The organism is Candidatus Centipeda massiliensis (assembly GCF_900290285.1).
Taxonomy (GTDB): Bacteria; Bacillota; Negativicutes; order Selenomonadales; family Selenomonadaceae; genus Centipeda; species Centipeda massiliensis.
Map to the genome: position 1 here is coordinate 173014 of NZ_LT985756.1, position 115343 is coordinate 288356.

General features: G+C 56.4%; 107 protein-coding genes, 2 tRNA genes, 3 rRNA genes, 1 other RNA gene and 1 riboswitch (2 of these 114 only partly in view). Of the genes, 32 read left to right on the top strand and 81 right to left on the bottom strand.

The window, feature by feature from the left end; genetic code table 11:
- The 10 genes from C8273_RS09335 to serS all read right to left on the bottom strand — a co-directional run.
- Positions 1 to 548 carry the 5' portion of an RpnC/YadD family protein gene (locus tag C8273_RS09335; protein ID WP_106627451.1) on the bottom strand. 343 nt of this gene lie to the left of the window's left edge, so only the first 548 of its 891 coding nucleotides appear in the window; its start codon is at positions 546 to 548; its stop codon lies off the left edge, out of view.
- Positions 549 to 892: 344 nt separating this feature from the next.
- A complete protein-coding gene (tnpA, locus tag C8273_RS09340; protein WP_050342360.1) occupies positions 893 to 1366 on the bottom strand; it encodes an IS200/IS605 family transposase in 474 nt (157 codons plus the stop codon).
- Positions 1367 to 1558: 192 nt separating this feature from the next.
- On the bottom strand, positions 1559 to 1747 hold the full coding sequence (locus C8273_RS09345) for a hypothetical protein (RefSeq protein ID WP_106627452.1): 189 nt from the start codon (positions 1745 to 1747) through the stop codon (positions 1559 to 1561).
- Positions 1748 to 1749: 2 nt separating this feature from the next.
- Positions 1750 to 3030 carry an MlaD family protein gene (locus C8273_RS09350; protein ID WP_106627453.1) on the bottom strand — a complete coding sequence of 427 codons (1281 nt, stop codon included), beginning with the start codon at positions 3028 to 3030 and terminating at the stop codon, positions 1750 to 1752.
- A complete protein-coding gene (locus C8273_RS09355; protein WP_106627454.1) occupies positions 3027 to 3773 on the bottom strand; it encodes an ABC transporter ATP-binding protein in 747 nt (248 codons plus the stop codon). Before C8273_RS09355 ends, C8273_RS09350 begins: the two co-directional genes overlap by 4 nt.
- 9 nt (positions 3774 to 3782) lie before the next feature.
- Positions 3783 to 4550: an MlaE family ABC transporter permease gene (locus C8273_RS09360; RefSeq protein ID WP_106627455.1), complete on the bottom strand. Its 768-nt coding sequence runs from the start codon at positions 4548 to 4550 to the stop codon at positions 3783 to 3785.
- Positions 4551 to 4568: 18 nt separating this feature from the next.
- A complete protein-coding gene (gene rnhA / locus C8273_RS09365; protein ID WP_106627456.1) occupies positions 4569 to 5252 on the bottom strand; it encodes a ribonuclease HI in 684 nt (227 codons plus the stop codon).
- Positions 5253 to 5262: 10 nt separating this feature from the next.
- Positions 5263 to 5886, bottom strand: coding sequence for an acyloxyacyl hydrolase (locus C8273_RS09370; protein WP_106627457.1), 624 nt, complete (start codon positions 5884 to 5886; stop codon positions 5263 to 5265).
- A 5-nt stretch (positions 5887 to 5891) separates the two neighbouring features.
- Positions 5892 to 6446, bottom strand: a complete 555-nt coding sequence (locus C8273_RS09375; protein ID WP_106627458.1) for a UbiX family flavin prenyltransferase — start codon at positions 6444 to 6446, stop codon at positions 5892 to 5894.
- Positions 6443 to 7714, bottom strand: coding sequence for a serine--tRNA ligase (gene serS / locus C8273_RS09380; RefSeq protein ID WP_106627459.1), 1272 nt, complete (start codon positions 7712 to 7714; stop codon positions 6443 to 6445). The genes C8273_RS09375 and serS overlap by 4 nt, the downstream gene beginning before the upstream one ends.
- Positions 7715 to 8104: 390 nt before the next feature.
- Here serS and C8273_RS09385 point away from each other — a divergent pair, with 390 nt between their 5' ends.
- Entirely contained in the window at positions 8105 to 9211 is a 1107-nt protein-coding gene (locus tag C8273_RS09385; RefSeq protein ID WP_106627460.1) for an A/G-specific adenine glycosylase, read from the top strand.
- Positions 9212 to 9251: 40 nt separating this feature from the next.
- On the opposite strand, the gene C8273_RS09390 is transcribed toward C8273_RS09385, so the two are convergent.
- The 7 genes from C8273_RS09390 to C8273_RS09425 all read right to left on the bottom strand — a co-directional run bounded on the left by C8273_RS09390 (position 9252) and on the right by C8273_RS09425 (position 16860).
- Entirely contained in the window at positions 9252 to 10061 is an 810-nt protein-coding gene (locus C8273_RS09390) for an energy transducer TonB (protein ID WP_106627461.1), read from the bottom strand.
- Positions 10062 to 10065: 4 nt separating this feature from the next.
- Positions 10066 to 10473: an ExbD/TolR family protein gene (locus C8273_RS09395; protein WP_106627462.1), complete on the bottom strand. Its 408-nt coding sequence runs from the start codon at positions 10471 to 10473 to the stop codon at positions 10066 to 10068.
- Positions 10463 to 11080 (bottom strand): MotA/TolQ/ExbB proton channel family protein, encoded by a 618-nt coding sequence (locus tag C8273_RS09400; RefSeq protein WP_106627463.1) that lies wholly within the window; start codon positions 11078 to 11080, stop codon positions 10463 to 10465. Before C8273_RS09400 ends, C8273_RS09395 begins: the two co-directional genes overlap by 11 nt.
- A 15-nt stretch (positions 11081 to 11095) precedes the next feature.
- Positions 11096 to 13222 (bottom strand): TonB-dependent receptor, encoded by a 2127-nt coding sequence (locus C8273_RS09405; protein ID WP_234343997.1) that lies wholly within the window; start codon positions 13220 to 13222, stop codon positions 11096 to 11098.
- Between the two features lie 354 nt (positions 13223 to 13576).
- Positions 13577 to 15229 (bottom strand): heme anaerobic degradation radical SAM methyltransferase ChuW/HutW, encoded by a 1653-nt coding sequence (hutW, locus tag C8273_RS09415; RefSeq protein WP_106627465.1) that lies wholly within the window; start codon positions 15227 to 15229, stop codon positions 13577 to 13579.
- A complete protein-coding gene (locus tag C8273_RS09420; protein ID WP_106627466.1) occupies positions 15226 to 15726 on the bottom strand; it encodes a flavodoxin family protein in 501 nt (166 codons plus the stop codon). Before C8273_RS09420 ends, hutW begins: the two co-directional genes overlap by 4 nt.
- 360 nt (positions 15727 to 16086) lie before the next feature.
- On the bottom strand, positions 16087 to 16860 hold the full coding sequence (locus tag C8273_RS09425; RefSeq protein WP_106627467.1) for a DUF134 domain-containing protein: 774 nt from the start codon (positions 16858 to 16860) through the stop codon (positions 16087 to 16089).
- Between the two features lie 142 nt (positions 16861 to 17002).
- Here C8273_RS09425 and C8273_RS09430 point away from each other — a divergent pair, with 142 nt between their 5' ends.
- The 3 genes from C8273_RS09430 (at position 17003) to C8273_RS09440 (ending at position 18115) form a co-directional block, all read left to right on the top strand.
- Positions 17003 to 17224 (top strand): hypothetical protein, encoded by a 222-nt coding sequence (locus tag C8273_RS09430; RefSeq protein WP_106627468.1) that lies wholly within the window; start codon positions 17003 to 17005, stop codon positions 17222 to 17224.
- Positions 17225 to 17355: 131 nt separating this feature from the next.
- A complete protein-coding gene (locus C8273_RS09435) occupies positions 17356 to 17727 on the top strand; it encodes a cupin domain-containing protein (RefSeq protein ID WP_106627469.1) in 372 nt (123 codons plus the stop codon).
- Positions 17728 to 17755: 28 nt separating this feature from the next.
- On the top strand, positions 17756 to 18115 hold the full coding sequence (locus tag C8273_RS09440; RefSeq protein WP_106627470.1) for a hypothetical protein: 360 nt from the start codon (positions 17756 to 17758) through the stop codon (positions 18113 to 18115).
- A 49-nt stretch (positions 18116 to 18164) separates the two neighbouring features.
- On the opposite strand, the gene C8273_RS09445 is transcribed toward C8273_RS09440, so the two are convergent.
- Positions 18165 to 18425, bottom strand: coding sequence for a type II toxin-antitoxin system RelE family toxin (locus tag C8273_RS09445; RefSeq protein ID WP_106627471.1), 261 nt, complete (start codon positions 18423 to 18425; stop codon positions 18165 to 18167).
- Positions 18394 to 18648, bottom strand: a complete 255-nt coding sequence (gene relB, locus C8273_RS09450) for a type II toxin-antitoxin system RelB family antitoxin (RefSeq protein WP_069179860.1) — start codon at positions 18646 to 18648, stop codon at positions 18394 to 18396. Before relB ends, C8273_RS09445 begins: the two co-directional genes overlap by 32 nt.
- 129 nt (positions 18649 to 18777) lie before the next feature.
- Between relB and C8273_RS09455 the strand changes: the two genes are divergently transcribed.
- A complete protein-coding gene (locus C8273_RS09455) occupies positions 18778 to 19512 on the top strand; it encodes a hypothetical protein (RefSeq protein ID WP_106627472.1) in 735 nt (244 codons plus the stop codon).
- Between the two features lie 67 nt (positions 19513 to 19579).
- Here C8273_RS09455 and C8273_RS09460 read toward each other — a convergent pair whose 3' ends face one another.
- From C8273_RS09460 to C8273_RS09480, 5 genes are read right to left on the bottom strand one after another with little or no spacing between them, the layout of a single operon-like run.
- The gene (locus C8273_RS09460) at positions 19580 to 20344 is read right to left on the bottom strand and encodes an amino acid ABC transporter ATP-binding protein (RefSeq protein WP_106627473.1); all 765 of its coding nucleotides are present in this window, start codon (positions 20342 to 20344) and stop codon (positions 19580 to 19582) included.
- A gap of 10 nt (positions 20345 to 20354) precedes the next feature.
- Positions 20355 to 21059: an amino acid ABC transporter permease gene (locus C8273_RS09465; protein WP_106627474.1), complete on the bottom strand. Its 705-nt coding sequence runs from the start codon at positions 21057 to 21059 to the stop codon at positions 20355 to 20357.
- The gene (locus tag C8273_RS09470) at positions 21043 to 21804 is read right to left on the bottom strand and encodes an amino acid ABC transporter permease (protein WP_106627475.1); all 762 of its coding nucleotides are present in this window, start codon (positions 21802 to 21804) and stop codon (positions 21043 to 21045) included. Before C8273_RS09470 ends, C8273_RS09465 begins: the two co-directional genes overlap by 17 nt.
- An 18-nt stretch (positions 21805 to 21822) precedes the next feature.
- Entirely contained in the window at positions 21823 to 22683 is an 861-nt protein-coding gene (locus C8273_RS09475) for a transporter substrate-binding domain-containing protein (RefSeq protein WP_106627476.1), read from the bottom strand.
- Between the two features lie 14 nt (positions 22684 to 22697).
- Entirely contained in the window at positions 22698 to 23705 is a 1008-nt protein-coding gene (locus tag C8273_RS09480) for a uroporphyrinogen decarboxylase family protein (RefSeq protein WP_106627477.1), read from the bottom strand.
- A gap of 178 nt (positions 23706 to 23883) precedes the next feature.
- On the opposite strand from C8273_RS09480, the gene C8273_RS09485 reads away from it, so the two are divergent.
- Together C8273_RS09485 and C8273_RS09490 are read left to right on the top strand one after the other, a co-directional pair.
- Positions 23884 to 25038, top strand: a complete 1155-nt coding sequence (locus C8273_RS09485; RefSeq protein WP_106627478.1) for a trans-sulfuration enzyme family protein — start codon at positions 23884 to 23886, stop codon at positions 25036 to 25038.
- A 5-nt stretch (positions 25039 to 25043) separates the two neighbouring features.
- Positions 25044 to 26213, top strand: a complete 1170-nt coding sequence (locus C8273_RS09490; RefSeq protein ID WP_106627479.1) for a MalY/PatB family protein — start codon at positions 25044 to 25046, stop codon at positions 26211 to 26213.
- A 68-nt stretch (positions 26214 to 26281) separates the two neighbouring features.
- Here the strand turns inward: C8273_RS09490 and C8273_RS09495 are convergent, their stop codons facing one another.
- From C8273_RS09495 to C8273_RS09560, 13 genes are all read right to left on the bottom strand, one after another.
- The gene (locus tag C8273_RS09495; RefSeq protein WP_106627480.1) at positions 26282 to 27268 is read right to left on the bottom strand and encodes an endo alpha-1,4 polygalactosaminidase; all 987 of its coding nucleotides are present in this window, start codon (positions 27266 to 27268) and stop codon (positions 26282 to 26284) included.
- Between the two features lie 126 nt (positions 27269 to 27394).
- Positions 27395 to 28330, bottom strand: coding sequence for a cysteine synthase A (gene cysK / locus C8273_RS09500; RefSeq protein ID WP_106627481.1), 936 nt, complete (start codon positions 28328 to 28330; stop codon positions 27395 to 27397).
- Between the two features lie 139 nt (positions 28331 to 28469).
- Positions 28470 to 30482 carry a penicillin-binding protein gene (locus C8273_RS09505; protein ID WP_106627482.1) on the bottom strand — a complete coding sequence of 671 codons (2013 nt, stop codon included), beginning with the start codon at positions 30480 to 30482 and terminating at the stop codon, positions 28470 to 28472.
- Positions 30483 to 30595: 113 nt separating this feature from the next.
- Complete coding sequence (locus C8273_RS09510) at positions 30596 to 31291, bottom strand: formate dehydrogenase subunit gamma (RefSeq protein ID WP_106627673.1); 696 nt, start codon at positions 31289 to 31291, stop codon at positions 30596 to 30598.
- 5 nt (positions 31292 to 31296) lie between these two features.
- Positions 31297 to 32121 (bottom strand): 4Fe-4S dicluster domain-containing protein, encoded by an 825-nt coding sequence (locus tag C8273_RS09515; protein ID WP_106627483.1) that lies wholly within the window; start codon positions 32119 to 32121, stop codon positions 31297 to 31299.
- Between the two features lie 33 nt (positions 32122 to 32154).
- Positions 32155 to 33027, bottom strand: coding sequence for a formate dehydrogenase accessory protein FdhE (locus C8273_RS09520; RefSeq protein WP_006307704.1), 873 nt, complete (start codon positions 33025 to 33027; stop codon positions 32155 to 32157).
- Between the two features lie 86 nt (positions 33028 to 33113).
- Positions 33114 to 36134: a formate dehydrogenase-N subunit alpha gene (gene fdnG / locus C8273_RS09525; RefSeq protein ID WP_106627484.1), complete on the bottom strand. Its 3021-nt coding sequence runs from the start codon at positions 36132 to 36134 to the stop codon at positions 33114 to 33116.
- Positions 36135 to 36238: 104 nt separating this feature from the next.
- On the bottom strand, positions 36239 to 37036 hold the full coding sequence (gene fdhD / locus C8273_RS09530) for a formate dehydrogenase accessory sulfurtransferase FdhD (protein WP_106627674.1): 798 nt from the start codon (positions 37034 to 37036) through the stop codon (positions 36239 to 36241).
- Between the two features lie 202 nt (positions 37037 to 37238).
- Entirely contained in the window at positions 37239 to 38372 is a 1134-nt protein-coding gene (gene mobB, locus C8273_RS09535) for a molybdopterin-guanine dinucleotide biosynthesis protein B (protein ID WP_106627485.1), read from the bottom strand.
- Positions 38369 to 39292, bottom strand: a complete 924-nt coding sequence (locus C8273_RS09540; RefSeq protein ID WP_106627486.1) for an MOSC domain-containing protein — start codon at positions 39290 to 39292, stop codon at positions 38369 to 38371. The genes mobB and C8273_RS09540 overlap by 4 nt, the downstream gene beginning before the upstream one ends.
- Position 39293: 1 nt before the next feature.
- Positions 39294 to 40289 (bottom strand): GTP 3',8-cyclase MoaA, encoded by a 996-nt coding sequence (moaA, locus tag C8273_RS09545; protein WP_106627487.1) that lies wholly within the window; start codon positions 40287 to 40289, stop codon positions 39294 to 39296.
- 19 nt (positions 40290 to 40308) lie between these two features.
- On the bottom strand, positions 40309 to 41514 hold the full coding sequence (locus C8273_RS09550) for a molybdopterin molybdotransferase MoeA (RefSeq protein WP_106627488.1): 1206 nt from the start codon (positions 41512 to 41514) through the stop codon (positions 40309 to 40311).
- Positions 41515 to 41790: 276 nt separating this feature from the next.
- Entirely contained in the window at positions 41791 to 42819 is a 1029-nt protein-coding gene (locus C8273_RS09560) for a molybdopterin-binding protein (protein WP_106627489.1), read from the bottom strand.
- 303 nt (positions 42820 to 43122) lie between these two features.
- On the opposite strand from C8273_RS09560, the gene moaC reads away from it, so the two are divergent.
- The 4 genes from moaC (at position 43123) to C8273_RS09580 (ending at position 46259) form a co-directional block, all read left to right on the top strand.
- Complete coding sequence (gene moaC / locus C8273_RS09565; RefSeq protein WP_106627490.1) at positions 43123 to 43605, top strand: cyclic pyranopterin monophosphate synthase MoaC; 483 nt, start codon at positions 43123 to 43125, stop codon at positions 43603 to 43605.
- A 10-nt stretch (positions 43606 to 43615) separates the two neighbouring features.
- Positions 43616 to 43750: riboswitch (molybdenum cofactor riboswitch) on the top strand.
- A complete protein-coding gene (gene modA, locus C8273_RS09570) occupies positions 43742 to 44545 on the top strand; it encodes a molybdate ABC transporter substrate-binding protein (protein ID WP_106627491.1) in 804 nt (267 codons plus the stop codon). It overlaps the preceding riboswitch by 9 nt.
- On the top strand, positions 44545 to 45216 hold the full coding sequence (modB, locus tag C8273_RS09575; RefSeq protein WP_106627492.1) for a molybdate ABC transporter permease subunit: 672 nt from the start codon (positions 44545 to 44547) through the stop codon (positions 45214 to 45216). Before modA ends, modB begins: the two co-directional genes overlap by 1 nt.
- Positions 45213 to 46259 (top strand): sulfate/molybdate ABC transporter ATP-binding protein, encoded by a 1047-nt coding sequence (locus C8273_RS09580; protein ID WP_106627493.1) that lies wholly within the window; start codon positions 45213 to 45215, stop codon positions 46257 to 46259. The genes modB and C8273_RS09580 overlap by 4 nt, the downstream gene beginning before the upstream one ends.
- A gap of 64 nt (positions 46260 to 46323) precedes the next feature.
- Here C8273_RS09580 and C8273_RS09585 read toward each other — a convergent pair whose 3' ends face one another.
- From C8273_RS09585 to C8273_RS09625, 9 genes are all read right to left on the bottom strand, one after another.
- Positions 46324 to 46716, bottom strand: a complete 393-nt coding sequence (locus C8273_RS09585; protein ID WP_234344000.1) for an Rpn family recombination-promoting nuclease/putative transposase — start codon at positions 46714 to 46716, stop codon at positions 46324 to 46326.
- Between the two features lie 73 nt (positions 46717 to 46789).
- On the bottom strand, positions 46790 to 47473 hold the full coding sequence (locus tag C8273_RS09590; protein WP_199821068.1) for an ABC transporter ATP-binding protein: 684 nt from the start codon (positions 47471 to 47473) through the stop codon (positions 46790 to 46792).
- Positions 47470 to 48675 carry an ABC transporter permease gene (locus C8273_RS09595; RefSeq protein WP_106627495.1) on the bottom strand — a complete coding sequence of 402 codons (1206 nt, stop codon included), beginning with the start codon at positions 48673 to 48675 and terminating at the stop codon, positions 47470 to 47472. Before C8273_RS09595 ends, C8273_RS09590 begins: the two co-directional genes overlap by 4 nt.
- Complete coding sequence (locus C8273_RS09600) at positions 48672 to 49088, bottom strand: DUF4418 family protein (RefSeq protein WP_106627496.1); 417 nt, start codon at positions 49086 to 49088, stop codon at positions 48672 to 48674. The genes C8273_RS09595 and C8273_RS09600 overlap by 4 nt, the downstream gene beginning before the upstream one ends.
- A gap of 126 nt (positions 49089 to 49214) precedes the next feature.
- Positions 49215 to 49290 (bottom strand) — tRNA-Gln (locus tag C8273_RS09605).
- A gap of 299 nt (positions 49291 to 49589) precedes the next feature.
- On the bottom strand, positions 49590 to 50987 hold the full coding sequence (gene scfB, locus C8273_RS09610; protein ID WP_106627497.1) for a thioether cross-link-forming SCIFF peptide maturase: 1398 nt from the start codon (positions 50985 to 50987) through the stop codon (positions 49590 to 49592).
- 78 nt (positions 50988 to 51065) lie between these two features.
- Positions 51066 to 51203 carry a six-cysteine ranthipeptide SCIFF gene (gene scfA, locus C8273_RS09615; RefSeq protein ID WP_006691237.1) on the bottom strand — a complete coding sequence of 46 codons (138 nt, stop codon included), beginning with the start codon at positions 51201 to 51203 and terminating at the stop codon, positions 51066 to 51068.
- Between the two features lie 55 nt (positions 51204 to 51258).
- Entirely contained in the window at positions 51259 to 52554 is a 1296-nt protein-coding gene (gene murA, locus C8273_RS09620) for a UDP-N-acetylglucosamine 1-carboxyvinyltransferase (protein ID WP_106627498.1), read from the bottom strand.
- Between the two features lie 11 nt (positions 52555 to 52565).
- Entirely contained in the window at positions 52566 to 54485 is a 1920-nt protein-coding gene (locus C8273_RS09625) for a SpoIVB peptidase S55 domain-containing protein (RefSeq protein WP_234344028.1), read from the bottom strand.
- 227 nt (positions 54486 to 54712) lie between these two features.
- Here C8273_RS09625 and C8273_RS13235 point away from each other — a divergent pair, with 227 nt between their 5' ends.
- Positions 54713 to 54838, top strand: coding sequence for a secretion protein HlyD (locus tag C8273_RS13235; protein ID WP_234344030.1), 126 nt, complete (start codon positions 54713 to 54715; stop codon positions 54836 to 54838).
- A gap of 24 nt (positions 54839 to 54862) precedes the next feature.
- Here C8273_RS13235 and C8273_RS09635 read toward each other — a convergent pair whose 3' ends face one another.
- From C8273_RS09635 to C8273_RS09655, 5 genes are all read right to left on the bottom strand, one after another.
- The gene (locus tag C8273_RS09635) at positions 54863 to 55105 is read right to left on the bottom strand and encodes a phospho-N-acetylmuramoyl-pentapeptide-transferase (RefSeq protein ID WP_106627500.1); all 243 of its coding nucleotides are present in this window, start codon (positions 55103 to 55105) and stop codon (positions 54863 to 54865) included.
- Positions 55106 to 55137: 32 nt separating this feature from the next.
- Complete coding sequence (locus C8273_RS09640) at positions 55138 to 55542, bottom strand: DUF4870 domain-containing protein (protein ID WP_159060760.1); 405 nt, start codon at positions 55540 to 55542, stop codon at positions 55138 to 55140.
- Between the two features lie 25 nt (positions 55543 to 55567).
- Positions 55568 to 57556: a clostripain-related cysteine peptidase gene (locus C8273_RS09645; RefSeq protein WP_106627502.1), complete on the bottom strand. Its 1989-nt coding sequence runs from the start codon at positions 57554 to 57556 to the stop codon at positions 55568 to 55570.
- Between the two features lie 61 nt (positions 57557 to 57617).
- Positions 57618 to 58280 (bottom strand): DUF5105 domain-containing protein, encoded by a 663-nt coding sequence (locus C8273_RS09650; RefSeq protein ID WP_106627503.1) that lies wholly within the window; start codon positions 58278 to 58280, stop codon positions 57618 to 57620.
- A 220-nt stretch (positions 58281 to 58500) separates the two neighbouring features.
- On the bottom strand, positions 58501 to 59232 hold the full coding sequence (locus C8273_RS09655) for a LytR/AlgR family response regulator transcription factor (RefSeq protein WP_106627504.1): 732 nt from the start codon (positions 59230 to 59232) through the stop codon (positions 58501 to 58503).
- 107 nt (positions 59233 to 59339) lie between these two features.
- Between C8273_RS09655 and C8273_RS09660 the strand changes: the two genes are divergently transcribed.
- On the top strand, positions 59340 to 60698 hold the full coding sequence (locus tag C8273_RS09660) for a sensor histidine kinase (RefSeq protein ID WP_106627505.1): 1359 nt from the start codon (positions 59340 to 59342) through the stop codon (positions 60696 to 60698).
- Positions 60699 to 60816: 118 nt separating this feature from the next.
- Positions 60817 to 61053 (top strand): hypothetical protein, encoded by a 237-nt coding sequence (locus C8273_RS09665; RefSeq protein ID WP_106627506.1) that lies wholly within the window; start codon positions 60817 to 60819, stop codon positions 61051 to 61053.
- Positions 61054 to 61125: 72 nt separating this feature from the next.
- On the opposite strand, the gene C8273_RS09670 is transcribed toward C8273_RS09665, so the two are convergent.
- The 13 genes from C8273_RS09670 to C8273_RS09735 all read right to left on the bottom strand — a co-directional run bounded on the left by C8273_RS09670 (position 61126) and on the right by C8273_RS09735 (position 80704).
- On the bottom strand, positions 61126 to 62472 hold the full coding sequence (locus C8273_RS09670) for an MFS transporter (RefSeq protein WP_106627507.1): 1347 nt from the start codon (positions 62470 to 62472) through the stop codon (positions 61126 to 61128).
- A gap of 84 nt (positions 62473 to 62556) precedes the next feature.
- Positions 62557 to 62832, bottom strand: coding sequence for a hypothetical protein (locus tag C8273_RS09675; RefSeq protein WP_106627508.1), 276 nt, complete (start codon positions 62830 to 62832; stop codon positions 62557 to 62559).
- 59 nt (positions 62833 to 62891) lie between these two features.
- Positions 62892 to 63008: ribosomal RNA gene (gene rrf / locus C8273_RS09680) — 5S ribosomal RNA — on the bottom strand.
- A 66-nt stretch (positions 63009 to 63074) separates the two neighbouring features.
- A 23S ribosomal RNA gene (locus C8273_RS09685) occupies positions 63075 to 66003 on the bottom strand.
- Positions 66004 to 66438: 435 nt separating this feature from the next.
- Positions 66439 to 67982 (bottom strand): 16S ribosomal RNA (locus C8273_RS09690).
- Together the 16S, 23S and 5S rRNA genes form the textbook arrangement of a ribosomal RNA operon.
- Before the next feature lie 282 nt (positions 67983 to 68264).
- A complete protein-coding gene (locus tag C8273_RS09695; protein WP_106627509.1) occupies positions 68265 to 68504 on the bottom strand; it encodes a pro-sigmaK processing inhibitor BofA family protein in 240 nt (79 codons plus the stop codon).
- A 1-nt stretch (position 68505) separates the two neighbouring features.
- Positions 68506 to 69102, bottom strand: coding sequence for a recombination mediator RecR (recR, locus tag C8273_RS09700; protein ID WP_106627675.1), 597 nt, complete (start codon positions 69100 to 69102; stop codon positions 68506 to 68508).
- A gap of 1 nt (position 69103) precedes the next feature.
- Entirely contained in the window at positions 69104 to 69430 is a 327-nt protein-coding gene (locus C8273_RS09705; RefSeq protein ID WP_021683849.1) for a YbaB/EbfC family nucleoid-associated protein, read from the bottom strand.
- 58 nt (positions 69431 to 69488) lie between these two features.
- Complete coding sequence (gene dnaX / locus C8273_RS09710; protein WP_106627510.1) at positions 69489 to 71321, bottom strand: DNA polymerase III subunit gamma/tau; 1833 nt, start codon at positions 71319 to 71321, stop codon at positions 69489 to 69491.
- A gap of 77 nt (positions 71322 to 71398) precedes the next feature.
- Positions 71399 to 71498, bottom strand: an RNA gene (ffs, locus tag C8273_RS09715) — signal recognition particle sRNA small type.
- A gap of 33 nt (positions 71499 to 71531) precedes the next feature.
- Positions 71532 to 71622, bottom strand: a tRNA-Ser gene (locus C8273_RS09720).
- A gap of 119 nt (positions 71623 to 71741) precedes the next feature.
- Entirely contained in the window at positions 71742 to 72707 is a 966-nt protein-coding gene (gene pfkA / locus C8273_RS09725) for a 6-phosphofructokinase (protein ID WP_106627511.1), read from the bottom strand.
- A gap of 6563 nt (positions 72708 to 79270) precedes the next feature.
- Positions 79271 to 80704 carry an alanine/glycine:cation symporter family protein gene (locus C8273_RS09735; protein WP_106627513.1) on the bottom strand — a complete coding sequence of 478 codons (1434 nt, stop codon included), beginning with the start codon at positions 80702 to 80704 and terminating at the stop codon, positions 79271 to 79273.
- Between the two features lie 181 nt (positions 80705 to 80885).
- On the opposite strand from C8273_RS09735, the gene pyk reads away from it, so the two are divergent.
- The 4 genes from pyk (at position 80886) to C8273_RS09755 (ending at position 83343) form a co-directional block, all read left to right on the top strand.
- Entirely contained in the window at positions 80886 to 82301 is a 1416-nt protein-coding gene (gene pyk, locus C8273_RS09740) for a pyruvate kinase (RefSeq protein WP_106627514.1), read from the top strand.
- A 75-nt stretch (positions 82302 to 82376) separates the two neighbouring features.
- Complete coding sequence (locus C8273_RS09745; RefSeq protein WP_106627515.1) at positions 82377 to 82748, top strand: RidA family protein; 372 nt, start codon at positions 82377 to 82379, stop codon at positions 82746 to 82748.
- 66 nt (positions 82749 to 82814) lie between these two features.
- Positions 82815 to 83006, top strand: a complete 192-nt coding sequence (locus tag C8273_RS09750; protein WP_106627516.1) for a hypothetical protein — start codon at positions 82815 to 82817, stop codon at positions 83004 to 83006.
- Positions 82993 to 83343, top strand: a complete 351-nt coding sequence (locus C8273_RS09755; protein ID WP_234344003.1) for a type II toxin-antitoxin system PemK/MazF family toxin — start codon at positions 82993 to 82995, stop codon at positions 83341 to 83343. Before C8273_RS09750 ends, C8273_RS09755 begins: the two co-directional genes overlap by 14 nt.
- A gap of 73 nt (positions 83344 to 83416) precedes the next feature.
- Here the strand turns inward: C8273_RS09755 and aroF are convergent, their stop codons facing one another.
- Positions 83417 to 84451, bottom strand: a complete 1035-nt coding sequence (gene aroF, locus C8273_RS09760; RefSeq protein WP_106627517.1) for a 3-deoxy-7-phosphoheptulonate synthase — start codon at positions 84449 to 84451, stop codon at positions 83417 to 83419.
- A 15-nt stretch (positions 84452 to 84466) separates the two neighbouring features.
- Positions 84467 to 85330: a prephenate dehydratase gene (pheA, locus tag C8273_RS09765; protein ID WP_407695414.1), complete on the bottom strand. Its 864-nt coding sequence runs from the start codon at positions 85328 to 85330 to the stop codon at positions 84467 to 84469.
- A 144-nt stretch (positions 85331 to 85474) separates the two neighbouring features.
- Between pheA and C8273_RS09770 the strand changes: the two genes are divergently transcribed.
- The 4 genes from C8273_RS09770 to C8273_RS09785 are packed head-to-tail and all read left to right on the top strand — an operon-like array spanning position 85475 to position 88463.
- Positions 85475 to 86053, top strand: a complete 579-nt coding sequence (locus C8273_RS09770; protein ID WP_106627519.1) for an HD domain-containing protein — start codon at positions 85475 to 85477, stop codon at positions 86051 to 86053.
- Positions 86050 to 86826: a class I SAM-dependent methyltransferase gene (locus C8273_RS09775; protein WP_106627520.1), complete on the top strand. Its 777-nt coding sequence runs from the start codon at positions 86050 to 86052 to the stop codon at positions 86824 to 86826. The genes C8273_RS09770 and C8273_RS09775 overlap by 4 nt, the downstream gene beginning before the upstream one ends.
- A 16-nt stretch (positions 86827 to 86842) precedes the next feature.
- Complete coding sequence (locus C8273_RS09780; protein WP_106627521.1) at positions 86843 to 88114, top strand: glucosaminidase domain-containing protein; 1272 nt, start codon at positions 86843 to 86845, stop codon at positions 88112 to 88114.
- A gap of 25 nt (positions 88115 to 88139) precedes the next feature.
- Positions 88140 to 88463, top strand: a complete 324-nt coding sequence (locus tag C8273_RS09785) for an Ada metal-binding domain-containing protein (RefSeq protein WP_106627522.1) — start codon at positions 88140 to 88142, stop codon at positions 88461 to 88463.
- Between the two features lie 173 nt (positions 88464 to 88636).
- On the opposite strand, the gene C8273_RS09790 is transcribed toward C8273_RS09785, so the two are convergent.
- The 4 genes from C8273_RS09790 to C8273_RS09805 form a co-directional block, all read right to left on the bottom strand.
- On the bottom strand, positions 88637 to 90646 hold the full coding sequence (locus C8273_RS09790; RefSeq protein WP_106627523.1) for a DUF4357 domain-containing protein: 2010 nt from the start codon (positions 90644 to 90646) through the stop codon (positions 88637 to 88639).
- A 211-nt stretch (positions 90647 to 90857) separates the two neighbouring features.
- A complete protein-coding gene (locus C8273_RS09795) occupies positions 90858 to 91763 on the bottom strand; it encodes a hypothetical protein (protein WP_106627524.1) in 906 nt (301 codons plus the stop codon).
- A gap of 208 nt (positions 91764 to 91971) precedes the next feature.
- The gene (locus tag C8273_RS09800; protein WP_106627525.1) at positions 91972 to 92406 is read right to left on the bottom strand and encodes a flavodoxin; all 435 of its coding nucleotides are present in this window, start codon (positions 92404 to 92406) and stop codon (positions 91972 to 91974) included.
- A 44-nt stretch (positions 92407 to 92450) separates the two neighbouring features.
- Positions 92451 to 93017, bottom strand: a complete 567-nt coding sequence (locus C8273_RS09805) for a DUF3793 family protein (protein ID WP_106627526.1) — start codon at positions 93015 to 93017, stop codon at positions 92451 to 92453.
- 319 nt (positions 93018 to 93336) lie between these two features.
- On the opposite strand from C8273_RS09805, the gene C8273_RS09810 reads away from it, so the two are divergent.
- From C8273_RS09810 to C8273_RS09825, 4 genes are all read left to right on the top strand, one after another.
- Positions 93337 to 94389, top strand: a complete 1053-nt coding sequence (locus C8273_RS09810; RefSeq protein ID WP_106627527.1) for a methionine ABC transporter ATP-binding protein — start codon at positions 93337 to 93339, stop codon at positions 94387 to 94389.
- Positions 94358 to 95011, top strand: coding sequence for a methionine ABC transporter permease (locus tag C8273_RS09815; RefSeq protein WP_106627528.1), 654 nt, complete (start codon positions 94358 to 94360; stop codon positions 95009 to 95011). Before C8273_RS09810 ends, C8273_RS09815 begins: the two co-directional genes overlap by 32 nt.
- 17 nt (positions 95012 to 95028) lie before the next feature.
- Positions 95029 to 95835 (top strand): MetQ/NlpA family ABC transporter substrate-binding protein, encoded by an 807-nt coding sequence (locus tag C8273_RS09820; RefSeq protein ID WP_106627529.1) that lies wholly within the window; start codon positions 95029 to 95031, stop codon positions 95833 to 95835.
- A gap of 87 nt (positions 95836 to 95922) precedes the next feature.
- Positions 95923 to 97392: an MATE family efflux transporter gene (locus C8273_RS09825; protein WP_106627677.1), complete on the top strand. Its 1470-nt coding sequence runs from the start codon at positions 95923 to 95925 to the stop codon at positions 97390 to 97392.
- Between the two features lie 108 nt (positions 97393 to 97500).
- On the opposite strand, the gene C8273_RS09830 is transcribed toward C8273_RS09825, so the two are convergent.
- The 6 genes from C8273_RS09830 to C8273_RS09855 form a co-directional block, all read right to left on the bottom strand.
- On the bottom strand, positions 97501 to 98601 hold the full coding sequence (locus C8273_RS09830) for a hypothetical protein (protein WP_106627530.1): 1101 nt from the start codon (positions 98599 to 98601) through the stop codon (positions 97501 to 97503).
- A gap of 123 nt (positions 98602 to 98724) precedes the next feature.
- Positions 98725 to 100071: an adenosylmethionine--8-amino-7-oxononanoate transaminase gene (bioA, locus tag C8273_RS09835; protein ID WP_106627531.1), complete on the bottom strand. Its 1347-nt coding sequence runs from the start codon at positions 100069 to 100071 to the stop codon at positions 98725 to 98727.
- Positions 100072 to 100085: 14 nt separating this feature from the next.
- Positions 100086 to 100766, bottom strand: coding sequence for a dethiobiotin synthase (gene bioD / locus C8273_RS09840; RefSeq protein WP_106627532.1), 681 nt, complete (start codon positions 100764 to 100766; stop codon positions 100086 to 100088).
- A gap of 12 nt (positions 100767 to 100778) precedes the next feature.
- Complete coding sequence (locus C8273_RS09845; RefSeq protein WP_106627533.1) at positions 100779 to 101315, bottom strand: biotin transporter BioY; 537 nt, start codon at positions 101313 to 101315, stop codon at positions 100779 to 100781.
- Between the two features lie 397 nt (positions 101316 to 101712).
- On the bottom strand, positions 101713 to 103017 hold the full coding sequence (locus C8273_RS09850; RefSeq protein ID WP_106627534.1) for a purple acid phosphatase family protein: 1305 nt from the start codon (positions 103015 to 103017) through the stop codon (positions 101713 to 101715).
- A 137-nt stretch (positions 103018 to 103154) separates the two neighbouring features.
- Positions 103155 to 103892: a metallophosphoesterase family protein gene (locus C8273_RS09855; RefSeq protein WP_199821071.1), complete on the bottom strand. Its 738-nt coding sequence runs from the start codon at positions 103890 to 103892 to the stop codon at positions 103155 to 103157.
- A 167-nt stretch (positions 103893 to 104059) separates the two neighbouring features.
- Between C8273_RS09855 and purB the strand changes: the two genes are divergently transcribed.
- Together purB and C8273_RS09865 are read left to right on the top strand one after the other, a co-directional pair.
- A complete protein-coding gene (gene purB, locus C8273_RS09860) occupies positions 104060 to 105352 on the top strand; it encodes an adenylosuccinate lyase (RefSeq protein WP_106627536.1) in 1293 nt (430 codons plus the stop codon).
- Between the two features lie 24 nt (positions 105353 to 105376).
- Positions 105377 to 106663 carry an adenylosuccinate synthase gene (locus tag C8273_RS09865; RefSeq protein ID WP_106627537.1) on the top strand — a complete coding sequence of 429 codons (1287 nt, stop codon included), beginning with the start codon at positions 105377 to 105379 and terminating at the stop codon, positions 106661 to 106663.
- A 54-nt stretch (positions 106664 to 106717) separates the two neighbouring features.
- Here the strand turns inward: C8273_RS09865 and C8273_RS09870 are convergent, their stop codons facing one another.
- Genes C8273_RS09870 through C8273_RS09880 form a run of 3 tightly spaced genes read right to left on the bottom strand, consistent with a single transcriptional unit; the run spans position 106718 to position 108706 of the window.
- Positions 106718 to 107338 (bottom strand): DNA glycosylase, encoded by a 621-nt coding sequence (locus tag C8273_RS09870; protein ID WP_199821073.1) that lies wholly within the window; start codon positions 107336 to 107338, stop codon positions 106718 to 106720.
- Positions 107339 to 107347: 9 nt separating this feature from the next.
- Complete coding sequence (locus C8273_RS09875; protein WP_106627539.1) at positions 107348 to 108328, bottom strand: YeiH family protein; 981 nt, start codon at positions 108326 to 108328, stop codon at positions 107348 to 107350.
- Between the two features lie 15 nt (positions 108329 to 108343).
- Positions 108344 to 108706 (bottom strand): arsenate reductase family protein, encoded by a 363-nt coding sequence (locus C8273_RS09880; protein WP_106627540.1) that lies wholly within the window; start codon positions 108704 to 108706, stop codon positions 108344 to 108346.
- 224 nt (positions 108707 to 108930) lie between these two features.
- On the opposite strand from C8273_RS09880, the gene C8273_RS09885 reads away from it, so the two are divergent.
- The 4 genes from C8273_RS09885 (at position 108931) to C8273_RS09900 (ending at position 113657) form a co-directional block, all read left to right on the top strand.
- Positions 108931 to 109389 (top strand): Hsp20/alpha crystallin family protein, encoded by a 459-nt coding sequence (locus tag C8273_RS09885; RefSeq protein WP_106627541.1) that lies wholly within the window; start codon positions 108931 to 108933, stop codon positions 109387 to 109389.
- A gap of 328 nt (positions 109390 to 109717) precedes the next feature.
- A complete protein-coding gene (locus C8273_RS09890; RefSeq protein ID WP_106627542.1) occupies positions 109718 to 111106 on the top strand; it encodes an aspartate ammonia-lyase in 1389 nt (462 codons plus the stop codon).
- 342 nt (positions 111107 to 111448) lie between these two features.
- Entirely contained in the window at positions 111449 to 112561 is a 1113-nt protein-coding gene (locus tag C8273_RS09895; RefSeq protein ID WP_106627543.1) for a tyrosine-type recombinase/integrase, read from the top strand.
- 46 nt (positions 112562 to 112607) lie between these two features.
- Positions 112608 to 113657 carry a glycosyltransferase family 9 protein gene (locus C8273_RS09900; protein WP_106627544.1) on the top strand — a complete coding sequence of 350 codons (1050 nt, stop codon included), beginning with the start codon at positions 112608 to 112610 and terminating at the stop codon, positions 113655 to 113657.
- Positions 113658 to 113850: 193 nt separating this feature from the next.
- Here C8273_RS09900 and C8273_RS09910 read toward each other — a convergent pair whose 3' ends face one another.
- Positions 113851 to 115089: a glycosyltransferase family 9 protein gene (locus tag C8273_RS09910; RefSeq protein WP_106627545.1), complete on the bottom strand. Its 1239-nt coding sequence runs from the start codon at positions 115087 to 115089 to the stop codon at positions 113851 to 113853.
- Positions 115086 to 115343, bottom strand: the end of a protein-coding gene (locus C8273_RS09915) for a glycosyltransferase family 2 protein (RefSeq protein ID WP_106627546.1). The gene runs 723 nt beyond the window's last position; only the last 258 of its 981 coding nucleotides appear in the window; its start codon lies beyond the right edge, outside the window — the gene reads right to left on this strand; it ends in the stop codon at positions 115086 to 115088. Before C8273_RS09915 ends, C8273_RS09910 begins: the two co-directional genes overlap by 4 nt.

Below are 115343 nucleotides of genomic sequence, written 5' to 3' on the forward strand. Positions count from 1 at the left end.
TTGATGCAGTCCACGAAGAAGCTGTAGTCATGCAGTGCGCGGCTCTTTAGGAGCAATTTCTTCTGTTCACTGTAGACGACGTTGTGCACCATTACAACGAGTTCCAGATAAACCTTGTCGTCCTCCTCTCTGCAGTAGGCGTCCGAGAAACGCATCTGCATTTCCTCCTGCAGTTCCTTTGTGCCCGTGTAGAATACATGGAACTCCGGCACGGGAAGCGGAATCTGCCGGTTCATATAGAGCTGTGCTGCGTCGATGTCCTTGCGCAGCTGCTCGCAGATGTAGTACAGACAGCGCAGCGGCATATTCGCGTTCGGTGTGCTCTGATGTTCGATGAAGACGAGGTGATGCCCCGCAAGTAGGAATGAGATGTCGTTTTTCACCTGTGAGAGGAATGTGCCCTCAAGTGTCACGATCTTGAGCGGGTCATCTATCGTATACGTCCGCCCATGCAACGCGCCCGCAAGCTCGCGGAGTCGCCCCGCGTCGTTGAAGTACATGCGAAACACAGTGTCCTGATACTGCCGCGCCTTCTCTCCCTTGTTCATACCCGCTCCCTCCAAAGATTTTCTCTATTATAGCATAAAATGTACGCCCTTAGAATATTCTAGAGCTTGAAATCGTATGTATTAAGGACGCACTGATAAATTCAGCGCTACCATCTTGACGCATCTTTTTTGCCCGCACTTCGGCGAAAAATCTACGCCAATCTGGCAGACTTCATTTTATCAGTGATTCCTTAAAACCTGTGTCATTTGGCACGGGGGGGATTCTGCTATTAAGCAATAAATATCCACCCGCATAGCGGGTGGTTTTTCATTTTCGGGCATAGCCCTTATGTAATTGGCGGCGTACAAGTACGCCTTTTATTGGCCTGCCAGCCATGCACAGATTACTTGCCACCCATAAATGGGTCTCTTGGGTCAAACAAGCTCAGTTGATCCTGCTCCCGATCCTTCTTCAGCTGGTCAGCTATGTACTCCTTAATCGCCTTGGTGTTCTTTCCTACGGTATCGACATAATACCCTTTGCACCAAAATTCTCGATTGCGGTATGCAAACTTCATGTTCCCATACTTCTGGAATATCATTAAGCTACTCTTGCCCTTTAGGTATCCCATAAAGCTCGATATGCTGATCTTCGGCGGGATACTTAACAGCAGGTGGATATGATCCGGACAGATCTCCCCTTCAATGATCTCTACACCCTTCCACGCGCACAGCTTTCTTAGGATCTCCCGGATTTCCAGCCGTTTCCCTTCGTAGAATACTTTTCGCCGATACTTCGGTGCAAACACAACGTGATACTTACAATTCCACTTTGTGTGTGCTAAACTATGCGTATCGGCATTTTGTTGTTTCGACATAATGCTGTTTCCTCCCTAGTGTCTTCACTATTTTTAAGCTGGCAGGCTTACGCATAGTTTAGCACACTGGGGATTTTCTGTTCACCGCTTAAGCTCTTTCCAACCACGCGACTATCGCGTGGTTTTCTTTATACAAGAAACGGCAATCACAGGTACAACCTGCGATTGCCGTTTCTTACTGCCATGACATATTCAGTTTTCGTCTCGTGAAACATCTTCCCGTTGTCCAGTCGACACATCGTTGGAATCTCTAGCATCACCGTGTATGAACTGAAACGTCTCTATTCCCTTACCGATATCTGCCATACCCTGCTTCCTTAGGCGTTTTATGTAAGGGTTCTTGCGAGCCTGCATCGTCGAAAAATCATATTCATCTCTCATAATCAAAACTCCTGCCGCACACCCGTATAGAACGCACGGCGTTCCCGGTTGTTCACGTCGTTCCACTCGCCAAAGAGATAGGTGCCGTCCTTCACTTGGTACTGGGCACGCAGACGCAGGGTAACGTCGTTCGGATCGTAGGCATCGGCGGAGAATTTAAACTTCTCGCCCGCATAGGCATCGACCCCAACGCCCGCCGCACCGGCGACGACACCCGCGCGCGCACCGAAGGACGTGCTGCGCGTGCCGACCTGTGCGCTCACCTTGTCCCCGCCGCCGATATCGTCCACGCCGAATGTCGCATACATGCCCTGTTGCTCACCGACATCGAGATTGAAGTTCGTACGCCAGTCATCCGCCTTGCCGCTGTACATCGCGTCCACCTTCGGCGTGACCTTGACGTTCTGCAGACGCCCCATCAGACCGTTTGCCTTGTCCGACATCGTGCGCGCGTTGTGGATGAGAGCACGCGCGTCCTCCTGCGTCGCCCGATCCCCTGCAACCGCCTCGATGCCCTCTGCGATGCGCAGGAGGCGCTCGGAGGACTCCGTGATATTTGCAAGCGTCTTTCTGAGGTTTTCCGCCGTCTGTGGGTCTGCACCGACGCGCTCAAGATTCTCCATGATACGCTCGGTGCTCGCCGTGGTCTGTGCGAGATTCGCCGACATCGTGTTCATATTCGCGAGCAATTCATGCAGATTCCCACGATTCTCGTTTGCCATCTGCTCAAGCGTCGCGGTCAGCCCGTCGAGGTGCGCCGTCATCTGCTCCATATTGAAGACGAGCTGAACCATCGAGCTTTGGAAACCGGGTGCGCCGACGATGTTGTTGATCGACGTGAGCATTGCCTCAACTTGAACGATCATCTTGTTCAGCTCGGTGAACATCGTATCCATGCCCATCTCGTTTTCGCCGTAAAGATAGTCACCATTCGCATAAAAATCGACATTGGACGAGGGGGTAATGATGACGAATTTATCTCCCATGATGCCGGGCTGTCCGATGGTGATGGACGAGCCGCGCGGAATTTTCACGCCGTCCTGAATGCGCATGGAGACGGTAACCCCCGTACCGTCGCTCACGATATTCTCCACCTGCCCGATGGGGACGCCCGAGAGGAGCACCTGCGCCTCGGGGTTCAGCCCGACGACGCGTCCAAAGCCCGCATAGAGCATATAGTCCTGTCCGCCGCCAAGCCGCAGTCCGCCAAAAAACATAACAACGGCGATGAGAAGCGCTGCTCCCCCAAGCGTAAACGCCCCGACCTTTGCCTCAGCACTCATGCTCCTGCCTCCCTTCGGTGGTGCAGCGTACGGAAAAACGCCTGTACGCGCTCATCTGCAATGTCCTGAAAACGTGCTGCCGTATCCACGGCGATCAGTTCCCCGTCGTAGATCATGGCGATGCGGTCAGCGATGCGGCTCGCACTCGCCATATCGTGCGTGACAACGACGGAGGTCACGCCGAGTTTTTTCTGCATATCTATGATGAGTTCATCGATCTTCGCCGTCATGATGGGATCAAGCCCCGAACTCGGCTCGTCGTAGAAGATGATCTCGGGGTCGGTCGCAATCGCACGCGCAAGCCCCACGCGTTTTTTCATGCCGCCCGAGAGTTCCTGCGGCATCAGCCCCGCCGCGTCGGGCAGCCCCACGAGTGCGAGTTTCTCACGCACAATGCGCCGAATCTCCTCCTCACTCTTATGCGTATGCTCGCGCAGCCCAAATGCGACGTTTTCGCCGACGCTCATCGAGTCAAAGAGTGCGGAGTACTGGAATACCATGCCCATGCGCAGGCGCACGCGGTCGAGCGCGTCCTCATCAAGCACGGCAATATTCTCGTCACCGATGTGGATGGCACCCGACGTGGGGCGATCCAGCCCGATCATGAGCCGCAGGAGCGTGGACTTACCAGAGCCCGAACCGCCGATGATGGCGATGGTCTCGCCCCGTTGGATGGTGAGGCTGATCCCCTTGAGTGCTTCCTTGTCCCCGAAACACTTTTTGACATTGTTCAGTCGTATCATAGCGTGTCCTCAGAACAGGAAGAACGTCAAGACGGCATTCAGAATAAAGATGACAATGATCGAGGTGACAACGGTCTGCATGGTCGCCTTGCCGACTCCCTCCGCACCGCTCGGCGCATTCAGTCCATAGTGGCAGCCGAGAACGGCGATGACGTTGCCGAAGAAGATCGCCTTGATGAGTCCGCCCGTCATATCGTAGATAAGCGCGTACTGCGTGATGGAGTGCGTGAATGTATAGGGCGAAATCCCCGAGTAATACACCGCCGTCAGGTAGCCGCCGAGGACGCCGATCACGTCGCCGAACACGGTGAGGATCGGCACGACGATCATGCACGCAAGCATACGTGGCACGATGAGGTAGTTCACGGGACTGACCGCCATGACGCGCAGCGCGTCGATCTGCTCCGTAACCTTCATCGTTGAGACCTCTGCCGTGATCGCCGCACCCACACGCCCCGCGCAGACGACGCCGACGAGGACGGGTCCCAGCTCACGCCCGATGCCGATGGCAATGACCGCGCCGATGGTACTCTGCGCACCGTAGCGGATGAACTCGTGTGCGATTTGGAGTGTCAGCACAACGCCTGTGAAGAGGAGGGTGAGTCCGACGATGAGGAGGGAGTCCGCGCCAAGGTGCGCCATCTGGTAGACGATGCTGCGCACGCGCAGACGCTGTGTGACTTGACGCGCTGTCTCCCCATAGAGGAGGGTAATGCGCCCGATGTTCGCAAGATGCGTGAGGACAAAGCGCCCCACCGCCTCAAAGATGCGCTGCATGGATTCCCTCCTCCCTTTTTATCGTGTATGCTTCTCCGCCTCACTGCGCGCGAGCTCATCACAGCGCTCGTTGCGCGGATTGCCCGCGTGCCCCTTGACCCAATGAAACACGACGCGCCGTGCGGCGAACGCCGCGTCCAGCTGCATCCAGAGATCCTGATTGAGCACGGGCGCTCCGTCCGCCTTCTTCCACCCGCGCTTCTTCCACGCAGGCAGCCAAAACTTCGTGAATGCGTTCTTCAAATACTGACTGTCCGTATAGAGAGCGATGCGAGCGCCCTCGGGCACGGATGTGACTGCCATGAGCGCCGCCGTCAGCTCCATGCGGTTGTTCGTCGTCTCGGGGTCGCCGCCGCTGTACTCTCTGACCTCGCCCGTTGCGACCGTCTCGATGACGGCAGCCCAGCCGCCCGCACCGCCGGGATTGCGGAGGCACGAGCCGTCCGTGTGGATGATATAGTCTGCGTCCACGGGTTCTTCAACGATCAGTGCGGACGATTTTTTCGCCGCTGCGCCGCTTCTTGCAGCATGCGGCGCAGCTGAATCTGCCGCACCATCCAACCAGTCGCGTGCCTCCGCCTCCGTCATAAAGCCCTTGTAGACCGCGCCCTGAAAGCCCTGCACCTGCGCCGCACATTCCGCCCACACGGTGAAGATCCCCGTTTTGCGCCCGCGCTTCACGGCATAATATTTCTTTGCCACAAATACCTCTTTAGTACGAGTACCGATAGCCAACGGATACGCCCACACCGTTGTAGCCGGGGTTCTTCGTGCGCTGTCCGTTCGACACATGATGTCCGAGATAGGCGACACTGAGTGCATTCCGCTCATTGAACTTGTACGTCACACGCGGACCCACGCGCCACATAAAGCCGTAGTTGCGCGTGTGTGCAGGATGCACGCGATTGTAGACGAGAACTGCCCCCGTAAAGTCAAAGGATGCCTCCCATTTTTTCCCGAGCGGATGCGTCCAGCGCACCATGTACGCAGGTCCCGCACCGACCGCCGACGAGTCAAGTTCGACATTCGGACGATCCTTCTCCGCCCACGATCCGACGGGACGTGAGACAGTCAGCCCCCAATGGAGCGTCATGCCGTGCATCTCTTTGTACTGGCGAAAAACGTGCAGATTATAGAGGTCGATGTGACGGCGCTCTCCACGCTGCTTTAGAGCGTCGATCTGGATCTCCGCCTTCTTGTCCTGCACCGAGGCGTCACCTATATGCATCTGCATCGTATGCCCATCCGCCTCTGCGGGCGCAGCCGCTGCCGTCCCCGCCGTGCTCAGCGCGAACACAGCCGCAAGTGCCGTCATTTTCGCTTTGAAAAAAGTCATATCCGTCACCTCCAACGTGTAAAAAGCTCCGCCTCAATGCCGAGGCGGTCGAGGATCTTGCCCACCATCATATCGACGAGATCATCGAGTGTCTCTGGTCTGTGATAAAAGCCCGGCGCGGCGGGCATGATGATCGCCCCCGCACGCGCGAGCCGCAGCAGATTCTCAAGATGGATCTCGTGCATTGGTGTCTCGCGCGGCACGAGGAGAAGCCGTCGCCCCTCCTTGAGCGTCACGTCCGCTGCCCGCGTGAGGAGATCGTCCGTCACGCCATGCGCAATCGCACCCGCCGTCTTCATCGAGCAGGGCAGGATAACCATCGCATCCATGCTGAATGAGCCACTCGCAATCGCCGCACCTACGTCATCGTTCGGATAGAGAACATCGACGCGCCGCGAAAGCTCCTCCATCGTCACGCCGCACTCGTAGGCGAGCACACGCTGTCCGCTGTCCGTGATGACCGCATGCACCTCGATGCCCTGCTCGCGCAGCACATCGATCAGGCGGACGGCATAAACGCTGCCGCTCGCGCCCGTAATGCCAACGATGAGCCTTTTCATCGAATGACCGTAACCCCGCCCATGTACGGTACAAGAGCCTGCGGCACGAGAACGGAGCCATCCTCCTGCTGATAGTTCTCAAGAATCGCCGCAACCGTGCGCCCGACCGCTACGCCCGAGCCGTTCAGCGTATGGAGGAAGGCGGGCTTTGCCCCGCGCTCCGGACGATACTTGATGTTTGCGCGTCGCGCCTGATAGTCCGTGCAGTTCGAGCAGGACGAGATCTCACGGTATTTGTCCTGCGCCGGCATCCAGACCTCGATGTCATACGTCTTTGCCGAGGTAAAGCTCATATCGCCCGTGCAGAGCTGCACAACGCGGTACGGCAGTTCGAGCGTTTTCAGCACATCCTCCGCCGCCTCCACCATCGTCTCAAGCTCGTTCCAGCTTGTCTCCGGCGTAACGAATTTGATCAGCTCCACCTTGTTGAACTGATGCTGACGGATCAGCCCACGCGTGTCGCGTCCCGCACTGCCCGCCTCCGCGCGGAAGCACGCCGTATAGGAAGTGTAGTACTCCGGCAGCTGCTCCGCGTCCAGAATCTCATCGCGGTGGTAGTTCGTCGTCGGCACCTCCGCCGTCGGCACGAGGTAGTAGTCCAGCCCATCGAGCTTGAACATATCCTCCGCGAACTTCGGCAGCTGCCCCGTCCCAACCATGCTCGCCTCATTGACGATGTAGGGCGCGAGCATCTCCGTGTAGCCGTGCTTCTGCGCATGGAGATCCATCATGAAGTTGATGCAGGCACGCTCAAGCCGTGCGCCAAGCCCCTTGTAGAACGTAAAGCGCGCACCCGTGACCTTTGCCGCACGCTCCGCATCGAGCACGCCGAGTTTTTCGCCAATGTCCCAATGCGCCTGCGGCGCGAACTCAAACGTGCGCGGTATCCCCCAGCGGCGTACCTCCGGATTTTGCGTATCATCCTTGCCGATCGGCACATCCGCCTTCGGCATATTCGGGATCTGCAGGAGCAGATCGCGCAGCTTCAGCTCCACGTCGCGCAGATCCTCATCGAGCGCCGCAATCTCATCGCCGAGCGCACGCATCTCAGCAACCACATCATCCGCACTCTCGCCCGCCTTCTTGCGCACGCCGATCTCCTTCGAGACGGCGTTGCGGCGCGCCTTCTTCTCCTCCACATCCTGCAGGATTGTGCGACGGCGCTCCTCAAGTTCCAAGAACGACGAGAGATCAAGCGCATTGCAGCGGTTCTTCAGCATCTCCTGTACCTGAGACAGATTCTCGCGCACAAATTTCATATCCAACATTCAAATCACTCCATTATGTAGTTTTCCTGTTATTCTATCACACACAGAAACTAAAAGCAAAAGCCGCCCATCTCGGGCGGCTTCCCTGCAATAGCAATTAGACAGGCGTCCAATTCTCCTGCATCTACTCGGGTTTCCCCTGTCGTGCCATCGGCGTGTGGGCTGGACGAAATCTCCCACCTCAAATTGCTATTATGCTATCTTTATTTTATATATTTTACTTCCTTTTGTAAAGAACTTTCTTGCTGCGGAGAAGCCGCCGCCATGCGCTATCTCTGATGTGTAAAAACGTAATAATAGCATCGGGCGCACTTTGTAAAGAAAAGCCCGCTTCTTCATTCGCGTTTCACAGAGTCATAGTAGAATCTACACGAAAAGGAGAGCATTTTCATGAAAATCTTACCGTGGGCGGGGAACTCCATCTTCCCAGCCCTCTGCACCTCGCTGCTCGCATGGCGCAAATCCGCGCCCGACACGCGCGATCTGCCGTGGCGCGACGAGCCGACGCCCTATCACGTCTGGATCTCGGAGATCATGCTGCAGCAGACCCGCGCAGCCGTCGTGCGCGGCTACTATCTGCGCTTTCTCGATGCGCTGCCAAGTGTGCGCGATCTCGCGGAGGTGGACGACGACGCACTGATGAAGCTCTGGCAGGGACTCGGCTACTACAGCCGTGCACGCAATCTCAAACGTGCGGCAGAGGTCATCGTTCGCGAACATGAAGGACAGCTGCCAAACGACTTCGATGCTCTGCTCGCCCTGCCCGGCATTGGACGCTATACCGCGAGCGCGATTTCCTCCTTTGCCTATGGACAGCCACGCCCCGCCGTCGACGGCAATTTCCTGCGCGTCGCCGCACGCGTCACAGCAAACCCCATCGACATTGCAAAGGACGCATCAAAGCGCGCACTTGAGGCGGCACTTGTCCCCTCCTACCCGAGTGGACGCGATGCGGGACTGCTCAACGAGGCATTTATGGATCTCGGCGCAACCGTCTGTCTGCCAAACGGAGCGCCGCTCTGCCACACCTGTCCCGCCGCATGCCTCTGCCTCGCGCACGAGTACGGCACGGAGCAGAACTATCCCGTTAAGACAGCGCTCAAAGCACGCCGCAAGGAGAAGCGCACCATCCTCCTCCTTGCCTGCGGCGACCACATCGCCATACGAAAAAGACCTGCGAAGGGACTCCTCGCAGGTCTCTGGGAATATCCGAATCTAGACGGAAAGCTGTCGCGACGCGCTGTCCGCGCGCATCTCGAAGCAGAGGGCTTCGAGGTATGTACCATCGTGCCGCTTCCCCCTGCGCGCCATATCTTTTCCCATATCGAATGGGAGCTGACTGGCTGGGCAGTCACGGTCACCGACACGAACGAGCCACCGCTCATGGCAGCAGAGGAAATCGAGGGCGCACCAAGTCCTCTCCTATGGGTGCGGCGCGAAGAACTCGCAGACAAGTACAGCATCCCTGCGGCATTCGGGTACTTTACGCCGCAATGAAAAATCCCCGCACGTTGGCGGAGATTTTTCATTGCAGATATTACGGCTGAAAGATCAGCGTCTTTTCAAACCAGAGTTTGATGGGATACCCCTGATAGACAATGGGTGCAAAACGCATGCGCCAGAACGCCTCCTCTGCCGCCTGTCGGAAGCCGAGGTTCGGCGCATCGGTGAGGATGCGGACGGACTCAATGCTGCCGTCCGTCCCGACGAGAACGCGCCCCGTCACGGATACGGTCGCAGAGTAGCCCAAAGAACGAGCCTCTTCTGGATAGTATGCCTCCGCGTCGCGCAGAATGCGGTAGGAAATTCCAGCGGCAGAGGATGCGGTATACGAACCGTCACCGTTATCAGAGAATCCATCTCCGAGTCCCACCGCCGTTCCGATTCCGCCCCCTCCTGCAGCAGACGATGTGCCATCTCCACCGCCAGCTGCAGCTCCCGTACGTGCAGCGGCGGCTGTATCGCCGCTCTTCGTCTCACTTGGTACGGCATCCATTGCGGAGACAAGTGCATTTTCCGCAGGAGGAACAACACGATCCATCTCCTGTGCCGTTGGCGCTGCAGCCGCCTTGATGCTCGGGAGCAACGATGGGGCTGACGCACTTTCTGTACGGTTTTCCCTCCGTTCTTCCGACACAGCAGGGGCACCGCCCGCACTGCCCTCATTTGCTGCCCCCTGCACCGCCGCCGCAACCTGAGTCTCAGATAGGAACCCCACTTGAAGCGGGGTTGTCGGAATGGGTGGCGATACGAGCCAGTCCACCCCAAACAAGAGCAAGACACCTACAACAGCTGCATGGACGGCGAGTGAGAGTCCTCCATAGATTTTCCACGAATGTGTCCGCATGGCATCACCCCGGTGTATCGGTCGCGATATAGACCTTTTCAATCCCGAGACGTTTTACCACATCCATGACCTGCACGACCGTCCCGTAGGAAGCCGCCGCATCTCCACGCAGAATGACGGAGATGTCCTCCCCGTGCGCCACGTCCTCCGTGAGGCGTACCGTGAGATCGCGCAGACTCATGAGGTCGCGCTCGTAGTAGATGCCGCCGTCCGCCGTAATCGTGACAGGGATGTTGCGCGTCATGCTGACCTTTGCACTCTCCGCCTGTGGGAGTGTGAGTGGCATACTCTTTTGAACGACCATCGAGAGCATGCTCATCATGAAGAATACAAGCAGAAAGAAAATGATGTCGATCATTGGAATGATCATTAGCTGCGGACGCTCCTCCTGTGGCAGGAGATCAAGCTTCACGGCGCTCACCCCCAGCATGCGCCAGATACATCGTCGCAGTATATTCCACGTCTGCAATGATACCATTCGCCCGATGTGAGAGATAGGCATAAAGACTGAGTGCAAGGATCGCCACAAGAAGGCCGCTCGCCGTCGCGACAAGTGCCTCTCCGACGCCGCCCGTGATGGCAAACGGCTCGCCCTCAGAAACGGACAGCACGCTGAACGAGCTGATCATACCGATGACCGTACCGAGAAGGCCGAGGAGCGGTGCCATTGTCACGATCACGCTCAGATACTCAAGGTAGCGGCGCAGTTCAAGTGCTTTTTTCTTTGCTGATGCCTGTACAACCTCCTCCTGACGCACATTTGTGTGCATACGTTCTGCAAGTGCCGCAAGCAAAACCTCGCCTGCCGCGCAACCTGAATTCCTGCATAGTTCAGAGACACGGTCATAGTTCTCAGCAGCAAGTGCCGCATTGACCTCGCCGCTGAAATCCGCAGCCTTTGCCGTCTGTCCCCGATAGTACGAGAATCGCTCAAGTGCAATCATCACACTGATCAACGAAGCAAGACCGATGGGAATCATCGCAAGCCCGCCCTTAGCGAGCAGTTCAAAAATCTCCATTGTCCCCCGCCTTCCTTAGAAGCTGTACCGTGCGCCGACAAAGTATGTGCGTGGGAAGCCGGGAAGCAGCGTCCCCATGCCGGTGGACGCATACTCATAATAGAGTTTGTCCAACACATTCGTAACGCCGCCGTACCATTCAAGATCTGCATTCTGCTTAAATTTGAAGCTCACATCCAACAGACCGTAGGAGTCAATCGTACTTCCTGCCTCATTGCGCTTGGACTCTCTGACAAAATTGTTGTACGAGCCAAAATAAGTATATTTCGCGCCCACGCTCCATTTTTTATCGAAGGCATAGTTTGCCTGAAGCACGACCTTGTGCTTCGGCACAGCAATTAATCCGCTGTTGGTAAAGTCAATCTCATCCTCGTTGTGTGCATCCACCACGGCACGTCCCGCCGCCGTATAACGACGCTCGCCATGCAGATAGGCGTAGCCCTCCGTCAGATCGAGCTTGCCAAACCGCTGCTGCAGTGTCAACTCTGCGCCACGACGTTTGGTATGATACATATTATAGGTCATGTATTCCCATTTGCCATAGGCATTCTTATAGTAGGGACGATCCAACTCATTCTTCGTCTCAGAGGCGAAAAGGGTCAGATTTACGGACGTTGCGCCAATCTTATCACGCACACCAATCTCATAGAGGTTGTAGCGTTCTTCCTTTGCCGTTGTCCCCTTATATGCCTTGTGGGTTGCATCTGTATAAACCTCATCGGATATTTGAAGCCCATCCGGGTTCGTAAAGCCACGCTCCCAACGCGCATATACACGTCCGACCGTTCCGTACTGATAGCCAACCGACAATTCACCGGCGGTATTCCAACGGTGCGAGGTATCCTTGCCGCCCATCGGATTTCTGAGTGTCCCGCCGTCTTTATCAAACGTATAGGCGAGATCCTCGCGGCGAATGCCCTGCGTGAACGTAAACTTGCCCTCCTTCAGCTGGTTCAGCAGGTAAAGAGCACGCGTCTCCTTTTCATAATTGAAGGACATGGGCTTTCTCCCTGATATGTAGTCCAGATGGGAGGACTGCTGTATCCAGTCAAGTCCGATGAGCAGAGAGTTCTGCTGGCCATACGCGTAGTCGAACTTCAGGCGCGTACCATACGCATCATGATTCATGCGTCCGTCAATGAGCTTAGTATTCTTATACGAGCCGTCTGCATAGAAGAAATCTCCACTGAATTTCCACTGCTTATCAAGTCTCTGATTGTACGTGAGATTATAGGTTGTCATGTCGCGGTCGCCGTCAAGATATTTTCCATCCGACGGCTTCGCATACCTGCCGTCACGCTCAATGCTGCGACGCAGGATATTCTGGATAAATTTACTCTTTTCATCCAGCTTACTGAAACGGAATGTCACGGAATGATCCGCGTCCGCATCATAGCGCAGCCCTGCAAAGAGATAGTCGCTGTTGCGGTACGTATTCTTGAAATAAAGATCCCGATTTAACTTGTTATAACCGCCCTGCACGGTCAGCTTTTCCCCAACCTTATCGCCATAGTTAAAACCAAGTCGGTACCCCTCGGAATTCCATTCCGTTGTCACCGTACGCTGCGGCTTGTTCATGCTGCGCAGATTCGTCGTAATGTTGATGATGCCGCCCGCTGCACCGCTGCCGTAGATAACGGATCCGCCGCCCGGGATGATTTCGATCTTTTCGATCTGCTCCACTGGCACATAGTCATAGTTGTTCGGCAGCGGATGCGTCACCATCGTCGTCACCGGAGCACCATCGACCAGTACCTGTATGTTTCGATGTGCCTGACCGCTCCCCTGTCCGCGAATGTCGATCTCACCCCAACGTGTACCACCGACATTGATGCTCGGCTGATCCTTGAGCACGTCGGAGATCGTCTTGTATCCCTTCTCCTCGATGGCTCGCTTCGTAATAACGATTACCTGCTTTGTATCGCGCAGCTTCTCAATCTCTACATAGTCCGGACGGACATAGGAATCAGAGAGTTTGATTGGCGCTGCTGAGGAGACGGCTTCCTGTACGCTTGACGCCTCCTTGGTATCCTGCTTTTCCGCCGCAAGAGAAACACTCGTTCCTCCTCCAATGATTAGACTGCCACACACAAGTAAACGCAGATAAAAATATTGGCTCTTCGAGATCTTGCGTCGTTTCATCACATACTCCATTTCTCTTAACACAAACAAATATGACGCTCATGTCCTTTAACAAACAAGTCGCAGAACATTAAAGATCATATTATCAATAGGGATTTTCATTGTCAATAATTTATACAAAAAAACTAAAATGGTGCTGTCATCTTTCTTTGCAGAAAGGTTCAGCACCAATTTTAGCTTTTTCCTATTATATTACGGAAGCACTGATAAATTCAGCATCATCTTAACGCATCTTTTTTGCCCGCACATCGTCGACAAATCCTACACATAGTTTTGACTATACGTCCGGTTTGCCTCCTTGTTCGGACGAAAAAATCTACGCCAATCTGACGGACTTCATTTTATCATCGATTCCTACACAGCTTTTCCAAGTTCACGCGACTGCGTACGCATGACGGTATTGAGATCGGGCTTTGCGGAAACGGCAGTGCGTTCCTTCTCCCGTTCCTTTTCGATGAGGTTCTTCAGCATCTGCATGTGTGGGTGACTCTCCATCTCCGGCGTTGGCTTGCCACGCAGTGCTGCCGCCATCTGCTCCGGCATCCCGTCAGGGAACATCGCCTCAAGCATGGAGCGCACAGACTTCGGAATCATGTCCTGCAGGGCGACGTTCTCCTTGCGGAGTTTCACCTCGTCCTCCTGCGTGAGTGCATACGCCTCGAGGAAGCCCTGAATGAGGTTGTCGTGCCAGAACTCACCCGCGAGCGTCAGACGGAAGCCCGTCGCCGTACGCGTAATGAGTCCGTTCTCCGCCCATGCGGCGAGGAGCGGTTCCATTTCCATAGCGAGATCAACGCCGTATTTCTTCTGGAAGAACGGGGCATAGAGGTAACCGTGCTCGATCTGGTCACCGATCTCACTGTGCATACGGTGTCCGTCCGCCTGCTCACCCATGAACTGGAAGGGCTTTGTCCCCTCCTCGACCATCTTCTCATACGGTGCAAGCCCGCCGTGGTTGCGCCACATCATCTCTCCGATGAAGCCGCCCGCCCCCGAACCGAACGCGATAATGTCGTTGCCGCGCTTTGCAAGTGTGTTGTAAATGCTGCGCTCGCGGTGATCGGTCGTCCAATGCGTCGTGTCGATGCGGCGTGCCATCGGATTCTCCGCGACGATCTCAAGTCCGCGTTTGAAATACTCGGACTGCTCCTCCGTTGTCGGGAGCATGGGCAGGTCGCCCGACTCGATGCGGCGTGCGAGCTCGCTCGACGGGAACACGTTGAGCTGGTAGAGGTCACCACCCGCAATCCCGATCTCGAACTGCGTGCGCACGTCGTTCTCCCAGACCTCCATCGACTGATAGGGCAGCCCATAGATGAGGTCGGCAATGACAACGGCGCCCTGCTTCTCCACCATGCGGCGCAGCGTCGCAATCACCGTCTCGCGATCATCGATGCGTCCGATTGCCTGACGGACGCGCGTGTCAAAGGACTGCACGCCGAGGGAGAAGCGGTTGATGCCCGCATTCATCGCAGCCTCGACCTTGCTCTCCGAGAGGTCATGGATGCGCCCCTCAAGCGTGATCTCACAGTCGCTCGTCAGAGGCAGCCGTTCGCGGACCGTACGCACAAGCCGCGCCAGATCGGCATCACACAGAGCCGTCGGCGTACCGCCGCCAAAGAATACCGCCTGAAAGGGCGCGCCCGTCACGTATGGCGTATCCGCAGCCGCCTCGATCTCCTGAATGAGCACATCGACGTAGTGATGTGCCGCCTCCTCGCGCGTAAAGTTCTGGAAGAAGCCGCAGTAGCTGCATTTCTTGTCGCAGAACGGGATGTGAATGTAGACGGCACGCTCGTCCGCCGGATCGGGCGTCTGCGCCATCAGATTCGCCCATACAGCCGCCTGCTCCGCTTTGTCCATAATCATGCGCTTGCCGCCCGCGCCCGGATGCACGACGCGCTTCTTCGTAAAGGCGCAGCCGAGCGGATTCGCCGACTTCGTGCCGAGCAGCCAGCCGCGTGCCTCCTCTGAGAGTGCCGCGAGTTTCTTCTCAAACGTATTCATGCGAGTGCCTCCTTTGCCGCCGCAACAACTTGTGCAAAATCATTTTCATCAGGGTGGCTTGCCGCTGCCTCATAGCGTGCCGCATTCTCGGCGGTAAACGCATGCACATTATCCTTCGGCATGCTCTTGAACATCTCGATCAGCATCGGGTCAATCGCCCCCTGCACGAGGATCGCGCCCAGAATCTCATTCGACGCATCGAACAGTGCGCGGATATTTGCAATGCACTTCGCGCAGTGCTCTGAGTCCGGCTCTGCGCCGAGCGTGCCATAGATGAAGACGCGCCTCCCGCGCAGGCTCTCGATGTACTTCTTCGCCGCAGCATCCGCCGTACCGCGGTCAATCCACGTGCCGACGCAGAGTGCAGCACTCTCCGGCACCGCTGTCGTATCCTTCACACTGTGGCAAGACGCACCAAGCGCTTCCGCCAGATGCTTTGCAACCTTTTCTGTATTCCCCGTACGCGAGGAGTAGATGACAGCAACATCATTTTTCATAAGAATTTTCTCCCATATATCAACGTGAATATATCATCTTCTTGATTCATGTATATAATATAACAGCATCTCCAAAAAATCAAGTACTTTTTTCAAAAATCATAAATAATAATTATGAATCAAATTCAAGTTTGCGCGTTTATTTACATCCTTTATAAATATATATATTCGTTCTCAAGTATATTCTCATTTGTATCAAGCTATTTGAGAAAATCACCTTCATATTTTCTTCAGATTCCAAAAACCATTTTTCTTATAATCTATTTTGATTGTATTCATATTTCAGTTCTGTCAATAATTTATATCTATCTTTTTAAACGCAAAAAAACACCGCCGAAGCGGTGTTTCTCAATCCCATGGTCAGTGTGCGCCGTGCCCCTCATGAGAGCCATGTCCTCCATGCGCGTGATGTTCTCCATGCCCGCCATGTCCGCAGCCATGCTCGCCATGCTTTCCATGCTGATGGCGATGGCGGCATTTGCCTCCGTCCGCATTCCGGACAAGTGTCCCTGCAAGATGATGCTGAACAACCTCGTCCGCCCGCCCCTTCACGCCGGACACAAGTTCGATGCCCGCCTCGGCAAGTGCCGCCTGTGCGCCTCCGCCAATGCCGCCGCAGATGACGAGATCGACCTGCGCCGCATGGAGGAAGTCGGCAAGCGCACCATGCCCCTCCCCAACGGTATCCGCAAGCTCAGCGCTCTGCACCGCGCCGTCCGCAACATCGTAAAATTTGAACTGCTTGGCTCTGCCAAAATGCTGTTCAACTGTCTCATCTGTATAGGGTACTGCAATTCTCATAACATCTTCTCCTTTGTCCTGAATCCCGAGTTCCATCGAATGCTCGATCCGATATGCACCGCCCGCAATGCGGATGCGCTTCCCACAGACAAGCGCGTCCGCAATCTTGAAGCGTGCCGCCTCATAGATACTCGTCACCGTCGCACGGGACACGCCCATCGCGGCGGCACATTCTTCCTGCGTCTGCCGCCGGTAGTCGATCCGTCGAATCGTCTCGAACTCGTCCAGCTGGAGAACAACCGTCTCCGCTATCTCTTCCTCCGCATCCTCCGGCGCAAAACTCCAAAAATCTGGATAGCCGCAGATACGGCGGCATCTCTTTGGTCGCGGCATAGTTCCTCCTTTTCTGTCATATGACAGTTATCATCTTAGCAAAGTTTTCAGCATATGTCAATTATGTTTTTCTTGTGCTTGACAAGTATGATAGAATAGAAAATAGAAGTGAAAGTTTATTGTATTTTGGGAGGTAATGGTTATGAAAAAGATGATTGCAGGGCTCTTTGCGGGGCTCATCCTCGCCACAGGCGCACAGGTACTCGCCGATGGCTGGGAAGGTGGGGTGCAGCGTCAGAACACGGCGTACTGCTATGGCGGCAATGCAGGTTACTGCTACGACGGTGACTCCGCACAGACATCACGCGATGCGAGCGCAAATCAGAGACGCGGCTACTGTGGCTGTGGACGCGCTGTGGAGTGATCGAGTGGGTCTGCTTGGAGGATATCATCTTCCAAGCAGACCCACTCTTTATTGTGGCAGGATATCTACATCCAATGACGAATCATAATAACAGCGAATATTTTTACAAATAAATGGGAGGATAATCCATCATGAGTACGGCGATTACAAATGACTTTGAGACGCGTCACTATCGTCTCGCTGACGTGGCAAAGACGGGGGACGTCGCCACGCGCACGCCGATCTACAGTACAGAGTCGACGAGCGGTGTGGTCTGGGTGCTAAAGCCGGGACAGGAAATCAAGCCGCACGGGCACGCCAAGGCGGATGATATCTGGATCTGCATACAGGGTGAGGGCGTATTCTATCCCACGCCCAATGAGGAGCGCCCCATCACAAAGGGCGATGTCATCGTCTCGGCGAAGGGCATGTGTCACGGCATGAAGAACACGGGCACGGAGGACTTCATCTTCGTCGGCATCCTTGCGCCCGTCCCGGCGGATTATTTCCCCATTGAGGGGTGAGCCACAGACGTAAGTGGAGGCAAGGAAAATGCCCGCACAATCACATCGTCCAAATACAAAAGCAGCCCCTCCACCAAAGCCGCTTGCATGGTGGAAAAAGCTGCTGATCGCCGTGTTTGGCACATACATCGCGGCAAACCTCTTCGGCATCCTCATCCCCGATGTCAGTGCCGCAGGGATATTGCCACACACGGACGACAACAGTCGCACGGACGAAGTGCCACCACAGACGGACGAATATCCCGATGATACATGGGACTATCCTGCGGAAGATCGGTACAAGGATGAGGATATCTATGCGCATGAGGATGATCTGCCGCCCGCAGAGGATCTCTATGACGATTGGGACGACTGGAACGAGGGCTACGACGACGATCATTTCAGCTGAAGCGGGCGACGGTACGAATGTATAACGCATACCATCGCTCTACATATTGTTAGTATATTTCCCGCCGATGCCCGATGGCAAGTGCAAGGATGACAAGACGATCATCCTCAATGGCACAGATCAGGCGATAGTCGCCGATGCGGTAACGCCACTGCCCCTTTCGGTTCGCCGTGAGTGACTTGCCAAATGCACGCGGATTCTCGCAGTGGATAAGATTTTTCGTAATCCAGCCACGAAGGATACGCTGTGTATAGCGATCCAGCTTCTTAAAATCCCGATCAAACGAGGCAGTTGTCTGTACTTCGTACATCTTCAAGATCTAGTTCCTTCCACAACTCCTCAATCGGCTTTGCCTGCTTGCCGTCTTTTAGATACTCCGCATACGCCTCCTCGGCAAGCGCGATATCGTACTCATCCTCGATCTTTTCAAAGAGTGCCCGCTTGAATGCCTCGCCGAGGGAGATCGCATGCAGCTTCGCATAGCTCTCCGCGAGGGCCTTCTCTGTGTCTGTCAGTCGAATCGAAAAACTCATTGTGATCCCTCCTTTGTTAGCTACAATGTACTACACGTAATTCACTTTGTCAAATACATTTAATATGTAAGCATAAATCCCGATAATGCTATTAGAAGGAATTGTATTCCACGGATTGGAGATGGTACTATGCGTATCGGAGAGAATGCAGGCAAGCTTCCGTTCCTGCATGGGGACAGTTCTGCTGCGGCAAAACCGTCCGAGCAGAAGAAAAGCACGGTGACGGATATCCTGAGCCGCGCGGTCGAGGTCTATATCAGCGCGAAGGGGAGATCGCTGAATGAAAGTGCTGATATGGAGGAGGATCTGACCCCTGCAGAGCTGGCACTTGCCGCAAACGAAAAAGAGATTGCGGACAAGAAGGCAAAGAAGGCACAGGCGGCGGAGATCGAGAAGCGCATTCAAACGGATGAGGGTCTCACGGACGAGGACAAGGCGAAGCTGCAGAAGCAGGCGAACGATCTGAAACGCGCGGGCATGACCGACGAGGACAAGCTGAGCGAGCTGCATGGCAAGGTGGATGCGCTTGAGAAACTCGTGACGGATGGCTTTGTGACGGATGATGAAATCAGCAAACAGCGATCCCTCTACCACCGTCAGATCAGTTTCTTGAAAGGCTCAATGGCGGCAAAGGACGAGCACATCCGAAAGCTGCGCGGCCAGGCACTGCAGGAACGTGCCGACCGCGATGCAGAACTCATGAAGGCACAGGAGAAGGAACGCGCGGTACTTGCGGCAGCGCAGCCGGATGATCTGACCGCACTTGCCGCACTCAGGGAGTATCAAAAGACCGCCGCTGCAAAGAAACACGCAGACCGCAGCACAGTCGTCGTCCCGACCAATAAGAGTACAAGCGATACATAGGAAGCACTGCACGCAAACGGCGGCAGCCCGCGAGGAAAACCTCACGGACTGCCGCCGTTTTAATCGTTCAGATCAGTGCCGCCGGCTCGTACTCCTCGGGCAGGATACGGCGGAGGAAGCGGCGCGTGCGCTCCTCGCGCGGCGCGGTGAAGATCTCCTTCGCGCTGCCCTCCTCGACGATGACGCCGTCCGACATAAAGACGACATGGGTCGCGACCTCCTGTGCGAACTTCATCTCGTGGGTGACGACGATCATGGTCGTCCCCTCCTCGGCGAGTGTCTTCATAACCTGCAGAACCTCGCCCACGAGTTCGGGATCGAGTGCCGAGGTGGGCTCATCGAAAAGGATGACATCGGGTTTTGCCGCAATCGCGCGCGCAATCCCGACACGCTGCTGCTGTCCGCCCGAGAGCTGCGCGGGATAGTAGTCTGCACGCGTCTCCATACCGACGCGTCGCAGCGACTCCATTGCGATTTCGTGTGCCGCGCCCGTCGCGATGCCGCGCCCGACGGTCAGCCCGAGCGTCACATTCTCAAGCGCGGTCTTGTTCGCAAAGAGGTTGTAGTTCTGAAAGACGAATGCCGTCTTTTTCCGCACGTCTGCAATTTCACGGTCACTCGCCTCCGCAAGGGAGAGCTGCATCCCGTGAAAGTCCATCGTGCCGCCGTCGGCGCGTTCGAGGAAGTTGAGGCAACGCAGGAAGGTGGTCTTTCCCGAGCCGCTGGGTCCCAGGATAACAACGACATCCCCCTTGTTCACCGCCAGGCTGACATCCTTCAGCACCTCGGTCTGCTCAAAATTTTTGCGTACATTCTGAACCGCGAATAACATACTCCACCTCCTAGAGACTTCGGAACGCTCCGACACGCCGTTCTGCCGCTGCAAAGAGCAGCTGAACGATGGTGCAGAGCACGAGATAGACGATGAACACATCGAGATACGCCTCGATGTAGTTATAGCCATAGGATGCGGCGATCTTGCCGACCGCCATGATGTCCTTGACCGTCATGAGGAATGCAAGCGACGTGCCCTTGATGAGATTGACCGTGATATTGCAGATGCTTGGCAGTGCCACGACAAGCGCCTGCGGTATGATGACATGCAGATAGGTCTGAAATGTGCTCAACCCGCTCGCAAGTCCCGCTTCAAGCTGTCCCTTCGGGATCGCAAGCAGCGCCGCACGAAATGCCTCGGTGAGGAGGGCAATCGTATTCAGCGTAAAGATCAAGACCGCGTAATAAAACGGATCGACTGCCTCAAATACGTTGATTGCCAGCCCCAAATCCTTCACTGCGGCATTGACAAGGCTCGGCAGAAGGCTGTAGAGCAGGAGAATCTGCAGGATCAGCGGCGTACCGCGTACAAAGGAGACATAAAAGCGCGCGATTGCCCCGCCGACGCGCCGTCCGCGCACGCGCAGGACGGCAAAGTAGAACGCCGCGGGTGCGGCGAGTACGAGAGAAAGCGCCGTCAGTGCAAGCGTCACGCCCGCGCCCTGCCACACGAGCAGGAAGGTTTCCTGCATAAAGTCAAGATCCAACTCCAACGGTGTCCCCTCCTCTCCCTGTCGCTTCCTTCGTATCTGCGGCGCGCAGACTTGTACCGACATCAAGGTGCTTTTCCACCGCAGCAAAGACCTGCTCCAACAGGAGCACGAGCACCCAGTAGATGAGCAGCGCGGCGAGGTAGACCTCAATCCCGTATGCGCCGAAATTCTGTGCGATGATGAGATTGCCCTTGCCGATCATATCGATCAGTCCGATGGTATAGGCGAGAGAACCTTCCTTCAGCAGATTGATCGTCGCATTGCCGAAGTTCGGCAGCGCCACGAGTGCCGCCTGTCCCAGGAGCACGTGCCGGAATGCCTGAAACGGCGTCAGCCCCGCACTCACCGCCGCCTCGTACTGCCCGCGCGGAACGGCTGTGTACGCCGCGCGGAATACCTCCGAGATATACGCGCCGAAGAGCAGTGTAAATGTAATGATGGCGAAGACCGCACGGTGCAGGTCATTCATGTCGTACCGAAATGCCGCCTCCATGAGCTTCGGCAAGCCATAGAATACAATGAACAGCAGGACGATCGACGGTGTACAGCGCATGACATACACATACGTGAGTGCCGCCCATCGGAGCAGCGCGTTGCCGCCGAGATTCGCCCATGCAAGAAGGCCCCCAAGAAGAGACCCGAGTGCGATGCTGACGAGTGCCACGAGGAGGGTCACATCGAGATACGCAAGAAGATCGGGCAGCACCTGCGCGATCATTCCTATGTCAAATGCCCGTGTTTCCATCCCGTGTGGCTCCTTTCATCAGTTCAGGTATGCCGACAGGCTCTCCCCGAAATATTTCTGCTCAAGCTCCGCAATCTTGCCCTCGGCACGCAGCTCCTCGATCGCCTTGTCATATTCATCCGCAAAAGCCTGTTCCTTCTTGTTGAAGATCGGATAGGTCGGAATCCCCTTGTAGCGGATGTACGTCAGCTTGTCGCTGAACGCATGATAGGGCGCATCCGCCTTCTCGATGTTGTTCTTGTAGCTCAGCTCGACCTCAAGATAGCCGTCGTAACGCCCCTCCATGACCCAGCTGTATGCGTCCGCATTCTGGAAGGACTCGGACGAGGTCAGCTTGATCTGGTTGTCTGGGTTCTCTTTATTGTAGGAATCGATGACCATATAGCGCGCATCCTGCGGCGCAATCGGGACGAGCTTGCCGCTGAACTTCGCAAAGGACGGCAGATCCTTGATCTCATGCGCCGTATCCTTGCGGATTGCAAGGCCGATCACGCTCGCGCCGATGTTGTTCTTCGGGAACACATACTTCTTCTTGCGTGCTTCTGTAATCCAGATCCCTTTTGTACCCACATTGTACTTGCCGGACTCGACACCGATCAGGAGATCGTCATCTGAGGTCGGTACAAACTTGAATTCATACTGCGGCAGCTTCTTCGCGACTTCCTTCATCACGGCGACCTCAAAGCCGTCCGACTCGCCCTGCTCGTTCACGTAGTCATACGGCACATAGTAGTTCGTGTGCGCGACCGTGATGGTCTTCTTGCCGTCTGCGGACTTCGCTCCGTCTGCGCTGTCCTTCCCGCAGCCCGTGAGCCCTGCTGCGAGTGCCGCCGCGAGGAGACCCGTGAGTGCTGCCTTGCCGATTTTCTTGAGGTTCATGTCATTCTCTCCTTTTAGCGTGCGCCTGCCGCGCCGCGAACCCAGTCAAAATGCTTCCAATCAATGTCACGCGGAACGGTGCAGTCCGCCCCGAGCAGGACACCCATGCGTCCCGCCGCCGCGAGGATACGCTCGGTCTCCGCCTCGATCTCTGCACGCGTGCCGCGATAGAGTATGTCCTCGGGCAGATTGCCGAATCCTCCAAGCAGCGCATGCTGCGGGAAAATCCTGCGCCCCTCCGCAAGAGATACCCCCTCGACCACCGCCGCCCAGTTGATCGTCTTGGCATCGTAGTCCCTGTACCAGTCGAGTTCGTTGCGGTGCCCTGCATAGCCGCATATATGGAGGATATTGTAGGGACTCGCTGCGTTCGCGACGCGCAGGATCTCCTTTTCGCCCGGCGCGAACACCTCCTCATAGATCGCACGATCCGCCCCCTCGCCAACGAGGTTCTGCAGGCTGAAGTAGATGCCCGTCACGCCCGCCTCCGTAATGACGCGGTGCGCGAGTTTCGCCAGATCCGCCGAGATCACATCGAACGCCGCCTTGACCGCCGCCTTATCCTCACGCACAAGCTGTGCGAGGAATGCCTCATCCTCGGCAAGCGTGCCCGGCTGCATGAACTTGATCGTCGTGCCCGCGCAGAAGAGATTGTAGAATGTCGCGATGTCGCTGCCGTAACGCCGTGTAATCTCCTTTGCATACGCGACCTGCCGCGTAAAGAAGGGGTGATCGTCGGGAAGCGGCTGCACCTTTGCAAGCTCCGCAGCCGTACGTGCCTTCTGTACGACGGGGTTCGGATAGGAGAAGAAGCCGTCCGTCATGATCTTCACGAAGTCGGGCTGTGCCTCCTCGATGTAGCGAATCTCACCGTCCAGTACCTTCTGCTCCAGCTCCGGATGCGTGTAGGCGTCCGCATGGATCTCATCGTCGAGGAAGTGAAACCAGAAGCCTGCGGGTACGCGCTCCACTGTTTTGCGATCCATCGCATTCAGTACCAGTTCTTTTTTTGCTGTTGCCATGTCATACTCCGTTCTCAAAACATTGTTTGTTTATATGTTTTATTTGATCGTGTGCATATCATACACAGAAATAACATTCTTGTCAAGTATGTTTTATATATTTTCTTGTTGACATGGAATGGAACGGGCGCGTATAATGGAAACCACAGAAAGAATGTATTTGATGGAGGATATACTTATGAAGGATTTCTCTGCCGAGGTGCATGGCTGTCACGCGTATGATGCGACGGGAGCACTCACCACGCCCGTCTATTTGTCCGCAACGTTCCGCCATCCCGCGTTTCGTGAGAGCACGGGCTACGACTACGGGCGCGTCGCCAATCCGACGCGCTGTCATTTCGAGCGCGCGATTGCCCTTCTCGAAGGAGGCGGGCGTGCATGGGCGCTCTCCTCCGGCATGGCGGCGGTCAACCTCGTCTTTGCGCTCTGCAGGGCGGGCGATCACGTCCTCCTGCCCGAGGATCTCTACGGCGGCACTGTGCGCCTTGCCAACGACATCTACAGCCGTTACGGCATCGACTTTGAGTACATCGACATGCGCGACACGGCACTCGTTCGGGCAAGAATTCGAAAAGAGACAAAACTTGTCTTCATTGAAACGCCCTCGAACCCCATGATGTTCGTCACCGACATCCGCGCGCTCGCAGAGATCGCACACGCACATGACGCTCTCCTCGCTGTAGATAATACCTTCCTCTCACCGCATTTCCAAAAGCCGCTTAAGCTCGGTGCGGACATTGTCCTAGAGAGCGGCACAAAGTATCTCTGCGGTCACAACGACGTGATCTGCGGTACGCTCACAGTGCAGGATGCGGACTCCGATCTCGCGAAGGAAATCGAGCTGCTCGTCAAATCCGAGGGGCCAAACCTCTCTCCGATGGACTCGTGGCTCATGCTGCGCAGCCTAAAGACCCTCGGCGTGCGCGTCGAGCGTCAGGCGGAGAGTGCGCTCACCATTGCCCAGTGGCTGCGCACACTGCCCGAAGTCACAGAGGTCTACTATGTGGGGCTCCCCGATCACCCGCAGTACGCACTCCATCAGGCTCAGAGTACGGGCTGCGGCGGCATGATCTCATTTAAGGTGAAAACGCCTGCCATCGCGCAGAACGTCCTTGCCCACCTGAACCTCATCGCGTTTGCTGAGAGTCTCGGCGGCGTCGAGAGCCTCCTCACCTACCCCATTGTGCAGACGCACGCGGAGATGCCGAAGGATCTCATTGAACGCACGGGACTCGACGACCGGCTTCTGCGCCTCTCCGTCGGACTTGAGGACGTGGACGATCTGAAGGAGGATCTGGAACAGGCACTCAAGAAGGCTGCTCAGGAAGGATAATAAATATGCCCATCAATTTTGACGAAATCATCGACCGCAGGAATACCTCCTGTCTAAAACACGACTTTGCCGTCGAGCGCGGCTATCCCGCGGATATCCTGCCGTTCTGGGTCGCGGACATGGACTTTCGTACCCCTGCCCCCGTCATTGACGCGCTGAAAGTACGCGCAGAGCACGGCATCTTCGGCTATACACAGGTGAAGAACGACTACTTCGCCGTCCTTCAGAACTGGTTCCGCACGCGCCATGACTGGACGGTTGAGCGGCGCGAGCTCATCCTCACGCCCGGCGTTGTCTTTGCGATTGCGACCGCCATCCGTGCCTTTACGAAAGTGGGAGACGCAGTACTCATTCAGCAGCCCGTCTACTACCCCTTTGCAAATATGATTCGACAGAATGAGCGTGTGATCGTCGACAATCCCCTGCGTCTGATCGAGGGGCGCTATGAAATCGACTTTGCGGACTTCGAGCAGAAGATCATCGAGCATCGTGTAAAACTCTTCATCCTGTGCAGCCCGCACAATCCCGTCGGACGTGTCTGGACACGTGCGGAACTTGAACAGCTTGCCGCCGTCTGTCTGCGCCACAACGTCATCGTCGTCGCGGACGAGATTCACGAGGAGTTCGTCCGCCCGGGCTTCCGTCACATCCCGTTTGCCTCGCTCTCAGAGGAGGAGGCGGCGACCACCATCACCTGCACCTCACCGAGCAAGACCTTCAACCTCGCGGGACTGCAGATCTCCAACATCTTCATCCGAAATGCGCAGCTGCGCCGCCGCTTCAAGGAGGAACTGAGCCGCACGGGCTACGATGAGCCGAACACACTGGGGCTTACAGGTGCAAAGGCAGCCTACGAGCACGGCGCAGAGTGGCTCGCGCAGCTGCTCGCCTACATCGAAGAGAATCACGCACGTACCAAGAGTTTCCTCGCAGCACATCTGCCGAAGGTACAGATCATCGAACCCGAGGGAACCTATCTCCTCTGGCTCGACTTCCGCGCCTACGGGCTCTCGGATGAGGCACTCAATGAGAAGATCATCCACGAGGCGCATCTCTGGCTCGACGACGGCCCCATCTTCGGCGTGGGCGGCAGCGGCTTCCAACGCATCAACATCGCATGTCCGTGGAGCACACTGGAAAACGGACTCGAACATCTCGCAAAGGCATTCCGCTGAACAAAAAAGCTGCTCTGATACGTATTTAACGCATCAGAGCAGCTTTTTCGATAACTGTATGTCAAGTTTTATTGTTCTTCTTTAAAGTACTGCCATGCATCCATGACGTCGAGAAAAGTGCCGTCAAAGCCTGCATCGATGATTTTATCGAGATAGGCATCCGGACTGCCGTAGAGAATTTCCTTCCACTCCTTCGTCCAGTAGCGTGCCTTATAGCTGCCCGGCCACTCGGGGTTCGGCTCCGCGATCCAGTGCGGGCTCTCGGCATTCCATTCTTCCCGCCAGTAGGGGCGGTAGTCCGCGGCCTCGCCGACACTCATATAGGAGAGCAGGATACGGCGTCCGCCGTTCGCCTTGCGCTTCAACCGCATCGTCTCTTCCTTCGAGAGCGGACGATCCCCGTAATAGAGATCGACTATGAGGAGGTCATAGTTCGTCTCAGAGAGTGCCTTAATGTACGATTCCCGAGTCTTGTAGTGCTCAGGGTTGAGCAGAACGAGGAAGTTTTTTGCCTGCCTCAGCTGCGTGACATCGTTTGTATTTTCGTTCATCGGGCGACGATCCGGAATTACATCGAGGGCTGTATCCCCTCCATCGGAGACATAGCCCGCCGCAGCCCCCATCTCCTGCACGGTGTGTATTTTTTTCCCCTTCACATAGTCGAGGGTAAAGACCTGCCGCTCTGCGCGCAGCGCTTTTTCGAGCATAGCGGTGAGAAATTCATCCGTCGCTCGATTGTTGCGCCTTGCCTCCGCCCCGTTCTCCGTACGGCCGTCGTAGAAGCGGGACTCCATAAAGAAGCCGTCCAGCACACGGATAAGCCGTGCAACATTCTCTTCCGCATTGTCCTCCGTCACTTCAAGCAATCCCACCGCTCCATTGCCAATGAGCAGGAAGTCCGGCTTTCTTTCGCGCACATAGCTGCCGATCTCTGCCGCGAGATCAACCATCTCCGTCTCCGGTGCAGATATTTTTGCGTCGCCTTCCGCTGCGGAAAAATGACACAGCCCAAAGCCAATGACAACTGTGAGAAACAATTTGGGAATCGACACCATAGAACACTCCTGACGCAAAAAGGCCGCCGCAGAGCAACAAAACGCTCAATAGGCAGCCTTGTGCAGATTACGAAAGCTGATAATCAGCACCGTCACCTTGACGGTCTTCATTTTATCAGCGGTTCCTTACTTATCCTGGAACAGATCCGTCGAGAGGTAGCGGTCACCGCCATCGGGAAGCAGGACGACGATGGTCTTGCCTGCAAAATCCGGACGGCGTGCAAGCTCTGCTGCCGCAGCAAGCGCTGCGCCCGAGGAAATTCCAACGAGTGCCCCCTCGCGGCGTGCGAACTCCCTGCCGTAGGCAAAGGCCTCCTCGTTCTTCACCTGAATCACTTCATCGTAGACCTGCGTATCAAGGGTCGTTGGAATGAAGCCTGCGCCGATGCCCTGAATCTTGTGCGGTCCCGGCTTGCCGCCCGAGAGGACAGGCGAGTCAACCGGCTCGACGGCGACGACGTGAATGGAGGGATTTTTGCTCTTGAGATAACGTCCGACCCCCGAGACCGTTCCGCCCGTGCCGACACCGGCAATGAACGCATCCACCTTGCCGTCCGTATCCGCCCAGATCTCTGGTCCCGTCGTACGCTCATGTGCGGAAGGATTCGCGGCATTCTCGAACTGTGAGGGGATAAAAGAGTTCGGAATATCCTTCTGCAGCTGCTCGGCACGCGCAATCGCCCCCTTCATTCCCTGCGCGCCCTCCGTCAGCACGATCTCCGCGCCGTACGCCTTGAGCAGATTGCGCCGCTCGACACTCATCGTCTCCGGCATCGTGAGAATGGCGTGGTAGCCGCGCGCTGCCGCAACAGCAGCAATGCCAATGCCCGTATTGCCGCTCGTCGGCTCGATCAGCGTCGCCCCCGGCGCAATCTTGCCGTCCTTCTCCGCCTGTTCGATCATCGCAATCGCAATGCGATCCTTCACCGAGCCGGCAGGATTGAAATACTCAAGCTTCGCGACAATGTTTGCCGGAAGGTCATGCGCCTTTGCAAACCTCTTTGCCGCAAGCAGCGGTGTATGTCCGATCAGTTCCGTTACCGACTGATAGATATTTGCCATGATCCATTCTCCTTTAATAATCCTATCCACAAAGTAAACATATCTAAAAAGTATGTTTATATATTACTCGTTTTCACAGGAGATGTCAATAGCGGCAAGAAAAAAATGCAGCACGAATGGAAATTCATGCTACACCCTCCTACGTCGGTTCAAAGTAGACCTTGATGTGCGTGCCCTGCTCGACAATCGTGTTCACACTCAGGCTCTGTCTAACGGCCGCGCCTGTGCCCTCGCTCTCAAAGAAGAGTCCGCGCAGCTCCGCCATACGTGCCGCCTCACGGATCGAAAGCCCCGTGAAGTCCGGCACGATTGCCTTGCCCTCGGGCGGCACAGCGACGGCCTCCATGCGCTTCTCCTCCATGCGTTTTTCCTCCGCCGAACGGCTTGCAGACGACTCGTCAGCCGCACCCTTCGTAAACGGATTGCTCGACGGCTCGACGTGCGCATAGCGCAGCAGCTGGGCAAAGATGCGCGAGGCGACGGGCGCGGCGATCTGTCCGCCGTAGAAATTGCCGCCGCGCGGATCGTCGATCATGACGAGCACGGTAAAGATTGGATCCTCCACAGGCGCAAAGCCGCAGAACGATGCGATGTAGCGCCCCTCCATATAGCCCGAGGTATCGAGGCGGATCTTCTGCGCTGTTCCCGTTTTGCCCGCGATGCGGTAGCCGCGTACCCCTGCCTTCGCTCCGCCGCCCGTTGCGACAACCTGTTCGAGGAGTCCGATCAGCGTACGATTGACCGTCTTCTGCAGTGTCTCGCGGATCTCCTGCGGCTTGCGCTCCTCATAGATGGAGCCGTCCGGATTCTTGATCTCGCGCACAATATGCGGACGCATCAGCGTCCCGCCATTCGCGATCGCAGACATCGCCGTCACAAGCTGCAGCGGTGTCACGGCGATGCTCTGTCCGATTGCCGTGGTCGCAATATCCGAGTCTCGCATATCCTCTGCTTTGAAGAGGATTCCCTCCTCCTCGCCCGGCAGGTCAATGCCCGTCCGTTCACCGAAGCCGAACAGCCGCGTGTAGTGCATGAGTTTTTCTGCACCAAGAGAGAGTCCGACCTGTGCAAACCCCGTGTTGAGCGAGTTCTTTACAATATCGGTAAAAGTCACGGCACCATAACTCTCGTTGCTCCAGTTCTGGATGCGGCGCCCCGAGACCATGACGTAGCCGGGGTCGAAGAACACCTGATTCGGTGTGACAATGCCCTCCTGCAGTGCCGCCCCCGCAACAACCGCCTTGAACGTCGAGCCCGGCTCATAGATAAAGGCGACGGCGCGGTTTTTCCAGTTCTCCTGCGGGTACTCCCAGAAGCGGTTCGGATTGTACGAGGGGCGCGATGCCATTGCGAGAATCTCCCCCGTCTTCGGATCCATGACAATCGCCGTGATCGAGGATGGGTTGTTCTCCGCCATCGCACGGTCGATCTCCTGCTCCACCATGAACTGAATTGTGCTGTCAATCGTCAGCACGGCGGTCTTGCAGTAATCGCCGCGGTATGTGCGCCGCCCAAAGAAGATGGAGTCGAGAATCGGGCGTCGCTGTCCGTCGACCGTCAGCCGCTCCTCACGCACCTCGCCCTTGAGCAGGGGATCAAGGGCCTGCTCCACTCCGTCCAGCCCCTCGTCGTCTGTGCCGACAAAGCCGAGCACATTCGCCGCAAGTGCATCATTTGGATAGTATCGCTTCGCCTCGTTCTGGAAGCCGAGACAGTCACTGTATCCCTTCTCGCGGATCACGGTGCGCACCGCATCATACTCACTGTGCTCAAGCCGGCGCTTGACCCAGACAAATCCACCGCCGACGGCGATATCATCGAGAATCTCCTGCTCCGTGAGCCCTAGAACCGGTGCTATATTGGCAGCGATCTCCGCAGGGTCGTGTGACTCATAGACATGATTGGGATCGATAAAGAGAGATCTCGTCATGCTGCTAATGGCGAGTTCCTTGCCATTGCGGTCAAGAATTGCGCCGCGCAGGGACTGAATGCGGAACTCATAGCCACTCTGGTCACGCATACGCTGTGCAAGTGCGTCGCCCTGAACGATCTGCAGATAGGCATAACGAAAGGTCAGCACAATGAGCATGACAAACATCAAAAGCGCGACCCGCGCAATGCGCCCCTGCACCGTCGTCCGAACATTTTTCATTGGTTCCTGCCCCCTGCTCTGAACACTCTCGTGTCATCATACCATAAACGCACATGAAAAAAAAGTCGCTGCAATGCTCTGCATTGCAGCGACTGATCATACAGCCAAGAGAATCAATGATGGTCTTCCTTCTCGGCCTGCTCGATTTCCTCGCGCGTGACAACGCCCTGCGCGATGAGTTCGTTCACCCATGCGCCGTGGTGATGCGCGGCATAGGACGCCTTGATCGTGCCGTCCTTCATGCCGTGCAGGGAGTCGGGATTGACCCCTGCTGCGAGGTAGATGTGCCCGAGTGCGGCGGCAAAGCAGACTGCTGCTCCGATGCTGTGCACGGGGATCGCAAGTGACGTGATCGTTGCCGGCAGGATGCTGTCACCCATCCAGAGGATGATGCCAGTGACGACGATGACGACCGACAGCGCAAGCTGCAGGGCGATGTTCATTTTCTCACCGCCGTTGTAGAAGCCCTGCGGAGGCATGTGGGGATCCTTTCCCATCAGCTCGATGGGGAACTTCTGCATGAACTCCATATCTCTCTTGCCGAAGCTGAAGATCTCCTTAATCATGATGATGTAGCCCTTGCGTGCGATAATGAAGCCGATGATCGGGGTCATGATGAACATGACGCCAAAGACGCGGTGCGCATACATGAGGGTCTTATCACCAAAGATGTTGTACATGAAGCGGAAGGTATCCGTATACAGCGGCAGAGCCGTGACGAACAGCATGAAGAATGCAAATGCGTTGAGCCAGTGACAGACGGCAAATGCCTTCTCATGGCGCGGCACATATTTTTTGTTGATCAGCATGGTGCTCACCCCTTCTCCTGTTCCTTCGCCGCACTCTTGGCGCTCGATTTAACCATCTTACTGAGCACCATGGCGCCGACGATGCCGGCGGCAGCACCGCCGATGGCGAGTTTTGTAAAGGTACGACCTGCCTTCCAGAGATCGATCGAGAGCGGCGTAACGGGGTTCGCCGGCAGTCCGAACACCTCGGGCTTGTCGGGCAGGACGTAGATCATGTGCGTTCCGCCGACGCCCTCGGGACAGTAGATGTTTGCGTTCGGATGGTTCGGCTGGATCATCGCGAGGCGCTCCGCTGCGAGCTGCTTCATCTCCTCGATCGTGCCGAACTCCAGCGCATGTGCCGTGCAGGTTTTGGAGCACGAAGGCTGCATAATTTCGCCAGTCGTCTCGTAGCCATGCGCAATGCGGTCATAGCAAAGATCGCATTTGTACGACTTATGGCGTACCTCGTCGATCTTTGGAATATGCCACGGGCAGTTGTGCTCGCAATAGTGACAGCCGACGCATTTATCCTGATTGATGACGACGGTGCCGTTCGGATTGCGATCAATAGCGTTCTCGGGACAGCCCTTCGCGCAGGCGGGATCGCCGCAGTGGAAGCAGTTCTTCTTGAAGAAGTCCCAGTGGAACTTCCCCTTGTCATCGACGCGCTCCTTCATTTCGATGAGCGTATAGACGCGTGAGCTGAGATCCCTGTGCGACTGGTACTGCCCTTCGAACGGCGTATCCATATCGGGCGGCAGATCGTGCCACTGTTTGCATGCCACCATACAGCCGCGGCATGCAGTGCAGCGCGACATATCATGCAGCATTGCGATTTCCTGTGTCATGACGCTTACTCCTCTCCTTATCCTAATAGCCGTTTATTCCAGTATCGGGTTGCCCTTTTTATGAAGCCCCTTCTCCTCGGCGAGGAGATCGAGATGAACGCTCGCCCAGTCCTGCCGATAGATCGCGTCGGCATCGCTGCCATTCGCTGGTCCGCGGTATGTCTTGATATAGCTGTCACACACGTCACAGATATCCAGACGCATAAGATCGCTGTCCGTCGGTTCAAGTGTGTGCATCTTCTCCAGATTCGTGTTGCCGCAGTAGACACAGCCGACACGGGCATAGAGCCAGCGCGTGCCGCAACCGCCGCAGATGAGGTCGCGTGTGCGCCCCTCGCGGTACTTGCGCAGTTCCGCAAGTACCGGCCGCCGCCCGCAGACGGGGCAGTAGTTCTCGCGGAAACGCGGTCGGTCACGGTCTGGATTCCACCCGTCCGGCTCCTTGAGCTCTGCGGGTACGAGCGCTGCAACCATGCGCCAGATTGTGCTGCGGATAAAGCCCTCGTTGAGCGCGTGCTGTTCACACAGCGCTGCAAACGCCGCCTTGTCCTGCCTGAGCACAGCGATGATAAACTCTTCCTTTGCCGCCTTGCGCAGCTTCTTCAGCACGGCGAGATACTCGCGTGCCGATTCCTGCATGAGCGGCGGAACCTCCGCCTCGGCAATGCGTGTGAACACATCTTCCTGCATGAGAGAAACGGCGCGCACCATGCGACTCTTGTAGGTTTCCTGCTGCAGAATGGGCAGTTTTTCCGTCAGCGTCTTCGTGACGGCGCGCTCCGGCAACTGGATCGGCTCCGGCGTGCCGACCGCCTCATCGACGAGACGATATATGCGCTCCGCCTCTGCGAGAAACGGATACTTCTTGAGGAAGCTCTTCATCGGATCTGTTTTCTTAGGTTTCATAAAAGGGGTCTCCCCGTCTTTTCAGACGTTACTCTTTTGCTGTGCTTCGCTGCGGCTCGTCCTCGGCGGACATGCCGCAGAGGACGTTACAGCTTTTCGACGTTCGCGAGGCAGGCCTTGAACTCCTGCTCCTGCACGTTCGGGTCGAGTGCGTCGATGGTGAGGTAGTTGCCCGAGGGTCCCTTCGAGAGGCCCTTGAAGCCCCAGTTGTATGGAATCCAGAGCATATACGTCAGCACACCATTGATCTCGAGCGGCTGTGCGCGCTTCGTGACCATCGCCTTTACATCGAGGCTCGCACGTGCCGTACTGACGCGAACGAGCTCGCCGTTGCGGATGCCGAGTTTCACAGCAAGCTGCTCCGGCATTTCGATGAACGGTTCCTTGACCAGCTCGTTGAGGTACGGAATGTTGCGCGTGATCGTCCCCGAGCACCAGTGCTCTGTCAGACTTGAGGAGCAGAGGACGTACGGATACTCGTCGGGCGTGCCGATCTTCTGGTACTCCGGCATGCGCGGATAGATGACGCAGGGGTTGAACTCGGTCTTCTGTCCCTCGTTCATCATATTCTTCGTCGGGCTTTCGACCGGCTCATAGAATTCGGGCAGGGGACCGTCCACCGGCGTATAAGAGTGGTCGCGCGTCATGCCGTTCTCCACATCGCTGTACTCAGCGGCAAAGAGACGTGCAATGCCCTCGGCGTTCATGCGGAACGGCTTCTGTCCGCCGGGCGTATTCGGCCCCTGCGTGCGGTCGGCAACGTCGGGAACGTCATAGCCGTCCCACATCCCCTTTGCCTCATCCCACCAGACGAGCTTCTGTCCTGGACGTACCGGCTTGCCGTTCTCGTCGCAGGAGGCACGGTTGTAGAGCATGTGGATGTTGTCCGGCCAGACCCATGCGTAGTTCGGGTAGATGCCCATGCCGCCGCGATCCTCCTGACCGCGCCGCTTTGTCATATTGACACCGTCACCGAACACACCCGTGAAGATCCACATCCCCGCCATCGTCGTGCCGTCATCCTTGATTTCACGGATACCGCGTAGAAGGTGACCGTCCGTCAGATCGTAGCCGTTGCACTCCTTCATGAGGTTCTCGACGTATGCCTCTCCGTTTGCCTCAGGGTCGCCGTAGTTCCATGTGAGCAGCTTGATCGGGTTGTCCTTCGGTGCGGTCGAGTCCTTGTAGAGTTCCACGATGCGCTTCCAGAGCCTGTCGCAGATCCAGTAGTCGGGACGCGAGTCATTGACGGGATCCGGTCCCTTCATGCGCCACTGGAGCATGCGCATGGAGTTCGTCAACGAGCCGCAGCGCTCGAGGTAGGAGGCTGCCGGCAGGAAGATGACCTCGGTCTTGATATCCGCCGGATTGTCACCGGGGCGCTCCCAGAACGCCGCCGTCTCGTTAATGAAGACATCCTGCACGATGAGCGAATCGAGCCCTTTGAGCCCCGCATTGATCAGGGTGAGGTTCGCATTCGTCATCTGCGGGTTCTGTCCGCAGACGTAGATGCACTTCATGATGCCCTCGACCGCTTTTTCAAACATGATATACATGGAGTCGTTGTGCGTGCCGTTGCGGATCGGCAGCAGGTTGAACAGGTAATCGTTTGACGCATTCGCCGCATCGCCGAACCATGCCTTGAGGAGGTTCTTGACGAACTTCGCACGGAACGTGCCGCTGCTCTGCGTCCACTTTGCGAGCGTATTGGTCTTGTGCGTCGGATAGGAAAGATACGAGGGCAGGTACTGGAACATGATGCCGTAGTCCGTCGAGGACTGGACGTTCGGCTGCCCGCGCATCGCGTCAATGCCGCCGCCCGAGACACCGATGTTGCCCATCAGCAGCTGGATGATCGTAAAGCAGCGGATGTTCTCCACACCGATCGTGTGCTGCGTCATACCGAGTGCGTACATCATGACGGTCGGCGAATGCGAGGAGAAGATCTCCGCCGCCTTCTTGATGTCCGCCACGGGCATCCCCGTGATCGCCGACGCCTTCTCGAATGTGTAGCGCGAGAAATGGCGTGCGAGGTGATCCATGACCGTCCCCTCTGCCGCCATCGACGATGCCTTCATCGGCTTGCCGTTTGCATCGAGCTTGTAGCCCCACGATTCCCTGTTGTACGTGCGCGTCTTTTCATCGTAGCCGGAGAAGATGCCCGCATCGAAATCAAAGTCGTCGCGCAGGAGGCAGAAAGCGTTCGTATTGCGGCGCAGATAGTCGGCATCGTATTTCTTGTTCTGAATAATATAATTGATAAGTGCTCCGAGGAATGCGATATCTGTGCCGGGACGAAGCTGGAAGAAATGATCCGCGACGCGCGAGGTACGGGTGTAGCGCACGTCGACATGGACGATGATGGCTCCGTTGTCCTTTGCCTCCATAACGTTCTTCATCGCCATCGGATGGCACTCCGCCATGTTCGAGCCTTCGATCCAGATCAGCTTCGCGTGCTTGAGGTTGTACCACGAGCCGGTCATTGCACCGCGCCCGAATGCGCCGCTGAGCGCCGGTGGGGTCGTCGCATGGCAGACGCGCGTCTGGTTGTCGATGAATACGACACCGAGCGCGCGCGCCATCTTGATCAGCTGGTAGCACTCCTCGTTGTTGACCTGCGAGCCGCCGATAAAGCCGATGGCATCCGTACGGTTGCTCATGAACTTCTGACCATTGACCTCATCTTCGCCGATCCAGTTCTCGTCACGCGCCTTCTTCATAGCGCGCGCCGCGCGGTCGATCGCCTCCTCCCAGCTGATCTCCTCCCAGTGGTCACTGCCGGGCGCACGGTACATCGGGCTCTTCGGTCGCTCCGTCGAGTTCGGAATGTACCCGTAGCCAACCCCCTTCGGGCACAGACCGCCGCGATTGACGGGGGCATCCGCCGCACCTTCGAGGTTGATCAGCTTGCCGTCCTTGACGTAGCCGATCGTGCCACAGCCGCAGCCGCAGAAGTGGCAGACGGAGGTAAATTCGCGACCGCCCGTCAGCTTGTACTCTTTCGCCGCTGCACGGGCTTTGCCGACGTCCAGACCGAGACTTGCAAGTGCCAGCCCGACGCCGCTTAGCCCGGTGGCTTTCAAAAAGTCACGTCTGCTAAGGTTCATCGTGATTCTCCTTTCATATCGGCGGAACCCCGCCGACAGGCTCTCCTAAACCTTATGAATAACATCTTTTATTTATGAAAAACGGGGAAAGCCCCTGTTTTCACCTAAAGTACAATGCGCTCGGGGTTCGCGTATACACAGAACGAACCAGGCGCCATACGCGCGCACAGCGTAATGCCGAGTTTGCGTGCAACATCGAGCGAGAGCGTGGTCGGTACGGACTTCGCCGCGACCGCCCCGATGCCCATGCGCCCGAGCTTCAGCATCATCTCCGAGGAGCAGCGCCCGCTGAAGACGATGATTTTATCGGTAATCTCCACGTGATTCTTGAGCGCCCAGCCATAGAGCTTGTCAAAGACGTTATGGCGGCCGACATCTTCACGGAAGACGAGGATTTTCTTGTTCTCCTGATCGTAAATGACCCCGCTGTGTACGCCGTTCGTCGTGTCGTGCGTCTTGGAGAGGTGCGCGAGCAGCTCATCCGCCGTCGCGAGAATGTCCGAGGCATGGAAGCGCACGTCGCGCGGTCGCTCGAAGATCTCCTCGGGGCGCAGCTTCAAAATTTTGCGTGCTGAGAAGTAGCGGGGATTCTTGACGGCTTCCTCCGCCCAACGCTGCGCGTCCTCCGTTGTTTTGACCGCGGCGCGGAGGTGCTCCGCATCCACCGTCAGCTCCGTGATGTCGTCATAGGTGCGGATGCGGCCCATCTGGGCGAGCATCCCGATGACAAGATCCTCGAAGTCAACGGGCGAACAGAACGCCGTGGTGAAGTTCTCCCCGTTGAGGTCGATGTCGAAGTAGACCTCCTCGGAGGTATATTTATGATCGGGGACGAATGCTTTCTCCGCCGATACATAGCGGGTTACGGGTACATCGATAAAGTCACTGCGCTGAATTTCCATTTCCATGCCCATTTCTTTTCATAGGTGCTGTGTGATGCCCTAAGCGAACTCTAGTGAAGCAAGCGGGAAAAGTGCACGTTCTGACCCCTGCGGATTTTATTCGTTCAAGCGAAGGGCGTTTGGAATCCGCAGGTATTTAGGCAGATAAGTACACGACCGTTTGCGCAACTAAGTGTTCGCGCTGGGTTCACGCAGCAAGGTCTTACATTGTCAAAAACATCTCGCCGTCCGCGCCGTAAAGCGGCCGTCCCATCAGGAAGAGCGCAAGGCGCACGGCGGTATCCATATCGTCGAGATCAAACGTCAGGACATCCGAATCAATGGTACGTCCCTTTGCAAAATATGCAACAATACGTTCGTCAATTTCGGGCATCCCCAATCCACGGTCGAGCATAAACGTAGGAAGTACGCCGCGTGAGCGGCTTTCCGTAATATATAAGTCTAAACTATTCCCGTCCATTTGTGCGATAAGATTCTGAAAATCCTGTCGCGTCTTCGTTTTTTGCTGAATAAAATATCCGTCGGGAGAACTTACGGCAACCGCTTCCGCACCCGCCGCCGAGAAACGCGCTGTATCCTTGCCCTCTGTGTCGAGGGTGAACCCATGGCTGTCGCTCTTGATGACGGCAGTGCGCACACCGCGCGCCGCGAGCAGCGGGATGAGTTTTTCAATAAATGTCGTCTTCCCCGTGCCCGAAGCAGGCGCGGCGACGGAGAGGATGGGCGTTGTCCGCTGCTCGTTCGCAAGCCGCCCGAGAGCAAGCCGATAGGCAGCGGGCGTATTCACATTGAAGAACAGCCCCGCATCCACCGTAAGCGGCACTTCACATACGGCAAGCTCCCTGAGGATGATGCCGAGCTTGCGGTCACCGCGTGCAATCGCCGTACTGAACGCCGCGCCCGCATCCCGTCGATAGAGAGCGGCAAGCGGCTGCCAATACCCGCTAAGCGTCGGCAGAATGACCTGCGTGTCACCATTCGCATACGGCAGGAGCGTCCGCACGAGTTCAAAATCATAGAAGGGCATATCTGCCGAGAGGACGAGCGCCCACTCCGTCTTCGCTGCCGCAAGACCTGCGGCAATCGCCGCCGCAGGTCCCTGCGCAGAGATTTCGTCCGTAACAAGATACGCGCCGTGTTCCTCTGCGAGTGCCGTGAGATCACTGCGCTCCCCCTCCGCCGCAAGCACGATGGAGGAAAAGCCCACCATGCGCCCCTTGCGAAGCGTACGTGCGAGCAGCGCCTCGCCATCCAGCGGCAGGAATCGCTTGTCCCGCCCCATGCGCGTACTCTTGCCGCCCGCCGCAACGATGAGCGTCAGATCGGCGGGACTCATCGCGCACACTCACCCGTATCGCCGCGCAGGATCTCAATGCCGTGCTGCAGCTGCGGCAGGATAAAGCCTAGGCACTCACGCACCGCCTTCTCGCTGCCCGGCAGGTTGACGATCAGTGAGCGCTTCCGAATGCCCGCCGCCGCACGCGTGAGCATCGCACGCGGCGTCACCTGCATGGAGAGTGCCCGCATCGCCTCGGGGATGCCCGGCGTCTCACGCTCGATCACCTCACGCGTCGCCTCAGGGGTCACATCGCGCACGGAGAACCCGGTGCCGCCGGTGGTGAGGATCAGCCCAACGCCGCGCTGTGCCCAAAGCGTCATCTCACGCTTCAGCTCCTCCTTTTCATCGGGGACGATGTTAAAGCCCGCGACATGATAACCTGCCGCGGTCAGCATCTCGCGGATCGCCGCACCGCTCGCATCCTCGCGCTCACCGCGTGCGCCCTTGTCGCTCGCCGTGATGACGGCGGCATCAAGCGGAATCTTCTCCGTCGTGATCTCCATTTTGTCCCCGACCGTCACCCACCCACCGTGGAGCACGCGTGCAAAGACGCCCTCGCGCGGCATGATGCAGTCGCCAACCTGATGGAAAATCTGGCAGTGGCTGTGGCACTCCTTGCCGATCTGCGTGATCTCAAGGAAGACATCCCCGACGCGCAGGCGTGTCCCGATGGGCAGCTCCTTGAAACGAAACCCATCGGCAACAACATTCTCGCCGAATGCGCCAAAGTCCACATCCGCACCACGCGCACGGAAGTCGTCAATCTCGCCAAGCCCGAGGAGGCTCACCTGTCGGTGCCAGTCGCCCGCATGGGCATCGCCGTCGATGCCGAACTCCGTCATGAAGAAGACGCGATCCAACGCGTGCTTTTGCGTTCCGCGCTTCTCACTGATGCAGAGCGCCCGAATCTCTCCCATATTAACCCCCTACCTGATACATGGCGCGATGATCGCGCGTCTCCGCGTCCATCTCAAAATAATGTTCCTCGGGTTTCTGCCAGACAGCGTGTGCGATTGCGACCGCCAGCTGTTCATCCGTCGCCCCGCCGCGCAGCAGTGCGCGGGTATCCAGCCCTGCGTTGCTGTAGAGGCAGAGCTTCAAGAACCCCTCAGCCGTCAGGCGCACGCGGTTGCACGTATCGCAGAATTTATGCTCCATTGCGTCGATAAAGCCGAGTGCTCCGCGAAATCCGGCGGGTCGCACATAGGCAGCCGGTCCCACGGGGACAGCATTTCCATGCGTTGCCTCGCCCACGGGGAGCAGCGCACCGAACGCCGCTTTCAGCCTTGCCCGCACCTCGTCCATCGGAACCCCCTGATAGCCCTCCGTGCGCGCACACCCAATCGGCATGAGCTCGATGAAGCGCATCTTTACGGAATAGTCCCGCGCAAGCGCCGCGAGCACGGTGATCTCATCATCGTTGACGCCCGCGATCGGCACGCAGTTCATCTTGACATCAAGCCGGTTCTCCTCGGTCAGCCGTGTGAGCGACTCCATGACCGCACCGAAGGACGGACGGCGCGTAATGGACAAGAATCTGCCTCCATCGAGCGTATCGAGGCTGAGGTTCACCGCATCCAGCCCCGCATCCAGAAGCTCATCCAGCATCTCACCGAGCAGGACGCCGTTCGTCGTGATGGCGACCGTCTCGATGCCCTTGATTTGCTTCAACCCGCGCACAAGATGTACGATGTCACGCCGCACGAGCGGCTCGCCGCCCGTCAGGCGCACCTTGCGGATCCCCATGCCCGCGAGTGCGCGCACATTGCGCAGGATCTCCTCATAGGAAAGGATGTCCGCGTGGCGCAGCTTCTTCACACCGTGTGCCGGCATGCAGTAGCGACACCGCAGATTGCAGCAGTCCGTCACCGAAATGCGCAGATATTCAATTTTCCTCTGAAACTGATCCTGCATAATGACCTTCTATCTAAAATTAAAGGATTACGACCTCTACCTCTGTCCCTGCCGCCAGCGGCTTCGTCCCCGCCGGCACATCCACGAACGCATCGCAGCCCGCCGCTGAAAAGAGCGAGCCGGACTCATGCTGATCGGGCAGCGAGACGCGCCCATCCGCATCGATATGTGCACGCAGAAAGCGCCGCCCGAGACACTCCTTCGGAAACGCATCTGCGAGCACGACACGCCGCCGCGAAAGAGTAACCTCCGCCTCTCCCGCGAGGTGCGCAAGTGCCGCACGCGCCATCAGCTCGAACGTCGCGTAGGCGGCGAACGGATTGCCCGAGAGCGCAATCCCAAGCATCTTTCCGTGTGTATAGGCAATCGCGGGCGCACCCGGCTTCATGCAGACGCGCCAGAAGAGCCGCTCCGCGCCGAGCGCGGGCACAACACCGTGCATGATATCCTTCTTGCCCACGGACACGCCGCCCGAGGTCAGGAAGAGATCTACCTTGTCCGCATAGGATGCAATCACCGCTGCTGCATTTTCCACATCATCGGGCACCGAGCCGACAACGGTCACCTCCGCACCGAGTTCCTTCAGTCGTCCTGCAAGCAAGTAGAGATTGCTGTTGTAGATCTTGCCGGGACGCAGCGGCTCACCCGGCTGGAGCAGCTCATCTCCGGTGCTCGCCACCGCGACGCGCACGCGTCGATAAACGAGCACATCACCATAGCCCTCGCTCGCAAGCACCGCAAGGTGCGCCGCATGGATGCGCTGTCCCCGACGGATAAGCACAGTGCCCTTCTTGATATCTTCGCCCGCATAGCAGTAATTCTCGTACGGCTCAGACGTAAACGGAACGTGAATCCGATCCCCGTCCTCGCGCACATCCTCCTGCCGCACCACGCAGTCACAGCCCTTCGGAATCGCGCCGCCCGTCATGATGCGGACGCACTCGCCCGCACCAACCTGCCCTGCGAAGAAATCACCTGCGCACTCCTCGCCGATGAGGCGCAGCGTGGCGGGATTCTCCGCCGAAGCACCGCGCGTACTTGCCGCAGCAAACGTATAGCCGTCGAGCGGTGAGCGGTCGAACGGCGGGTTGTCAAAACCCGCGCACACATCCTCCGCCGCGACACGCCCCATAGCATCGAGCAGGGGAACGTGCTCCGTTTCGCTGACCGGCTGCGTATGGGCAAGCAATACCTCAACTGCCTGCTCAAGTTCGATGTCCTGCATGGTTCCCCTCCTGACGTTCCTATAGCTATCTTTAGGAATCACTGATAAATTCAGCTCGTGCATCTTGACGCATCTTTTTTTGCCCGCACTTTGGCGGAAAATCCGGGGCAGAGCACCACTCTGCGTCCGGTTTTCCGCCGTGTCCGGACGGAAAAATCTACGCCAATCTGGCAGACTTCATTTTATCAGTGATTCCTTTATACAAAATCTTTGACATAGATGTCTGTGCGAAATATCACTGTGCTGTTATTTTCTTCACATCATACAGTACTTCCCTTACTTTCCAAATGGGCATACGGGATAGTGACACACCTTGCACTCCATGCACAGCCCGCCGATGCCGAGGCGCGTGATCTCGCGCCGCGTCCATTCGCTGCCCGCAATGACGCGCGGCAGGATAATGTCAAAAATCGTCGCCGGAGAGTACATAACGCAGCCCGGCAGCCCCATGATCGGCACCTGCCGCCCATTCTTTTCGTAGTACGCGAGCAGGAACATCGCGCCCGGCAGCACCGGTGCGCCGTACGTCACCACGCGCGCCCCCGTCGCCTTGATCGCGGCGGGCGTACGGTCATCGGGATCGACGCTCATACCGCCCGTGCAGAGTACCATATCCATGCCGAGTCCGAGCAGTTCCTCAATCGCCGCACGCGTGTGCTCCGTCCCGTCGTCCGAAAGCCGGTGCTCATCCACCTTCAGCCCGAACGCACGCAGCTTGCTGTCGATGACAGGCGTAAACGTATCCTTGATGCGCCCATGAAAGACCTCCGAGCCCGTCGTCACGACGCCGACCTTCATCGTTCGATAGGGCAGAATGCGCAGCAGCGGCTCCGTTCCCGCCACCTGCCGCACCTGTTCCATAATGCTCTTATCGATGACGAGCGGAATCACGCGCATCCCCGCGAGTTTTGTTCCCGCCTTCACAGGGAAGTGCTGCGCGATGGTCGCAATCATCACATCCGTGATGTCGTTCACTGCATCGAGCGCATCCTCGCGCACCTCGAACACGCCCGCCACCGTCGACGTCAGCTCGATCTTGCCTTCCTTCGGCTCGCTCGCCGTCATGTAGTCGCTCTGGCAAACATCGCGCAGAATCGCTGCTGCATCGTTCTCGTGCAGCATATTCGCGTCGTCCTCCCAGACATAGATGTGCTCCTTGCCGATGCGGAGCAGCACGGGAATATCCTCTGCGCGGATCACATCTCCCTTGCGAAAGCGTGCGCCCTTGCGCTCACCGCGTACGATCTCCGTAATATCGTGGCAGAGTATCATCCCCACTGCGTCCTGAACACGAACCTCCCTCATTGGTCTCTCCCTATCTGATTCGGCAGTATTTTCAAAAACATGCCGTATATAATACACATTCACAGCGAAATTTGAACGCGCTTCGCGATAAACTAATCTCTACTTAAAAACCATTCTCATTTATATATTCTTCTTATTGATTATAACACATAAAATAAATTTTCTCTATGATTTTTCGTAAATGAGAAAGTTTTTTCGTGTCGTTTATCCCTCTTTGTTTCAAAGAAGATTGGGGGAAAACGATTGATTTTCAATGCGAGTTACGCTATGATTAAAATGTTCGGTTGGAAAGGAGGAAGGCTTATGCCGAATATGGGACTGACGCATTTTGACGAGGGCGGTGCTGCCATCATGGTCGATGTCAGCGGCAAGGAGAAGACACACCGCGAGGCAATCGCAAGCGGGCGCATCTATGTGAGCGATGCGGTCTATGCCGCCATTGCGGGCGGCACGGCGGCGAAGGGCGATGTGCTCGGCGTTGCGCGCATCGCTGGAATCATGGCGGCAAAGCGCACGTCGGATACGATTCCGCTCTGCCACCCGCTGCCGCTCGCCAAATGTACGCTCGACTTTGCGCTCGAGGAGACGCCGCGCCGTGCCGTCCATGCGACGGCAACCGTCAAGGTCACGGGCGAAACCGGTGTTGAGATGGAGGCACTGCACGCCGTGAGCGTCGCGCTTCTCACCATCTACGATATGTGCAAGGCAATCGACAAGCGCATGGAGATCGGTGACATTCATCTTGAGCGCAAGTCCGGAGGAAAGAGCGGTACATTCGTCCGCTGAACGGGGGGATTCCCTCGCAGCACTCCGAGCAAGGATAATCTAAGGAGCGATCTATGATGCCTTGCCTGACGGATTCCGTCACGGGGTACGGTTGGAAACGACCATGCCTACATTATTTCTGTAAAGGAGCAACAACATGAAACTCAGGAACTTACTTACGGCAGGTCTCACTGCCATGGCACTCTTCACTGCAGGCTGCGTCGGCGGCGGCAACAGCGCAAACAAGATGGATACGCCGAAGGAGGGCCCGACTGAGCTGCAGGTCTCTGCGGCGGCAAGCCTCACGGACGCGATGAAGGAACTCGGCGGCATGTACGAGAAGGAACATGGGAACACGAAGCTCGTCTTCAACTTCGGCAGCAGCGGTGCACTTCAGCAGGCGATTGAGAACGGCGGCGCCGCCGACGTATTCGTCTCTGCCGCCCAGAAGCAGATGAACGCGCTCGATGAGAAAAAACTTCTTGAGGACGGCACGCGCGTCGATCTGCTCATCAACGATGTAGTACTGATCACGGCGAAGGACAGCAAGCTGAACCTCCCCGACTTCAAGGCGGTACTGAGTCCAGAGATCAAGCACATCGCACTCGGTGAGCCGAAGGGCGTGCCCGTCGGTCAGTACAGCGAGGAGGTCTTTACGAAGCTCGGCATCCTCGATGATGTCAAAGCACGTGCCGTCTACGGCTCCGACGTCCGCCAGGTGCTCGCGTGGGTCGAGACAGGTGATGCGGACTGCGGCGTTGTCTACGCAACGGATGCCGCCATCTCGGGTAAGGTAAAGGTCGCCGCCGTCGCTGCTGCCGATACGCACAAGCCCATCGTCTACCCCGCCGCCGTCCTCAAGGATGCAAAGAACATGAAGGAAGCAAAGGATTTCCTCGCGTTCCTCCAGAGTGATGCTGCAAAGAAAGTCTTTGAGAAGTACGGCTTCAAAGTGAAGTAATGACGGACGAAACATTCTCCCCGCTCATCATCTCGCTTGAGGTCGCAGGCCTTGCGACGGTGATTACCTTCTTCGCCGGCATTGCACTCGCCTACGGCGTACTGCAGATCCGCAGCCGCCTCGCGGGCACGATTGCCGACGCGGTGATCACCCTGCCGCTCGTCCTGCCGCCGACCGTCGTCGGATTCTTCCTCCTGCTCTTTCTCGGAAAGCGCAGCACCATCGGAAGCGCCCTGCTCGCGCTCGACTTGCCGCTCGTCTTTACATGGCGGGCGGCGGTCATCGCAGCGGTCATTGTGAGCCTCCCGCTCATGTACCGCACGGCACGCGGCGCGTTCGAGGCGATTGATCGGAACATGATCCATGCGGCGCAGACGCTCAGCGTCAGCAACTGGCGCATCTTCTGGCGCATTGTGCTGCCGAACGCACGCCACGGCATTCTCGCGGGGCTTGTCCTCTCGTTCGCGCGTGCACTCGGCGAGTTCGGTGCGACCATCATGTTCGCAGGCAACATCCCGGGACGCACGCAGACCATGTCCACCGCCATCTATGCGGCGGTGCAGGCGAACGACTACGACCTCGCCTTCCGCTGGGCCATCATCATCTCCCTGTTCTCGCTCTTCTTTATCGGAGCGATGAACCTGTACCTCAAACGGGAGGTGCGTGAATGAAGCTCATCGTCAACATCGAGAAGCGCCTGCGCGACTTCACGCTTGCGGCAAACTTTACGCTGACAGACACAACGCTTGCGCTTCTCGGTGCATCGGGCAGCGGCAAGAGTATGACGCTCAAGTGCATTGCGGGGCTCGAACGCCCCGACCGTGGACAGATTGTACTGAACGACCGCACGCTCTTTGACAGCGAAAAGGGCATCAACCTCCCGCCGCAGGCGCGGAACGTCGGCTATCTCTTTCAGAACTATGCTCTCTTTCCGAATATGACCGTGCGTGAGAACATCATCTTCGCACTGGACGGTTCGCGCGAGGAAAAGGAGCGCATCTTCAAAGAGAACGTTGCTCGCTTCTCCCTCGACGGACTGGAAAATGCCTACCCCGCAGGCCTCTCGGGCGGGCAGCAGCAGCGCGTTGCCTTTGCGCGCATCCTCGCGCGCGGTGCGGATGTGTTGCTCCTCGACGAGCCGCTCTCCGCACTCGACACACATCTCAAGTGGCAGATCGAGATGGCACTGCGTGAGATTCTCTCCGCGCAAAACTTGGCGGCAATCCTCGTCACACACGACCGCGACGAAGCATTCCGCATCGCGCAGGAGATTGCAACCGTTGATCGCGGACGACTCATGCCGCCGATGGACAAGCACGCACTGTTCCGGAATCCCGGTACGCGTGCCGCGACCACACTCACAGGCTGCAAGAACATCTCCGCCGCCCGCCGTGTAGACGCAGAGCACGTCAAGGCAACCGACTGGGGCATCACGCTCCGCGTCGCGGATGCGGCGACGGACGTGCAGCATATCGCTGTCCGTGCACACTATCTTGTGCTTGCATTAGAGAACGATGCGAATGCGCTTCCTGCACGCATTGCGGAGATCATCGAGAGCACCTTCAGCTACATTGTCATGCTCCGCTTTGCGGACGGGGCGACTCCCATCCGCTGGGAAATCGACAAAGCGACGTGGCACGCACACGAAGCCGGCATCGGCGACACATTATACTTTACCTTCCCTGTCGACGAGCTTATGCTGCTGAGAGACTGAGAAGCAAAAATCCCGAACCGTGACAAAACGTCGCCGTTCGGGATTTTCTTATGCTGTCATACCATCAGGAATGCAGCAAGTTCGTATATTTCTCTCGCTCCGATGCAGGAATCTGAAGGACATCCATTGCCTGTGTGGCGGAGAGATTCATATTCTCCATGAGGTTTTTGATGTTTTGCAATGATGCCTGCATAACACCCTGCTCGATTCCTTGCTTGATTCCCTGCTCAATCCCTTGCTTTAAGCCTTCTCTTCGCCATGCGCGCATACCACTGATATAGTCGCGTATTGCCTTTTCCCGCTGTTCATACTGCCAGCGCTCGATCTCATCCTGCATAAAGACATACTCTGCCTTCATAGCTTCTTGAATTGCTGCCTCGCTCATCGCCAACGCCTCCGTTTCCGTTTCATTCAGCTTGTTTGAAAAATACGCAAGCCATCGCTCAAGACGTTTCATCTCTCGGACAGACTTCACCTCGAAATTTGAAATTTCCTCTATTATACGATGAATCCACAAAAAAATGAAGCTCTTACAACGTCATTCGCTCCAGCTTCCCTGCTTCCATCGTATAGCAAGTATCGGCATACTCTGCTGCCTCGCGCTCATGCGTCACAAGGAGGACGGCAGCGCCCGCGTCCGCGTTTTCGCGCAGGAGGCTGAGGACGCTCCTCGTATTCTCCTCGTCGAGATCGCCCGTCGGCTCGTCCGCGAGCAGGATTTCGGGCTGCATCACGAGTGCTCGTGCGATTGTCACGCGGCGCTGCTCCCCGCCCGAGAGTTCCGACGGCGTGACCGACGCAAGCTTACGGATGCCGAGGCGCTCCATCAGTTCATCCGCACGCGGGGCAAATCTGTCTGCCTCACCCGTGAGCAGCGCGGGCAGCAGGATATTCTCGCGCACCGAGAGCGCCGCGAGCGACATCAGCCGCTGCGGTACGATGCCGATGTAGCGGCTGCGCAGACGGGTACGCGCGTCCTCCCCCATCGCATAGAGATCCACAGCATCCATGAGGACACGCCCTGTCACGGGCTTCATCAGCCCCCCGAGGATGTGGAGCAGCGTACTCTTTCCGCTGCCCGAGCGCCCCGTCACCACCGTAAGAGTCCCCGCTGCAAGACAGAAATCCGTCTCCTGCACCGCTATAAAATAACCATCCTTTGCACTATAGCGCAAAAAGTCCTGACTGATTTTCTCCGCACGCAGTTCCATCATCCATCCTCCCGCAGCATCTCACTGATCTGCGTATTTGTTACGCGCCCCACCGTCCATGCTGCCGAGAAGGTTCCTGACAGGATTGCCACAGCGAGTGTGTTCGCAGCAAGCATTGCGATCGTTCCGACATCCGGCAGGAGATAGGGACGCATCAGCCCCTCCTTCATGAGTCCGGCAAACGGCAGTAGGACAATCGTGCCGATGGCAATGCCTGCCGCCCCGCCTGCCGCTGAGGTAATGACCGCCTCCGTCAGCATCAATCGCAGCAAGAAGGAGCGTGTTGCGCCCGCGATGCGCAGGATCAGGAACTCACGCCGCCGCTCCCGCGCGGACAGATGGAATCCGATGCCGAGAACGACAACGGCAATCACCCAGACGAACACAATCAGGACACCGACCGTTTCGAGAATGCCGCCGAGTCCCGCCTCCACATGATGCACCATTCCGTGTGCCGGCTTTGCCGCGAGCGCAGGATACATCTGGTTGATGGCAGCCGCGAGTCCATCGGGCGTAAAGCCCTCCGCTGTCCGAATCATCACGGCAGAGATGGCATTTTCCGTCGGAATCCCTTGGAAGTAGTCGAAGCCCGATGATGCCGCATTTGCCATCATCGCACGCATCGTCTCCATATTCGTATAGACAGCCGTATCCATCCCCGTACCCGTTGGACTCAGCCGCCCGATGACGCGGCATGGCATGTTGTAAAAAGTCAGCCGCGCATCCGCAGGAACCGAAATACCGCTGCCGACGAGGATGTCCCCGAAGCCCATCTCCGCAGCACGACTCTCCTGCATCCACGGGCGAATCGTGAAATCGGTCGCGGGGTCAAAGCCGATCAGCTGCACCGCCACCGAGCAGCAGCCCGCATGCGCTGAGGCGAGGAAGAACTGCGGCGCTGCCTGGGCGACTCCCGTCATTCCGCGCAGATCGTCAAGGTAGTGTTCCTCCATATAGAAATGCGCGGGCACGCCCTGTACCAGCACGCCCTCAAGCGTCTGCGCGTCTGCCGCCTCCTTCGGCAGTACCACGACATCTGCCCCAAGCCGCTGCTGAAAGTGCATGAGCCCTCCTTGAAGCCCGAGCAGCACCTCGGAGCCGCCGAAGATCACGAGTGCGAGAATTGCCACAAGCACTGCAAGTACGGCGGAACGCGTCGTATTCCTGCGGCAGTTACGCATGGCAAGCAGATATGCGAAGTTCATCCGTTCTCCCCCCGTCGGTAGACATAGATGTCCGCGAGTGCAAGCATGAGATTCAGCAGCGAGAGTGCCGTCACTGCCGGCTGCATCACCGTATGACAGTGCATGGTCTCCATCATGCAGAGATCGATGAGATGATCCGGCAGGACGAGCGCAAACACGGAGATCGGGAGCATCGCAAGCGCCAGTCCAAGTTTGATCTGTGCGCGTGGAATAACGAGGTGCATAAGAGCGATCACCACAAGCACGGCGGCAATCCCCGTGAGTGCCTGCCCTGCCCAGTGACAGTTCATCCACGAACCGTCGGGACGCGGCTCGCATGGCGTAAAGACATTCTGTATGCCGACGAAGAACACGAGATTCAGCACAAGCAGCAGAATGTCCGTGATGCCAAATCTGCATTTTCCATAATTCATAACAACAGCTCCTTTGTATGTAACTCATTTCGGAATATAGTAACAAAATTGGGAATAACTTTCAATGAGAAATATCATAGGCAAACAAAAAAGCCGCAGTCACAACTGCGGCTCTAAATCTGCGAATGGCAGGGGTAGCTGGACTCGAACCAACGCATGCGGGATTCAGAATCCCGTGCCTTACCAACTTGGCGATACCCCTAGCTGCGTTCAGCAACATGGGTGATTATAGCGGATATGTTGCACGTTGTCAAGAAATTTTTTCATAGGTCTATGGCAACTGTTACGGATTCGCGATGCGTACTCCACGCAGAACCCTCGTTATGCAAGCGGACGTGTGCTCATCCGCCTAAATACCTGCGGATTCCAAACGCGCTGCGCCCCTCCGATTAAAATCCGCAGGGGGCGGGTCGCACACTCTACGCCGCTTGCTCCACTAGGGTTTGCTTAGGAGTACTGCATTTGCTTTTGTCCGTAACTTTTATCATAGTGCCTTTTTCTTCATGCCTGCTTGCGCAGCTCCTCCTGCACGTCCTCCGCCGCGTCCTCTTCGAGCGCGAGCACCGCCTGCACGAGGATGGCGCACTCAAGGCGCTTCTTCTGGATCTCACAGCCCAGCTCATACGGATGTCGGATGTCGCCGTGAAAGAGATCGGCATTCGCATGGCAGCCACCGCTGCAGTAAAACCGCGCCCAACAGTCACGGCAGAGAGGCTTGTTCAATACGTGCGAGTTGCGGAAATACGTCGGCAGCTCCATGCTCTCCACGCCTGTAAATACCGAGCCAAGGCGGTACCCCTCGCGTCCGACGAACTGGTGGCACGGATAGAGATCGCCGTTCTCCGCGACGGCGTAATACTCGTGCCCTGCGCCGCAGCCCGCGAGCCGCTTCGCCACGCACGGTCCATGATTCAGATCCATATTGAAGTGGAAGAAGAAGAACCCCTTCCCCGCGCGCACGCGGCTGAGGTACGTCTCCGTCAGGTGATCGTACTCGGCGAAGATGCGCGGCAGATCCGCCTCCGTAAAACCGAGCGGGCTGTCCTTCAGCACGACTGGCTCCATCGACAGGATGTCAAACCCCGCCTCGTTCATCGCGAGCACATCCTTCGTAAAGTCCAGATTCTCACGCGTATACGTCCCGCGCAGGTAGTAGTCGTTCCCATGACGTGCGTCCACGAGCTTCTTGAAGTTCTTCATCACGACATCATAGGAGCCGTTGCCGCGCACATCGGGACGCATCGCATCGTGCACCTCGCGCCGCCCGTCCGATGAGAGCACGACGGAGATGTTGTTGTCGTTCAGCCACGCGATGTTTTTATCCGAGAGCAGCATGCCGTTCGTCGTGAGCGTCAGCTTGAACTCCTTGCCCATCTCCTGCTCGCGTTTGCGGACGTACTCCGTGACCTCCTTCACCGTGCCGAGATTCATGAGCGGCTCACCGCCAAAGAAGTCGATCTCGCAGTGCTTCCTAGGGCCGCAGCCATTGATGATGAAGTCCACCGCCGCGCGCCCGACCTCGGGGCTCATCACGGCGCGGTGTCCGCCATAGCTGCCGCCGTCGCCAAAGCAGTACTTGCAGCGTAGATTGCAGTCCTGCGCTACCATCAGGCACAACGACTTCACGAGCCCGCGCGACTTGAACGTCGGCGGCACGTTGATGTCCGGCGCGAAGAGCGCACCTGCTGCCATCAGTTCGTGGAGTTCGCCGCACGCCTCGCGCAGCTCCTCCTCGGGATAGCGCCCCGCAAGACGCGCAACAACCGCCGTGTCGTTCGTCCCGTCGAAATCGTCCATCATATCATAGATCATCTCGTCGATCACATGGACGGCTCCGCTGTTGATATCGACAAGAATGTGCATACCGTTCTGCTTGAACTTATGCGTGAGGGTCTTCATTCCTTCTCCTTTGTTCCCGAAAAATACACAGAAAAAGCCCCTCTCGCATGCGAGAAGGGCTGTGCCGATTCCCCCGTCTTACTTCGCGCAGGGCTGGTTGCCCACAGTGCAGGAAGTCTTGCAGGCAGACTGGCAGGATGCCTGACATTCACCGCAGCCGCCCGTATAGAGCGTGGACTGCATCGTCGGCTTGTTGACCGTCTTGATGTGCTTCATGACTCATTCCTCCTCAATCGGTCGATGTGCTTTCATTCTATCGCATAAATTCCATTTATGCAAGTGATTTTTCACCCTCGTCCCACTCCCCGTCCACACGACTGATGTCCGCGCCGAGAGCGACCAGTTTCGCCACGAGATCATCGTAGCCGCGGTCGATGTGGTGGATGTAGCCGACGCGTGTCTCGCCGTCCGCCACGAGCCCTGCAAGCACCATTGCCGCACCCGCACGCAGATCGGTTGCGCGCACAGCGGCACCCTTGAGCGACCGCCCGCCTTCAACCGTCGCCATGCGCCCGTCCACGCGAATCTGTGCGCCCATGCGCACGAGTTCCTCGACGTGCATAAAGCGGTTCTCAAACACCGTCTCCGTCACGATGCTCGTCCCCTCTGCAACGGCAAGCATCGCCATGAACTGCGCCTGCATATCCGTTGGAAAGCCGGGATAAGGCAGCGTTTTGAGGTCAATCGCCCGCATCGGCTCGTCCGCACGCACACGAATGCCCGCGATATCCTCCTCGATCTGCGCCCCCGCCTCCTTGAGCTTTGCCACAACGGGCTTCAAGTGTTCACAGATGGCGTTCTCGATAAAGACATCGCCGCGCGTCATCGCCGCCGCGACCATGTACGTCCCTGCCTCAATGCGGTCGGGGATAATCGTATAGTCCGCCGCCATGAGTTCCGGAACACCGTCGATCTTGATGCGGTTCGTGCCCGCACCGCGAATGTGCGCCCCCATGACGTTCAGATAGTTTGCAAGATCGACAATCTCCGGCTCAAGTGCCGGGTTCTCAAGGATCGTCTGTCCCTCTGCGCAGGACGCCGCCATCATCACATTCTCCGTGGCACCAACGCTCGGGAAGTCGAAATAGATCCGCGCCCCCCTTAGCCCCTCAGGCGCAGAGGCATGAATCGCTCCCTGCGTGATATCGATCTTTGCGCCGAGTGCCTCAAAGCCCTTGAGATGCAGATCGATGGGGCGTGTCCCGATCGCGCAGCCCCCCGGCAGCGAGATCTCCGCGCGCCCCTCACGCGCGAGCAGCGGTCCCATGATGAGAAAAGACGCACGCATCTTGCGTACCAGTTCATAGGGTGCCGACACCGTCTTGATCTCCGACGCATCAATGCGCAGCCGATGCTCTGCGGCAGAGTAGTCCGCCTTCACACCAAGCGAGCGCAGCACCGAGGAGATCGTATAGACATCCTCAAGTGCCGGCACATCATCGAGCACGCTCACACCGCGGCTGCCGAGAAGAGCCGCTGCGATGATCGGCAGCACCGCATTCTTTGCCCCACCGATCTTCACGCGCCCGCGCAGGGGATTCCCCCCGTGAATCACCAGTTGTTCCATTCGCCGTTCCCCTATCCCTCTACCTTGAGTGTCGTGTGTATTACGTTCTCGATCACATAGGGTGCGAAGAATTTCTCCTTCTCTTCCCTCTTATTCGGATCGGCAAGGAGTGTTACACGTTTTTCTGGCTCCGCCTTCGCTGCGCGTGCCGACGCTTTTTCCGCCGCCTTCATGCGCCTTTTCATCTCCTTTTCGGAGGTCGGTGCCGGCGCAGCCCCCGGCGCAATGATGATCTCGTTGTTCTGTCCCTGTTCCGCCAGCTCGCGCAGACGATCCCCCGTTGATTTGAATTTTTCTTCGTCATCGGGAACCTCAAGCCCTGCCTGTGCCAGCAGCATCAGAGGATTGACGGGTACGAAACCGCCGCCGCGGATATCGAGGTTCAGCGTTCCTGCTGGCTGCGTCTTGGGCACCTTGTAGGGAATGGAGAGCGTCTCCTCCGCCCTCCGATAGGGGCGGATCTTCGTCTGGAACGTCACCGTATCCCCCGGCTTTACCGTCATCTTATTCGGTGTCGCGGAGACCAGCACTGCCGTCTGTCGATCCCCCGTCAGTTCCACATCGACCTTGACATCAATGAGATCGGATTCCTTCTCCGCATTGGTCACGATCAGATTCATCGCCTGCAGCAGTTCCGTTACGGCGACCTGTCCGACATCCGCCGCGCTGTAGTACATATTGCGGCGCTCGAACGTACCGCCCTCGTATGCGTTCGTCCGAATCGCAAAGCGCACACGCGCCGTGCTGCTGCCAAGTGCATCCGAAACGCGGCTCATCGCCGCATAGGCAACACTGCCCGAGAGGAGCGGCAGGAAGTCCTCATCGTACGCAATCTGTGCACCAAACGTCTCTTCCCGACCGAGCGCACTGTCCCTTACACGGATCTGCACGGGCACCGATGTCGGAAGCGTCCCGAGAATACCGGCAATTCCCGTCTCACGATCCTGATTGACGCGTCCGATCACACTGCCGATGTTCGCAATCTTCACCCCGTTGCTCTGCCCTGCGATCGTCCCGATGACATCCGCATCCGTCATGAAGTAGTTGACATTTCCCTTGTGCATGAAGGAATGTCCGAACGCCAAGACATTCTTGCCGTCAGCCGCCGTCACCGTTCCCGTCGCGCCGATGCTGAAATCGCCGTAGACAAGCGCCACGCCGACCGGCTGCCCGCCTGTGAGCGTCGCATCATAGCGCGTGTGAAGCTTCGCGCTTGTACCGGAGCCGCCAAGCGGCAGCAGCGAGATGCCGTTCATCGGAAGCTTGTCCTGCAGATAGCGCAGCCCCGCCGCATTGAACCCGCGCGTGAAAAAATACGCCTTCTCCTCTGCTGCACGGTCAGACTTGTCTGCTGTATCGGCATTCTCTGCGCCAGAAGCCTCCTCTGCCGCAGGCTCGTCGGACGCCGACGCGGTATCCTCTGCCTTTGCACCGTTCAGCGCCGCGATCATGTCGCGCCACTCTGCCTCGCGTTCCTCACTCGACATCTTCGCAAATGCCTTCTCGCGTGCCCGCAGGCGGCGTTTCTCCTCCGCCTTCTTGCGCTCTTCCAACTCCTTCACCAGATCAATCGTCGCAATGCTTGTCTGATTCTTCGTGTCGGGCATGGACCAGAGTGGTGTCATATCCTCGATCGGCGTGATGAAGAACGTATAGGGACTGAGATCCTTCAACCCCGCAGAAAGTGCTCCGACCAGGCGTCCGTCCACATAGATGGGGCTGCCGCTCATCCCCTGGAGCACACCGCCGACCTGCTCGATGAAGTCTCCGCTCGTGCGCGCCATAATCATGCGCTGATCGCCCTTGCCCCCCTCCATGCACCCGATGATCTCCACGGGAAAACTGCGGATCTCGCCCGACGTGTCAAGCACTGTATAGGCCGTCCCCTGCAGCCCTGGTGTGATCTCGCTGTACGGGAGAATCGGGGGCATCGCATGAATGTCCGGTGTGTAAAAATTTATCGTCAACGCAAAAAGAGACGCCGCTGCAAGGCGTTTCAAAGAATATCGCAAAATGTCACCTCAAAAAATGCTGAAAAAAAATGTGCTACAATAGAGTCTATCCGCTCTATTGTAGCACACACGGGAAGATTACGCTAGTTTTTTCGCCGCATCCCTAGGGAATCGCTGATAAAATGAAGTCCGTCAGATTGGCGTAGATTTTTTGTCCGAACAAGGAGGCAAACCGGACGCATAGCAAAAGCTATGTGGAGAATTTGCCGACGAAGTGCGGGCAAAAAAGATGCGCTAAGATGGCGCGGCTGAATTTATCAGTGCTTCCCTAGAAAGCACGCACGACGAGAAGTTTCTTATACTGCAGGTGCTTCGCCTTCCACCATGGCATTGTGCTCCTTTGTCCACTTGTGACCGAGGAACGCACCGACAATACTGACAATGGTGGCCAGCTCCGGACTCGCCAGACCCACGCCCCAGCTGATGAACACGAGTGCGATGACAGCGATCACGCCCTTCTTGTTGAACCCCGTGCTATAAAATAAACCGAGAATGAAAAAACCAAGGATTGCCCCAACAACAGGACTTTTCTTACTCATAATAAGACCTCCCAATGACAAATAAATTTCATTTATGCAGCCCAACCGAGTCCGGGATAATGCCAACGCTCGCCCGACAGCGCCTTGACCACGGCATAGACGGAGGCGAGACACCAAGGAATCCCGACGGCAAAGCACAGGCCGACAGCAATATTGCTGTCATCAAGCGCCGCACCGAGCGCGCAGGCAAGGATAAAAAGAACGAGCACAAAGAACTGCGAGAGAAACGCCTGCTTTGCGTGATATGCGACAAATACATTTCTGCCCCGCGTGACGATCCAGACAACAAACGGGAGAAGGACAAACCCAATCCCGCCGATGAAAAATGCGCCCTGCACGACGGCGGCAATAAAGCGCGTCGACTGTGACGGAACGGCATCCGCAGATCTTCCCGTGAGATCTCCGCACGCACCGTCCCCTGCTTGAATTCCTTCCATAGATTTCCTCCTTTCACCGCACTTCTCACTCGACCGACGTCGTAATATCGCCGTTCTCGATTTCAAAGACGGCAACATCAGAGAGCGCACTCTCGCCCGCCGGTGCGATAAACTCGAAAAGATAGCCATATTTTCCGTCGCCGACCTCCTCATCCCGCACCTCTGGATGAGCGCCGAGACGGAACGTATCGACCTCCACGGGTGTAAAATCCTCATCATTCCCCGAGGTACTCATTGCATAGTGAATCGTCGTCACCATATCCCCAGGTCTCAGTCGGATCAGATTGCGGTCACTCATGCCGTTCGCCTCAAGACCTCGACGCGCGCCGAGAATGCGATATCTCTCATCCGCATAGCTGTATGCGACCTGCAGATTGCACTCCCTGCCGTTCAGCTTGATCGGGATGGAGTAGAGATTGTAGTCGTCCCCCTCCTCCACGATCTCGATGTAGACGGGATGCCCGTCCAGCATCGGCCATGTGCCGTCAAAATTATCCTTGAAAACGCCGCTGTCCCAGTCCGCATCGACATTCGTATCACTGCCGAGGTAGAGAACTACCCCCTCTTCCTCGCCGATATAGAGCAGGTTGCAGCGCACCGATGTAAGACCGTCCATCTCCGCAGCACTGAGCCTGACAAACGCGTTGCCGTGTGCATCAACATCGACGGCGCGATCCTCAAGTGCGTCGACTTGGAAGATCTGCCGGCGTGCCGTTGGCAATGCTTCGACATGCTCCATATTGCTGCGCCCTGCGAGCATCTCCTCTGCCTCATCGGGCAGCTCCCCATAAAGCATGGTGTAGAGCAGACATTTCTGCTCCATCAGCGCTGCATCCTGATCGACATACGCCGAAAAGCCGTCTTCATCGCCATCGTAGGAATAGTAGGAGGAGATCCCGCCGCCCCGCCGGCGGTAGTCGCCATGCACCTTGTAAATACAGGCATCGTCCACCGCTCGTACAAGGGCAGCGGCGCTGGGGAACTCCCGCGCCGTCTCCTGTGCCAGCCCTGCCAGATCAACCATGTTTGCATAGCCCATCTCGCGCGTATTGCCGCCGTAGTTCTCGGCACGCTGCGCCGCACGGTCAAGTGCCGCAAAGAACGCCGGAGACAGATGCGACGCACGGGCAAGCACGTCGCGGCTGTATGTCTCGTAGGCAGAGGTCAGTGCCGGCAGACGGGCGAGATCGATCACAGAGAGCGTTGCCTCCTCCTCCGTATCCTCCTCCCTGCAGCCCGCAAGGTAGGAGTCGCAGATCACCTCGCCCAGCCGTGCGCCACCCATCGCCGGATTGTCGGCAAGTGCGCCGACCCACGCATCATAGTTCCACCCGTTTCCCGGCTCCATCTCCTCCGAGGCGACCATATAGCGCGTGTAGCCCGCAAGCGTCGCCGCCGTCTCATAGCTTGCCATCAGACAGGCATCAAAACCGACGACTTCATACGGCGGCTCTGCGGGGTGCTCCCCATAGACATTGGAGAATGCCTGCCGTATATCATTGAGGCACAGCATATTCTCCGTGCGCTCATCATAGCAGACCCCCGCAGCACTCCCACCGCCATGATCCCAGAAAACAAAGACACGGTGGTCGGCAGGATAATTCTCCTCGCCATAGTGCAGGAAGTCTGTGAGCGTTTCGGCACGTCCCATGTCGGCATCCGGCAAGTTCTTCAGTTCATGCAGACCGTCCGCATCGTAGAGATAGAGATTCAGTGGATGCTCAAACACATCATTCTGCCATGCCTGTGTGCCGCCCGCAAGGATCAGCACGCGCACATTCGGCGGCAGCTCCGTTTCCATCAGCTCCTCAAGATCCGCACTCGCCGCGCCATGCTCCGACTCGAGATCCGAGCCGCAGATATACCACGAGACGAGCCATGTATCATCCTTGCTGTAGGCATCTGGAAACTGTGCGTGTGCCTTCGTCACATCTTCCTCGCCGCAGCCGACAAAAACGAGCGTCAACATGAGCAGCAGGAGGACAGCGTGCAGTGCACGGCAGTTCGGCTTCATCAACGATACCTCCCCCGAAACGCCCTGCACGCGGCAGGACATTCACACGAAACAGGACATATCACTCCCCATCGAGGAACTTGCGGATCGCCTGCGGATCCTTCGGCGCCCAGTGAAGCGTCTTGCCGTCATCACTCTTAACGAGTTCGCAGGTCACATCCAGCGTTTTCTCGCTGTCATACGGCATATCGTCGATGACGCCCTTCAGTGACGCCACCGCGCCCTGCTGATAGGTCGGATCCGTGCGCACATCCACGCCCTGCTGCTGCGCCAGACCGATGTAGACGCCCATCGCGACAAGATCCTGATTCGCATCCATCTGCTTCTTTGCACCCCGCGTATCAATCGGCGTCGCCGTCAGCTCGACCACAGGGTTCTTGGCATCGTCCTTCTTGACCTTTGCCTTGAGTTCCATGTTCGCCTTGCGGTCTGCGAGGTAGTAGTCCGTAATCTCCATCGCATTGGACTCCGAAAGCATGAAGCTCTGGAACATCTGATCCGACTCCGTCATGAGCGCATCCGTGATCTGCTTCTTCTGTGCCTCGGTCATACCCGTCGCAGAGAGCTTGTCCGTATCCGCATACGCATACAGCTCGGCATAGGCAAGCACCGCCTTGTCCGCCGATTCCTTCGGCTTATCGTCGCCGCAGCCCGCAGCGAGCATGAGTGTCAAAACCGCAATCAGCGGAAGGAGCAGCCTTTTTGTAAGCGAAACCATTTTCATAACCCTACTTCTCCTTTACAACAGAGGAATCATTCGGAAAAGGCGGCGGTCATTTCTGACCGGATGCATCTCCGCCCTCATCTAGTTCTGATTATTACAAAAAAAAGAACTTTCTGCAACATAATTGCAGAAAGTGACGTATTCTTACATGAAAGTGATGTTTTTTACCGTAAAGTGTCGTTATTTATTAGGAAGCAGAAGTCGCATAGGACTTCTGTCTTTATTTGTTCAGCAGATACTGCATATACGAAGCCCGCACACTGCTGCGCCGCCGCTGACTGATCGGCAATTCCGCACCATTCGTGAGCACAAATGCCTCCTTGTCCATACGGTCGATTTTGTCCATATTTACCAGAATGCGGTGATAGCACTCAAGAAATCGTGGGTCACGTCCGAGCTGTTCTACCGCCCACTCATACGTATAGGGACGTGTAAGACAGAGTCCCTGCTTTGCAAGCGCAATGTGCAGCCGTCCGCCCTCGAGGTCGACATAGTAAATCTTATGCAGGAGGATCTCAAACGGCTGTCCATTGTAGTGAACTTGGATTACACGCGCCGCCTTCAGCCGGCGTTCAAACACGCGCGCGAGTGCTGTACGAAATGCCTCCTCATCCATGCTCACCGGCTTCAGGAAATAGCCGTCGGCAAAGACACGGTAGCCCTCCATCAGATACTCCTCACTGCTCGTGAGAAAGATGATGCCGACATCTTGATTCTTTGCGCGGATGCGCCGTGCCGCTTCCATCCCACCGATGCCCGGCATACGGATATCGAGGAGGAGGAGATCGTATGGGCTGTGTTCGAACGCATCCAATACGGCTTCCGCTGTGCCAAACAGATCGATCTCCACCAGAGATCCCTTCTTTTCCCAGTATTTCTCAAGGATGTGTATGAGATAGTCGCGTACAGCCGCGCATACCTCCGGCTCATCGTCCACAATGGCGATCCGCACCGTGTATCCCTCCCTCCATCATACATCTCACATAGATTTGACGAATCTTATATCACATCGTATAATACCACAAAATAATGTGAATGCAAACAGGGGGAGGATTCGCCATGATCGAGCATAGCTTGATGATCGTCATCACAACATTTTTGTTTACAATGACGATGCTGCCGTCCGTCTATCTGCGCTACCTCCCATTCCGCCCTGTCCTGAGCGACGAAGTACGAAAAAATCTGCTGCAGGGGTATGCGGCAATCTTTTTCTGTGAGAACACCCTGATTCTATTGCTCATCTACTCAGACATTCTTCCATACACCTTGGAAACCTACAAGCACATCTATTTCTTCGCCGGTTATGCACCATACTTCGCTCTCAACCTCATCCTCATCCGCCCCTATTGGGCGCAGCACGCGTTTATCCTCGGTATTCAGCAGATCCTTGCCACCACAATCGCCTCATGTGCCGCCATCCTGACACTCCTCTTTGTCGATGTCGACTATTTTTTTGATTATGTTTATCTGTTCTTTCTGATCTATCTCGCCCTCTATCTTTTGAGCTTTCCTCTCGTTCTGCCCTTCTTCCGCCAGATCTTCCTGCGCTTTTCCTCCATCAGTATGGAGCGGTTCTGGCTTTATATTGCCCCGCTGCCCTTCCTCGTATTTTTTCATGAGATCTTTCATTCGGTTGGAGATAAGATGGTCGCGCTCGACTTCTTCATCTCGCGCCTGATCCTCGCTGGTGCCGCCATCTTCATTGCGCTGGTCGCATGGCGCGGACTCGAACACATCCTTCAGCAGGCAGCGATGACCGAACGCAGCCTTACGCTCCTGCGCCGCATGAACTCCTTCAGAGCCTATACGCGTTCTCTGCAGGACAAACAGGCGCGCCTCGCCATCGTCCGCCACGACCTCCGGCACAACGCGAAAATGCTCGCCGACCTCATCGCACGCGGTGAGGACGAGGCGGCAATCCAGCTCATCCAAAGTCTCAACTATCAGATTGACGCAACAAGCGTCGAACACTTTGCGGAGAACGCAATGGTCGATTCCGCCCTCGCTGTCTACGTGCAGCAAGCGCGTGAAAAAAACATTGCCATCGATGTAAAGATTGACACCCCCTCCGCATTCGCTGCAGAGGTCGACTTCGCCCTCCTCCTCTCCAACCTGCTTGAGAATGCCATACATGCGGAGGAACGCGAGGCAGAGGGTGCGCGTGGCATCCGTGTCCGTGCGCGTACCGCGGGGGACAGCATCTTCCTCTCCGTCGAGAACCGCTGCTCCATCCCCCTCAAACTCTCCCCGAACGGGCTCCCGACACGCAGGATTGATGCCGGACATGGATACGGAACACGCTCCGTTGAGCTCTTTGCGGAGAAATACGATGCTGAATTTTTCACCGAGCAGACGGACGGATACTTCCGCTTTTTCATACAGGTTCCACTCGGTCAAAATTTCAAGAATCAATCCTAAAACATATCACTTTCATGTATGATTTCATCACTTTTCCAAATTCTATTGCAATATTTCTGTTTCTTTGCAATAATGACCTCGAAAGGCAATCACGGTCATTGACAAAGGAGAGATCATCATGAAAAAATGGTATAAGGCATTCGCGGTCATGGGCGCATGCGCATTCATGCTGGGTACGATGAGCGTTGCCTCGGCAGATGAATACGAGGGCTATGACGAGAATGGGAACTACGTCTACGCAGTCACGGACGAACAGGGCAACGTCGCCGTCGCGGTGGCGGACGAAGACGGCAACTATGCCGTTGTTGCAGAGGGTGCAGACGGCAGCACCTACGAGGAAACCGGCTCGTACTAATCGTAGAAACACAAAAGGGGGCTGCTGCACGAAGCGAAAACTTCGTGCAGCAGCCCCCTTTTTTTCTTATTGTCACGTCTCTCCGAGTGAGTGCTCCAGCTCCTCAAGCGTCTGCTGCTTGCTCTCGCGGCCGAGGAGAATCACCGTCCCCGAAATCACTGCAAAGACCGCCGCAAACATCATAAAGATACCACTCATCGGGAACGCATGCGCGAGCATCACACCGACAAGCATCGGTGCGATCATGCCGCCGATTCGCCCAAAGCCCGCTGCCCAGCCGCTGCCAAGCGCCCGCATCGACGTCGGATACTGCTCCGGCGTATAGGTGTAGATCACGCCCCACGCACCGAGGTTGAAGAAGCTCATCGCCGCCCCCCAGACAAGAAGTGCCGAAACCTCGCCCGCATTGCCGAAGAAATAGCTGCACACACCGCTCAGGAGGAGAAACAAGCCAAGCGTATAGCGGCGCCCGATCACGTCCACCAGATACGCCGCTGCATAATACCCCGGCAGCTGTGCGAGCGTCATGATAAGCACATACTCGAACGTCTTGACAATCTCAAAGCCCTGCGCATACACAATCGACGGCAGCCACATAAAAATCCCGTAGTAGCTGAACACAATGCCAAACCACGCGAGCCAGAGCATCGTTGTACGGCGGCGCATCCCCTTCGCCCAGAGCGACGCAAAGCCCGGTGTTTCCACACGCTCCACCTCGACCCTGCCCGGTGCGAGCTGATCGAGGAACGGACGCTCCGGCAGCTTCAGCTGTCGCTCAATGTCGCGGATAATCGCCTTTGCCTCATCCACACGCCCCTTCGAGAGCAGATAGCGGATCGACTCCGGCATGTGCAGGCGCAGGAGGAAAACATAGAGGGCGGGCAGTGTACCGATGAGGAATGCCGCCTGCCAACCAAGCGCAGGAATCAGGAGATAGGCAATGCACGCCGCTGCGAGCCACCCGAGCCCCCAAAAACTTTCGAGCAGGACAATGAACCGACCACGCAGCTTCGCAGGTGCATACTCACTCATCAGCGTTGCCGCAACGGGCAGTTCTCCGCCCAGACCAAAGCCCACAAGGAAGCGGAACACAAGCAGCGACTCATAGCTCCATGCCACCGCGCACAGCCCTGTTGATATACTGTAAAGAAGAACCGTGATCGTAAACACCTGCTTGCGCCCGATGCGATCTGCAATCGTACCCGCAAGCACCGCACCAAGCGCCATGCCGATCAGACCAATGGATCCAATCCATCCCACCTGCGCAGGTGTGAGACTCCACTCTCGCGCAAGCACAGGCAGGACAAACGCAATCAGTCCCGTATCCATCGCATCGAACAGCCACCCAAGGCCTGTCACAGCGAGCAGCTTGTACTGAAATCTGCCAAGCGGCAAATTCTCCAAGCGATCCAAAATCATAATTGCCTCCTATCTACAATGAGCGGAAATCAATAATTGAGACACATTATAGACCTTAAAAAACAGAATTGCAAGAAAATATGGTTACGAACTCTTTTCTTCCGTTGAGGGCTTTGACATAAACACTCCGCTCGCCGTAACGGCAAAGCCTAAACCGACCAAAAGATAGGCGATCGTACTTGAAAGCATATCTTTCTTGTTGTTTTCCGAAATCGCAGCAGCTGCCGCCTGCGGGCTGTCTGCCTGACGCGCAAGTTCCAGATTCTCCTCCATCGGATCGGGAGAAATCATCAGCATGGAAAAGCCAATGGCAAAGGATATAAGCCCGCCCAGTATTACAATCATTTTTTTCTTATACATGAGTTCCTCCTAATGAAAATAGAAAAGGATTCGTGATATTGTTTCACGAATCCTTTTCTTTGCGGCAACTACCTACTCTCCCACGTCGTCTCCAACGAAGTACCCTCGGCCTTTGAACGCTTAACTACTGTGTTCGGAATGGGAACAGGTGGAACCGTTCAGGCATCATCACCGCATCTTCTTGAGTGTTGTACACTCAAAACTTCACAGAAGAAACTGTAAGCAAATTGACTACCTTAGAATAAGTCAAGCCCTCGACCGATTAGTGCTGGTCAGCTCCACACATTGCTGTGCTTCCACACCCAGCCTATCTACCTCGTCTTCTTCAAGGGGTCTTACTTCCTTATAGGAAGAGATACTTCATCTCGGGACAGGCTTCACGCTTAGATGCTTTCAGCGTTTATCCCTTCCGGACGCAGCTACCCAGCCATGCCCTTGGCAGGACAACTGGTACACCGTTGGTCCGTCCACTCCGGTCCTCTCGTACTAGGAGCAGCCTCCCTCATGTATCTTACGCCCGCGATGGATATGGACCGAACTGTCTCACGACGTTCTGAACCCAGCTCACGTACCACTTTAATGGGCGAACAGCCCAACCCTTGGGACCTGCTTCAGCCCCAGGATGTGATGAGCCGACATCGAGGTGCCAAACCTCCCCGTCGATATGGACTCTTGGGAGAGATTAGCCTGTTATCCCCAGGGTAGCTTTTATCCGTTGAGCGATGGCAATTCCACTCTCTTTCCACCGGATCACTAAGCCCTACTTTCGTACCTGCTCGACCCGTCAGTCTCGCAGTCAAGCTCCCTTCTGCCTTTATGCTCTTCGCGCGATTTCTGTCCGCGCTGAGGGAACCTTTGGACGCCTCCGTTGCTCTTTCGGAGGCGACCGCCCCAGTCAAACTGCCCGCCTGGTACTGTCCCGAACACTGTTAATGTTCCGGTTAGATCCTTAGCATATAAAGGCCGGTATCCCAACGGTGACTCCATCACATCTAGCGATATGACTTCCCAGTCTCCCGGCTATCCTGTACGTTATATGCCAAAGACCAATGCCAAGCTGCAGTAAAGCTCCATGGGGTCTTTCTGTCCAGTCGCGGGTAACCTGCATCTTCACAGGTATTTCAATTTCACCGGGTCCCTCGTTGAGACAGTGCCCAAATCGTTACGCCTTTCGTGCGGGTCGGAACTTACCCGACAAGGAATTTCGCTACCTTAGGACCGTTATAGTTACGGCCGCCGTTTACAGGGGCTTCAGTTCGCTGCTTCATCTCAAGGACTAACAACTCTCCTTAACCTTCCTGCACCGGGCAGGCGTCAGCACCTATACTTCAGCTTGCGCTTTCGCAGGCACCTGTGTTTGTGGTAAACAGTCGCTTGGGCCTCTTTTCTGCCGCCGTCAACAGCTCCGGTGGTAAACACCTTCACCATCAACGGCCATCCTTTTCCCGAAGTTACGGATGCATTTTGCCGAGTTCCTTAACGAGGGTTTTCCCGCGCACCTTAGGATTCTCTCCCCGCCTACCTGTGTCGGTTTTGGTACGGGCAGACGTCTTCTCGTTAGAAGCTTTTCTTGGCAGTGTAGTGCAGCTGAATTCAAGTTCGCCGTAGCTTACTCTATCTATCGGTTCTCGGCCTTGTAGTATGGGGATTTGCCTCCATACAAGCCTACCGCCTTCGACGCGCTCTTCCAATCGCGCGCTCAGCTTCCTTCCTGCGTCACTCCATCCTCAAACGAAGACGCCCGGTACTGGAATTTTCGCCAGTTGTCCATCGCCTATGCTTTTCGCCTCGGCTTAGGTCCCGACTAACCCCGGGACGACGAGCGTTGCCCGGGATACCTTAGGCTTTCGGTGGACAGGATTCTCACCTGTCGTTTCGCTACTCATACCGGCATTCTCACTTCCTGTTCGTCCAGCAGTCCTTCCGGTCTACCTTCGTCCAAACAGGAACGCTCCCCTACCCATCGTACCTAGTACGATGCCGCGGCTTCGGTTCTGTGCTTTAGCCCCGGATATTTTCGGCGCAGGGCCTCTCGACCAGTGAGCTATTACGCACTCTTTTAATGGTGGCTGCTTCTGAGCCAACATCCTGGTTGTTTTCGAAGTCCTACATCCTTCTCCACTTAGCACAGCATTTGGGACCTTAGCCGGCGGTCTGGGCTGTTTCCCTCTTGAATACGGGTCTTATCACTCGCATTCTGACTCCCAGGCTGCCCATATGAGCCATTCGTAGTTTGACTGGGGTCGGTAGGCTTTACGCCCCCTTGCCCGATCAGTGCTCTACCGTCTCTATGGTTATTCGCCTGAGGCTAGCCCTAAAGCTATTTCGGGGAGAACCAGCTATCTCCACGTTCGATTGGCATTTCACCCCTATACACATCTCATCCCAACGTTTTTCAACACGCACGGGTTCGGTCCTCCACTCATTTTTACCTGAGCTTCAACCTGGACATGTATAGATCACTGTGGTTTCGGGTCTAATCCATGCTACTTTCGCCCTCTTAAGACTCGCTTTCGCTTCGGCTCCGCGTCTCCCGCTTAACCTCGCAGCATAAATTAACTCGCCGGTTCATTCTTCAATAGGCACGCCGTCGCACATAAATAGTGCTCCGACTGTTTGTAGACATACGGTTTCAGGTTCTATTGCACTCCCCTCCCGGGGTTCTTTTCACCTTTCCCTCACGGTACTCTTCGCTATCGGTCGTTTCGATGTATTTAGCCTTGGATGGTGGTCCACCCTGCTTCCCACTGGGTTCCTCGTGCCCTGTGGTACTCTGGATCCCTGCCCGCTTTTCACTCTTTCGTGTACGAGGGTCTCACTCTCTTTGCCGCACCTTCCCAGATGCTTCCACTAAAGTGTCCAGTTTGTTGCAGGTCCGCAACCCCAAGAAACCGAAGTCTCTTGGTTTGGGCTCCTCCCGTTTCGCTCGCCGCTACTCAGGGAATCTCGTTGATTTCTTTTCCTCCGACTACTTAGATGTTTCAGTTCATCGGGTGTTTTCTCTCTACCTCGAAGGTAGAGTGACAAGACGTTACTCTTGCCGGGTTGCCCCATTCGGAAATCCATGAGTCAAGGCTTACTTGCAGCTCGTCATGGCTTATCGCAGCTTATCGCGTCCTTCTTCGTTTCGAAACGCCTAGGCATCCGCCGTATGCCCTTCTTCACTTGACTTACTCGTCCCTTCGTACAGGGGCGGCACTCTATCTGCCATCATCTGCGGTGTCGGCTCAGTCGACGTAGCTTACTACGCCTCCTTGCGCCTCCTTGCATTTAATGACACCTAGAGCACCGTTCCTACATCGAATTGGAACGGTTTATCTCGCGATAAAAGGTATTTTCGCTTTATCCTAATTTGCTTGGGAAAATCTATTCTGTTACTTTCTACCTTGCGGTAGAAGACCTCAGTGAGGAAAACTTTATGACATGAGTACACAAAGTCTCCCTTGTTTTAGATTTTCTTGTTTCTTCTGTGCAGTTTTCAGTGAACAAAGAGGTCACAACTACGCAATCTCTTGCGTTCGATGCGCCCTCAAAACTAGACAATGCAAAACGTAGCCAAATGACCGACCTAAGATTTCAAACCGTGAGGTTTCTCTTAATCCTTAGAAAGGAGGTGATCCAGCCGCACCTTCCGATACGGCTACCTTGTTACGACTTCACCCCAGTCACCTTCCCCACCTTAGACGGCTGCGCCGGCTTCGGGTGTGAACGACTTCCGTGGTGTGACGGGCGGTGTGTACAAGACCCGGGAACGTATTCACCGCAGTATGCTGACCTGCGATTACTAGCGATTCCGACTTCATGCAGGCGAGTTGCAGCCTGCAATCCGAACTGGGAAACGGTTTTTGAGGTTCGCTTGCCCTCGCGGGTTCGCTGCTCTCTGTCCGTTCCATTGTAGTACGTGTGTAGCCCAGACCATAAGGGGCATGATGACTTGACGTCATCCCCGCCTTCCTCCGCGTTCTCCGCGGCAGTCTCCTTTGAGTGCCCACCTTTACGTGATGGCAACAAAGAACAGGGGTTGCGCTCGTTGCGGGACTTAACCCAACATCTCACGACACGAGCTGACGACAGCCATGCACCACCTGTTTTCCTGTCTCCGAAGAGAGGGTGCTATCTCTAGCACTTTCAGTCAATGTCAAGGCCTGGTAAGGTTCTTCGCGTTGCTTCGAATTAAACCACATACTCCACCGCTTGTGCGGGTCCCCGTCAATTCCTTTGAGTTTCAGTCTTGCGACCGTACTCCCCAGGCGGGATACTTATTGCGTTAACTCCGGCACGGTAGGGGTCGATACCTCCCACACCTAGTATCCATCGTTTACGGCCAGGACTACCGGGGTATCTAATCCCGTTCGCTCCCCTGGCTTTCGAGCCTCAGCGTCAGTTGCAGTCCAGAAAGCCGCCTTCGCCACTGGTGTTCCTCCCAATATCTACGCATTTCACCGCTACACTGGGAATTCCGCTTTCCTCTCCTGTACTCAAGACATATAGTTTCTTTCCCATCACGGGGTTGAGCCCCGCACTTTTAAGAAAGACTTACATGCCCGCCTGCGCTCCCTTTACGCCCAATGATTCCGGACAACGCTCGCCACCTACGTATTACCGCGGCTGCTGGCACGTAGTTAGCCGTGGCTTCCTCGATAGGTACCGTCATTACAGAGCACTATTTGCACTCCGCACGTTCGTCCCCGTCCACAGAGCTTTACGATCCGAAGACCTTCTTCACTCACGCGGCGTTGCTCCGTCAGGCTTGCGCCCATTGCGGAAGATTCCCCACTGCTGCCTCCCGTAGGAGTCTGGGCCGTGTCTCAGTCCCAATGTGGCCGTTCATCCTCTCAGACCGGCTACTGATCGTCGCCTTGGTGAGCCGTTACCTCACCAACCAGCTAATCAGACGCAGACCCATCGACAGGTGATAGCATATTCAGAGGCCATCTTTCACGGAAGAGAGATGCCTCTCCTCCGCTTCATTCGGTATTAGCATTCCTTTCGGAATGTTGTCCCCATCCTGTCGGCAGGTTGTCTACGTGTTACTCACCCGTTTGCCACTAGATTCTCTAAAAGCAAGCTTCTAAATCATCCCGTTCGACTTGCATGTGTTAAGCACGCCGCCAGCGTTCGTCCTGAGCCAGGATCAAACTCTCCGCGAAAGACCGTAGTCTATGTGAGAGCCGAGTTGGCTCAAAAGTTCATTCTTGTAAAAGAATTGTGTTCGTTGACTGACATCAACGATGTTGCATCTGGCTTGTTAGATTTAATTCTAACATGTTTTGCATTGTGTAGTTTTCAGGGTACATCCTGCGCCATTCTTGGTTTCGGGGGCTTTCGCCGTTCCCGCTGCCCTCATCGGCGCGACTGTCATAATATAACACAGGAGGCTTCTCCTCGTCAACCCCCTTTTTCAACTTTTTTCTCAAGTTTTTCGCGGGAGCTCACATCACATGTGCGATCAGCACGAGAACAACGCCGGGGATGCCGAGAATACCGACAATGAGCGCCTTGAGAAATGTGATTTCGATGCCAACACCAAAGAGGTTGATGGCCCATAGAATGATGGCGCCGACAATGCTGTTCGTGATGAGTTTCCACAGAATGCGGAACGGCAGCGCGATGAGCTTTCCAAGAATTGCGAACACAACGATGCCGATGGCAATGCCTGCAATGATATCCAATCTAGATCTCCCTTCTGTTCTCCATGGCGCGTGAGAGTGTCACCTCATCCGCATATTCGAGGTCGCCGCCGACGGGCAGCCCATGTGCAATTCGTGTGACGCGCACGCCCATAGGCTTCAGCAGTTTTGCGATATACATCGCCGTCGCCTCGCCCTCGACGTTTGGGTTGGTCGCAACGATGACCTCCTGCACATCTGTCGTACCGACGCGCGTGACAAGCTCACGGATGCGGATATCGTTCGGTCCGACGCCCTCAATCGGCGAGAGTGCGCCGTGCAGAACGTGATAGACTCCGTTATAGTCATTCATGCGTTCCATAGCTGCCACGTCGGGCGGCTGCTCGACAACACAGATCGTTGTATGGTCACGCTTCTCCGCCATGCAGATCGCACAAGGATCGCTGTCCGTGAGGTTGAAGCAGGTGGAGCAAAAGCCAATCTTCTCTTTTGCCTCAACAATGGCAGAAGCAAGCCGACGCGCCCGCTCCATGTCCATGTCGAGGACATGGTAGGCAAGGCGCGCAGCCGTCTTGGCTCCGATGCCGGGCAGCGCACGGAACTGCTCCATGAGCTGCGTGAGCGGTGCAATATGCTGCATCTCAGAGGAGTCCCGGCGGAAGTCCGAGTCCACTCGTGAGTTTGCCCATCTCCTGCGCCATCATCTCGTCGACCTTCTTCGTTGCTTCATTGAACGCAGCCGAGATGAGATCCTGCAGCATCTCAATATCCTCGGGATCGACCGCTGCGGGAGCGATGATAAGGCTCTGCACCTGTTTCTCGCCATCCATGACGATTTTCACCGCACCGCCGCCCGAGGAAACCTCGACCGTTTTCTTGCGCAGCTCGTCCTGCATCTTCTTCATCTCATTCTGCATCTTCTGGACTTTTTTCATCATACCGGCCATGTTGCCGCCGCCATTGAACATAGTAACTCTCCTTTATATATAAATGATGTGTCTAGCCTAACAAAAACTGTCTGCAACGTCAAGTGTTCTCATCGGGCGGAAGTTCATCATCCATGAACATCTCCGCCTCTTCGTCCGCCGTCGGCTCATACACCTCGTATGGCTCCATCTCCGACACGGGCGGTGGCGCCGGCCTCTGCACGGGAGGCTTTACGGACGGAGTGACCTCCTCCACGCGCGCTCCCTCCCCTGCAATCTTGAGCAGCTCTGCCACGGGCGCAGGGTATTCCGGCGTCTTTGCAGCAGACGGCGGCGGCACAGCATCTTCCTCTCCCCCCGTGCAGACAACAACAAGGGGACGCCCCGCGAGTTCGGTCATGACCTCCTCGAAGACGCCACGGTGACGCTTCGTAATGTAATCGCGTGCCATATCCGTTGCGGGACGGATGAAGAAATGCGTCTCCGTCGCCCCCTCATAGTCCGCCCCCGAGAGGAGGGATGCCGCAAGCTTGTGACGCTCCTTGAGCCGCGCCTGAAACTTCTTCCAGAGCGCTCCGTCCAGCTGACGCGGTGCCCCTTCTGTGGACACGCCCGCGCCCGTCTGCCGCGCGGAGGGTGTCTTTACGGGCGCTGCTTTTGCGGGAGGTGCAGAAGACTGCTCAGGCGATGCAACGGCGGATGCCTTCCCCGCCGAAGCAGACGACGCAGGTGCAGCTCCCGCCGCAAGCCGTGCCGCGAGCCGTCGAACCTCCTCCTCAAGCCGCGCGATGCGCGCTGTGTCTGCGGGATTGGAAGAAGAAACGGCGGCGTTCTCCGTTCTCCCGCCTTCCGATGGTCGACAAAGCCCGATCAGCATAGTCTCGACAGCGATGCGCGGCTGCGGCGAAGTGCGGATCTCCTGCATTGTCTCATTCAGCGTCCGCAAGATCGCCATGATTTCCTCCTGCGTGAAGCGCGATGCTGCCTCCTTCAGCGCCGCCGTCTGCGCGTCCGAGAACTCTGCCGCACTGAGCACGCCGCCCACGCCGGCAACCATGAGGCTGCGGAAATGCTGTGCGAGCTCCGCGAGAATCTGTTTCAGTTCACGCCCGTTTTGCAGCAGTTCGCCAAGCTGCACAATCAGTGCCGCTGCATCACGATCTGCGATCTGCATTGCCATTTTCTCGATCCACACGTGTCCGACGAGTCCAAGAACCTCCTGAACCCGATCCACCGTGAGCGTGCCCTCGGCGAGTGCCGTGCACTGATCGAGGATGGAGAGCGCGTCGCGCATGCCGCCGTCCGCCTGCACGGCGATGATGGAGAGTGCCTCCTCCTCTGCTGCAATGCCCGATTCCTTGCACACATGGATCAGCCGGTCACGGATCTCCATCACCGTAATCCGATGGAAGTCATAGCGCTGACACCGCGACTGGATCGTCGCGGGCACCTTGTGCGGCTCCGTCGTTGCAAGGATAAAGATCACGCGCGGGGGCGGCTCCTCAAGCGTCTTAAGCAGTGCGTTGAATGCCTCCGTCGTCAGCATGTGTACTTCATCGATGATGTAGATCTTGTAGTGTCCCGCCGTCGGCGCGAACTTCACGGACTCGCGCAGGTCACGGATCTCGTCGATCCCACGGTTCGATGCCGCATCGATCTCAAACACATCCATCGATGAACCATCGCTGATGGATCGGCAGGAGTCACAGACACCACAGGGCGTGAGCGTCGGTCCCTCGGCGCAGTTCAGCGCACGTGCAAGGATCTTCGCCGTACTTGTCTTGCCCGTGCCGCGCGGCCCCGTAAAGAGATAGGCATGGCTCGTCTGTCCCGCCGTGATCGCCCGTGCAAGCGTACGGCTGATATGCTCCTGCCCCACGAGATCGGCGAAGCTCTCCGGTCGCCAACGGCGATAGAGCGCGACATAGGACATGACGACCCCTCCCAACAACAAAAAGCAGCCCCGCAGGGCTGCAACGAATTCACGCGATTTCTCCCACGGCAGGCCACAGTCCCCAGGCACCCTCACGGCACATGAGACGATCCGCTTACCGCTGCTTCCTTCCGGACCTGACGGGGTTCACAGGGCCCCATTGCGCGAGACCAAGACACTGCAGCCCGCCCTGAGAAAAATCAATAAAAATGGCGGAGAGTGAGAGATTCGAACTCTCGGTACGGTATCACCGCACACACGCTTTCCAGGCGTGCTCCTTCAACCACTCGGACAACTCTCCACGTGCTCTCTAAAAAAGCTATTCACTTCTGCAACGCCTCACAGTCTAGCATGATTCACGCGTCCTTGTCAAGAAAAAAATAAGGAGAGCCGTGCACAACGACTCCCCCATATTTCCCACTATGCCAACACGCGCGAGAGACGCACCAGCTCCGGGTCGAGCGTCTTCGTATTGTTGACCGCCTCGAAGAGGTTCACCCCAACGACCTGTCCTTCATTGAAGCTAAAGACCACGTCGCTCACGCCCGAGATGATGGCAAGCGCTGCCTTCTCGCCGAGCATGGATGCCTTGATGCGATCCTCCACCGTCGGCGAGCCGCCGCGCTGGATGTGTCCAAGCACCGAGACGCGCGTGTCGATCTCCGTCTTTTCGCTAATGATCTTGCCGATCTCCACGGCAGAACCTGCCCCCTCGGCGACGACGATGATGCTGTAGCGCTTGCCCGCCTCATACATTGCCTTCAGCTCACAGCTGATCTCCTCAAGTTCAAACGCAACCTCGGGAACGAGGATGTACTCTGCACCGCCCGCAATGCCGGACATCATGGCGAGCCAACCCGAGTGGCGCCCCATGACTTCGACAATGATGATACGCCGATGCGCCGATGCCGTATCGCGCAGCTTGTTGATCGCATCCACGATCGTATTGCACGCCGTATCACAGCCAATCGTATAGTCCATGCCCCAGACATCGTTGTCGATCGTCCCCGGCAGCCCCACAATCGGCATCCCCGTTTCCTTGCTGAGGAGCGACCCGCCCGTGAGCGAGCCGTCGCCGCCGATGATCACAAGCCCCTCAATGCCGTGCTTACGCAGATTCTCAAACGCCGTTTTACGCCCCTCGGGTGTCATGAACGACTTGCTGCGTGCTGTACCGAGGAAGGTACCGCCGCGTTGGATCAGATCACTGACGCTGCGCGTTGTGAGCTGCTCAATATCGTCATGCACCATGCCGCTGTAACCATTGTGCACGCCATAGACATCGACACCCTCATAGATTGCCGTACGCACCACCGCGCGTGCCGCCGCGTTCATCCCCGGGCTGTCACCGCCCGACGTAACTACTGCGATTGCCTTTTTCAGCATAAAAACATCCCCCGTCCTCTATGCAGCGCTTACGCGAATCACTATCTGCTCTATATTTTACGAAAGCACACACGAAAAGTAAAGCCTTTCGCGGAAAATATTGAAGGATTCCCCGATAAAATGAAGATCGTCGATAGCGTAAGCGGTGGAAGGAGGCTTGTAGCGATACAGCTGACAGAATAAAAAGGGCTGTCGCACGAAGCGAGAAAACTTCGTGCAACAGCCCGTTTATATCACTGCATTCGATCTCAGAACATCCACTTGACAGACACGCTGCCTGTGATGCCCTCGCGCTTGCCCTGCCACCCGTTCAGATGGAGGTCATAGCGCACGCGGCTGCTCTTCGGCGCGAAGCGGTAGCCGAGTTCGAGCAGCGCACTCCCGCCCTTCAGCGAAGGACTGGGCGTACGATCACCCTGATAGGAGGCGTGTGCCGCACCGTTAAACTCGTACTCCCACGCCAGCCCCGCATAGAGTTGCGTGTGCGCCGTATCGCCATACGTCCATCGTGTGCCAAGCCGCACGCGATGCGAGTTCACCGCATCGAACTCATACGTCTCGCCCGTGCTGAGATGTGCGCTCGCACCTGCCGTATGCGTATACGCATAGCGTACATACGCATTGACCGCAGCCGCTTCGCTCACGCGGAAGTCCTTGCCCGCACCGACCTGAATGCCGTAGTAGGCATTCGAGGTATCATAGCTTGCAAGCCCTGTGTAGTCGCTCTTGGTACGGCCTGCACGCAGAGTGCTGTCCACGCGGATACCGCCGCGCATCGCCAGCTCTGCCACCACACCCGCGCCGATATAGCTTGATGTACCGTCGCCATGGGTGCCGTCGTCGAGGTAGGAGTCGTAGCTGCCGCGCCCGTATTCAAGGAAGGGACCAAAGGTGAGTGTTCCCGCAGGCACCGCGTTCTCACGTGCCCAGCCAACACCGAGATTCCAGCCCTTTATCTCGACATAGGAGCCGGTATTGTGGCGGAGCGCGCCGCCGCCCATCCCTGCCCAGAGTCCGTATGCGGCACCGCCCGGTGCTGCCGCAGCACGCGCAGCCTCTGCCTTTGCCGCATCAAGACCCGCACCTGCCATGAAGTCTGCACCGTCGTTCAGGAATGCGCTCGCTCCCGTACGTGTCTCGACAAAGGACTTGGACTGCTCGCCCAAGCTCGTCTTTGTGACTGTTGCGATAAGTGTCTTGTCCACCGACGCAATCGCGAACTCGTAGTCGCGTGTCACGCCGTCCGTGCCCTTCGCTGTCAGATTCTCGCCGAAGGTGATGCCCCCGCTCGTGTTCTCCATGAGCGTGATCTTGTCGCCTACCTTGAGTTTCTCTGCCGCACCGTCACGGCGAAGATCGATGTGCGCATCGGAAAGCTTCTTTTCACCTCCGACATTCGTCAGCTTCAGCATGGTATGCGCGGTGCCGTCCATCGGAGCTTTTTCCATATCAAAATGGAGGTTCTGAATGCCCCTAAAGTCGCCGATTTCCGTTGTCTTCATGCCGTATGAAACGGCAAGCGTGTTGCCCGTGCCGCTTGCTGCCGTACCGCCCGTGACTATACCCGTGATCTTCGCGCCGCGGAGGTTGATACGGTTGTTGTTCGTAACCGCACCATACCCGCCTGTGACAGAGTTGACGGCAGCATGATCGATACTGACCGTGTTGCCCGATGCTTCTCCCGCAGCCTTGCCGCCGACGATATCGGCGTTGAGGTTGTTCATAGCCATGACGGTATTGCCCGTCGCCTTGCCGCCCGCGACATCGGTCAGACCGCCGTACACTGTGCCGCTAATCGCCGCAGTCCCGCCAATCGTGACCTTATTCAGCGTGCTGTCCTTCTGCTTGGAGCTGTCTGCCGTCGAACCCGCGCCGCTCGTCCAGCCGCCGTACACGTTCGTGTACGTTCCGCTGCTGAGCGTGATCTCATTCCCCGTGGTCGTATTGCCCGCCTTCGAGCGGCCGCCCCATGTTTCTGCACCGACGGTTGTTGCCGTCCGTGCATCCTTGAAGGTGTACCCGTAGCGCACAATCTCCTTGTTGCCGCTGCGTGCCTCGATGTTCGTTTCCTTCGTACCGTCCGCACTCAGATCGGAGCGGAGTGTTTTTCCGCCCTGTAGGGTCAGTCCGTTTGCATTTTCAACGAGTACATCTTCACGTTCCGTCGCCGCAAAGCCTGCCTTGATGGTGTCAAGGTCAATGCTCGCTCCTGCCTGTGTCAGTGTCAGTTTGGAGGAGCCGTTTTTAAAGGTGACTGTGGAGAAGTTTTCAATCGTGCCGACGGTCGCCGACGTGTTGACGTTCAGCGTGTTGCCAGCAGCGGTCTTGTTGCCGCCGTAGAGTGCTGCAACCGTTGTATTTGGCGCAAGCGGATGCGTCCCGTCGCCGAGGCTCACGGTGTTATCGTTTGTCGTACCGTCTGCACTGTCGGTGTAACCGCCGTAAACCTTACCGAGCGTGCCGCCCGTGATGGTGACCGTGTTGTCGTGGCTGTGCTTCTTCTGAGCCGCCGTGTCACTCGTTCCCGACGTGTGACCGCCGTACACTGCGTCATAGTTTCCATTGACAGTAATCGCGTTGTGATGCGTTGCGTTGCCCGCCTTGGAAATGCCGCCATACGCCGCTGTTCCCTCGACAAGAGCTTGCGCTACACCCGTGAAGCGATAACCGGAGTACGTGATCGCTTTCTTGTCCGCAGAAACGCCGACGTTGATCTCGCTCTGCTGATCTGCACTCAGGCCGGACTTTACCGCACCGTCGGTGTAGGTGCCGCCAAAGTCGATGCCGGCATCGTTCTTCAGCAGGGTAATGTTGTATCCGCTGCCGCCCACCGTCAACGTGTTCCAGTCGACCTTGGTCTTGTTCGTACCGTCGCTTAGTGTCAGCATTGTACCCGTGACACCGGTCGTATCAAAGTGCAGCTTCTGGAAACCGCCGATGTTACGAGCCGTGTTCACGCCCTTGACATTCAGCGTGTTGCCTGTGCCGTCTGCCTGCGTGCCGCCGACAATCTTGTTCGTGACCGTCGCGCCGTCAATGTTGACCGTGTTGTCCTTCGTCGTCGCACCGTCGCCGCCCGTGATGGAGTTGACGGCAGNCTTGACATTCAGCGTGTTGCCTGTGCCGTCTGCCTGCGTGCCGCCGACAATCTTGTTCGTGACCGTCGCGCCGTCAATGTTGACCGTGTTGTCCTTCGTCGTCGCACCGTCGCCGCCCGTGATGGAGTTGACGGCAGCGCTGCCGACCGTGACCGTGTTGTGCGACGCTTCGCCCGCAGCCTTGCCGCCGACGATGTCGGCGTTGAGGTTGTTCGTAGCCGTGACGGTATTGCCCGTCGCCTTGCCGCCCGCGACATCGGTCAGACCGCCGTACACTGTGCCGCTAATCGCCGCAGCCCCGCCAATCGTGACCTTGTTGAGCGTGCTGTCCTTCTGCTTGGAGCTGTCCGCCGTCGAACCCGCGCCGCTCGTCCAGCCACCGTACACGTTCGTATACGTGCCGCTATCAACCGCAACGATATTGTCCGTTGTTGTATTGCCAATGACAGAGCGTCCGCCCCACGCATCCGATCCATCCGTCTCCGCTGCGCGCGCTCCCTTGAAGATCAGCCGCGTATAGTTGATTTTCTTGTTGTCGCCGCTTTTGCTCAGCGTCATCTCTGCGGTATCACCCGTCGTTACGACCGAGGTCACGCCGTCGCGGATGGTGATGCCACCGGACGTATTGTTCTCGATCAGCGTGCCGGAGGACGCATACGGCAAGCCATGAACCGTAATATCGTTGAGGCTCCCAAGCTTTGTCCCTATCGAATCCCGCAGCGTCAGTTTCGGCTGAAGTGTATCCGTAAAGTAGAAATTGACCTTATTGAAATTGACGATGTTCTTCGCACGCGCACTCGCCTTGACATTGAGCGTATTGCCCGCATAGGAGGCACGGTTTACGCCGAACGCGCCGAAGATGTACTTTGCGATCTCAGTGTCTGCCGCCAGCTCGTTTTTCCCGTCGCCGAGATTGACGATATTGTCCTTGATCTCACTGTTGCCGTTGGATCTTGCCGCATACACGGTGCCCTGTATCTTGCCGCCCGTGATGGTGACGACATTCCCCGTCAGCTTTCCGCTGCCGCGCACGAAACCACCGAGGATATCTTTGACCTCGCCCCCCGCAATGGTGACTTCGTTGTTCATCACACTGCCCGTGGAGTTTGTTTTTTCGATTGCACCGCCGTAGATCTCACGCTTCAGTACGCCGCCCTTGACCATCACCGTATTGTGCGTCACGTCCCCCGTCGCGCGTGCCTCATCAAGCACACCACCGTAGACCTTGCCGTCAATCGTCCCTCGGTGAACGCGGACATGATTTCGCAGAATATGCCCCGTCGCATCCGAACTGCTGGAAACACCGCCATACAGCGACGAGGTCTTGCCGCCATTGACCTCAACAAGATTGTCCTCTGCATTTCCGCTGCGTCCGACTTGTCCGCCGACCATCCACTCTGCAAAGGATACCGTTCCCGCATCAAAATATACCTTGTTTCCCGTTGCGCTCCCCATGCCCCGCGCGAAACCTCCATAAATGGAGGCAATCTCCGTTGCAGCCCCCTTAATGCGCACCGTGTTGTTGTCCGCATTTCCTGCACCTCTGGCAGCACCGCCATAGACAGCAGCGCTTACTTTGCCATTGTTGACTGTGACCGTGTTATGCTCGGCTTTCCCCGCATTCGTATCGGCATAGCCGCCGTAGATCTTGTTCGCACGCGTGCCGGCACCATCGAAGGTCACTTCGTTATGATCGCTGCTGTCCTTATCTGCCGCATCCGTACCCGTGCCGCTCGTCCAGCCGCCATAGACATTCGTGTGCGTGCCGCTGTCCACGATAATCACATTATGATGCGTCGCGTTTCCGATGACGGAGCGCCCGCCCCATGTATATTTGTCAGCCCCCTCCGCAACGGTCGTCGCTGTGTTCTGATGCGCAAACGCATACCCCTCGTAGGTAATCTGCTTGCTGTCTGTGGTTTTCGCAAGGACAAATTCCCTGTGCTCGTCCGCCTTGGTCTTGGTGAGACGATTCTCACCATCCGAGATGGTAATGCCATGCGTATTCTTAATCAGCGTCCCCTTATGGTTGTGTGCGCCCTCCACCGTGAGTTCGCCGAGGCTTCCGATCGTCGTCCCACCGGCATCTGACAGCGTAAGCATCGCAGCCGTCTTGTTCACATGCTCATTGAAGTGGAAGTTGATCTTCTCGAAGTTTCTTATGTTGGCAGCACCTGCATTATCATAGACATTCAGCGTATTGCCCGTGCGATAATCTGCACCATAGGCCATGCCGCTGCCGCCATTGATAATACCGTTGACCTGTCCCGCATAGTCGCTTTTCCCATCGCCGAGATTGACCGTATTCCCCGTCGCCCCCTGCCCCGAGCGACCGCCGTCAATACTGCGCACCGTACCGCCCGTAATGGTGACCGTGTTGCCCGTGGCGCTGCCGCCACTCGCTTGACCGCCATAGATATCCTGTGCTGTACCGCCCGTGATGGTGACTGTGTTGCCTGTGGTGCTTCCGCCGCGTGCTTGACCACCATAGACATCCTGCACCCTTCCGGCTGAAATAGCGACCGTATTCCCTGTCACGTCTCCGGTCGTTCCGTTCTCTGACACACCGCCATAGACATCATACAAGGAGCCGCCCGAAACCTCGACATGGTTGGTCGACACCTTGCCCGTACCGTCCGTATATCCGCCATAGACCGACTGCCCATGAACTGTGATTGCGCCGCCCTCAATCTTCACCGTATTGTGGAGCACGTCGCCATTGGCTCCACGCCACGCCGTGCCGCCGTAAATATCCCCCTGTACGCTGCCGCCTTTTAGCGTCACCGTATTGCCCCGGACGATGCCCGTGCCGGTTCTCTCGGTCGTACCACCGCCCAAGTCAGAATTGAGGTTGTTACCGTTGAATTCGACATGGTTGTTCTCGGCGCTGCCACCCCCGCTCGCCATACCGCCATGCACGGCATCAACAGAGGATGTGAGCGGTGCCGTCGCCGGATTGACAAAGATTTTGTTCCCCGTCACATTTCCGGTGCCGAACGTAATGCCGCCAAACAGGAACTTATCATAGGGAAGGGCGCGCCCGTTAAACGTCAGCGTATTGTCCGCAACATTGCTGATGTCACTCTCTCCCCCAACATACCCGGCCGCCGTACCGATCGCAGGGCCGCCACCGGGTACGAAGACATTATCTGACGGTGCGTTCGATGCATCGATCGTCACATCCGCCGCAGACACATTTGGTGCAGACGAAAGGAATCCGGTGCCGCCGAGCGTGATCGCAACAAACAGTGCCAGACGATGTGATTTCTTTTCTTTGAACAAAAAGTTCGCCTCCTAAATTACGCAAACCATAAAATATATCGATTCTTTTAGTTAATTGGGACAATTCTACCACACTGAATCCAAAAAGGAAATAGGCTCATCATAAAAATAAAAAACGCCGCAGTTTTCATCTCTGCGACGTTTCTATATTGATGTATTTACATATAGGAAGATAGTTTTACCTTAATGTCTCTGAGCGTGGAATTGATCCTCGCTCCACCCCGCGATGCCGCGCTGATCCGGCATGATGGAGGGATCGAATACAGGATTCTTCCCTGCCGCCTTCTGCTCAAGGTAGTCCGTGAGTGCAAGGCGCGCCAGAGGTGCGAGGCGTGCGATGGCGTAGAGGTTCGTAAGGCAGATCATTGCCATGAAGAGATCGGCGAGATTCCACACGAGATTGAGCGCCGCGATGCAGCCAAAGAACACCATCGCAACGACACCGAGACGGTAGATGAAGAGCGCCTTCCCTGTGTTCTCACCAAAGAAGTGGATGTTGATCTCACCGTAATAATAGTTGCCGACCACGGAACTGAAGGCAAAGAGGAAGATGAGCACGGCAAGAAGGCTCGATGCCCACGGTCCAAAGACGCTCGCGAGTGAATCCTGCGCAAGCGCGATGCCCGTCGTGTCGCCGCCTATGGTATACTGCCCCGTGAGAAGCACAATGAACGCCGTCGCCGAGCAGACAATCCACGTATCGACGTAGACGCCGAACGCCTGCACAAGCCCCTGCTTGACAGGGTGGGTGACATTCGCCGTCGCCGCTGCATTTGGAATCGAACCTTCGCCCGCCTCGTTCGAGAAGAGTCCACGGCGGATACCGGTCAGGATGGCGGTACCGATGCCGCCGCCAACCGCTGCCTGCGGACTGAATGCGTCATGCAGGATGAGAGCGAACATCGCCGGCACTTGATCGATGTGCAAAACGATGGTAATGAACGCGATGACGAGATAGATGCCCGCCATGATCGGCACGAGCAGGGTAGAGAACGCCGCGACCCGCTGGATGCCGCCGAAGATAACCACACCCGCGAGAACGGCGAGAACGGCACCCATGAGCCAAGTATCGATGCCGAATGCCTTCTCCATCGAGAGCGCAATCGTATTCGCCTGCACCGACACATAGATAAGACCAAATGTCACGGAGATGAGCACGGCAAAGAGCTTTGCCACGGCGGGCTGCCCGAGCGCGTTCTGAATGTAGTACGCAGGCCCGCCATGAAAGAGTCCGTGTCCGCGCGGAATCTTATAGATCTGAGCCAGTGTACTCTCAACGAAGCCTGTCGCCGTACCGATGAAGGCAATAACCCACATCCAGAACACGGCACCGGGGCCGCCCGTCACGATGGCGATCGCAACGCCCGCAATGTTGCCGACACCGACACGCGAGGCGGTACTCACGCAGAACGCCTGGAACGAGGAGATCGCCTTGCGCCCGCTCGGCCGCCGTCCGAGATCTCCCGCGAGGAGGCGTACCATCTCGGGCAGTGCACGCAGCTGAACGAGTCCGGTCGAGACTGTGAACCAGAGTCCGCTGCCGACAAGCACAACGATGATGATATAAGTCCATAGGAAATCGTTGATTGAGCCGACCACAGAATTAAAGAAATCCATAAAATCACCCTTCCCATAAAGAATACGTTAAATCATAATGGATGGAGCGGCGGTTTGTCAAATTGCATTCCTGTATTCTTTAATGACGTAGAGATTTATGTCGCCGATTCTTTACTTCTCATGCAAAAGAGTGTAGAATATGAATAGTTATAGGTTTCAGGGATAAAAGGCGGGATATGTTATGCTGAAAAGAACAAAAATTATATGCACACAGGGTCCGGCGACGGATCCCGACGGTATCGTCGACGCGCTCATCGAGAATGGAATGAACTGTGCGCGCTTCAACTTCTCGCACGGCACGCACGAGGAGCATCTCGTGCGCATCAACAAGGTACGTGCGGCAGCGGAGCGCTCGGGCAAGGTCATTTCGCTCATTCTCGACACGAAGGGACCGGAGATGCGCCTCGGCGAGTTCAAGGACGGCAAGGTACAGCTTGAAAAGGGCAAGCAGTTCACGCTGACCCACGATGACACGCCGGGCGATGAGACACACGTCAGCGTCAACCACAAGAACCTCTACAACGAGGTGAAGCCGGGTGACACGCTGCTCCTCTCCGATGGTCTCGTCGGACTTGTTGTCGATGAGGTTCGCGGCAAGGACATCGTGACGACAATCCAGAACTCAGGCCCCATGTCGACACGCAAGCGCGTAGCGGCACCGGGGGTTGAGCTGGGTCTGCCCGCAATCTCCGAGCAGGACGAGCGCGACATCATCTTCGGCATTCAGAACGACATGGACTTCGTCGCGGCATCCTTCATCCAGCGTCCCTCGGACGTGGAGGAGATCCGCCACCTGATCGCAAAGCACGGCGGTCACATGGAGATCATCCCGAAGATCGAAAACCTCGCAGGCGTCAACAACTTTGACGAGATTCTCGCGGTTTCGGACGGCATCATGGTCGCACGCGGTGATCTCGGTGTCGAGGTTCCGGCAGAGGACGTTCCCGTCATCCAGAAGGAAATCATCCGTAAGTGCAACGCCGTCGGCAAGCCCGTCATCGTGGCAACGCAGATGCTGGAGTCCATGACGACGAACCCGCGCCCGACGCGCGCAGAGGTCTCCGACGTCGGCAACGCGATTTTCGACGGTGCGGACGCCATCATGCTCTCGGGTGAAACGGCAAGCGGCGACTACCCTGTCGAGGCAGTCAAGACGATGAGCACCATTGCCCTGCGCATGGAGGAATCACTCGAATACGATACGATCATCCGCTCGCGCAGCATCCGCGAGCGCTCCTCGGTAACCGATGCCGTTTCGCACGCAACCGTCCAGCTTGCATACGAGACGAGTGCCGCCGCGATCCTCACGCCGACCCAGTCCGGCTATACGACGCGCGTTGTGTCGAAGTACCGTCCGAAGGCGATGATTGTTGCATACGCGCCGAACCCGATGATCGCACGCCACATCAACCTGCGCTGGGGCGTTTACTCCATCCAGGGACGCAAGTGGACGAGCGTCGAGGACATGATCGAGTCCTGCACACGCGGTGCACTCTCACATGGCTACGTCGCACAGGGCGACAAGGTCGTCATGGTTGCAGGTATGACCTACAACGAGGGCGGCTCGGTCGCCGTCCGCGTCACAACCATCCAGTAAAGATTTGCTGCAGAACAACGAAAGGAAGCCGCTCGTGTACGAAACGGCTTCCTTTTTTATGAAAAGGAGATCGTCATGCAGATAATTCACAGCGATAACGCCCCCGCCGCCCTCGGTCCCTACAGTCAGGCGATGCGCGTCGGTAACCTCGTCTACACCTCGGGGCAGATTGGCATTGATCCCGCCGCAGGCAAGATTACGTCGGACACCGTCGAGGGGCAGGCGACACAGGTTTGCGCAAACCTCAGAGCCGTGCTTACCGCCTCCGGCACCGACCTCACGCGCGTCGTCAAGACCACCTGCTTCCTCGCGGACATGAACGACTTCGCCGCGTTCAACGAAGTCTACGCCCGTCACTTCACGGGCAAGCCTGCGCGCTCCTGCGTCGCGGCAAAAGCACTGCCCGCGGGTGCACTCTGCGAGATCGAAGTCATCGCCGAGGCTTGATGGGCAACTTTCCGCTATCCTTATTGTCATTTGTCTGATATAATGTGATTGTAGGAGGTGGATTCCATGCGCAGCTTCAACGACTTTATGGAGAAACATCGTCAGGAAGTATATGCAGCGGCATATAAAAACTGCAAGCATGACGAAGAGGGGCATTGCCTTTTCCCCAAAGACGATCCGTGGATGAAGGACGAAGCATGGGACGAGGAAGCCCATCCTGTGCATCAGCATAAGGTACGGTATCTTGCGGCAAATTAGAGAACGCGAGGTGTGGTCTGCATGGGTTGGTTACGAGGATCAGCCAACGGAGGGCAAATATCGCCCCGTATTGGTGATTGATGTCATTGCGGAACAGGCAGTCGTCTTATCTGTTCCGTTCACCTCAACATACCCGCGGGATGAATACGACATCGAGGTATTCGATTGGTATGATATTCCTCTGGATCATATTTCTACGGCGCGCATCAGCAAGACCATCGTCATTCCAACCTCAGATTTTCGGAAAAGACTTGGACGTGTTTCCGATGAAGATTGGAACAATATCACCGACTCACTTATGACCTACATGGAGCATCACGGCATCGGAACCAGATGACATTTTTCAAGAAAAAGCAATAGCCCTCTTGCGTTATATTGACGCAGGAGGGCTATTATATTTACAAAAAACTTTACCCCATCACCATCGGCTCGATCTTCTCTTCCTTCATAAAGCGGCTGAGCTTCTGTACGCTCTCCATGAGATCGTTGTAGTTCTCCGGTGTGAGTGACTGTGGGCCGTCGGAAAGTGCGCGCGAGGGATTCGGATGCACCTCGATGATGAGTCCGTCTGCACCTGCCGCAATCGAGGCGAGGGACATGGGCTTGATCATGCGCCATTTACCCGTGCCGTGGCTCGGGTCGGCGATGATCGGCAGATGCGAGAGATGCTTGATCGCCGCAATCGCACTGATATCGAATGTATTGCGCGTATACGTCTCATACGTGCGGATGCCGCGCTCGCAGAGGATGACGTTCGGATTGCCCTCGTTCATGATGTACTCAGCGGCGTTCAGCCACTCGTCGATGGTCGCTGCGAGTCCGCGCTTGAGCATGACCGGCTTGCCCGCACGTCCGACTGCCTTGAGGAGTCCGAAGTTCTGCATATTGCGCGCACCGATCTGGAGGAGATCGGCGTAGGCAGCGACCGTATCCACCGCCTCGACCACCGTTACCTCGGTCACAACGGCAAGCCCCGTCTTTTCACGCGCCTCGGCGAGGTATTTCAGCCCCTCCTCCTCAAGCCCTTGAAATGCGTAGGGCGAGGTGCGCGGCTTGTACGCGCCGCCGCGGATGAACTGTGCGCCGCCCGCCTTGATGATCTCCGCCGTCTCCATCAGCTGCTCGCGCGACTCAACGGCGCAGGGTCCCGCCATGACGACGGGGGTTCCGTCCCCGATCTTGATGCCGCGCACGTCAATGACCGTCGGCGCAGGGTGGAACTCGCGGCTTGCGAGCTTGTAGCTCTTGGAGATGGCAACGGTGGTCTCGACGCCGTGCATGGCATCGAGCGGTGTTGCGGCGAGCTTCGTCTTGTCACCGATGACACCGACGATCTTCTGCCGCGCGCCCTCCATCACCTTCGCCTCAAGCCCCTTTTCCTCAATGGCACGAATGACGCTTTCAATATCCTCCTGTGAGGCATCCGAATTCATAATAACAACCATTGTATCTCTCCTGTTCTATTCATTGTGTGCCGTGTGCACGGGGAAAACGCCGAGCACCTTGAGCCAGACGCTCTTCTGTGCGACGGCATTGATGGAGTCGCGGACGGCATCCGCATCGCTGTGCGCATCGAGATCGAAAAAAAACATATACGCGCCAAGCTCCGTCCGCGCGGGGCGCGACTCAATCCGCGTAAGATTCACCGCCCGATGTGCAAACTCGCCGAGCACATCGTAGAGCGCCCCCGCGTGTGAGCCGTCAATCTGGCAAACAAGGAGCACCGTATCGGGCATCTCTGTGGGCGGCGCAAGCGCCCCCTCGCGCACCACCTCGAAGAACCGCGTGCAGTTCGAGCCGCGATCCTCGATCCTGCCCGCAATCTCGGTCAGTCCGTTCAGCTCTCCCGCACGCCGCGTACAGATTGCCGCCGCCCCTGCTTCCACGGGAGATGCGCCGACGATCTCCGCCGCGCGCGCCGTACTCGCGGTCTTGATGATCTCCGCACGCGGACAGTGCCGCAGCAGGAACTCCCCGCACTGCGCGATGGGCTGTGCGTGCGAGTAGATCACATGGATCTCTCCATCCGTACGCCGCGCCATGAGATAGTTGTGCACGGGCCATATTACCTCACGCCGCACGCGCAGTGTATCCGAGCGTGCAAGGGCATCGAGCGTCACGGCAATCGCTCCCTCAAGCGAGTTCTCGACAGGCACGAACGCCGCATCCACCACGCCCGTCTCTACCGCGTGCAGGCACTCACCGATGTCGCCGAAGCAGACGATCTCGCAGTCAAGTTTCTGCCACTCCATGAGGTAGAGCGCCGCCGCCTCGCTGTGCGTTCCAACGGGTCCCAAGACGCCCATTCTCTGTCTCACACACATTCCTCCTATACAGGGTTCTATCATACTATATGCACAACACGTTGGCAAGGGCAATGGGAAACACTTTCATTCCGCCCTCATTTTCCTCGCGTCCTGCTTGTGCTATAATAGAAACAGTTTCTCAATCAAATGAAAGGGGCAGCCATGACGCCAAAGGAGTACCTCACCATCATGCACTGCATTGCCGGACTCAAGGAGCGCACACGCCATGCGTGGATGAAGTCGGGGCGGCAGGAGAGTGTCGCGGAGCACAGCTGGCGGATGGGGCTGATGGCATATTTTCTGCGCGATGCGTTCCCCCATGCCGACCTCACGCGTGTACTTCTTATGGCACTGCTGCACGATATGGGCGAAGTCTTTACGGGTGATATCCCGACCTTTGAAAAGACGGATGCTGATCGGAGGCGCGAGCACGAACTGCGCGACGAATGGATTGATTCGCTGCCCGCACCGTACGCAGCGGAGGTACATGCCCTCTTTGCCGAGATGGACGCAATGGAAACCGAAGAGGCGCGTCTTGTCCGCGCGCTTGACCGCATGGAGGCAGTCATTACGCACAACGAGGGCGATCCCGCAACGTGGCTTCCACTTGAGTACGATCTGCAGCGCACATACGGCATGAAGGAGGCGGCGTTTTCGCCAACACTCAAAAAACTGCGCGCAGAGGTCACAAACGAAGTGGACGAGGTCATCGCCGCACGGAAAGAGGAGGAGACGATATGAAAACAAACTACGGCAACTGGATCTCTACGCCGATGATGAAGACGCTTGCAGCGATTGCCGCTGTACTCTATGGACTCACGGTGCTCTATGCGATCATATATGACTGTGTGACTGCACCCTTCTTCATCCTCGCCATCCTATCGTTCGTCGCAACCATTGTCGTCCTCTATATGTACTACTGCCGCCGCGTCTTTGACTTTGAGGGCGGCGGACTGATGCGCCGCATCCACGCCTATCTGCTCGATCAACTCCCATGGGACGGACTGGGCACCGCACTTGAGGTCGGCTGCGGCTCGGGGGCACTCAGCATTGCCATGGCAAAGAAATTCCCTCTCGCCGAGGTGCAGGGCATCGACTACTGGCCACCCATGTGGAACTACGGGCAGGAACAATGCGAGGCGAACGCTGCCGCCGAGGGGGTTGCGGAGCACTGCCGTTTCCAACACGGAGATGCGGCAAAGCTGGACTTCCCTGACAACCATTTCGATGCCGTCGTCAGCAACTTTGTCTTCCACGAAGTACGCACGCAGAAGGACAAATTCATGCTCGTCGAGGAGGCGCTGCGCGTCCTGAAAAAGGGCGGCGCATTCGCCCTGCATGACACCTTTGGAAACAGGGACATGTACGGCAATATGGACGAGTTTGTCGCCTATCTTCAGGAAAAAGGCATCGCCGACGTGTCCTATATCCCAAACACCGAACGCAGCATCCCCATGCCGCCGCCCGTACGCTTTATGATGCGCGGCATTGGCATGCTCTATGGAACGAAGTAACGAAAGGAAAACACCGATGTTCCTCCGAACACTCCCCGCCGCACTCGCCGCAGCAGCCCTTCTCTGCATACCCACACTCACAGAGGCGACAGAAACAACCGGCTCCATCCCGCGCCCCATCATTCCTGCCGCCATCCCGCAGGGAATGAGCGTCGATGCAAAACTTGCCGCAGGTCTGCATTTCGCTCTGCCCGCCATGCAGCAGGACATTCTCAAAATGCCCCTCCCCGCACCGACCTCAGTTACCATCGCCGGTGAGGCAGCGGCAACCGAAGAACAGATGCTTGCCTATCTTCTGCGCCGCAACCCGAATCCAAAGCTCACGGGTACGCCCGCAGAACTCGTGCACGCATACTACGAGGAAGCGGAGCACGAGGGCGTCCGTGCCGATGTTGCGCTCGCGCAGGCGTTTAAGGAAACGGGATTCTTTGCCTACGGCGGCGACGTGGACTGGAAGCAAAACAATTTTTGCGGACTTGGAGCCACGGGGAACGGCGCAAAGGGACTCTCCTTCCCCGATATGCGCACCGGCGCACGCGCTCACATCCAGCATCTCCTCGCCTACAGCCGCAAAGAACGCCCAACGAAGCCCATCGTCGACCCGCGCTATGATCTCATCCGCACGAATCGCCCCGATATCTACGGAAAGCTGACAAATTGGACACAGCTCAACGGTGTCTGGGCCGTCCCCGGCAAGAACTACGGGCAGGAGATCCTCATGATCCGTGATGCAGCACGTATGCCCGACGGCTCCGACGCCGCACTGCGTGCCGCAAACGCACACATCATGCAGGCGGGTGATGTCGATGGATATATCTATCGCGGGCTCGTCTATCTGCACCGCAGCGCATACGGAGCGGCTCTTGACGACTTCAATGCCGCACAGAAACGAAATACAAAGCGCACCGAACCCTACCTCGGTATCGCCCTCGCCCATACGGGTGCCGGCAAGCTAAAAGACGCACGCCGTGCATACGAAGTCTACCTCAAAGTCGCGCCCGATGATGCCGCCGCCCTCCACAACTACGGACGCATCCTCCTTGCAGAGAACAATCCTACGAAGGCAGCCGCCGCTCTGCGTGATGCCATCCGCCGGAATCCGCAGAACGCTGACAGCTACAGTGCCCTCGCCGTCGCCCTCATCCACACAAAGGACTATGTGGGCGCATGGAAGACACTTGCCGACGGTGCCGCCATCGCCCCCGCAAACACCGACATCCTCATCAACCAGATTCTTTTGCAGGCTTGCCTGAAGGATGCGGGTGACAAGAAGCACAAGAAAAAGTAACGCCTCTTAGGGAAGGAGGAACATTATGGTTGAGATTCAGAAACCGTATAAACTGATAGATAAAAATGGTGAAGCGTATCTTTCCCCTGAGAAAGGAACGCTTGGCGGCAACGGAAAAGACAAAATCTATGGTCGTATGGACTGCCCATCGGCCAACGCAACACTGCATGGGAAATATGGAGAAGTGTATATCAAGCACCGCGTCTTTTTCAAAGATGAAGCCACTGCCATCGCTGCCGGTTTTCGCCCCTGTGGAAACTGCATGAGAGAGCATTACAGGCTCTGGAAAGAAGGAAGAATCATTCCCGGCAATCTTGAAGAAACGAAAAAGAATGTCGATTTTCTGTAAGTATGATTCACCAACGCTGAAAACATTGTATATAACATCAAAGAGCGGCAGCCGAGGAATGATCTCCTCGACTGCCGCCATTTCGCTGCTTACGTCTGTAGGGGCACTTCCATGTCTCCCATATCGATATATCATCAGAGAAACAAATATTTCGGATGCGCATACCTCGATGATCAGTGTCCCGCATGAGCAATCGTACGCCCATCAATCATGGTCCACTCGGTTCGTCCATTTGAAGCCCGACCAAGAACGACAGAGGCGGCTGCAGAAACACTGTCAAAAGTATAGTTTTCTATAAATACACTGTTCAGGATAACCCCCTCTTTGATCAACTCTTCTCTCTTCGCACAATACGATGGCTGTAGCCCGCTTGTAACAGCAGAAGAGATTCTGCTGCCCTTCAGTACAACAAATGTACCATTATCATCCGGATACCCGGTCGCGCTTGCCCCACGCCCCGCCAGCTTGAAGTTTGAATCCAGGGGGATGGCATTTTCCGCATCCAATTCCCAATGCTTTGAAAAAACTGCTGCAAGTGTCTCCTGACGTTTCTGAACATATTCCGGTGTCCATTCAGAGGCATGAAGAACCTGTGTTGTAAGAGCGTAGGAACTCGTTCCATTCTTGGATTTGAAGTATTTATTTTTTTTCGTATTGAAATCATAATTCTGCGCTGCGGCATTATGTCTTCTGGTCAAGGGAACGAGGTTGGCTATGCGGTTCAACCAATACTTCCGATCCTCATCCGCCCAGAGCTGCATCCACTCACTACCGGATTGAGGATGCTGAGGAAGGACATGTTCGATGGTGAACACTACATCAGTGTACGTGGCGCCCCCGTCTCCTACAAAGGAGTCCAACCGTTGTACGATATAGTTCCTGCGCTTCGATGTCATGGAATAGATCTCGCCATCCAAAGTGTCGCGAAACATCTCCCGCTCCCATGCTGTCAGTTCAATATTGACAAGCGGATCTGCAATACTGCTATCGGGACGGTTCTCCATTTCGACCAAAATCCATTTATAGCGATTTACGCGATGATTTACGTCCTGCCCCGTAATGTATAGATAAGAAGCAAGCCGCTCCAGCTTTTTGATAAACCAAAGAATATACGCCGAATCATTTTTATAGGTCGTCAAAAATTTAATTGCCGTAGGCATCCAGTCTTTGTTGTCCGTTTTATTCAACCAATACAACAGATTGTTGATTTCATCGGCATGTTTTGTCGAAATATATGCACAGTCTCTCAGTTGAACGTATGCCCCAGTATAGGGTTCGATGTATTCATCAATCAGCTCGGCAGGCTGTGTTTCCTGTAGAACATATTCCGTAAATTCTTCGAGCAAAGTCTTCCTGGGGCGTTCTTTCGCAAAAATCATGCGTGTATGTGAAAAAACATCATTGAATCCGTCGCGACCGGTGAGACTCTCCAACTCTTCCCAGCGATCAGTGTATGCCTTTTGCTGATCTGTTGGAAGATGCCCGATCGTTTTAGATTTGATGATGTCTATCGGCAGCAGATCAAGACCTCTGCTGTTCATAACAGAAAAGACACGGAATGCAGATTCTTGATTCGGCGTTGACACAACGACAAAAAAACAACGCGTTAGGAACACTTTAGAGAATTTGAGCAGGTCATCATCACCGTTAAAATACTCCTTGAATTTCTCACGTAAGACGGCACAGTTCGCCTGAATATGCCTCTTTGCCTCTGTATCCATTGTTGCAGGATCCAGATCATTCAAATTATTGAGTCGTACGTCCTGAATATATTTGGAAAAGAAATCCTGATCCCGATCCCGCAAGAAGACGCGCGGCTGTGCGGAAATTCCCTCCAGTATATTCCCCTCCTCCTGCAAATAGTTCTTACAGCGAGCCTTATACTCTTCACCAGTGAAGCGATCCGACATCGCAGCAAACAAAATTGATAGGGTGGTAAGGCGCTGCTGCCCATCAATAACCTCAGCACGCCGTTCTCCTTCCGATTTAATTAAAACAATGCTCCCAAGGAAATAATTACCCTCTGTATCGGCTTGAAAGAAATCATATAAATCATCAAATAGGACACTGGCCTCAGTTTCTGTCCAAGCGTATGGACGTTGGTATCCTGGAATATGATATTCAAAATCCGCACTGAAAATCTTTGCCAAGGGATATTCTTTACCGATAATTTTATTGCTCATGGGGCGCCTGCTCTTTCTATGTATTTTTAACTTTATACTGTAGCATCTAATTTGAATTCTATAATAGTTTCTCTTTGATTTCAATATTAAATTCACTACTATAAGCTTCTTTTTCAGTAGTAACCCACAGGATCCCAATCGACAAAAAAGGAAGCTGTTGCACGAAGTTTTCTAGCTTCGTACAACAGCCCCCGTTTTCCTCGTAATTCAGTTATCCCTCGAGCTTCAAAAGTCCCGGCTGTTCAATGTTCCACTTGCCCTTGTTCAGTGAGAAGAGTGCAGGCATATCAACGGTAAGCTGATCGTAGCTTTTTCCCTTTTCGTAGCGGGTTGCAAAGGTCTCCTTCATCCCCGCTTCATCGTGCATCTTCTGGTCATACGGGAACATAGGGCTTGGTATGACGGCAAAGTCGTTCGGCTGCCCCGGGATGTCATACGCCCAAAACGTCGCCTCATTGATGTCATCCACGGTCTCGAACTTCGGCATAGTCTTTCCGTTCTCAACCGCTGCATGATCTGTGCATATCAAGAGATGCAGCCCATACTTGTCAATGAGGGGCTGACAGAGTTCCTCGCCGCGTTCGGGCGAGAAGGTCTCGCGCAGCGCATGGTAATCGTCGAGAAGATCCTGCCAGATCGGCTTACTCTCCAGAAGTGCGTCCAGATCAATCTCCTCTTCCTCCGGTTCGGGTTCCGGTTCCGGCTCAGGTTCTGGTTCCGGTGCAGCCGGCACAGGCGCGGCGGCAGCACACTCCTTCAGCGCCCCAATGTCTGCGGCAAACTGTTTCGCCTGCTCCTCAACCTGACCGATACGGGTCTCAAGAAGCCCGATCTGCTCCCTGAGTTTTTCCACTTCTCCCGCAGTCTGACTATCCTTCGTCACCGATGCCTGGATCTCCGCCGAAAGCCGCTCCGCCTCCGTACGCAGCCATGAGACGTGACCCTCAATGACATCGACGGTACCGCCCGTCTGCCGCCACGCATAATGCGTCGCGAGTGCCGCGACCGCGACGCTTACTATGACGAGGACAAACGAGAGAATCGTCATCACATCTGCCATTACGGGGTGAATGAACCCCACCGTCTGCACAGCGGCTGCCGCTGCCTCAGTTTCCATCGACCATCAACCCTTTCCGCTCTTTATCTCCATCCCATTTCACACAAATGTGAAAACACGACATATATCTTTTCTTATTTCTCCACACAGCCCGGAAATCCTGCTGGAATCATGCGAATATATGTCACCTATCTATAATATCCGGTCATAGAAAAAGAGCCGCCCCGCGCGAAGCGACTCCATTTTCTGTCGTGGAATGCAGTGCGTATCAGAGAGCCCCAACGAGTGCAGCGCCGAGATTCTTGCTGCCATCAAGCCCCTCTTCGTCCGGCTCGTTCTCAACGATGAACGTGTCGACGAGATTTGCGCCGGCTTCCTTCGTGCGCTCAGACCACGTCTCCATCCACGCGCCTGCGCCCCAGCCCCACGAGCCAAAGAGCACGACCGGCTTGCCGGTGAGCTTGCCGCTGTCCACAGCTGCTGCAAAGAACGGCTCGTACGACCCCTCCTCGAGTTCCTCAGCCCCCATCGAAGGGCAGCCGAGCGCAAGACCATCGAAGCCATCGATCTGATCCACGGAGAAGCTGTCCACCTCAAAGCACTCGACGTCAGCACCCGCGCCCTGCGCGCCCTCGACGACTGCCTCTGCCATCTTCTGCGTGTTGCCCGTGCCGGACCAGTACACAACTGCTACCTTTGCCATTATGAAATCCTCCTCATAGAACCCGAGAGAACGTATCTCTCTCCCTATACCGCCTGTACCAACTCAGCAAGGGGGCATCCCGCCTCCAGCCGCGTACAGAACTCCTGAGTACAAGCCGAGTATCGCTCAAAGAGCGCCCGTGCCTCAGCCTCGTTCGTATAGACCTTCCAGTATCCGCTGCACACAAAATCCTGTCCCCGCCGCGAGATAAATTCGCGCACATCCTCCGGAGGATAGCCGAGAAAGAGACCGACCTCCGGCGGGAGTGTCTTGCGTACGCGCATCCGCAGACGCAGGAACTCAAGCCGCTCCTCCATGCTGTCCGTGAGGCGATAGCCCGCCGCACAAAGGATCTCCTGTGCCGCCGGCACCGCAAGCATACGTGCGACGATCTCCGCACGGTAAAAGAGTATGAGGACATACTCCTCGCCCTCCGCCACGCGGAATGTCGAGATCCCTTTGCAGGAAAAACACGGTTCGTATGCAGCAAGCAATGCCTCAAAATCCTGAAAGCGGCTCTTTTGAAACGACAGCAAGCTCCCCGCCGTCAGACCCGCAAGCAGGGGTGCAGCGTGATAGCCGAGCAAATGCTCAAAATCTGGACAACGCATCGTAATATCCCCCTCCGTGCTAAGGCGCAATAAATACAGCACTGAAAACCATTCGCATTTCATTATACAGCAAACAATTCTCATTAGCAACATCTTTTCTCACAGAGGAGAGTATTCTGCTATGGTCTGGTTCTATTATAGCGGAGATTGTCCTCAGTGACAACAGAATCTTTTTTATGTATCAATAGAGAGATTTTAGGAAGCGCGGTTCGTCCGCGACTGAAAACATTGACAAAAATTCATGCGTGTGCTACGTTTGTCAAGGTATATTTAGATAAGCCCGAATTCGTACCCCTAGGGGCAAAGGAAGCCATCGTACATGATACATTTAAAAAATATTGTCAAAACTTATGAGGGCGACATCCACGCACTGCGCGGGATCAATCTCTCCATCGAGCGCGGCACGATCTATGGTATCATCGGTCTGTCGGGCGCGGGCAAGTCCACGCTCATCCGCTGCATCAATATGCTTGAACGTCCGACGAGCGGTGAGGTGCTCGTCGGCGGACGCGATCTGATGAAGATGACCGAAGGCGAGCTGCGCGAGGAACGCCGCCACATCGGCATGATCTTCCAGCACTTCAATCTGCTGTCCTCCGCGACGGTCTACGACAACGTCGCCTTTCCGCTGAAACTCGCGGGAAAATCGACGGACGAGATCCGACCGAAGGTGACGGAGCTGCTTGCGCTTGTCGGCCTTGCGGACAAGGCGGACGCCTATCCGAGCCACCTCTCAGGAGGACAGAAGCAGCGCGTCGGCATCGCACGCGCACTCGCAAATGACCCGAAGGTGCTGCTGTGCGACGAGGCGACCTCCGCACTCGACCCGCAGACAACAAAGTCCATCCTCACGCTCATCCGCGACATCAACCGCCGCATGGGGCTGACCGTCGTCGTCATCACCCACGAGATGCAGGTCATCAAGGATATCTGTGACCGCGTCGCCGTCATCGACGGCGGTGTCATTGCCGAAGAGGGCGACGTGGTGGATGTATTCACCGCACCGCGCGAGCCGATCACGCAGGAGTTCATCAGTGTACTCCTCTCGAACGAGCTGCCGACCGCATTTCGCGGCAATCCCATTGAGGAAACACCGAGCCGCGACAGCTATATGCTGCTGCGCCTCACCTTCCTCGGGGAGCGTGCGGACGATCCCGTGCTTGCCGATATGATCCGCCTCTTCCCTGACGTTGAGGTCACGATGCTGTTCGGCACGCTCGACCAGATCAAGGAGCTGCCGTTCGGCCGTATGATCATTGGGATACGCGGTGAGCGCTCCGAGATTGAGTCAGTGATCTCATATCTGTCTGCACAGCATTTGAAACAGGAGGTGATCGGCTATGTCCGCCGAAACGATTCCCCTTCTAACTAAGGCACTGGGCGAGACGATCTACATGGTCATTGTCAGCATGGCGATCTCAACCGCCATTGGCGTCCCGCTCGGCGTGCTCCTGCACGTCACGGGGAAGGGGGAAATCCTCGACGCGCCGCTCGTGAACCGCATGGTGGGCGGCATCGTCAACGCCGTGCGCTCCATCCCATTTATCATATTGATGGTTGCAATCATCCCACTGACCCGCCTCATCGTGGGTTCTGCCATCGGTACAACGGCGGCAATGGTGCCGCTCGTCATTGCCTCCGTCCCCTTCATCGGGCGTCAGGTGGAGACCTCGCTGCGCGAGGTGCCGCACGGACTCATTGAGGCGGCACTCGCGATGGGTGCAACGCCGATGCAGATCATCACGCGCGTGCTGCTGCCGGAGTCCATGCCGGGCATCGTCAGCCAGCTCACAACCGTCATCATCGCCCTCGTCGGGGAGTCCGCAATGGCGGGCGCAATCGGCGGCGGTGGTCTCGGCGATCTCGCGATCCGCTACGGCTACCAGCGCTTCCGCCCCGACATCATGATTGCGACGGTCGTCATTCTCATCGTTCTCGTCCAGCTCGTGCAGTTCGTGGGCAATGCCCTCGCTGCACGGCTGAATAAAAGATGATTTTCAAGGAGGTTTTTATGAAAAAACTACTCACCCTCGTACTCGCACTCACGACGCTCGCCCTTGTCGGCTGCGGCGGCGGTGCGGCGGACAACAAGACGGAGAAGGTCGTCAAGGTCGGCGCCTCCCCTGTCCCCCATGCCGAAATTCTAGAGGTTATTAAGCCCGAACTTGCAAAGGAGGGCATCAAACTCGAGATCGTTGAGTTCAACGACTACGTGCAGCCGAACCTTGCGACGAACGACAAGGAAATCGACGCGAACTTCTTCCAGCATGAGCCGTACCTCAAGAACTTTGTCACCGAGCATCCGGAGCTGAAGCTCGCGAACGTCCTCGGCGTTCATGTTGAGCCGATGGGCATCTACTCACACAAGATCAAGAACATCAACGAAGTCAAGGACGGTGCACAGGTCTCCATTCCGAGCGATCCCACGAACGGCGGGCGTGCCCTGCTCCTTCTCGAACGTGCAGGACTGCTGAAGCTGAAGGACGGCGTCGGCGCTGCCGCAACCGTGCAGGATGTCGTCGACAACCCGAAGAAGCTCGTCTTCAAAGAGATCGAGGCGCCGCAGCTGCCGCGTACGCTCGACGATGTCGATATCTCCGTCATCAACACGAACTGGGCAATGCAGGCGGATCTCGTGCCGACGCGCGACGCGCTCTTCATGGAGGACAAGACCTCCCCGTACGTCAACATCCTCGTCGTCCGTCAGGGCGATGAGAACCGCCCCGAGATTCAGGCGCTCATGAAGGCGCTCCACTCCGAGGCGGTCAAGAACTTCATCAACGAGAAATACAAAGGCGCGATCATCCCTGCATTCTGAGGAATGACCGCGACAGCAAACAGGAGAACCACACGGTTCTCCTGTTTTTGTTTGCTTATATACTTCTATGTGATAGAATATCTCATTATGAATAAGATTCTCAGCAAACTTTACGCACTCAAACGCCGCGAGCGGATCTACGGCATACGCAACCCGCTCACCTACGACTTTCTCCATCACAATATGCACCACCTGCACGTTCTTCTCTTCCACAGTGCTGATCAGCAGGACTTTACGCGCGGCGCGATCATGCGGCAGCTGCTTGTATTTATGCTGCCCATCCTGCTCTCGCAGCTCCTGCAGCAGTTCTACACGATTGCAGACACCGCCCTGATCGGGCAGGCACTCGGCGCAGAGGCGCTTGCGGCGGTCGGCACGGCAGGTCTGATCCTATCGGTCATCGTCAACTTCTTCATCGGCTTCTCGGCAGGTCTCAGCGTCCTTGTTTCCCATCTTTACGGCGAAAAGGAGTACACGCGTCTCAGCGCGCTCGTGCAGAGTATCTTCATCATCGTATTCGTCTTCACCATTCTCTTTACGGCGGCGGGCATTGCACTGACGCCCGTCCTCCTCGCGGCGCTCTCCACACCCGATGAACTCATCCCGATGGCAAGTCTGTACCTGCGCGTCGCCCTGCTCGGCTTATTCGCGCAGCTTCTCTACAACACGTCAAGTGCCATTCTCCGTGCACTCGGCAATACGACAAGTGCCCTGCACTACCTTGCTGCTGCCGTCCTGCTCAACATTGTCCTCGATATTCTCCTCCTCTTCATCATCCCCTGCGGCATTGCAGGTGCTGCAGCGGCGACCATCATTGCACAGTATACGGCGGCTCTGCTCGCCCTGCGCAAGTTCCGCCATCTGCGCGGCGCATGGCAGTTTCGCCTTGCCCGCCCCATCTTCGTTCCGAAGCACATCATGCCCATCCTCGGCACGAGCATCCCGGCGGGACTGCAGGCGGTCTTTATGAGCATCTCCTCCCTCATCATCCAGACCTACATCAACTCGTTCGGCTATGCGGCGATGGCAGGCATGACCGTCTACGCCCGCGTCGAGGGCTTCCTCTACTACCCCCTCTTCGCGTTCGGGATCGCGCTCACGAGCTTCATCGGTCAAAACGTCGGCGCAGGTGACCTCGCACGCATCCACACGGGACTGCGTACCAGCCTGCGTCTTGCAGCGGGTGGGGCGATGGGCATGGCACTCATCGCGGGGCTTGCTGCGCCCGCGCTCGTCACACTCTTCACCAACGATCCCGCCGTCACAGAGAACGCTCTGGACGCCGTCTACTACACCTTCCCGTTCTACTGGCTCTATGGCATCAATCAGATCTATATTGGCGCGATGCGTGGCCTCGGCGATACGCTCTATCCCATGATGACTGCGCTCGCCGCCTACTGCGTGTTCCGCGTCGCGTGGTGCTGGGCGTGGGACATTGCCGGGACTCACTCCATGCACATCGTCTACAGTGCTTACAGCGTCAGCTTCTTTGTCATGGCTGTGCTGCTGTGGGCTGGATGTCGGCGGGCGATGGCACGCATCGAAAAGGCAGCATAAGACGACTTTAGGAGGCGCAGATAGACTCAGCCGCAGCATCTTGACGCATTTTTCCGGCTTCGGCAAAGCTACACCGTTCTGACGAACCTCCTTTTATCAGCGATTCCTTTACGGCGTCGCGGGCGTCTCCGCACTCACCGCACCGCGCCGGATCATGTCGCCGACGCGCAGATCGTATGTGAGCGCCTGCTTGTGCAGCGTCTCCGCGCGTGCAAAATCCTCGGGCAGCCCTGTATCAAGCCCCTTCACAAAGCTCTCATACGAGGCGATGGAGGCCTCCGTCGCCGCCTTGCGCTGGGCGGCAAGATACGCTGCACCACGCGGGATCTCCACGGCATCCAGCTCGTTCTGATATTTTTTCAGCGAGGGAATCACGTCCTCCTGCAGGAGATGGATGAGTGCCTTACGGCGCTCGATCGTATACGTGCCCCACGCCGTTTCCGTCAGGCTGTGAAACTCACGCTGTGCCGAGCGAAAAATGCCATTATATCGATCCACGATGGGACGCGTCGCCTTGATATAGCGGGAAACATCGCTGCTCGCCGCCGTCTGAACTGCCTCAAGATAGGCGCGGTAGTTCGCCACGCGCACGATCCGCCAGCCCGTGTCCCCCTGCTCCATGCGCAGCTGCAGGGGAAACTCAAGACCCGTGCCGCCATCCTGGACATGGATCGTCGCAAGAACGGCACTCCCATCGCGCACGAGATCACCGATGCTGACCAGCTCTGTATCGCGCAGATGACTGCACTCCATCAGATACTCGTAGTCAATGCCGAGCTGACGCCCCTTGAGCTCATCAACGCCCTCAGGCTCCGTCCACACATCATTTTGAACGGCAAACTCTATCGTATGCACCAGCCCTGCCGTAACGCTCCCCTTGATGCTCTGGTAAAACTTTCCGGAGGCATCGCGCTCAGACTCCTTGAGACTCGTGTCGCGCGAAAAGAGGACGTAGGTGAGATCATCATAGCCCGCATCTGCTACCGATGCAATATCCACACGATGTTGGAACTCCGTGAGATCGTGCTCCTCGACCGCCGCTGCCGCCTGCGCAAGCGCGTATGCGGGACGCTGGATATAGTAGGCAAAGTACCACGCGAGCACCCCGATCGTCAGAACAATCAGCCCCGCCGCCATCATAAATTTCCGCTCATGCGATCTTCGCCGACGCGCCAGCCGCACGCGCCACGCAAACTCATCCATCGGCATCGCCGCGCCTCCCTTCATGAAAATTACTGTCATTATAGCATTGAAGCGCGTTTCGTTCAATCACTACACGACACGGCTTTTCACCAAAAAGAGACGCCCCATCGGACGTCTCCTTTTTTCGTATTATGCTTCGAGCACTTCGTCCATCGAGAGCTTCATATGCTCAATGGCGATTTCGAGATCGTCTCTGCTGATATTCAGCGGCGGATTGAAGTAGAGCACGTCGCCAAGCGGACGCAGGAGCAGTCCATGTTTCAGCGCACGGCGATAGATCGCGTAGCCGAGGCGGCGTTTTCCGTCAAAGGGACGCTTCTCTGCGCGATCCTCGACGAGCTCCACGGCGTGAATCAGTCCGATGTGACGAATCTCGCCGACGTTCGGATGCGTGCCGAACGCCTCCGTCATGCGCTTGGTCAGCCATGCCGCCGTATTCTCCGCCCGCTCCAAGATATTTTCCTCGTCGAGGATGTCGAGCACGGCAAGCGCCGCCGCGCAGCCGAGCGGATTGCCCGCATAGGTGTGCGAGTGCATAAACGCCCTGCCCTCGCTCCAGTCGGCATAGAACGCTTCGTAGATCTTCTCTTTTACAATGGTGATCGACATGGGCATATAGCCGCCCGTCAGCCCCTTCGAGAGGCACATGAGGTCGGGCGTAATGCCTGCACGCTCACAGGCAAAGAGCCGTCCCGTGCGCCCGAAGCCCGTTGCAATCTCGTCCGCAATGAGGAGTACGTCGTGTGCGTCGCAGAGAGCACGCAGCTTTCGGAGGTACTCCTCGGGATAGATACGCATCCCCGCACTTCCCTGCAGGAGCGGCTCGACGATCATCGCAGCCGTCTCATGCCCATGCTCCGCAAAGGCACGCTCCGCATGGACAAAGCACTCACAGGCACAGTGCTCCCGCATTTTTCCGAACGGGCAGCGATAGCAGTCGGGAGCCTCGACGTGGATGTTGTCCATCATCATCGGTCGGTACATCTCGGCAAAAAGATCCATGCTCCCAACCGAGAGTGCGCCGATCGTCTCGCCGTGATAACTCTCCGTGAGGCACATAAAGCGTGTCTTCTCCGTGCGCCCCGTCTGCTGACAGTATTGGAATGCCATCTTGAGCGCCGCTTCGACCGCCGAGGAGCCGTTGTCGTTGAAGTGGAACTTTGTCAGCCCTGCGGGCACGAGAGAGGCGAGCCGCTCGGCAAGCTCGATGGCGGGGCGGTGGGAGAAGTTCGCAAAGATAACGTGTTCGAGCCGGTCGAGCTGCGCCTTGATGCGCGCATTGATCTTCTCGTTTGTGTGCCCGAGGAGGTTTGCCCACCACGAACTCACAATGTCGAGGTAGGAATGCCCATGCACATCGTAGAGCCACGCCCCCTTTGCATGGTCAATGACCATCGGCGGCAGCTGCTCATAGTCCTTCATCTGCGCGCATGGATGCCAGATATGGCGCAAATCACGCTGTTCAATCGTCGGCATAGTCTCTCCCTCTCTCAGTCATACAGCGCCGCGAGTGCTTCTGCCGGCATCGGCAGCGCTGCAGCGCCGTGCTCCACACGGGCAAGTACGGGCGCTCCCGTCAGTGCCTCGACCATCTTCACATTGTCCTCCTGCATCACACCGCCCGCCCAGCTGTTGAAGACAAATCCCTTCAGAGGAATGCCGCGCATCTTCAAATGCTCTGCCGTCAGCACGGCGGCGTTGATAGTGCCAAGCCCCGCGTCCGCAACAACAAGCGCAGCGAGCCCGAGGCGAAGGACGAGATCGTCCAGAATGACATGCGCCGCGTCATCCCAGCGCATCGGACAGATAATGCCGCCGCTCCCCTCCACCGTCAGATAGTCCGTCCGCTCCTTCGCCGCGCGGTAGTCCTGCTCCACTTTGTGAAAGTTCATCGGACAGCTCTCGATCTGTGCGGCAAGATGGGGCGATACGGCATCGCGGTAGATATAGGAAACGCTTGCGTCCTCTGCCGCAAGGTGCGCGACGCGTGCGACATGGAGCGCATCGCCCGGCAGCAACGTACCGTCCGCGAGGATCTCTGCCCCCGAGAGCGCTGCCTTGTAGTAGCCCGCCCGAAGTCCCGCATCGCGCAGCTTCTTTACGATCAGTCCCGTGACATAGGTCTTGCCGATGTCCGTCCCTGTGCCCGTGATAAATAATGCCTTGCCCATGCTATTCTCTCCTTACAGCCACAGCCCCGCCCGCTGCAGCCGCACGCCGATGTACGCCGCTGCCACGCAGAGCAGGAAGTCCGGCAGAACCTGCAGCACGCCGCAGTACCAGATCGCGACCCAGAACCCAATCGGCGCGTCGATGATATAGTTCGACGCAAAGTAGAAATACGAGATTCCGAAGACATAGACCACCACCATGCCCAGAAGGCACGCGATAAGTGCGCGACGAAATGTCGGTGCCCCCGTGCGGACGAACGCGCCCGTCACCCACCCCTGCACAATGAATCCTACAAGATAGCCGAACGTCGGCTGAAGCACATAGCCCGGTCCACCGCCCGAGGCAAAGACGGGAATCCCGACCAGTCCCATCAGCACATACGTCCCGATCGCAAGTGCTCCAAGCCGCGCCCCGAGCATCAGCCCCGCAAGCAGCGTAAAGAGGAACTGGAGCGTATACACATCCGTCCCGACCGGAATGCGGACGAACGCCCCGACGGCAACGAGTGCAATAAAGAGTCCGCAAAGAATTATTTCTCGTAGCTTCATAATGTTCAGATACCTCCAAGCATATTTATCATCAAAATAAACCTGCTTTATCATACACGTTTCGCATTTTACTGTCAACCGATTTATTTTATTCCGGTTTACAAAATGTGCACAAAAAAAGACAGCACGCAGACTGTCTCATGTGTTATAATGCAGTTGGTGCTATCTATTCGGTGGACGGTTAATCAAGCCTCGAAATGAGGTGATTGACGATGAACGAAACAAATATTACGCTTTTGTTGCTTGTCGTTCTAGTATTACTGATAAAAAAGTAAACCGCCCCATAGCAGCCAAGTTATAGGCGGTTTTACTTTCCAACTATACAAGGGGCTGACCGTTTACACGATAGCACCTTTTCTATGCGTATTATACAACAGAACACAAATCTTTTCAAGCCCTATCGCTTCGTCACGCGCACGCGATCCATCTCCGTCCCATCGGGCAGGAAGCACGCAATCTCAAGCGCGTCCCGCGTAACCTCCATCGTGAGATAGTTATCCGTCTCGGGCTGCGGCAGTGTCACCTCGTCAAAGGCGTGGTCGATCCAAAGATTCGGATAGCGTACATTGCCTGCAACCCCCGTAAGGATGTAGAGAGGTCCCTTCCCCGCCGCTGTCTTCTCAAATCCGTAGATATGTCCGCGATTCCGATACGTGTGCAGATGTGCCGTAAAGACGACGTCAATCGCAAGTTCGTCGAACATCGGCATCCACACGCGCCCATTGTCCTCATCAATGCCCTCGGGGCGCTCGGGATGTCCGTTGATGCGGTATTGCAGCACATCCTTGTGCATGAGGACGATGTTCCAACGCTTCCGATGCGCCTTCAGGTCGCGGCGCAGCCACGCGCGCTGTTCTTCCATCAGCCCGTGCTTAAAATCACCGATTTCCTTTTGCTGCGTACACAGTACGACATAGTGGGCATCGCCATAGTCAAAGGAATAGTAGTAACGCTCGAACTCCTTGCTCCCGTTCCTCGGCGTTTTGAAATAATGCAGATACGCCGCAGGCAGACGGGTTTTCCAGTCGCGGTTGTAAGTCTCGTGGTTGCCCATGACGGGTGCAATCGGAATCGAACGCTGCATTTCCTTCACTCCGACAAAGAACTCCGTCCACTGCAGGCGATCCTCTCCATTGTCCACGAGGTCGCCCATGCAGGCAAAGAGCTGCGCGTCCGTATTACGTGCCCATGCCAGATGCGCCAGTTCCTTCCAGTCCGCATAGTCCGAGGACTGGGAGTCGGGAAAGAGCAGCATCTTGTAAGGCTCGTTCGCCGACGGCGCGTAGAGTTCCTGCCAATCCGTTGCCATATCCCCCGCCGTGATGCGGTACTGATAATGCGTGCCTGGCATCAGATCCAGCTCCGCCGTATACTGATAGACCTCAATACCATCATCCGTAAAGCGGTCATCCGACACCGCAAAGCGGCGCGTATCTCCCGTATCCTGCACGCGCAGTTCGAGGATCTGATTCTCTGCGGGGGACAGCAGCTCCCACATAATAACGCGTGCCCGTCCCGTCTCTGCCGCCACCTGCCGCAGCCGCTCGACATAGAGCACGCCCGGGAACTGCCGCAGTGCCGTATCCCGAAGACCGCGCAGTCCGCCGAACTGCCAGAGTGCCGCACCGCCCGCCGCAGCCACCCCTGCCGCAGTCACCGCCTTAATAAATGTCCGTCGATTGATCTTCGCTTTATTTTCCATTCCTTCACATTTCCTCGTCTATAACCATCACACCTCATCATGAAACCTTGGGAATCTCGGATCAACGCATCCCGGCCATCTTGCCGCATTTGATCCGTGCCCCCGTGTGTGCGAATCATCCATTTTTCATTGTCGGCTCAGCCACTCTGCTCGTAGCAGGAGGCAAGCGCCTCTGCCGTCATTTCCCGCCCCTCGGCACGCAGATCGAGATAGCGCGCGACATCCACGCAGCTGATGCACCCACCGGGGAGAAAGCTCCCTGTATCGCAGGCAATGATGTTGTTCTTCAAAAAGAGCGGCACATTGCGGCTCATATCACGCCCACCAATCGACTGCGTCGGCGTATGCCCAACGACGACAAGTTCTGTTCCCCTATAGTTATCGTAGAAATCCTCACGAATCCATAGCAAATCCCGCGCTTTCTGTTTTGTCTGCCGCGGATTGATCCCCGCATGGACAAAGAGGATGCTTTGCCCGCCGTGCTGGATACGATCGTAAAGAGGACACGCCTTGACGAATGCAATCAATCCCTCGGCATCTTCCGCAGAGAGCCCCATGAGCTGATCCAGCGTCACATCGCCGCCGTTCATCAGCCAGAGATCCATGGGGTCGAAATCATCGAGTCCATGCGTCCTGAGATAGCCGAGCATCATTGCCTCGTGATTGCCGCAGAGTGCGTGGACATTCTCATGGCACTCCACCTGCTTCTGCACGAAGCGCAGGGCTTCCACAGACTTTTTCCCGCGGTCGATATAGTCCCCGAGAAAGACAAGCATATCTTCTTTATCGTCGAATGCGATCTTTTTCCAAAGTGTACGAAGCTGATCCGCATGACCATGAATATCGCCCACGGCAAGAATCCGTCGAAATGCCACGAAAATCGCCCCCTTTATCTTTTTATTATAACGCATAAATCCTGAAATGAAAATGACGACTCATCGTATCCGCATCAAAGACTCGTACACGATTGACATTCCATGTCTGGCGATATATGATAAGAATGTTGGTTTATGTCTTTCATGCACAGTGCAGGAGGAAGCAAATGATCGAACGCTATACACGTCCGGAGATGGGGCATCTCTGGTCGATCCAAAACGAGTGGCAGACCATCCTAAACGTCGAGATCGCCGCGTGCGAGGCGATGGCGGAGCTGGGTGAGATCCCCACCGCCGCCGTGGAGAACATCAAGAAGAACGCACGGTTCGATGTCGCACGCATCAACGAGATCGAAAAGACAACCGATCACGACATCATCGCCTTCCTCACGAACCTTGAGGAGAACGTCGGTGACGATTCAAAATACATCCACAAGGGGCTGACCTCAAGCGATGTCAAGGACACGGCGTACTGCGTCATGATGCGCGACGCCGCCGCGATCATCCTCGACGATCTGCGCGCGTTTCGCGAGGTTCTGCGCCGCCGCGCTGAGGAATTCCGCCACACACCGTGCATCGGGCGCACGCACGGCATCCACGCGGAGCCGATGACATTCGGGCTGAAGCTGCTCCTCTGGAGCGCGGAGATCGAGCGCGACATCGAGCGCCTGACGCGTGCAAAGGAGATCGTCTCCGTCGGCAAGCTCTCGGGCGCCGTCGGTACCTACTCCAACATCGACCCGCGCATTGAGGAACTGACGTGCAAAAAGCTCGGCATTACGCCCGTGCGCCTCGCGACACAGGTCATCCAGCGCGACCGCCACGCCGAGTTCGTCACGACGCTCGCCATCATCGCGGGCACGATGGAGAAGATCGCAACCGAGATCCGCAACCTGCAGCGCACGGACATCCGCGAGGCGGAGGAGTTCTTCAAGGCGGGGCAGAAGGGATCGTCCGCGATGCCACACAAGCGCAACCCGATCAACTGCGAGCGCGTCTCGGGCATGGCGCGTCTCGTGCGCGGCAACGCCGTCGCGGCACTGGAGGACATGACCCTCTGGCACGAGCGCGACATCTCGCACTCCTCCGTCGAGCGCGTCATCCTGCCCGATGCGACCATCAACGTGGACTACTGCCTGCACAAGCTAACGGGCATCGTGGACAAGCTCCTCGTCTACCCCGACGCCATGCTGCACAACATGAACCGCACGGGCGGGCTGATCTACAGTCAGCGCATCCTTACATCACTGGTGAATAAGGGCATCCTGCGCCAGACCGCATACGTCTGGGTGCAGCGCAACGCCATGAAGCGCTGGCTCGAAAAGGAGGATTTCCGTACCAACGTCGAAAAGGACGCCGACATCTCCGCACACCTCACGAAGGAAGAGATTGACGCGTGCTTTGACTATACCTATTTCCTGCGCCATGTGGATTCCATCTTCGCGCGCTTTGATCTCTGAGGGAAAGAATAGGGGGACTTTATCATGTCAACCATCGTAATCACGGGCACACAGTGGGGCGACGAGGGCAAGGGGAAGATCGTCGACTACCTCGCAAGCAAGGCGGACACCGTCGTCCGCTTTCAGGGCGGCTGCAACGCAGGTCACACCGTCGTCGCCGACGGCGAGGAGTACAAGCTGCGCCTCCTGCCATCCGGCATTCTCTACAAGGGCACGCACAACATCATCGCAAACGGCGTTGCCTTTGACCCCGAGGTCTGCCTGCAGGAAATGGACGCCATGGCGGAACGCGGCATCGACACATCGAATATCCGCATCTCCGACCGCGCCCACGTCGTCATGCCCTATCACCGCCTGATGGACGGCATCGGCGATGCGAAGCGCGGTGCGGACAAGATCGGCACGACGGGACGCGGCATCGGTCCCTGCTACATGGATCGCGACAACCGCATCGGCATCCGCGTCTGCGACCTCATGGAGAAGGACGAGTTTGCGAAAAAACTCAAGAAAAACCTTGAGAGCAAGAATGCCGAGCTTGCCGCTGCCTACGACCACGAGCCGCTTGCCTATGAAGACGTGCTGAAGGAGTATCAGGGCTATGCCGAGCGCCTGCGCCCGCTTGTCACCGACACCATCCCCCTCGTCAACGAGGAGATCGCAGCGGGACGCAAGGTGCTGTTCGAGGGCGCACAGGCGACCATGCTCGACATCGACTACGGCACCTATCCATACGTCACGGCTTCGCACCCCATCTCGGGCGGCGTCACCATCGGCGCAGGCGTTGCGCCGCGGAAGATCGACAAGGTCGTCGGTGTCGTCAAGGCATACTGCACGCGCGTCGGTGAGGGTCCCTTCCCCACGGAGCAGCTCAATGCGATCGGCGAAAAGCTGCGCGAGGCGGGACACGAGTTCGGCACCGTCACAGGGCGTCCGCGCCGTACGGGCTGGCTCGACGCCGTCGTCGTCCGCCATGCGGGACTCCTCTCCGGCATCGACTACATGGCAGTCACACGCCTCGACATCCTCGACGGCTTCGACGAGATCAAGATCTGCACAGGCTACACGTACAAGGGAGAGCTGCTGAAGGGCGTCCCCGCGAGCCTCAACGTCCTCGCAGAGGTCGAGCCGGTCTATGAGACCTTCCCGGGCTGGAAGACGGACATCTCCGGCATCCGCAGCTACGAGGAACTGCCCGATCGCGCGCGCAAGTACCTTGAGCGCATGGCAGAGGTCACAGGTATCGCCCTCGGCATCATCTCCGTCGGTCCCTCGCGCGAACAGACCATTGTCCTCGCCAAGGATCTTTTCTAAAATCTATAAAATTATGGCACGCTGTGCGTTTTGCACACAGCGTGCCATTTTTGTTTACCTATTATTCGGCTCTGCCACTGCAAAGCCCGCCTCAACAAAAAACTTCCGATACGCCTCTGCCTTCTTCTCAAGCTTCATCGGATAGGCGCGCGAGGTGGACGGCAGGCGCGTGACGAGAAGGTCGCGCTCCCCGCAGCGTGCGGATACCGTCGCTCCCGTCCTCACATCCTTTGCCTTGACCTCTGTCTCCAGCAGCGCGAATAGGATCTCCGTCGCCTTGCCGCCCGTTGTGCATATACGGCGGCACTGCGGGATTTTCTCCAAAATCTCGGGCAGCTCAACCGTCTCCACAACCTTCAGATAGGCATCGGAGGCATTTCCATGTCCACGAATGGCACGGCGTACGCCGGGGCACGAGCCAATCCCGCGCTCGGTGAGAAACGCCTTGATCTTCTCCGCATCAAACGCCTTTTCCTCCCCACGCTGAAAGTGCATCGCGTCGCCAAAGAAGACCAGCCCGTAGACACGCCACATATCGTTCTGGAAGTTCGGGTAGTGGAACTCCATCGCCCGCTTCTCGGCGGCGGGCGGGAACGACCCCATCATGAGTACGGTGGCATGCGGCGGAAGAAATGGCGGAAACGGGCGCAGCTCGATTTCATGTTCTTCCATCATCATGTCCCCTTATAAAAGCCCCAGCGCATGCTGCACGATGAGTGACGTGCCCGCCACCGCAATCCAGCACACCATACCGAGCGCCAAGGGGCGCGCCCCATTCCGTACGAGCGAGGCCAAATCCGTATTCAGTCCGATGGCACTCATCGCGAGCACGATGGAGAACTTGCCGAGCATCCCAAGCCCATGCGAAATCTCGGCGGGGAGAATGCCCGTCGTATTCACAATGCACGCAAGCACGAAGTAGAGCACGAACATCGGAAAGATGCGTCGAAGTGAGAAGCCCGCGCCGCTCCTCGCCCCCTTCATCACGAGCAGAGAGAAAAAGAGGCAGACAGGCACAATCATGAGCGTGCGCGTCAGCTTCACAATCGTCGCGTACGCACCTGCATCGTGGCTGTAAGCATAGCCCGCCGCGACCACGGACGATGTATCGTTGATCGCAGTACCTGCCCACATCCCGAAGCCCGTATCCGTCATGCCCCAGCTATGCCCGAGAAATGGAAAGATAAAAACCGCAAGGACATTGAAGAAAAAAATCGTCGCAATCGAGATGACGACATCCCGATCCTTTGCCCCGATCACAGGCGCGACCGCCGCAATCGCAGAGCCGCCGCAGATCGCCGTGCCCGCACCGATCAGAGAGGTCATATCGCGGTCGAGTCCAAGAACCTTCCCCACCAGGAACGCCGCGCCGAACGCCGCCAGCAGTGTGAAGATCATGACATAGAGCGACTGCTCGCCAACCTCGACCACATGAAAGAGATTCATCTCAAATCCAAGCAGAATAATCGCATATTGGAGAATCTTCTTGCCCGTAAACTGAATGCCCTTCTCCACCGCCTGCGGCCGCCGCTTCTTCGCAAACAGCATGCCAAGCAGAATACCGAACACGGGACCTCCCACAATGGGAAAGTACAGCCCCAAAATATACGCCGGAATCGCAAAGAGGAGCGCATAGAGAATGCCGTCCATATATTCGCGTTTCATAAAAACTCCCTTCTTTTAGGCAAACAGCTCCTCCCACTCCTTCTCACGGAAGCCCGTAAGGACACGTTCCGCCGTGATGAGGAGTGGGCGCTTTACAAGCATCCCATCCGAGGCGAGCACAGCATACTGTTCCTCCTCCGTCATCGCGGACAGCTTGTCCTTGAGTGCAAGTTCCCGGTAGAGCATGCCGCTCGTATTGAAGAACCGCTTCAGCGGCAGCCCGCTTTTCTCGTGCCACGCCCGCAGCTCATCCACCGTCGGATTCTCCGTTTTGATATCGCGCATCGGTGTCATGCAGCCATGCGCGCGCAGAAACTTCTCCGCCTTTTGGCAGGTCGAGCACTTCGGATAGCCGATAAAAAGAACGTCTTTATCCACAGAGTATTCCTCCTTACAGAATCCATGCAATTACTTGCTCCATTATAATCCTTCAAAAAAATTTTTCAAACTTTTTCTTTTTGACCTATTGACTTTTTGACTATTTGAGGTATAATAACAATCGAAAGGTGAACAACAGAGCACCTTCCTAAAGAAATGACAAGAAACGATGGGACGCATTCCAAACAGTGCACCCGTCAAAAACCTCTAAGGAGTTGATTACCATGTTTGGACTTGTACCTTTTGCCGGTCGTCGGAACCTCTCGCAGCGTGACAGCGCGAATCCGTTTGCACTGCTTGACGCAATGCACGATTCCTTCTTCCGTGACGACTTCCCCACTGCGAACTGGGGCGCCGCCTCGTTCAAGGTGGACGTGAAGGACGCAAACGATCACTATGAGCTGACCGCAGACCTGCCGGGCATGACGAAGGAGGACATCGCCCTGCACTACGAGAACGGCTATCTCACGATCGCCGCCTCGCGCACGGAGTCCAATGACGAGAAGGACGATGCGGGCAACTATATCCGCCGCGAGCGCCACACGGGCGAGGTCAGCCGCTCGTTCTACATCGACGGCATCGACGATGCGAATATCCACGCGGAGTTTAAGGACGGCGTGCTTCAGGTAAATCTGCCAAAGACGGCGGAAGCACCCGCACGCAAGCAGATCGAGATTCACTGATCTGCGTGAATTCTCTCATCCATAAAGAGCGGAACTGTGCTCGGGAAATTTCCTGAGCACAGTTCCGCTCTTTTCATTTAGGAAGCACTGATAAATTCAACCGCGCCATATCAGCGCATCTTTTTTGCTCGAACGCCGCCCGCGATTCTCCACAGAGAACGACGCACCATCCATTTATCCCCTTGTTCGGACGAAAAAATCTACACCGATCTGACGGACTTCGTTTTATCAGCGCTCCCTTTATTTTCAAAAAGCATTTCTTTTTTATGCTTTTGTGGTATACTGTATACAGTTGTTGATAACTTGAAGATGCAGAGGAGCGATTGCTATGAGAATCGAACACGATTTTCTCGGTGAACTGGAAGTCCCTGATGATGTCTACTATGGCGTACAGACCATGCGTGCCGTCGAGAATTTCTACATCACAGGACAGAAGCTTGATCCGGACTTCATCGTCGCACTCGCACAGGTGAAGAAGGCTGCGGCACTTGCGAACATGGACACAGGGCGCCTCTCACATGACATTGGCGACGTCCTCGTGCAGGCGGCCGACGAGATCATCGCGGGCGGACTCATCGATCAGTTCCCCGTTGACCCCATTCAGGGCGGTGCGGGCACATCCATCAACATGAACATGAACGAGGTGCTGTGCAACCGTGCGCTCGAACTGCGCGGCGAGGCAAAGGGACGCTACGACATCATCTCTCCGAACAATCACGCGAACATGGCACAGTCAACGAACGATGCTTTCCCGACGGGCATCAAGGTCTGCCTCTCATCAAAGGGAAGTGTATTCCTTGCCTCACTGGATCGCCTCGCCACGGAGCTGGAGAAAAAGGCGACGGCATTCCGCGCAATCCTCAAGATGGGACGCACGCACTTGCAGGATGCCGTCCCCATCACACTTGGTCAGGAGATGGGCGCATACGCCTCTGCCGTGCGCCGCTCCATGCGCCGCGTAAGCCTCGTGCAGCGTAATATCCATACCATCAACATGGGCGGTACCGCCGTCGGCACGGGGCTCAACGCCGAGCCAGCCTACATCAAGGCGGTCGCGAAACGCCTCTCAGAGATCACGGGCGAGCAGTACCGCACGTCGCAGAACATCATCGACGCGACAAACAACACAGACGCATTTGCCGACTTCTCCTCCGCACTCAAGAACGCGGCGCTCGTTCTCATCAAGCTCGCAAACGATTTCCGCCTTATGGCATCGGGACCGCGCTGCGGGCTGAACGAGCTGCATCTGCCCATGCGCCAGCCGGGTTCATCCATTATGCCGGGCAAAGTCAACCCCGTCATTGCAGAGGTGCTCGATCAGGCGTGCTATCAGGTGATTGCGGGCGATCTCGCCGTCACACTCGGCGTGGAGAACGGACAGTTCGAGCTGAACGTCATGGAGCCGGTCATGGCATTCAATATGTTCAACTCGCTGAACTACCTCACGCGCGCCGTCGACACCTTTGTCGACAAACTCCTCGTCGATCTGAAGCCGAACGTCGAGCAGTGCCAGAAATGGCTCGACAACAGCGTCGGCATCGTGACGGCACTCCTGCCGCACATCGGCTACGAGAAATCCGCCGAACTCGCGCGCGAGGCATACACGACTGGCAAGCCCATCCGCGAGATCATCCTGGAGCAGGGCATCCTCACGAAGAAAGAACTGAACCACATCCTCTCACCGCGCCAGATGACGCGTCCGGGGATTGCCGAATGATACGGAACTGACCTTGCCTCTGCGGCAATGCTGAAGGCTGCGGGAAACGGCGTCCAAGGGCACTATGATAAAAGTTATAGACAAAAGAAAATGCAGTACTCCTAAGCAAACCCTAGTGGAGCAAGCGGCGTAGAGTGTGCGACCCGCCCCCCTGCGGATTTTAATCGTTCAAGCGCAGCGCGTTTGGAATCCGCAGGTATTTAGGCGGATGAGCACACGTCCGCTTGCGTAACGAGGGTTCTGCGTGGAGTACGCAAGCGAATCCGTAACCGTTGCCATAGACCCCATCCAAGTTACCTGTTGCTAACGCTCCTGCCAACGTGCTATAATCAACCGAATGGGATGAAAGCGGGTGATATTTTGGCGGCAAACGAAGGCTATCGCAGCGGCGGCACACCTCAGACGGGCGTTCCTGCGCGGCGGACGGAGACTGCCCCCGGTGCCGTACGGCGCATGGGGGACATCTCCATGAGTGTGCGGCAGGATGCCATCACGCCCGAATATTTCATCACCCACTTCTACGAGTATCTGCCGCGCTACATCGCGGGCGGCGCACCCACGGCGGACACCCGCGACACCTACGAACTCGCCATCCGTCTCTTTCTCCACTGGTGCATGGAGCAGGGACTCCACCCGCTGAATGACGTGCACGACTATCAGATCCGCATCTACATGGAGGATATGCGTACAAAGGGCTACAGCGCGGCGACCCTCATGATCAAGGGCGCGGCGATTCGCGCCTTTTACAAGGTCGCACAGCGCCTTTCCTTCATCGCCGAGAACCCCTGTGCCGACCTGCAGCTGCGCAACCCGCAGCATCTCGACGAGGACTATAAATACCTCACCGTCGACCAGATCAAGGAGATCTGCGAGAGTCTCGCTGCGGACAAGAACGCCCTGCGGCGTCTGCGCAACCTCCTCATCGTCTACCTCATGGGCGTCGAGGGGCTGCGCGTCGTCGAGGTCATGCGCCTCTCGGACGAGGACATCGACTGGCAGCGCGGACGCATCGAAATCCGCGGCAAGGGACACGCGGGCATCATCTACCCCTGTGAGGAGACCTTTCAGCTCCTCAAGGCATACATCGAGGTGCGCGGTGCCGTCCCACCGGAGAATCGCCTCACGCCCACCATCATCTCCTGCTCACCCAACAACATGAAAGGACGGATCACGCGCGTCGGCATCCGCTACGTCATCAACAAAGCGCTGACGAATGCGGGACTGAAACAGCCCGGCTACGCGTGCCACCTCTTCCGCCACAGCTGTGGCACAAACCTCTATCAGGAGACAAAGGACCTGCGCGTCGTGCAGGAAACCTTGCGCCAGCGCAGCCCAAAAGTCACCGCGAAATACGCCCACGTCCACGAACGCATGGAGAACCGCGTCACACGAGGAATTACACCGGGGGTGAGTGTGGAAACGGTGCGGAGCAGCGGACAGGATACAACAACGTAGGACAATTCACATACAATGCCGCTGAAGAGCACATAGGAGGATATTGTTGAATTTACAGAACAAAAAGGTCTGGATTACGACAGGCGGCGGCATTGGCGATACCATCATGTTCACGCCTGCTCTGCGCCGCCTCAAAGAAATCTATCCTTCCTGCCATCTGACATTCATGACGCGATGGCCGAACCATGCAGTTCTGCGCGGTCTCCCCTATCTGGATGAGGTCACCTATATTCGCAGAGGCACACTTCTCGGTCGTTGGCGCGTACTTCCATCATTTCTGCGCGGACAGGATGCCGTCGTTTTCACCGACTGGCAGCCACAGCTTTTACTATTCGCAAAACTTGCAGGACTTCCGCTGCGCGCAGGATATCCACGCAAAAACCACACTCTTTCAAAGTATCTTACCAAAGCAATTCGTCCTCATGTCTTTCAATCAACAGACTACGCCGCAGAAACTAATGCAAAGGTATTTTCGGATGCTCTTGGCATCACATTGGACGGCGATATGACGCGGCCGGACATTGGCTCTCCCACAGAGGAAGAGCATCATTACGCATCACAGTTGCTTGAACAAATCGGATTAAAAAAGGACGAACCCTTTTTCCTTCTTTCTCCGTTTGCAAGCCTTGCGCAGCGCAACTGGCCATTGAACGAGGCACGGGATTTTGTAAAGCGTGCCGAAAAAATATTCGGCTGTCCCATCGTTGTCATCGGTTCGTCCGAGAACGAAAAAGAAGCAAAAGAACTTTCCCGCTTTAATCTCATTGGTCAAACCACGGTAGGCGAACTTATTGATATTATCTCTCGTGCTGTGCTCCTTGTAACACCGGACAGCGGTCCCATGCACATTGCAGGAGCGCTCGGCACACCCGTTGTGCCTCTGTTCAGCAAGGATCTCCCAAGCCGCTGGGCACCGAAATATCACTGTCACCCTATATATCTGGATATGGACTGCTCTCCATGCGACGATGATATGGCACGAAATTGTCCGTTTAGCGTAAAATGTATGAGCGGCATTCGGACAGATATGGTACTCGATGCAGCTGAGAGGCTGCTGCAAGTGGAAACTGCCAGCCTCCTTAAATCTCGCATATAAGACAATGAGTCCCCCTAGATAGAAAATTTGGCGCTTCTATCTAGGGGGACTTTCTATCTCTCTGCTCTATAGGAAGCACTGATAAATTCAGCCACGCCATATTGACGCATCTTTTTTGCCCGCACTGTGCCCACGATCCTCCACATGGCTTTGGCTATGCGTTCGGTTTGCCTCCTTGTTCGGACGAAAAAATCTACGTCAATCTGACGGACTTCATTTTGTCAGCGATTCCTATACTATCCTGCATTGCTCGGAGCACCTGCTCCTCTGTTACCTGCAAAATACAGTGCGGTACTGTATGCAGACAGCCCTGCTCGCACCCCGGAAGTACGTTCTCCGGCTGCAGCATCGCGAGATCGGACTGCCACGGATAAAGTCGCACAGGATAGTTTTGCTCCATATTCTGAATATCTGCACCGACCTTATAGATGACAACGCCGCGCAATCCACAGGCAGCGGCAAAATGCGCTGGTCCCGTATCACCGCCCAGATAGAAATCTGCCCTCTTCATCAATGCCAATGTCTGACGAATCGTCGTTCTTCCAATAAAGTTGTAGGCCGAAACTTCCCTGCAAAATGTTTTCGCATACTTCTCTGCGCTCTTCCCTGCACCTACGAGCAGAAGCGACAGCGGATACCGTACCGACAGCGTACGGCAGACGGATACATACCGCTCAACAGGCCAGTCCTTGCTTGGATGCGACGTACTTAGATTGACAATTACGCGCCGCGTATCCAGTGGAAGCTTAGCTGCCGCCAGCAGATCATCGACACAGCGCTCATCTTCCTCCGTAAGCCAAACAGGCATACCCGTATCCGCTACGCTTCCACCTGCTGCAGATACGAGCATCAGATTGCGCTCCACCTCATGTGCTTCTCCGTGCGCCTCTAATATCTTTGTGAAAAGAGCATCATACGCTCCCATATATTGCCGGTGGTTTGTTTTGTTCGTTCGCTCTGTATAAGAAAAGCGACGTGAAGCTCCGGAAAAAAATGCAAGCCATGCGTCGACCATCGAAGGCATACAGGTCGTGGGAACAATGGCACCACCTATGTCTGTCTGCCACAGGTATTCTCTTGCAAAGTCCCACGTACGCCTCAAATTCACGCGGCAATAAGATTTTTGAGCACGATCATCATAGACGAGAAGACGATCAATGCAGGGAGATGCCGCTAAAAGATTTTTATTCGATGGAGCGCATACGGCAGTGATTTCTGTCGCAGGAAACGAACGCTTTAACTCTCGGAGGAGCGGCAGCACTGTCATCGTATCGCCCAACGGATACCGTATAAGAACCAAAAAGCCCTTGCCGCTTCCATGTGGAATCGCTTTTTTCCTCTTCCAGCAAACGACTTTCGTAAGAATGTATTCCAAATATCTATGCATGGATTTTCCCTTATGAGGGCAGTCGACGGCTGCCAACGATTTCATAGTTTTGCAATAAATACCCGCAAAACTGTCGGGGATTTAAGCAGTAGACAGCACTTCATTCGATCACGATATTTTCCTTTCCCCCGAACAAACCTTACGAGCACCTCATAATTCCGTGCAATATATTCATCTGCTTCTCTTACAAAGCCATGACGCAAAGCACTGAGAGCAAAACGATAGCTACGATATGCCTGTGAAGAAAGGAGCGCCTCTACCGCTTGCGGACGATGTTCACGAACAAATGGCAAAACGAG

Excerpts from the sequence above, each read along its gene's own strand:
- C8273_RS09475 (WP_106627476.1), bottom strand. The coding sequence starts at position 22,683 with ATGAACCTCAAGAAAATCGGCAAGGCAGCACTCACGGGTCTCCTCGCG.
- C8273_RS09825 (WP_106627677.1), top strand. The coding sequence starts at position 95,923 with ATGAATAAGATTCTCAGCAAACTTTACGCACTCAAACGCCGCGAGCGG.
- C8273_RS09645 (WP_106627502.1), bottom strand. The coding sequence starts at position 57,556 with ATGAAGCCGAACTGCCGTGCACTGCACGCTGTCCTCCTGCTGCTCATG.
- C8273_RS09625 (WP_234344028.1), bottom strand. The coding sequence starts at position 54,485 with ATGCCCCCGATTCTCCCGTACAGCGAGATCACACCAGGGCTGCAGGGG.
- C8273_RS09425 (WP_106627467.1), bottom strand. The coding sequence starts at position 16,860 with ATGCCGCGACCAAAGAGATGCCGCCGTATCTGCGGCTATCCAGATTTT.
- tnpA (WP_050342360.1), bottom strand. The coding sequence starts at position 1,366 with ATGTCGAAACAACAAAATGCCGATACGCATAGTTTAGCACACACAAAG.
- dnaX (WP_106627510.1), bottom strand. The coding sequence starts at position 71,321 with ATGTCCTATGTCGCGCTCTATCGCCGTTGGCGACCGGAGAGCTTCGCC.
- C8273_RS09480 (WP_106627477.1), bottom strand. The coding sequence starts at position 23,705 with ATGGCAACAGCAAAAAAAGAACTGGTACTGAATGCGATGGATCGCAAA.
- C8273_RS09640 (WP_159060760.1), bottom strand. The coding sequence starts at position 55,542 with ATGGAAGGAATTCAAGCAGGGGACGGTGCGTGCGGAGATCTCACGGGA.
- C8273_RS09470 (WP_106627475.1), bottom strand. The coding sequence starts at position 21,804 with ATGGAAACACGGGCATTTGACATAGGAATGATCGCGCAGGTGCTGCCC.
- C8273_RS09455 (WP_106627472.1), top strand. The coding sequence starts at position 18,778 with ATGCGTATCGGAGAGAATGCAGGCAAGCTTCCGTTCCTGCATGGGGAC.
- scfB (WP_106627497.1), bottom strand. The coding sequence starts at position 50,987 with ATGAAGACCCTCACGCATAAGTTCAAGCAGAACGGTATGCACATTCTT.
- C8273_RS09735 (WP_106627513.1), bottom strand. The coding sequence starts at position 80,704 with ATGGATTTCTTTAATTCTGTGGTCGGCTCAATCAACGATTTCCTATGG.
- C8273_RS09850 (WP_106627534.1), bottom strand. The coding sequence starts at position 103,017 with ATGGAAAATAAAGCGAAGATCAATCGACGGACATTTATTAAGGCGGTG.
- C8273_RS09355 (WP_106627454.1), bottom strand. The coding sequence starts at position 3,773 with ATGATACGACTGAACAATGTCAAAAAGTGTTTCGGGGACAAGGAAGCA.
- murA (WP_106627498.1), bottom strand. The coding sequence starts at position 52,554 with ATGGAACAACTGGTGATTCACGGGGGGAATCCCCTGCGCGGGCGCGTG.
- C8273_RS09580 (WP_106627493.1), top strand. The coding sequence starts at position 45,213 with ATGAAGCTCATCGTCAACATCGAGAAGCGCCTGCGCGACTTCACGCTT.
- C8273_RS09875 (WP_106627539.1), bottom strand. The coding sequence starts at position 108,328 with ATGAAACGCGAATATATGGACGGCATTCTCTATGCGCTCCTCTTTGCG.
- C8273_RS09795 (WP_106627524.1), bottom strand. The coding sequence starts at position 91,763 with ATGGAAACTGAGGCAGCGGCAGCCGCTGTGCAGACGGTGGGGTTCATT.
- C8273_RS09375 (WP_106627458.1), bottom strand. The coding sequence starts at position 6,446 with ATGAAAAGGCTCATCGTTGGCATTACGGGCGCGAGCGGCAGCGTTTAT.
- C8273_RS09815 (WP_106627528.1), top strand. The coding sequence starts at position 94,358 with ATGTCCGCCGAAACGATTCCCCTTCTAACTAAGGCACTGGGCGAGACG.
- recR (WP_106627675.1), bottom strand. The coding sequence starts at position 69,102 with ATGCAGCATATTGCACCGCTCACGCAGCTCATGGAGCAGTTCCGTGCG.
- C8273_RS09420 (WP_106627466.1), bottom strand. The coding sequence starts at position 15,726 with ATGAAAAATGATGTTGCTGTCATCTACTCCTCGCGTACGGGGAATACA.
- C8273_RS09540 (WP_106627486.1), bottom strand. The coding sequence starts at position 39,292 with ATGGGAGAGATTCGGGCGCTCTGCATCAGTGAGAAGCGCGGAACGCAA.
- serS (WP_106627459.1), bottom strand. The coding sequence starts at position 7,714 with ATGTTGGATATGAAATTTGTGCGCGAGAATCTGTCTCAGGTACAGGAG.
- fdhD (WP_106627674.1), bottom strand. The coding sequence starts at position 37,036 with ATGGAAATTCAGCGCAGTGACTTTATCGATGTACCCGTAACCCGCTAT.
- mobB (WP_106627485.1), bottom strand. The coding sequence starts at position 38,372 with ATGAGTCCCGCCGATCTGACGCTCATCGTTGCGGCGGGCGGCAAGAGT.
- scfA (WP_006691237.1), bottom strand. The coding sequence starts at position 51,203 with ATGAAGCACATCAAGACGGTCAACAAGCCGACGATGCAGTCCACGCTC.
- C8273_RS09885 (WP_106627541.1), top strand. The coding sequence starts at position 108,931 with ATGTTTGGACTTGTACCTTTTGCCGGTCGTCGGAACCTCTCGCAGCGT.
- C8273_RS09635 (WP_106627500.1), bottom strand. The coding sequence starts at position 55,105 with ATGAGTAAGAAAAGTCCTGTTGTTGGGGCAATCCTTGGTTTTTTCATT.
- C8273_RS09775 (WP_106627520.1), top strand. The coding sequence starts at position 86,050 with ATGAAAACAAACTACGGCAACTGGATCTCTACGCCGATGATGAAGACG.
- C8273_RS09490 (WP_106627479.1), top strand. The coding sequence starts at position 25,044 with ATGCCCATCAATTTTGACGAAATCATCGACCGCAGGAATACCTCCTGT.
- fdnG (WP_106627484.1), bottom strand. The coding sequence starts at position 36,134 with ATGAACCTTAGCAGACGTGACTTTTTGAAAGCCACCGGGCTAAGCGGC.
- C8273_RS09705 (WP_021683849.1), bottom strand. The coding sequence starts at position 69,430 with ATGTTCAATGGCGGCGGCAACATGGCCGGTATGATGAAAAAAGTCCAG.
- C8273_RS09390 (WP_106627461.1), bottom strand. The coding sequence starts at position 10,061 with ATGCGGACACATTCGTGGAAAATCTATGGAGGACTCTCACTCGCCGTC.
- cysK (WP_106627481.1), bottom strand. The coding sequence starts at position 28,330 with ATGGCAAATATCTATCAGTCGGTAACGGAACTGATCGGACATACACCG.
- C8273_RS09670 (WP_106627507.1), bottom strand. The coding sequence starts at position 62,472 with ATGATTTTGGATCGCTTGGAGAATTTGCCGCTTGGCAGATTTCAGTAC.
- pfkA (WP_106627511.1), bottom strand. The coding sequence starts at position 72,707 with ATGCTGAAAAAGGCAATCGCAGTAGTTACGTCGGGCGGTGACAGCCCG.
- C8273_RS09515 (WP_106627483.1), bottom strand. The coding sequence starts at position 32,121 with ATGACACAGGAAATCGCAATGCTGCATGATATGTCGCGCTGCACTGCA.
- C8273_RS09585 (WP_234344000.1), bottom strand. The coding sequence starts at position 46,716 with ATGAAACGTCTTGAGCGATGGCTTGCGTATTTTTCAAACAAGCTGAAT.
- moaA (WP_106627487.1), bottom strand. The coding sequence starts at position 40,289 with ATGCAGGATCAGTTTCAGAGGAAAATTGAATATCTGCGCATTTCGGTG.
- C8273_RS09895 (WP_106627543.1), top strand. The coding sequence starts at position 111,449 with ATGAAAGCGGGTGATATTTTGGCGGCAAACGAAGGCTATCGCAGCGGC.
- purB (WP_106627536.1), top strand. The coding sequence starts at position 104,060 with ATGATCGAACGCTATACACGTCCGGAGATGGGGCATCTCTGGTCGATC.
- C8273_RS09345 (WP_106627452.1), bottom strand. The coding sequence starts at position 1,747 with ATGAGAGATGAATATGATTTTTCGACGATGCAGGCTCGCAAGAACCCT.
- C8273_RS09750 (WP_106627516.1), top strand. The coding sequence starts at position 82,815 with ATGCGCAGCTTCAACGACTTTATGGAGAAACATCGTCAGGAAGTATAT.
- C8273_RS09665 (WP_106627506.1), top strand. The coding sequence starts at position 60,817 with ATGAAAAAATGGTATAAGGCATTCGCGGTCATGGGCGCATGCGCATTC.
- C8273_RS09505 (WP_106627482.1), bottom strand. The coding sequence starts at position 30,482 with ATGAAAAATGTTCGGACGACGGTGCAGGGGCGCATTGCGCGGGTCGCG.
- C8273_RS09595 (WP_106627495.1), bottom strand. The coding sequence starts at position 48,675 with ATGAACTTCGCATATCTGCTTGCCATGCGTAACTGCCGCAGGAATACG.
- bioA (WP_106627531.1), bottom strand. The coding sequence starts at position 100,071 with ATGCCGACGATTGAACAGCGTGATTTGCGCCATATCTGGCATCCATGC.
- relB (WP_069179860.1), bottom strand. The coding sequence starts at position 18,648 with ATGAGTTTTTCGATTCGACTGACAGACACAGAGAAGGCCCTCGCGGAG.
- C8273_RS09910 (WP_106627545.1), bottom strand. The coding sequence starts at position 115,089 with ATGAAATCGTTGGCAGCCGTCGACTGCCCTCATAAGGGAAAATCCATG.
- C8273_RS09675 (WP_106627508.1), bottom strand. The coding sequence starts at position 62,832 with ATGTATAAGAAAAAAATGATTGTAATACTGGGCGGGCTTATATCCTTT.
- moaC (WP_106627490.1), top strand. The coding sequence starts at position 43,123 with ATGCCGAATATGGGACTGACGCATTTTGACGAGGGCGGTGCTGCCATC.
- C8273_RS09350 (WP_106627453.1), bottom strand. The coding sequence starts at position 3,030 with ATGAGTGCTGAGGCAAAGGTCGGGGCGTTTACGCTTGGGGGAGCAGCG.
- C8273_RS09400 (WP_106627463.1), bottom strand. The coding sequence starts at position 11,080 with ATGGAGATTTTTGAACTGCTCGCTAAGGGCGGGCTTGCGATGATTCCC.
- C8273_RS09890 (WP_106627542.1), top strand. The coding sequence starts at position 109,718 with ATGAGAATCGAACACGATTTTCTCGGTGAACTGGAAGTCCCTGATGAT.
- pyk (WP_106627514.1), top strand. The coding sequence starts at position 80,886 with ATGCTGAAAAGAACAAAAATTATATGCACACAGGGTCCGGCGACGGAT.
- C8273_RS09745 (WP_106627515.1), top strand. The coding sequence starts at position 82,377 with ATGCAGATAATTCACAGCGATAACGCCCCCGCCGCCCTCGGTCCCTAC.
- C8273_RS09485 (WP_106627478.1), top strand. The coding sequence starts at position 23,884 with ATGAAGGATTTCTCTGCCGAGGTGCATGGCTGTCACGCGTATGATGCG.
- C8273_RS09865 (WP_106627537.1), top strand. The coding sequence starts at position 105,377 with ATGTCAACCATCGTAATCACGGGCACACAGTGGGGCGACGAGGGCAAG.
- aroF (WP_106627517.1), bottom strand. The coding sequence starts at position 84,451 with ATGGTTGTTATTATGAATTCGGATGCCTCACAGGAGGATATTGAAAGC.
- modA (WP_106627491.1), top strand. The coding sequence starts at position 43,742 with ATGAAACTCAGGAACTTACTTACGGCAGGTCTCACTGCCATGGCACTC.
- bioD (WP_106627532.1), bottom strand. The coding sequence starts at position 100,766 with ATGGGCAAGGCATTATTTATCACGGGCACAGGGACGGACATCGGCAAG.
- C8273_RS09770 (WP_106627519.1), top strand. The coding sequence starts at position 85,475 with ATGACGCCAAAGGAGTACCTCACCATCATGCACTGCATTGCCGGACTC.
- C8273_RS09520 (WP_006307704.1), bottom strand. The coding sequence starts at position 33,027 with ATGAAACCTAAGAAAACAGATCCGATGAAGAGCTTCCTCAAGAAGTAT.
- C8273_RS09590 (WP_199821068.1), bottom strand. The coding sequence starts at position 47,473 with ATGATGGAACTGCGTGCGGAGAAAATCAGTCAGGACTTTTTGCGCTAT.
- C8273_RS09430 (WP_106627468.1), top strand. The coding sequence starts at position 17,003 with ATGAAAAAGATGATTGCAGGGCTCTTTGCGGGGCTCATCCTCGCCACA.
- C8273_RS09830 (WP_106627530.1), bottom strand. The coding sequence starts at position 98,601 with ATGCCGATGGATGAGTTTGCGTGGCGCGTGCGGCTGGCGCGTCGGCGA.
- C8273_RS09405 (WP_234343997.1), bottom strand. The coding sequence starts at position 13,222 with ATGAAACGACGCAAGATCTCGAAGAGCCAATATTTTTATCTGCGTTTA.
- C8273_RS09650 (WP_106627503.1), bottom strand. The coding sequence starts at position 58,280 with ATGAAAATGGTTTCGCTTACAAAAAGGCTGCTCCTTCCGCTGATTGCG.
- C8273_RS09810 (WP_106627527.1), top strand. The coding sequence starts at position 93,337 with ATGATACATTTAAAAAATATTGTCAAAACTTATGAGGGCGACATCCAC.
- modB (WP_106627492.1), top strand. The coding sequence starts at position 44,545 with ATGACGGACGAAACATTCTCCCCGCTCATCATCTCGCTTGAGGTCGCA.
- C8273_RS09820 (WP_106627529.1), top strand. The coding sequence starts at position 95,029 with ATGAAAAAACTACTCACCCTCGTACTCGCACTCACGACGCTCGCCCTT.
- C8273_RS09460 (WP_106627473.1), bottom strand. The coding sequence starts at position 20,344 with ATGTTATTCGCGGTTCAGAATGTACGCAAAAATTTTGAGCAGACCGAG.
- C8273_RS09805 (WP_106627526.1), bottom strand. The coding sequence starts at position 93,017 with ATGCGTTGTCCAGATTTTGAGCATTTGCTCGGCTATCACGCTGCACCC.
- C8273_RS09510 (WP_106627673.1), bottom strand. The coding sequence starts at position 31,291 with ATGCTGATCAACAAAAAATATGTGCCGCGCCATGAGAAGGCATTTGCC.
- hutW (WP_106627465.1), bottom strand. The coding sequence starts at position 15,229 with ATGAATACGTTTGAGAAGAAACTCGCGGCACTCTCAGAGGAGGCACGC.
- pheA (WP_407695414.1), bottom strand. The coding sequence starts at position 85,330 with ATGTGTGTGAGACAGAGAATGGGCGTCTTGGGACCCGTTGGAACGCAC.
- C8273_RS09785 (WP_106627522.1), top strand. The coding sequence starts at position 88,140 with ATGGTTGAGATTCAGAAACCGTATAAACTGATAGATAAAAATGGTGAA.
- C8273_RS09780 (WP_106627521.1), top strand. The coding sequence starts at position 86,843 with ATGTTCCTCCGAACACTCCCCGCCGCACTCGCCGCAGCAGCCCTTCTC.
- C8273_RS09560 (WP_106627489.1), bottom strand. The coding sequence starts at position 42,819 with ATGAGGGAGGTTCGTGTTCAGGACGCAGTGGGGATGATACTCTGCCAC.
- C8273_RS09440 (WP_106627470.1), top strand. The coding sequence starts at position 17,756 with ATGCCCGCACAATCACATCGTCCAAATACAAAAGCAGCCCCTCCACCA.
- C8273_RS09790 (WP_106627523.1), bottom strand. The coding sequence starts at position 90,646 with ATGAGCAATAAAATTATCGGTAAAGAATATCCCTTGGCAAAGATTTTC.
- C8273_RS09600 (WP_106627496.1), bottom strand. The coding sequence starts at position 49,088 with ATGAATTATGGAAAATGCAGATTTGGCATCACGGACATTCTGCTGCTT.
- C8273_RS09495 (WP_106627480.1), bottom strand. The coding sequence starts at position 27,268 with ATGGTGTCGATTCCCAAATTGTTTCTCACAGTTGTCATTGGCTTTGGG.
- C8273_RS09360 (WP_106627455.1), bottom strand. The coding sequence starts at position 4,550 with ATGCAGCGCATCTTTGAGGCGGTGGGGCGCTTTGTCCTCACGCATCTT.
- C8273_RS09845 (WP_106627533.1), bottom strand. The coding sequence starts at position 101,315 with ATGAAGCTACGAGAAATAATTCTTTGCGGACTCTTTATTGCACTCGTT.
- C8273_RS09660 (WP_106627505.1), top strand. The coding sequence starts at position 59,340 with ATGATCGAGCATAGCTTGATGATCGTCATCACAACATTTTTGTTTACA.
- C8273_RS09550 (WP_106627488.1), bottom strand. The coding sequence starts at position 41,514 with ATGCAGGACATCGAACTTGAGCAGGCAGTTGAGGTATTGCTTGCCCAT.
- C8273_RS09870 (WP_199821073.1), bottom strand. The coding sequence starts at position 107,338 with ATGATGGAAGAACATGAAATCGAGCTGCGCCCGTTTCCGCCATTTCTT.
- C8273_RS09800 (WP_106627525.1), bottom strand. The coding sequence starts at position 92,406 with ATGGCAAAGGTAGCAGTTGTGTACTGGTCCGGCACGGGCAACACGCAG.
- C8273_RS09435 (WP_106627469.1), top strand. The coding sequence starts at position 17,356 with ATGAGTACGGCGATTACAAATGACTTTGAGACGCGTCACTATCGTCTC.
- C8273_RS09445 (WP_106627471.1), bottom strand. The coding sequence starts at position 18,425 with ATGTACGAAGTACAGACAACTGCCTCGTTTGATCGGGATTTTAAGAAG.
- C8273_RS09385 (WP_106627460.1), top strand. The coding sequence starts at position 8,105 with ATGAAAATCTTACCGTGGGCGGGGAACTCCATCTTCCCAGCCCTCTGC.
- C8273_RS09370 (WP_106627457.1), bottom strand. The coding sequence starts at position 5,886 with ATGACTTTTTTCAAAGCGAAAATGACGGCACTTGCGGCTGTGTTCGCG.